Origin of the sequence: Sphingomonas hengshuiensis (genome assembly GCF_000935025.1) — a bacterium.
GTDB classification, from domain to species: domain Bacteria; phylum Pseudomonadota; class Alphaproteobacteria; order Sphingomonadales; family Sphingomonadaceae; genus Sphingomonas; species Sphingomonas hengshuiensis.
The window spans coordinates 2,161,297-2,275,241 of the sequence record NZ_CP010836.1; the positions used below are offsets into that span (position 1 = coordinate 2,161,297).

A 113,945-nucleotide genomic window follows, 5' to 3' on the forward strand; every position below is an offset into this window, starting at 1 on the left:
ACGATCCTGCCAAGCCTGACGGCGCTTTTCAGCCAGCTTGTCGAACGCGCTCGCGCGGAGAGCCCGCTGATTTAGCGCTGCACCGCAGCCTCAACCCACCCGGAAACTCGCCCCGAACAGCAGCACTTCGGAATCGGGCGGGCTCACCTGGAGCATCCCCTCGCCCTGCGTCACCAGTTCGTGCGCGAGGAACGCAGCGGCCGCGCGCGGGGTGATCGGTACGTCGTCGCGGCCGCCGGCCAGCGCGCTGCGCAATTCGGGGTCGAGGACGATCCGCGGGCCGTCGGCACGGACTACGATCTCGATATTACCATCGACGATCTCGGCGCCGATATCGAGCTGCCCGCCGCGGACCAGCGCGTCGCCGCCGATCAGCGCGAGGTTGAGCAGCACCTTGATCGCCTGTTTGGGGAGCACCGGGTCCTCGACCATCCAGCCGATCGTAACGCGGTGATTGTCGCCGAACAGCCCCTCGATCGCCGCCTGCGCCTCGCGCGTGTCGACGGTCTCGCCAAAGCCGCCCGCGGCGCCGAACGCCAGGCGAAAGAATTTCAGCTTGTTGGCGCTCGCCTTCGCGCTCTCGCTCAGCAGCTCGAGGCAGCGCGCGCGCATTTCGGGGTCCTGCTCGTCGGCGAGCAGTTCCAGCCCGTTGTTGAGCGCGCCCACGGGGCTCAGCAGGTCATGGCACAGCCTGGAACAGAGCAGGCTCGCAAAGTCGGTTGGATTGATGTTCAAAGAATGGCGCTCCAGCCTCCCCGGGCGCTCTCTTTGGCGCACCCGGGGAGAAGCTGCAACCCAACTGAATCTGTTTCAGTGGAACTGAAACAGGGCGGTACCGGCCCGCTCCCCCGCCCGGCCACCCCTAGGAATACTGCCGTTGGGTGGCCGGGCGGGGGAGCGGGCCGGTACCGATTCAGCGAAGCTGAAAACGAGTCTAGAGCCGGCGACGCCCCGAGAAGAGCTGGATCAGCCCGACGACGAGCGCCACGACGAGGAGAATGTGGATCAGCCCGGCGCCGATATGGAAGGTGAATCCGAGCAGCCACAGGATCACGAGGATGACGACGATCGTCCAAAGCATTGCATTTACTCCCGAACCAAAGGAGCAACGCCAACGTGGCGCGGGGGCGAAACGTTCCCACGGTCGTGCCGCATTGCGCCCACAAAGCTGCGACGTCCCGCAATGCAGCGAAATCGACTGGTGAGATCGCCGCCACACCCTGTCCGTCCCCCCTTTTGACGGCGAGCAGATGATGTGAACGAAACAAGCTGGACGCTCCGTTCGGCGCCACGCGCCTTTTTCAATGCCGCTGGGCCCATATTGGGCGGGCGACGCGTGCTGATCGCGGACAGCGACGCCGCGAGCGTCGAGCAGCTGGCGAGGCCGCTCGAGCTTCAGGGGATGCAGGTCTGCCGATGCACCGATGTCGAGCGGTTGCGCAATCGCCTCGCGCATACCCAATGGGACATGGTGATGCTCAACCTGCGCATCGCCGGGCCGCTCGGGCTCGACCTGCTGCGCGAAGCGAGCGCGGTCGCGCATCCCGCGGCGATGGTCGTCACCGGCCACGGGATGACCGAAACCGACCGGATCGTCGCGCTGGAGCTGGGCGCGGACCATTGTGTCGACCAGCGTTGCAGCCCCGCCGAGATGCTGGCGGTGGTGCGTGCGCTGCTCGCGCGGCGGGCCGCGTCGCCCGACGCCGACGATGTCGCGGGGCGCGACAAGGATGCCCATTTTGCAGGGATGCGCTATGATCCGTTGCTCCGGCTGCTCCACACCGCCGACGGCCGATCGCGCCGCATACGCACCGCAGAGGCCGATCTGCTGATGCGGTTCCTGCGCAACCCGCGTCACGTCTTTCGCCGCGAGGAACTTCTCGGCGAAACCGAGGCGGAGGGCCTGGCTCGCAACCCGCGCGGCGCGGATGTTCTGGTCAGCCGGCTGCGCGCCGCGCTCGGTCCGGAACATTGGGAGTTGATCCGTACCAAGCGCGGACGCGGCTATTTCCTGTCATGCGACGTGCTGTGGCACTGACGCGCTTCTGAACGCAGCGGGGGAGCGGCATCGACGCCGCTCCCCCGCCCGGCATCAGAACTTCAGCGAGACCCCGGTGAAGAAGGTCCGGCCATAGGGGTCATAGGTCGAAGGATAGGTGTTCGCCTGTTGCTGATTGTCGCCCAGGATCGGGGGCTGACGGTCGAACAGGTTGTTCACACCCATCGTCCAGGTGAACGCCTTTGCGATGTCGAACGCCGCCGACAGGTCGAAATAGTCATACGCCTTGATCCGCTCGACCGTATAAGCCGTCGTATCGTCGTCGTCGTTGACGCCCGACAAGTGGCGATACGCCACCGACAGCCGCGTCGAGCCCGCATCCCAGGTCGCACGGCCCGACAGCCGCAGCTTGGCATAGGGATTGCCGCAGGTGACCCCGAACTTGCCGGCGCAATCGGTCTTCATCGCGCTCAGCCCTGCGATCGGGGTATATTCCCATGCGAGCAGCCGCGTGCCGCTGAGCCGCAGCGCCAGCGTGCTGCTGTCCGAATCCAGGCCGAATGCGAGCGGCACCGAGTAACGTGCCTCGAAATCGATCCCGCGGCTCTTCATCCCGCCGGTGTTGGTCAGATAATCGACCGCGCCGGTGATCGCATAGCTGTTGGTGTCGCGCGGCAGCAGCCCGCAATAGCTGGTGTCATAGCCCACCCAGCCATTATTCGCGTCGCCGTAACAGGCGCGGACGATGTTCGCGGTGCCGGTGCGGCGGATATAGTTGTCGACCTTGACCCGGTAATAATCGATCGTGAGCGAGAAGCGCGGCAGCACCCGCGGCTGCAACACGACACCCAGCGTATAGGTGTTCGCGGTCTCTTCGCGCAGCGACGTGCTGCCGCCGGTCACCGATTCGATCTGCGTGCTGCCGCCGTCATAGGACGTGCCCAGCGCGCTGGTGGGAACCCCGGTCGCAACGCATTGCGCGGCCAGGCTGGAGTTCGTCACTTCGTCCTTCAGCGTGCAGGGATCGGTCGCGGTCGGATAGTCCTGCGACGCGCCGCTATACAGGTTGGACACCGTCGGCGCGCGCACCGCCCGCGAGAATTTGCCGCGGAAGCTGATATCGTCGACCGGCGTCCACACCAGCCCGCCGGAGAAGGTGTTCACCGACTTGGCTGCCGTCGAATAATAGGAATAGCGATAGGAGCCGCTGAATTCGAGCATCTTGATGAACGGCTTGTCGGCGATCAGCGGAACCAGGATTTCGCTGAAAAGCTCCTTGACGTTATACCCGCCCGAGAGCCCTTCGCTGGCGTTGAAGCCGACGACATCGCCCGACGACAGCGCCGCGTCGGGATTGTAGCTGCCATATTCGTCGCGATATTCGGCACCCACCGCGATCTTCGCCGCGCCCGCGCCCAGATCGAACAGGTTATTGTTGGTGATCGCGCCGCTCACCACCTTTTCGGTGATCGTCGAGGCATTGCGCGTCGTGATCGCGACGAAGGACGCCGCCGCGTCGCTCACATTGCCCGCGCCGAAGATGTTGATTGGAACGCAGCCATTGCTGGTGTCCGAGCAGACCAGGTTGCCCGACGAATCATAGCTGGTCTTGAGCGCCTGGAGCATCCGGCTGCGCGATACGTTGCCGATCTGGTTCTCGACCTGCTCGGTGCGCGCATAGCTGAAATAGGCGTCGTAGTTCCAGTCGCCGGTGATCTGCCCGCGAACGCCGAAGACGCCGCGATAGGCCTTGCTGTCGAGGTCGGAAATGCGCGGGCCGACTTCATTCATGCGGCGATAGATCGACGCGGTCGCATAGCCGTCGCCATCGGTGTCCGCGGCCTGTAACAGCGCCTGCGAACTGGCCGACAGGAACGACGAGTCCGTGTCGAGCTGCACCGATCCGGTGAAGGGCGTCGCCGCGAGCTGGTTCTTGACCTTGTTGTGGATGAACTGGCCCTCGGCATAGAGCTCGAGGTGATCGCTCGCCTTGAAATGCGCCTGGCCGCTCAGCAGGTAGCGCTCCTGCGGCACCTGCAGGTAATTGTCAGGGGCGTAGTTATAGAGGTCGCCGGGCGACGTGTACGCCGAATAGCTGCCGTCGGTCTCGAACTTGCGCTGCACGCCGGCGATTGCGAAACGCGTGCCCGGGATCGATCCCGATCCGCCCGCGACCAGCCCGCCTTCACCGTCATCGGTCTGCGCCGACGAGGAATAGGCGCGGTCGCCCTGCACGATGCCGTTGCGCTTGGTATAGTCGCCGTACAGCGTGATGTTGCCCCGGCCATCGGCGAAGTTGGTTCCGACGAGCAAATTGGTGTTGAACGTCGCGCCGTCACCCTCGCCGGTGATGCGGTAGTTCGCATCGGCGCGGATACCCTGGAAATCCTGCTTGGTGATGAAGTTGACGACCCCGGAGACGGCGTCCGACCCATAGACCGCCGAGCTGCCGCCCGTGAGGACCTGGACCTGCTCGAGCAGCGCGGCGGGAATCGTGTTGAGATCGACGATCTGGGTCGAGTCATACGAGACGTAGCGGCGGCCATTGACCAGCACGAGCGTCCGCTCTGCGCCCAGCCCGCGCAGGTCGGCGGTGGACACGCCGCCGCCGGGGTTGTTCGACGCCGAGGTCAGGCTCGGCACCAGCTGCGGCTGTTCCTTCAGGATGTTCTCGATATTGACCTGGCCCGAAAGCAGGATTTCGTCCGCGGTGACCACCGTAACCGGCGCAGCGCCGAGATTGGGGTTCGACAGGCGGCTGCCCGTCACCAGAATCTCGCTGGATGCGTCGTCCTGGGCGCTGCTGTCCTGCGCGTGCGCGGCGAGCGGCATGCCCATCAACAGCGTCGATGCCAACAGATAGCGCGTCGTCTTACTCTTCATACTCTAAGCTCCCTGGAAGGCATGCTCGCGGCGCGCGAAGGGCGCGGCGGCATGCGCTGGGGCTAGCTTTAGGAGGGGCGACGTTTCACAAAGTCGTCACGATGTTTCCGGGCTTGTAATAAACGAAGCTGTGGCGCCCGGGCCACGTTTGTTTCATTTATGTCAGACACTTGGTTCGTCGGCCTCGACAAAAGCGACGGGCATGAACCGCCCGTGCAGGCCCTCGCCGCCCGCGCGCCAGCACAGCACCTCCCCCGCCGCCACGATCGCCCATAGCTTGCCGTCGGGCGCCGCCATTGCCCCATCGGTGATCGAGGGTTGCGCGTCGCCGCTGGGGTGCGAATGCCAATAGCCCTGGATGCGCGGGCCGCCGCGGCGCTCCGCCCGCAGCGCCGCGAACAGCGCCGCCGGGTCGATCTCGAAATGCCGATGTGGATTCGCGGCCACATTCTGTGTCACCGAAAAGTCAGCGATCGTCGCGCCCTCGCCGAACAAGAGCCCGCACGCCTCGCGCGGCGCCGCGTCGGCGGACAGGGATTTAATACCGTTCAGTACGTATCTTGAAATGCGTATCGCCATGCCCATTTACCTTAGGCAATGAGCCGGGGGGTTTCCATCATCGAAGCACGGATCGCAGACACGGCGGATGGCTGGCGTCTCGATCGTGCGCTTGCCGATGCAGTGCCGACGATGTCGCGCGAGCGGCTGAAGGCGCTGATCTCCTCGGGCCAGGTCACCGGCCCCGAGGGGCTGGCCCGCGATCCGGCGCGCAAGGCGCCCGGCGGCGCGGTGTTCAGCGTCGCGATTCCCGAGCCCGAACCCGCGCACAACATCGCGCAGGACATCGCGCTGACCGTGGTGTTCGAGGACGAGCACCTGATCGTGATCGACAAACAGGCCGGTCTGGTGGTCCACCCGGCGGCGGGCAACCTCGACGGGACGCTGGTCAACGCGCTGCTCCACCACTGCGCGGGGCAGTTGTCCGGGATCGGCGGCGTCGCCCGGCCCGGCATCGTCCACCGGATCGACAAGGACACATCGGGGCTGATGCTCGCCGCAAAAACCGATCGCGCGCACGAAGGTTTGGCGCGGCAGTTCAAGTCCCATTCAATCGATCGCCGCTATAAGGCTATTGTGTCAGGACAGCTCAAAACGTCGGAAGGGACCGTGAACGCCAATCTCGGGCGATCGTCGACCAACCGAAAGAAAATGGCGGTGGTCCGAGAGGACCAGGGCAAGCACGCGATCACCCATTGGCGTAAACTTCATCAACTTCGGGATGCATCGCTGGTCGAGTGCCGGCTCGAAACCGGGCGGACGCATCAGGTGCGGGTGCACATGGCGTCGATTGGTCATCCCTTGGTAGGGGATCCGGTGTACGGAAGTACACGTCCTCAACACCGCCAGCTTCTGGCAACCCTGGGTTTCCAGCGGCAGGCGTTGCATGCGGCCCATCTAGGGTTCATTCATCCGGTGAAAAGCCACGCTTTGGCGTTCGATAGTGAAATCCCTGCGGATATGCAGGAACTGTTCGATACTCTTGTCGTATGATTTATGTGGCGCCGTCCTTCCGGACCGGCGCCCAGTGAAGGGAGAATGTGATCATGGCTAGCGGCAGCAATGTCCCCGCGACGATCCCCGCACTCGGCGGAGAGGCGAGCCTCGACCGCTATCTGGCGGAGATCAAGAAATTCCCGATCCTGGCGCCCGAGCAGGAATATATGCTCGCCAAGCGTTTCCAGGAGCATGGCGATACCGAAGCTGCGGCACAGCTCGTGACGTCGCATCTGCGCCTCGTGGCGAAGATCGCGATGGGCTATCGCGGCTATGGCCTGCCGGTATCGGAGCTGATTTCCGAAGGGAATATCGGGCTGATGCAGGGCGTGAAGAAGTTCGAGCCCGATCGCGGCTTCCGCCTCGCCACCTATGCGATGTGGTGGATCCGCGCCTCGATCCAGGAATTCATCCTGCGCTCGTGGAGCCTCGTGAAGATGGGCACCACGGCGGCGCAGAAGAAGCTGTTCTTCAACCTGCGCCGGATGAAGGCCAAGCTCGATGCGTTCGAGGACGGCGACCTGAGCCCCGAGCACCTCGCCAAGATCGCGACCGACCTGGGCGTGACAGAGGACGAAGTGACGTCGATGAACCGGCGCATGTCGATGGGCGGCGACACGTCGCTCAACGTGCCGATGCGCGAGGATGGCGAGAGCCAGTGGCAGGATTGGCTCCAGGACGATTCGCCGCTGCAGGACACCGTCGTCGCCGACGCGCAGGAAGCCGATGTGCGGCATGAGATGCTGACCTCGGCGATGGACGACCTGAACGAGCGCGAGAAGCACATCCTGACCGAACGCCGGCTGACCGACGACCCCAAGACGCTGGAAGAGCTCAGCCAGGTCTATGGCGTGTCGCGCGAGCGGGTGCGCCAGATCGAAGTGCGCGCGTTCGAGAAGCTGCAAAAGGCGATGATGCGGCTGGCGGGCGAAAAGCGGCTGCTGGCGGCCGTTTGATCCCAACGCCACCGCCGCCCGGTCGGCCCCCATCCCCCGGCTTTGATCCGGCGGCGGGCCCGCCGCTGGGTCCGCCCCCGATGCCCGATCTCGCCCCCTTGCGGGCGGCGGAAGCATCCGCTCGCCGCCGCAAGCCGCTGTGGCGCCGCGCGCTGGTGTTCGTGCTGCGCGCGGTGGTGGTGTTCGTGGTCGGGTCGCTGCTGTGGGTGGCACTCTACAAGTTCGTCCCCCCGCCCTTCACGCTGACGATGGCGGGCGATGTGATCGGGGGCCACGGCGTCACCAAGCGCTGGATGCCGCTGTCGCGGATCGATCCCAGCATGGCCCGCGCCGCAATCGCCGCCGAGGATTCGCGCTTCTGCCAGCATCATGGCTTTGACATCGACGCGCTGGAACAGGCCTATCGCCGCAACCAGAAGGGCGGGCGCATCCGCGGCGGGTCGACGATCAGCCAGCAAACCGCCAAGAACGTCTTTCTGTGGCAGGGCGGCGGCTATTTCCGGAAAGGGATGGAGGCGTGGTTCACCGTCCTGATCGAGAATATCTGGGGCAAGCGGCGGATCATGGAAGTGTATCTGAACGTCGCCGAGACCGGGATCGGCACGTACGGCGTCAACGCCGGAGCGATGCGCTATTTCAAGCATGACGCATCCCGCCTCACCTCGCACGAGGCCGCGCAGATCGCCGCGGTGCTCCCGCTTCCGAAGAAGCGCGCCGCGATCGATCCGCGCGGGTTCACGCGCCGTTATGGCAACACGATCAGCAAGCGGATCGGCGTCGTGGCAGGCGGCGGGCTCGACGCCTGCCTGCGCTGATCAGTCGATCTTCTTCGCCGCATCCTTCGCCGCGCCGCCGACGTCCTTCGCCGCATCGCCCACGCTTTCGGCAGCGCTGGTGACGGCGTTGGTCTTGATATTCTCGCGGTTGTTCTGGTTGATCAGATACACCGCGCCGACGATCACGGCGATCAGCAGCACCAGCCCGATCAACAGGCCACCTCCACTGCTGCGGCGCTCGACGATCACCGGGCCAGTCGCCGTTTCGGTCTCGACCACACGCTCGCCGGTCACGCCGTCGGTGCGCTCCACAACGCGTTCAACCATGTCACTCTCCTCCTGATACCTGGCGGCGCAACCGGCAAGTATAGGAGATTGTTCCGCTTTCGATGCGATCAGAACGGCAGCTTGAAGCCCGGCGGAAGCGGGATGCCGCTGGTCATCTTGCTCATCGCCTCGTTCGACGCCGCATCGGCCTTGGCGCGCGCATCGTTGAGCGCGGCGGCGACCAGATCCTCGACCATGCCCTTTTCCGACGGCGACAGCAGCGATTCGTCGATCGTCACGCCGATGATCCGGCCCTTGGCGGTCGCCTTGACCTTCACCAGCCCGCCGCCCGATGCGCCCTCGACTTCGATCGTGTCGAGGTTCGCCTGTGCCTTGGTCAGTTCGGCCTGCACATTCTGCGCCATGGCCATGATGTCTTCGAGGCTCTTCATGCCTGCATACTCCGTCGGGTGGTCCAGCCGATCAGTTCGGCTTCAGGGAAGGAAACGAGCGCCGCCGCCACCAGCGGCGATTGCAACACCGCCGCGCGCTCGGCGGCTTCGTTCGCGGCCTGCTCCTCGCGCAGCGTCGGGGCGTCGCTTTCGACGAGCTGCAGCCGCCAGTTGACCCCGGTCGTGTCGCGCAGCGCCGCGGCGAGATCGCGGAGGAAATCATGCGGCAGGCTCCGCGCCGCGCCGAAGTGCACGTCGGCGCCGTCGAAGCGCACCGGGCGCAGATAATCGCGCACCTGTTGCGCAAGCTGGAGCCGGCGATTGGCCTCCAGATGCGCGGCAAGCTCGGCCATGCTGCCCGGCATCGCGGGCGCGGCAGGCTGTGCGGCACCGGGGGCGGCAGGCGCGACGGCGCCGCTGGCGATCTGCCGCGCCAGTTCGCCTGGGTCGGGGAGCTGCGAGGCGTGGATCACGCGCAGCAGCGCCATTTCGCACGCCTCGATCGGCAGCGCGGCCTTTGCCACTTCGTCGTGCCCGCGCAGCACCAATTGCCAGAGGCGATGCAGCGCGGGGAAGGACAGCCCCGACGCCCAGCGTTCGAGCGCGCCCAGTTCCTCGGCGGACTGGCCCGCAGTGGGCACGCTGCCCAGCTTGACCAGGGTGACGCCGTGGACGGTCTCGAGCAGCGTGCGCAGCACCGCCTGCGGATCGACGCCAAGGTCATATTGCCCGCGCAGCGACGCCAGCGCGCCGAGCGCGTCGCCCGCCAGCAACAGGCCGAAAAGGTCGCGGATCGCGCCGCGATCGGACAGGCCGAGCATCGCGCGCACCGCTTCGGCGCGCACCCCCTCGCCTTCGATCCCTGCATGCGCGATCGCCTGGTCGAGGATCGACAGCCCGTCGCGTGCCGACCCCTCCGCCGCGCGCGCGATCAGCGCCAGCGCCTCGGGCTCGGCCTCCACCCCTTCCGCCTCCGACACGCGGGCGAAATGCGCGGCGAGCAGCTCGGCGGGGATGCGGCGCAGGTCGAAACGCTGGCAGCGCGACAGCACCGTCACCGGCACCTTGTTCACTTCGGTCGTCGCGAACAGGAACTTCACATGCGCGGGAGGCTCCTCCAGCGTCTTGAGAAGCCCGTTGAACGCCGCCTTGGACAGCATATGGACTTCGTCGATGATGTAGATCTTGTAGCGCGCCGAGACTGCCGAATAGCGCGACGCCTCGATAATCTCGCGGATGTCGTCGATGCCGGTATGGCTGGCGGCGTCCATTTCGATCACGTCGATATGCCGCCCCTCGGCAATCGCGCGGCACGGCTCGCACACCCCGCACGGATCGATCGTCGGGCCGCCATGGCCATCGGGCCCGACGCAATTGAGCGCCTTGGCGATCAGCCGCGCGGTCGAGGTCTTGCCCACCCCGCGCACCCCGGTCAGCAGGAAGGCATGCGCCAGCCGGTCGCGCCGAATCGCATTGCCCAGCGTGGTGACCATCGCGTCCTGCCCGATCAGTTCGCTGAAGGTCTGGGGCCGGTATTTGCGCGCCAGGACGCGATAGGCCTCGGCCTTTGGCTGGGGCGGTTCGTCGAGGCTTAGGAAGGAATCGGACATGTCAGCCCACCCTAGCCGGACACGGGCCGGGTGTCGAAGGGCGAGCGGCGCCGGGGAGGCGAAGTTTACGAAGTTTAGGCGTGTGCGGGTCTGCGCCCACCCGGTTCCCTGCGCGCGGCCATACCCATGGCGGCGGCGATGCGGGAGTGCGAAGTTTACGAAGTTTAGGCTTCCGCGCGCATGCGGGCACGCGCCCCCGCGCGCGCGCGCCGACCCGCGGGGGCGGCGATGCGGGGATGGCGGGGGTGCGCGAGGTCATCCTTTGTTCCTGCCATAAGGGCCCGGTTGTAGGACAGCGGATTCGCGATCCGGCACGACGAACCTTGTGTGGCACAGGCTGTGCCGTTCGTGACGGGCGGGTGATGGAAAGGTGGGAGCCGGAACGACCCGAAGCGAAATCGTTGTGGCTGCTTCCTTCCGGACCTGACCAGGTTGGCGACGACTGCGTCCGCCCGACTCCCGCGGCGCATATGGGGGAAGCCGCCGGGCGTGGCAAGGGGTTGAGAAGCGGCGGGGGAGCGCCCCGAAGGACGCTCCCCCGCATCGGCATCAGCGGCGGACGCGCACCTGGCGGCAGGTGCGGATGCGGCGATGGTTGCGCCAGCGATTGGTGCAGACGGTGCGCGTGGCATTGCGGCGATGCCCGCGACGCACGCCCGAGCGGCGGCGATCTTCGCGGACGACGACGCGCGTCTGCTCCGCCGTCGTCGCGGCTGCGATCGCCGACGCGGTCACGAGCGGCGTGGCCGTTGCGGGTGCGACGACGCTGGCGGACGCCGGAATCGCGAAAAATCCCGCAGCGGCAACCGCTGCGATCATGAATGCCTTCATTGTAACTTCCTCCGAAGCAGGGAGAGCCCTGCTCCTGCCGAAGCTCCGACCGGGGCAATAGGTTCCCTCGCCCCGGCTCCGCTGCCCGACCGAACCCTCGCTCAGCGACTTTTTGAAAGCTCGCGAAAGAACGAACTTCAGGGCAGCGCCGTCCTCCGCCCGCATACATCGGACGGCGTTTTATCTGCTTCCGTCACCCTGAACTCGTTTCAGGGTCCAACGCGCAACACGGGAATTCGCAGCTTGTGGCGCGTTGGATGCTGAAACAAGTTCAGCATGACGAAGTAAAACTAAGTGCGCAAACTCAGCTGCGATTGCACTGGCCGGGCGGGGGGACCGGGCCGGTGCCGCGAATGCGCCATAGCGCATTTCGCTGTCCTCAGCGCCCCTGCATGTCGCGGTGTCCGGGGGGCATCCGCACCGTCAGGCCGTCAAGATCGGGAGTCAGCAGGATCTGGCACGCCAGCCGGCTGGTCCGCGTGGCACCCACCGCCAGGTCGAGCATGTCCTCCTCCTCCTCGCTCGCGCGGGGCAGGCGTTCGAAATCCTCGTCGGCGACGATGACATGGCAGGTCGAGCACGACATCTGCCCCTCGCACGTGCCCTCGAGCGGCTGGCCGTCATTCTGCGCGAGTTCGAGCAGGCGGTCGCCCTCCCCGCCCTCGACTTCGCGGAGCCGGGCGCCGTCGGCGCTGACGAAGCGGACGCGGATCATGCCGCCGCCTGCTGCGCGCGCGCCGCTGCCTCGATGCGGTCGATCGCCTCCATCACTTCCCCTTCGGTGGTGTAGCGCCCGAACCCCAGCCGGATGCTGGAGCGCGCCTGCGCATCGCTGAGGCCCAATGCACGCAGGACATGGCTGGGCCGTCCCGACCCACTGGCACAGGCCGAGCCCGCCGAAAAGGCGATGTCGCGCAGATCGGACATCAGCCGGGCGACGTCGAGCCCGTCACGGCGGAGGTTTAGGTTGCCGGGGTAGCGGGCGGAGGGGGAGCCGTTGAGGTGCCATTCCGCCTCTCCCCTCCCTGCAAGGGAGGGCAATCGCATATGGGATAACTCTTTGTCATCCTGACGAAAGTCAGGATCCATTCGGTGCTCCGTCTGCGCTTCTTCATCCAGCGGAGCGGCTAATTGGATCCCAGCCTTCGCTGGGATGACGGCGTTTATGGGCTCTTGCTGCCCTATCCGATTGTCGCTCCCTGCAAGGGAGGGGTCGGGGGTGGGTGCCGGCGCCGAAGGCGGCGGCCTGACCGCGGCGGCAGGAGGCTCGCTTTGCTCGCCACCCACCCCCAGCCCCTCCCTTGCAGGGAGGGGAGCGAGATGGGGCCCCTCCCTTGCAGGGAGGGGAGCGAGATGGAGCCGCTCGCACGCCGTCTCGAACAGCCGCGCGACGTGCGCCGCGTCGGCTTCGCGCCGCGTTGCCGCCAGCGTAGCCGCCGCGCCGAACCCGGCGCACAGCGCGGGCGAGAGCGTGCCCGAGCGTCCGCCCGGCTCCTGCCCGCCGCCATGGAGCAGCGGCGCGAGGGGCACGCCGCCTCGGACCCACAAAGCGCCGATGCCCTTTGGCCCGTGGATCTTGTGCGCCGATACCGCGACCAGATCGCATCCCTCAGGCACCGGCACGCGGCCATAGCCCTGCACTGCGTCGCACAGGAAAAGCGCACCCGCTTCATGCGCCAGCGCGGCGAGTTCGGCGATCGGCTGGATCACCCCGATCTCGTTATTGACCAGCATCGCCGCGACCAGCCCGGTGCCGGGCGTGATCGCCGCGCGGGCGGCGGCGAGGTCGACCAGCCCGTCCTCGCCGACCGGCAGCAATGTCACGGCGCGCCCCTTGCGCGCCTCTGCCGCGACGGTGTCGAGCACGGCGGCATGTTCGGTCGCCCAGGTGACGATCGGGCCGGTGCTGCCCTGGATCGCCCAGTTGAGCGCCTCGGTCGCGCCGCTGGTGAAGCTCAGCGTGCCGCCGGGCGGGAGCAACGCGGCCACGGCGTCGCGCGCCACCTCCACCGCCGCCTTTGCCGCGCGTCCGGGGCGTGGGGGGAGTGCGGGTTGGCGTGCTGGCGCTCCAGCCAGGGGAGCATCGCGGCCAGCGCCTCGGGCGCGAGCGGCGTCGTCGCCTGGTAATCGAGATAGATCACGCCGCGCGCGCCTTTGCCTCGGCGGCGATCGTGCGCCAGTGATCGAGGAACGCGCCGACTTCGCGCTCGCTCGTCCCCCGGCCGAAGCTGACGCGGACGACTTCGCGCAGCTCGGGCTCGCTCCAGCCCATTGCCGAGAGGACATGGCTGGGGCGCATGCTGCCCGACGAACAGGCGCTGCCGGCCGAGACGGCGATGCCCGCCATGTCGAAACGGATAAGCTGTGCGGCAGCGGAGACGCCCGGCATCCGGTACGCGCCGATCAGCGGCGTGCGCGGGCTGTCGGCGCCCACGACTTCGCCCCCGCCCGCGACGATTGCCGCCTCCAGCCCGGCGCGTAGCCGGACCATGCGCGGCAGATCCTCGGGCACCGCGAGCGCGGCGGCGAAGCCCAGCGCGCCGGGGAGGTTCTCGGTCCCCGCGCGATAGCCCTTTTCCTGCCCGCCCATCGGCAGCAGCATTCCGAAATCGCGAACGAGCAGCGCCCCCACCCCCGGCGGCCCGCCGCGCTTGTGCGCCGACACCACGACCAGATCGGCGTGGCGGATCACGGCATCGTCGGCGCGCGCGGGCATTTGCGCGGCATCGACCATCAGGATGGCGTCGGCGGCGTGGACGATTTCGGCGATGGCGGCGATCGGCTGGCGCACCCCGGTCTCGCTATTCGCCCATTGGACGCAGACCAAAGCGCGGCCCGGCGTGGCGAGCGCGGCGCGCAGGGCGTCGAGATCGACGATCCCGCCCGCATCGACCGGCAGCACCGCCGCGCCCTCGCCATGGCGGAGCACCGAATCATGCTCGACCGAGGTGATGATCCGCCGCGCGGCCATCGACCGGCCCAGCGCCATCTGGATCGATTCGCTTGCCCCGCCGGTCAGCAACGTCTCGTGCGGCCAGCCATAGGCGGCGGCGATGCGGCGGCGGGCATCCTCCAGCGCCGCACGCGCCGCGCGCCCCTGGGCATGGGGCGAGGAGGGGTTGGCCCAATGCTCCATCCCCTGTGCCACCGCCGCGCGCGCTTGCGCCAGAATCGGTGTGGTCGCAGCGTGATCGAGATAGAGTCTGTCGGCCAAATCCTGTTCCAATTGCGTCATGGCGTGCCGCGCCTATATAGCGCGCAACTCCCCGCGCTCCACCGCGCGCTCCAAATTCAAGGCAGAGCTATAGTGCCAGAAGTCATTTTCCCCGGTCCCGAAGGTCGCCTCGAGGGGCGTTTCAACCCCGCGCCGCGCCCGCGCGCACCCGTTGCGATGATCCTCCACCCGCATCCCAATGCCGGCGGCACGATGAACAACCGCATCACGCAGGAGCTGTACAAGACGTTCCAGCGGCGCGGTTTCGCCACGCTGCGCTTCAATTTCCGCGGCGTCGGCAAGAGCCAGGGCGTGTTCGACAACGGCATCGGCGAATTGTCCGACGCGGCGAGCGCGCTGGATTGGGTCCAGAGCTTCCACCCCGAGGCGTCGACCACCTGGGTCGCGGGCTTCGGTTTCGGCGCGTGGATCGGGATGCAGCTGCTGATGCGCCGCCCGGAGATTCGCGGCTTCATCTCGGTCGCGCCGCCGGCGAACATGTTCGACTTCACCTTCCTGGCGCCCTGCCCTTCGTCGGGCATCATCATCCAGGGCGAACAGGATGAAGTCGTCACGCCGGGCGCGGTGCAGAAGCTGGTCGACAAGCTGCGCACGCAGAAGCACATCACCATCCACCACGACACCATCCCCGGCGCGAACCATTTCTTCGAGCATGAGATGGAGCAGCTGATGGGGAGCGTGGACAGCTATCTCGACATGCGGCTGGACCCGAACTCGCCGATACGGTGAGGGGTTATGGGCGCGGGAGGTTAGCCGCGCCCCCCGCCATCATCGCGGCGGTCGCCTCGGCGGGGCCGCGATAGGCTTCCTGGTGCTCGGCACTCCAATAGAGCAGCGAGTCGATCGAGATGCGCGCGCCGCTGACCGCGCACAGGACGAAGCGCCCCGGGCGGACGACTTCATAGTCGGAGGCGCAATAGAGGATGTGAGCGGGGACGGCAGGGTCTAGCATCCCGTCTATTTAGGACGCGCAGCAACAAAACGAAATGCCCCAGACCGATTGGCGGGAGCCCGCGACACGCGCAGGCCCCCGCCTGTGGGTCATTTCGCCGGGCAGAAGCGCGGCGTGGGCTTCAGATGCGCGGCGCCGAGGGTCAGCGTCGCGGTGGCCGCCGACTCCGCCGACGAGCCGCCCAGCGTCAGGCGATAGCTTCCCGCCGCCAGCCGCCAGCACTTCGCGGCATCGTCATAATCGGCGAGGAGGCGCGGATCGATCGTGACCGACACCTGCTTCGACTGGCCGGGGCGAGATCGACCTTCTGGAAGCCGACGAGGCGGCGGGGCGCTTCCCAGCCGCTGCCCGCGGCATAGAGCTGCGCCACCGCCTTGCCGCGCACTGCGCCGGTGTTGCGCACGGTGAAGCTGGCGGTGATCGCCTTTGCCGACGCCTTGGCCGAGAGCGCGCTATAGCCGAACGTCGTGTAGGACAGGCCGTGCCCGAAGGCGTAGGCGGGCTGGATGCCCTTCAGATCGTACCATTTATAGCCGACCGCTGCGCCCTCGGTATACTGCACATCGCCCTTGGCGGGCTCGGCGGGGTGCGGGAGTTCGGCGAGCGAGGCGGGGAAGCTCAGCGGCAGATGGCCCGAGGGATTGACCTTGCCCGTCAGGACATTGGCGATCGCCTCGCCCCCCGCGGTGCCGGGGAACCAGGCCGACAGGATCGCCGCGACCTTGGGGGCCCAGGGCGTCAGCACCGCGCCGCCGCTCTGGAGCACGACCACCGTCTTGGGGTTCGCCGATGCGACCGTATCGATCAGCGCGTCCTGCCCGTCCTTGAGCGACAGCGACACGTCGAACGCCTCGCCCGCCCATTGGGTGGCGAAGACGATCGCGACGTCGGCGGCCCTGGCCGCGCTGGCCGCCGCCGCCGCGTCCTTGCCGTCGACGAAATCGATCTGCGCGCCCGGATGCGCGCGGCGCAGCGCATCGAGCGGCGACGAGGGGTAATACATGATCGGGCCGGGCCAGAATTTGGGCTCGAGACCGGGCACGGCATTGCCGCCCTTGGGATAGACCAGCGACGAGCCGCCGCCGGCGATCACACCCTTGTCGGCATAGCCGCCGATCACCACGATCCGCTTCGCGGTGCCCGCCAGCGGGAGCACGCCGCCGCTGTTCTTGAGCAGCACGATGCTGTCCTCGGCATCGGCGCGGGTGATCGCGGCGTGGCTGGCGAGCATCGCGTCGGGCAGGTCCATCGCGGCATCGGTCACGGGGCGGTCGAACAGCCCGTGGCGGAACATCGCATAGAGGATGCGCGACGCCATCGCATCGAGCTGCGCGGGCTTGACGCTGCCCTCGGCCAGCGCCTTCTTCAGCTCCTCGCCGAGATAGGGCTTCTCGTCGAACGGATAGCCCGATTGCTGGTCGAGCCCGGCGGCGACCGAAGGGACGGTGGAATGCACCGCGCCCCAATCGGACATCACATAGCCCTTATAGCCCCAGGCGCCGCGCAGCACGTCCTTGAGCAGCCACGCGCTTTCGCACGCGAACGGTCCGTTGACGCGGTTGTACGAGCACATCACCGATCCGGGATTGCCCTTCTCGATCGCCAGTTCGAACGCGAGCAGGTCCGACAGATGCGCCGCCTTGGGATCGATCACCGAATTGCCGGCGTTGCGATCGGTTTCCTGGTCGTTGATCGCGAAATGCTTGATCGTCGAGATGATGCCATTCGACTGGATGCCCGCGATCTGCGCGCCGACCATCGTCCCCGCCAGCAACGGGTCCTCGCCGCCATATTCGAAATTGCGCCCGTTGCGCGGTTCGCGCGCAAGGTTGACGCCGCCCGCAAGCATCACGTTGAACCCCGATGCGCGCGCCTCGGCGCCGATCATCGCGCCGCCCTTATACGCCAGTTCGGGGTCCCAGGTCGCGGCGGTCGCGAGGTTCGATGGCAACGCTGTCCGCTCGCGTTTGCGCGCAGCCCCGCCCTGCGTCGCGACCCCGATACCGGCATCGGTCAGCCACTGCGCGGGGATGCCCAGCCGGGGGATGGCGGGGATATAGCCCGCCGATCCGGCGCGCGCCTCTACGGGCGCCTTGAATTTCTTCGGCGGGAAATCGGTGCCGAAATAGCCGAAGACGAGGACCAGCTTCTCGTCCTGCGTCAGCCGCGGCAGCAGCAGCGCGACGCGCGCCTCGGGCGTCAGCCGGGCGTTCGCCCAGGGCCGGTCCTGCGCCACCGCCGGTGCCGGGGGCTGTCCCGCCGTCGCCAGCGACGCCAGCCCGCCCGCGCCCGCAATCGCCGCTGCGACGAGCGCACCTGCCTTCACCCTGTTCCTGCTCTTCATCGTCGTTCCTCTCCATTCGTCCGGTCGAACCGTTTTCGGGGAATAGCGCAAGCGCCGCGCCAAGACACTGTCTTCGCGGCGCTGCTCGCGGGGCGGAGACCTGACGATCCACCCGTGATCGTGCACCCCCTACCAAAGACCGACGAAACCCCCGCGGCACATTCAAGCTGCCGCAGAATGCCGCCGGGGCCGCCCGGCGCACAAAAAAATGCTCCGCCGCCAAGGGGTGGGGCGGCGGAGCAGCAGGGAGAAGGGTGCCGGGGCGGCGGGCGCCCCGGCGAAGGTCAGAAGCGCCCGCGGATGCCGACCAGCACGGTGCGGCCCGGATTATATTCGTTGAAGGTCGCGTTCTCGTACTGGAAGTAGCTGCTCTGTGCTTCCTTGGTGATGTTGATCACGTTGACCACCAGGGTCGGCAGGTATTTGTTATTGAAAATCTTGCCCAAATCGAGATTGCCCGAGAAGTCGAGCTGGGCATAGTCGCGACCGAAGATCGCCGCCTGGGTGATGCCGTTCTGGTTGGCACCCGAGCCCTGCGACCCTTCGTTGAAGGTATAGGTCAGCCGCGTCGACAGGCCGTTGCCTTCATAATAGCCGGTCAGCGTGTAGGTGGTCGGCGCGACGCCGATCGCCACCGCCGGTGCCCCTGCCCCATCGCCCTTCTGGTCGATCAGCGTCAGATTGCCCTGGAAGCCGAAGCCCCGGACCCCGGCGAAGCTGGTCAGGAAGTCCAGCGGCTGGGTGACCTGGAACTCGAGGCCGTTGACCTTGAGCTTGCCGTCCGAATTGACCTGCTGCTGGACCACGACGGGCACGTCGTTGAGCGACTGGCCCGCCGCCGCGCGCGTTGCGAGCGCGTCGCGCTGCGCCTGGGTGAGCGAATCAACCGTGATCCCGTACTGGTTGAAGAACGAGAAAGGCACGGTGCGCAGCCCGTTGACGGTGAAGCCGGTGATCGACTTACGGAACGCCGCGAACGCGATCACGCCTTCCCCGCCGGTGTAGAATTCGAACCCGACATCGATATTCGTCGAGATATACGGATCGAGCGCGCTGTTGCCGACATTGCCGACGTCCGCCGACGGCGCGACGAAGCTGGCGCCCGGAAGCATCGCGTTCGGATCGGGCCGCGTCATCGTCTTCGAGAACGAACCGCGCGCCACGGCGATGCCGTGGAAGTCGAACGCCGCGCTCACCGAGGGCAGGAAGTTCGAATAGAGCGTGTTCGTCTTCGAGAAATTGATCGTGTTGGGATAGCGACCGCCATCGGCAATCGTCGCGTTGCGCGGATCGGGAACGGAGATGCGTCCGCCGATGATCTGCTCGGTGCGGACATAGCGGAGCCCGCCGTTGAGCCGCAGCGTGTTCTCGCCGACGTCGATCGCGCCATTGCCCTCGACAAAGGTGCCGGTGACCTTTTCCTGCACCAGCCCGCCATTGGCGCCGCTGCTGCCGGTGCCGGTCTCGCCCGAGGCGGCGAGCAGCGCGTCATAGCCGGTCGCCGAGCGCACCTTGTCCCAGTCGACGGTGATGAAGCCGTTGCTGCCGGGCTTCAGATAACTGGGCACCGCCGCCGTCGGGATGAGCGACCCGGCATAGCTGATCGGCACGCCGCCCGCAGTATAGTTGGTGCCATAGCCCAGAAAGGCCGGGAACCCGGCGGGGGTCGCCGTGCCGGGCTGGTTGAGCCCGGTGCACGGCGTCGTGCCGGTATTGGGCGCGGGCAGCGAAACATTGGGACCGTTGCCGCAGATCGCATTCTGCCAGGGCGCCGTGTTGTCGTACGGCGTGATCCGGCGCATCGTGTCGTCATAGGCCGCGCCCACGCGCACGCTGAACCGCGTCGAATCGCCGAACAACAGGCTGCCGCGCACCCCCTTGGTCTCGGTCGTGCGCTCCTCGCCGTTCAGATTGACGCGACCGCCCCCGGCCCAGCCGAAATTGGCCGGGTTGTTCAGGTCGATGTTGGTCGTGATCTGCGGAATGCCGCCATTGTTGACATAGGTCACCGTCGCGCCGCTGTTCGGCGGGGTGATCACGAGGAACGTCGGGCTTTCGCGGCGGAAAGTGCTCTTGGTGTAATTGCCCTGGATGTCGCCGGTGATCCAGTCGTTGACGACGAAATCAAGCCCGGGATTGACACCCCAATAATCCTGCCGATCCTTGTACGGGCGATATTCGAGGAAAAACTGCGCATTGGCATAGGTGCCCTTGGTGACCACGCAGCCCGCCGAGCAATCCGAGCGATCATAGGTCGTGTTGAGTGGGATCACGGCGCCGTTGCGGCCGACCCAGTTCATCGCGGCGCGGGTGAAGTCGGTGTCGCGCTTGGCGTACATGCCGTCGACATAGAAATGCAGCGCGTCGCTGGGGCGATATTCGAGCGAGACCAGGCCGTTATAGCGCGTGCGCTCGCCGATCTCGGTCCGCGGGCGGCTGAGGCGCGGGAGCAGCCCGTTGTCGATCTGGTCGATCGTCGCGCCGGGATTGCGCGCGAGCAGGAACGCCTGGTCGATCACGGTGCCTGCGACCAGTCCGTTGCCGGCATTGGCCGGGACCGTGCCGGGAATCGTGAAATTGCCGCCGCCGGTGCCGTTCAGCGTCCCGCTGGTCCGCTGCGTCGCGCTCAGATTGGGGTTGGTCCAGCCGATGGTCTCATAGCCGTCGACGCGGAAATGGTTGCGCACCGCAGCACCGCCGACGAGAATGCCGAAATCGCCGAAGGTCGCGCTGGCGAGGACATGGCCGCGATAGCCCCATTTGTCCGCGGAACTCACCTTCGAGCCCTGAAGGCCATAGCTCACATAGGGCTTGGGATTGTCGAAGGGACGCGCGGACCGCAGGTTCACGGTGCCTGCGGCGCCGCCTTCGACTTGGCTCGCCACCGGCGACTTGCTGACAGTCAGCTGCGTGAACAATTCGGTCGGGAGCAGGTCGAGATCGACTTCGCGGTTGGTGCTCTGCGCATCGAACCGCACCGAAGCGACGGCGACCGGCGCGCCGTTCAACAGCACGCGGGTAAAGTTGGTGCCGAGCCCGCGGATCGCGACGTTCGCGCCCTCGCCGGTGACTTCGCGGCTGATCGTGACGCCGGGAATGCGGTTGACCGATTCGGCGATGTTGGTGTCGGGGAACTTGCCGATATCCTCGGCGAAGATCGTGTCGGTGAAGCCGATCGAGTTCTTCTTGGCGTTGGTCTGGCTCTCCAGCGAGGCGCGGTAGCCGCTGACGACGATCTCCGCATCGGGCTCGGGAACCTGCTGGTCCGCAGCGGAGGCCGCCGGGTCGGCGGGCGCGGTCTGCGCCTGGACCAGCGACGGAAGCATCAGGCACGAGAGCGCTGCGGCACCAAGAAGCCCGCGGCGAATTCTTACCGAACGAGAAATCATTTCGTCCTCCCCAATTATGTCCCTGCTTAACAGGCGACGATTGTTGCGCAGTGGTAGCGCTAACGGGATTCCTAACTTGTATGAGTACAGCGTGTCAACACTTGTATGAGTATAGGCTCAGAGGGCGCAGACGATAAAAAGGGGGCGCCGCGGTCCGCGACGCCCCCGAGGGTCGTACCTTGAGAGGAATGGGGCTTAAGGCACGAAATTAAAACGTGGTTCGGAGCCCGAGGTAGAATTGCCGGCCGTTGAGGCGATAATTGACCCAGCGATCGGCGGTCGAGCTGGTATATTGGACATCGGCCTGGTTGGTCAGGTTGATCCCCTCCAGGCTGATCGTGAGGTTCTTGATCACCTCATAGGAGATCGAGGCATCGACATAGGTTGCGGCGCGGGTGCCGCTGACGTCCTGGTTGAACGAGGCCGGGACGCCGGTGAGGAATTTGTCGCGATAATTGGCCGACACGCGCGTCTGGAACCCGCCCTGTTCGTAATAGAGCGTGCCGTTCAGCGAGTTTTTCGAAAGGTTGAGCAGCGTCGCGGTGACCAGCGCGGTGCCCGCACGATATTTGATGCTCGAATCGACATAGGTGTAATTCGCCAGCACCCCGAAGTTCGACAGGAAGCCCGGCAGGAAGGTCAGCTGCTGCTGGACGTTGAACTCGACGCCCTTGAGCGGGCCGCCGGGGGTATTGACGACGTTGGTGATCACGAAATCGGTGTCGGGGGTGACATTGGTCCCGGCCAGCAGCTCGATCGGAAGCCCGGTCGACGAATAGGGCGCGGTGACCGTGTTCGACTGGATATAGGTGCTGATATTCTTGTAGAACGCGCCGACCGAGACGATCGCGCCGCGCGCCGGATACCATTCGACCGACAGATCGAGATTGTCCGACTTGAACGGATCGAGATAGGCGTTGCCCGTGCTGACGGTACGCGATCCGCCCGACACGCTGACCGTCGTCGCGCCGGCAAGATTTCCGAGCGGCGGACGCGCGATCACCTTTGCCGCGGCGAGGCGCACCGACAGCTTGTCGGTGGGATCGAGCACCAGATTGATCGACGGCAGGAAGTTGCGATAGGTGCGGTTGACCTCGGTCGGCACCACCCCCGAGGCGTTCACCGTCGTCGGCACCGTCGTCAGGAAGTTCGATTGCTGTTCGGTGATGACATAGCGCCCGCCGAGATTGCCGCGCAGCCGCATGTCGCCCAACTGCGTGTCGAGCATCGCCATGCCGTACAGCGCCCAATCCTTCTCGGTGATCGCACGATTGTCACCGCGCGCCGCCGAAACCGTGCTCGACAGCTCGGTGCGTCCGGTGTTGCTGAAGATCTGATACGCATCCTGGAACGCGCTGATATTGGGCGCGGTCCAGCATTTGGTGTTGCCGTCGGGCATCGTGAACGCGCCGAACCCGCAAAACTGCTCGGTCAGCGAGGCGATCGTATAGCCCGCCGGGATCGCCGGGAAATTGGCCTCGCCCTGGACATAGCGCAGCGCCTGCGACGCGAATTCATATTTCTTGAACTCGCCGCCCGCGCGCAGCTTGAGCACGTCGGTCGCCGCGAAGGTGAAGTCGAGCCGCGCGGTGGTGTTGCGGTTCTGGATATAATTGGGGCGCAGCCGGATTTCGGGGCCGGTCGCGCCGGTGCCCCCCGGCTGCGTCACGCGCGGGCCGAAATACCAGTTATTGGGGTTGGTCACGTCGACACCCCAGTTGATCTTCGGCGCATTCTGGCCGAGCGGGCGAAGATCGTACGAGAAATTGTCGACGTTGAACGAGTCGATCTGCGTCGAGATATCGACGAAATTGTCGAAATCCGACCGCGAATGCCCGACCAGCGCGCTCATCGACAGCCGGTCGCTCAGCTCCTGCTTGCCCGACAGTGTCGCCTGGAGGAACTCGGTCGTGAAATTGTCGCGGTTATGCTCCGAGCGGAGATCGACATTGTCGAACAGGCCATAGACCAGCGAATTGTTCGAATCGACGACGCCGTCGCGGATGATCGTCTCGGGCTTGCCGCCCTGTGACGCGGCGCGGCTGAAGCCGATCGGTTCGAGCGCCCAGTCGTCGCGATCGACCTTGAACTTCGAATAAAGGACGTCGAGCACGACTTCGGTGCCGTCGACGGGCTTCCACTGCGCGCTGCCGGTGACGCCCAGCCGCTCGGTCTTGCCGACGCCCTGGACATAGCGCGGGAAGCGCGGGTTGTAGACGGTGCCGTTATTGACCTGGTTGAACACCGCGACATTGGTGCCGGCGCAGGCCGCGGGCGTCGCGGTGGGGTTGCAGAACCCGCCATCGCCGGTGCCCTGGTTCCAGTCGCCCGAATTGCTCTGCTGGTAATTGCCCGATGCGCGCGAATAGGCGGCGGAGAGCAGCACGCCGAAGGTGCCGTCGCGATTCTGCGTCGCGAACACGCCGGCGATGCGCGGATCGGCCTTTTTCGCCTGATCGTTATAGCCGACCTGTGCCGACAGCGTCAGCACGGTGCCGTTGAAGCTGAGCGGGCGCGAGGTCGTCAGGTCGACGGTGGCGCCCAGCGACCCTTCGGGAAGGTCCGCCGAGGCGGTCTTGCGCACGTCGATCTGGCTGAACAGTTCGGAGGCGAAGACGTTGAAATCGAAACCGCGCGAGCGATTGGCGCCGTTATAGCCATCGGTCGTCGCCTGGCTTTCCATGCCGTTGATCCGCGTCGCGGTGAAATCGCCGCCGAGCCCGCGGACCGAGATCGAGCGGCCCTGCCCCTGATCGCGCGAGATCGCGATGCCGGGCACGCGCTGGATCGACTCGGCGAGGTTGTTGTCGGGGAATTTCGCGATGTCCTCGGCGACGATCGTGTCGACGACGCCGGTATTCTGGCGCTTGATCTCAAGCGCGCGCTCAAGGCTGCCGCGGAAGCCGGTGACGACGATTTCTTCCTGCGCGCCGGTGTCGAGCGTCTCGGCGGGTTGCGCGGGAACGTCCTGCGCGTGCGCCGCCGAGGCGATCAGTGCAGTCGATGCGAGCAACGCAAGGCGCGACGAGGCGCCGAATGTAGTGAGTGCCATGACAATTCCCTCCCCATGATGATTATGTCCGCAAATCTTCGTTTGCGTTGGCAGGGAGTTCGCACGAGGCAAAAACGAAAGCAAGCGAAAATGTTAGCGCAATCATCCAGAAGAGGTCAGCGAATCTCGACGGGTCCTATCAGGCCAGCGGGGCGCAGCGGCGAGGTTGCGTCATAGGGTGCGATCGGGGCGAAGGTCTGGGGTGCGGCGCCGGGCTGGCGGTCGCCGATCAGGCGGTTCTGCCAATAATTGCCGACGAGGATTTCGACGCGATTCCGCCCTTTTTGCAGGGATCCGGCCAGCGAGAGCCGTGCCGGGTGCCACCACACTACGCCCAGATCGCGGCCGTTGACGATCACGCGCGCCATGTCGCCCAGCACGCCGAGATCGATCTCGGCGCTGGCCGGATCGAAGCCGTCCGGAAGATCGAAGCTGCGCACATAGCGTGCACGCCCCGAATAATAGCGGATCGCCGGGTCGGCATCCTGCGCCCAGGAATGAAGCGATTCGAAAGTGGTTTGCGCAGGTGCGCCCATCCCGTCGAGGAAATGGACCTGCCACGGACCGCCGAGCGCAAGCTGCGCGCGCGCGGGCAGCGGATGGGCGACCGCCGCGCCCTGGCTTCGCACGACGACGAAACGCGAGCCATAGCCGGGGAGCGCGACGCGCAGCCGCGCGCCCTCCGCGCTCCGCACCGATGCGAGCGGCGCCCGGCTGCCATCCTCGGCATTCCAGACTTCGGCGACGGTGCCGCCCCCCTCGGCCCGCAGCGTCACTTCGCCGTCGAACGGCGTCGCTGCGGGATTGGACAGGAAATAGACATCGCCGTCCGCCAGCCGCCGATGCGTCCAGTCGAGCCGGGCGCCCGCGACATCGGGGCGCACCCCTGCCCGCGCCAGCGCGGCGCCGGGAGTCGCGTCATTCCGGATAGGCCCTGCCCGCCCCCATAATGCCGCGCGCAGCCGGGCGAATTCGCGGGCGTCATCGCCTAGCCCGACCGGCGCGACCGGCGGCGCTCCCGACAGCATTGCCCCCTGCGCCGCGAGCCGATCGAGCGCACGGAGCGTCGCTACGCTCATCCGTCGCACCCCCGGCGCAATCGCCAGCACGCGATAGCGCGCGCCGCCCGGCGTGACGATCGCGCCGCGATCGACGGTCAGCCGCGCGAGCGTCTCGGCGTCGAGGAAATCATAGTCATAGCCCTCGGGCCGGGGATAGCCGTGCGGCGGGCCGACCGGGGCCTCCTCGCCGTAGAACACCGCGAGATCGGCGGCGGGGCTGCCCTGCTGGAGCAGGAACGACGCGCGCGAGAGATAGGAGACCCAGCCATCGGCGAGATCGGCCCAAGCCTCGTTGCGGGTGAAATGCTGGCCATATTGGCGCAGCGTCATCCCCGGGCGGCGCCCGTCGGTGAAGGGCTGGTGCGCCGAGGTGTGCATCACGATGCGATTGACGCCCTCGGCAAAGAAGCGGTCGACCGGGCGGCGCCATTCGCGCGGGCCGGTGCCCCAGGGCTCGTCGCCCATCGTGGTCAGCGCCTCGGCGGCGACCAGCGGCTTGCCGTGGAGATGCGCCGCCGACGCGGCCTCGCGGATATCGGCGATATGCTCGGGCTTGGGCGCGCCGCCTTCGGGCCAGTACCAATATTCGCCCATCGGCACGTCGGCGCGCGCCTTGGCCTGGATGCCGTCGGCGACGGTGGGCAGATCGGTGCCCGGCGCCTCGGCATAATAGGTCAGCCCGCGCGCGCGGAGCACCTGGGCGAAGACGCCGTAGTGGTTGTCGGCGATCAGATCGGCGATGGTGCGGCGCCAGTCGGCGAGGAAGCGTTCGGACTGCGCACTGTCGCCGACGACGCGGCCCGCGATCGCGGGGAGCCAGGGCAGCGGGTCATAGCCGCGCAGCCGCCGGAAGGCGGCGAACAGGCCCGGGCTCCAGCTCTGCTGCCCCGCCTCCCAGCTATCGGTGATCGCGACGTCCATCCGCCCGTTCGGGCCGACCGCATCGACATACCGATCGTAGAAGCGCGTGGCATAGCCGCGGACGGCGTCGGCATCGAGCTTGTCGACTTCGAGCCCGACGCTCTCCGCCGAGGCGGGGACCGAGCGCCTGCCGGTGAGCGACCAGCCGAACCGCAGCACCGCCCAGCGCCCGGCGGGGGGGCGCCAGTCGAGCGTGCCGTCGGGGGCGAGCTTGCTGGTGAGATCCAGCACCGCGCCCGCCGGGGTGGCGCGCGCGGTGCCGGTGCGGACGGCGGTATAGTCGAGCAGCGTGCCGAACCCGGCCTGCTCCTCGACGCGGTCGAGCCGCGGGCCGACCGCGAACCGCGCCTCGCGTATGTTCAGCGGCGCGGTGAGCCCCTCGAACGCGACGCGCCATTCGCGCGAGGCGTGGCCGGGGAGCGCGAAGCTGCGCACGGGTGCGGCCTTTTGCGCGGTGCCGGGGAGCGTCGCGCGGATGCGGCCCGTAGCGTCGCGCACCGTGCCCGCGGGGATCGCGCCATCGACGGCGAGCGTGAACGCCCCCGGCGCGACGGCGCGATCGAAGCGGAACACCAGCTCGGCGCGCCCGCCGACCGGCGCGAGCGTCGTCGCCGCATCGTAGCGGCCATCGCCGAGCAGCGCGGAATCGCGCGCGCCGGAGATCGTGACGCGCGGCGCCGTCGCCTCGGCGGGGCTCAGTCGGTAGGCGAGCACCGCGACGTCGTCGCCCAGCTCGGGCTGGCGGAAGCGATCGGCGATCGCGAGGTCCTGATAGGGGCCGCTGACGCGGGGCGGCGGCGGGAGGACGATGCGCCCCTTGCCCGGCCCGACGATCGTCTCCGACCAGACGAGCTTCTTCATTGCCTGCGCGGCGGTCACGCCGGGATCGCCGCTGACGCTCCACCCGCCGCTCGACTGCGCGCCGAAGCTCAGGTCGAGCCGCTTGGCCGCCTCGGCGGCGACGCGGACGGCGTGGCGCCATTCGGGGGTGCCGAAGCCGATGCGCTTCTCGACATATTGCGGGATCGGGGGTGAGCCGAAGGCGATGTCGAACAGGAACACCCCGCCCATCCCCGAACGCCGCATCCATTCGAGGTCGAGCCGGATGCCCTCCTCGCTGACATTGCCGTTGATCCATTGCCAATACGCGAGCGGGCGGGCGTCGGGCGGCGGCGCGCGGAAGCCCTCCGCGAGCGGATCGGCCTGTTGCGCGGCGACGGGGGCGGCGCCCGCGAGCAGCAGCGCGACGAGGGCGAGCCGCTTCATGATGCGCGCACCGTGATCGCGGCGCCGCGATACTCGACCGCCTGCCCCGGCGCGGCATCGATGCCGACCCCCGTGCCGGGTGCTACGAACACTATGCGGAAGCGCCGCACGCCGGGTGCGCCCTTCCATGTGCCGACGCGCTTGCCGATCGTCAGCGTGCCGCGCGCCTCGTCCCAGCGGATCGGCACGATCGCGCGCTCGCCACGGGAATAGCCCTGCCCGTCGCCTTCATCCTCGTACAAGTCGAACGCGCCGTCCGCGCCGCGATAGACGCGCAGCTCGACCGGGCCGAACGGGTCCTGATCGGCGTGTTCGACCACCTCGCCCAGCGGCAGGATCGAACCGTCGCGGACGAACAGCGGGATGCGCTCCAGCGGGGCATCGGCGTTGATCCAGCGTCCGCCCGGCTGGCGCGCGCCGGTCCAGAAATCGGTCCAGCCTGTCTTGGGCAGGTACAGCGTGCGCGTCCGCGCGCCTTCCTTGGTGATCGGATTGACGAGGAGCGCGGGGCCGAACAGGAACTGGTCGGCGATGTTCCACACCTTCTCGTCGGTGCGCCAGTCCATCACCAGCGGGCGCATGATCGTGCCATGCGCGTCGGTCACCTGCCATGCGAGCGAATAGAGATAGGGCAGCAGCCGGTAGCGCAGCCGGTTGAACGCCAGCAGCGTCGGGGTGGCGTCGCCATAGCTGAACACGCTGTTCTCGTTGGTCGAGCGCTTGCCATGGGTGCGGAACAGCGGGTTGAACACGCCATATTGCCACCAGCGCGTGTAGAGCTCGCGAAAGGCGGGGTCGCGGGTGTCGGGTCCCTTGGGCGGGGAATCGAGCACGCCGAGATAATAGCCGCCGATATCGGTGGTCCAATAGGGCATCCCCGACAGCGCGAAGTTGAGCCCGCCCGCAATCTGTTTCTCGAAGGTCGGGAAGGCATTGGCGATATCGCCCGACCAGCTCGCCGCGCCATGCGCCTGCACCCCCGCGAACGACGAGCGCGAGAGCAGGAACACGCGCTTGTCCTGCCGCGCCTGGACCCAGCGATCATGGACATTGGCGGTGTGCGCGAAGGGGAAATAGTTCGAATAGAACGCCCCCGGCCCGATCGCGAGGCGGCGCGACTGGATCGTGCGATCGGTGCGCGCCATTGCCGACAGATGCAGTTCGGGCTCGTCACCGTCGAGCCAGAACGCGTCCCACCCCTGCGCCAGCAGCGGCCCGGCGAGCGTGTTCCAATAGCGGTCGGCGGCTTCCGTGCTCGTCGGGTCGTAGAGCTGGGTGCCGGGGACGAGCTGTCCCGCCCCCTTCGTCTGCGCATACTGGTTCGAACTGGTCGAGAGCAGCGGCCAGATCGAGATCATGGTGTGGACGTTGCGGTCGCCCAGCCGCTTGAGCATCGCGGGGACGTCGGGATATTCGGCGGTCTTGAATTCCTTGTCGCCCATGCGCTGCCACCAGCGCCAGTCCTGCACCACGACATCCATCGGCGCACCGCCCTCGCGGTTCATCGCGGCGGCCTGTTCGAGCTGCGCGCCGGTGGCATAATGGTCCATCGACTGGAACAGCCCATAGGCCCAGCGCGGGAACATCGGCGCCTGGCCGGTGAGCGCGCGATACTGGCCGACCAGATCGTCCATCTCCGGCCCATAGGCGAAATAATAGTCGATGCCGTCGGTGCTCTCCGCGGTGACCTTCAGCTCGGTCGGGAAGCGATTGTCGACGCGCGAGGCGGCGGCGGTGTTCCAGAACAGGCCATAGCCTGCGGTCGAGACCATGAAGGGAATCGCGATATCGGTGTTCGACTGGGCGAGTTCGACCACCGAACCCTGATAGTTCATCAGCCCCGACTGATGCTGGCCGAGGCCATAGAGCCCCTGGCGCAGGATCGGGTGGAACAGGATTTCGACATCATAGAGCGACGGCTCGACCGCGCCGGGCCGGTAGGCGCGCGGGCCGTTGCCGACTTCGCCGAGCAGGCGAGTGCCGTCGGGCGCCATGAACACGATAGTGCCGTTCGCCTCGGAAATGGCGAGCTTCACGCCGCCGGCATCGGCCAGCACCTGCCCCGCCGGTGCCGCGGCGGCGGCACCGCCCGGCGCCTGCGCCCCTGCCCCATCCTGTGCAGCGCTGGCGCGCTCCAGCCGCGGCTTGACCGGGGTGCAGGCGCTGCGGATCCACGGGCGCGGCAATACGGGGGGCGCCGCGCCTTCGGGGCGGGCGACGACATGGACGAGATTGGGCCCGCAAAATTCGATGCGGACGCGCTCGGTCGGGGTGCGCAGGACCAGGCCCCCCGCCTCCTCGCCGACCTGCGCCATCGCGGCCGGTGCCGCTGCACTCAGCAGCAGGGCGGCAAGTCCCTTTGCGGTTCGACGCATCTTCACTCTCCCGTCGTTTCGTTGCGCGTCGGTCGCGCGGCTATTTCGCGCGCGGGTTCACCGTCACGATTGCGCGGCGATAGGCGTAGAGCGCCGGCGTCCCGGCATCGCGCGCTTCGAGGATGATGTGGAAGCGCGTCGGCGCGCTCACCTCGGGCGCGACGAAGCGCGTGTGGAGCGGATCGCCGCGCTGGACCTCGACCGCGGGGTTGCGGTTGGTCGCCTCGGACTCGCGATACTGCCACCAGTCATAGGCGACCGTGTCGCCATCGGGGTCCTTCGATCCCTCGGCAGAGAGGCGGACGGTGTCGCCCGAGGTCGCGGTCATCTCGACTGCTTCGGTGCCGGCGATGCCGTTGAGCACGAGCTGCGGGTTATGGTTCGCGCCCTTGTAGCTGGATTGCAGCGTCCATTGGATGCGCCCGGCAAAGTCATGCTGGAACGCCTCGCGCCAGCGCCAGATCGTCGCCTTGTTGGTCTGGCGGACCTTGCCGTCGATGCCGACCACCAGGTCGCTGGTGTCGGTCCACACCCCGTCCCATTCGGAAACCTTGCCATAGCGCCCGCCCCAGCTGCCATAATCGGGATGCTCGGGGCTGCCGAGGCCGTTGGGGATCAGATAGAGGAAGCTCGGCGTGTCGCCTTCCATGATGAATTCGAAGCTGGGGTAGAGCGACCCCAGCGGCCCGCGCTGGATATTCTCGCGGATCCATTCCTTCGACACCGTGGTGAAGTCCGGCCCGTCGAAATAATACATGCGGTCGCCCGAAATCCCGCCCCAGGTCGACAGATTATAGTGGCGGTGCGCGGTGAGGCTCACGATCCAGAACAGGTCGGGGAACTGGCGCCGGACCCAGGGGCCGGCATTGTCCTGGTCGGAGATCGAATAGACGCGCAGTTTCGCGACGAACTTCGCCACCTCTGCGGGCGTGCGCGTCTGGCGGACCTTCCACATCGCCTGCGCGAGGTCGACTGCGCCGCCCCAGACGGTGATCCACACCGGGCGCGGATCGGGCTTGTCGACTGTCCGGATGATCCAGTCGGACGCCGCGCTATCCTTGCCCTCGCCCACCCCGAGCATCCCGAATTCGGGGCGGCCGGGCTTGACCACCGAACGCAGAGTGTCGGCGCTCGGCCAGCCCTTGGCATGGACCTTCAGATTGGGCAGCGCCTTTTCATAGCCGTCGATGCGCCGGGTGATCTGTTCGGGGTGGACCGAATCCATCAGGTGGCGCGACGTGGAGGGCACCAGCCCCTCGACATCCCATTCATTGGCATAGAGCAGGAAGCGGACCATCGATTCCATGTCGTCGGGGTCCGATCCGACATCGGTGAGCACGATGACGCGCGGCTTGGCCGGCGCGGGCGTCGCCTGTTGCGCCAGCGCGGGAAGCGCTGCGGCGCCGATCGCCGTCCCGACCGTCGCGGCGGCGGCGAGCAGCCGGGCCATGGCCCCGATTGTGATCCTCATATGCCTCTCCTCAGTCTTGCTTTTTTATCGTTCGTGCAGTCCCGCCGAAGCCCCAACAGCGGCGCGCCATCGCGCATGCAGCGCCGCGCGATCGGCGGGGTCGGCGCGGGGTTCGAAACGGTCCTGCTCGATCGGCGGCCAGCGCGCGGGCGCCAGCCCCGCCGCTTCCGCCGCGAGCCACGCGACGCCGCGCGCGCCCAGCTCCAGCTGACGCGGGCGCAGCACCGGGCGACCGATCGCATCGGCCAGCATCTGCATCAACAGATCATTGCCCGCCGCGCCGCCATCGACCGACAGCGACGCCAGCGGGGCGCCGAGATCGGCGTCCATCGCCATCGCGACATCGCCGATCTGGAGCGCAATCCCCTCCAGCACCGCGCGCGCGACATGCGCCGGCTCGGTGCCGAGCGACATCCCGCTCAGCAGCCCGCGCGCGTCGGACTCCCAATGCGGCGCGCCCAGCCCGGCGAGCGCGGGGACGAACACCACGCCTTCGCTCGCGGGCACCGAGGCGGCGAGCGCGGTCAGCGCCTGTTCGTCCTTGAGGTTGAGCAGCCGCGTCGCGAACGCCGCGGCATGGCCAGACACCGCGACATTGCCCTCCAGCGCATGGACCACGGCACCGCCGCGCCCCCAGGCGATCGTGCCCGACAGCCCGTGCGCCGATGCGACGCGCCCGTCGGTGACCGCCATCAGCGACGATCCGGTACCGCACGTCACCTTCGCCTCGCCCGGCCCGGCAAAGCCATGGCCGAGCAGCGCCGCGTGCGAATCGCCGAGCATCGCGTGGATCGGCAGCCCCTCCGGCGCGCCCGCGCCCGACGTGGTGCCGAACCGCGCATCGGACGAGCGCACCTGCGGGAGCAGCGATCGGGGAATGCCGAACAGCGCCAGCATCTCTTCGTCCCAATCGCCGGTATCGAGCGACAGGAGCTGGGTGCGCGAGGCGTTGCTGACATCGGTCGCGTGGACCGCGCCGCCGGTCAGGTGCCAGAGCAGCCAGCTGTCGACCGTCCCGGCGCGCAGTTCGCCCGCCTCGGCGCGGGCGCGGGCGCCGGGGACTTCGTCGAGCAGCCAGCCAAGCTTCGTGCTCGGAAACAGCGGGTCGATGCCCAGCCCGGTGCGCGCGACGATCCGCGCCGCATGCGGGCGCAGCGCGGCGCAGCGTTCGGAGGTGCGGCGGCATTGCCAGCTGATCGCGGGCGCCAGCGGTTCGCCGGTCTCGGCATCCCAAAGCAGGATCGTCTCGCGCTGGTTGGCGATGGCGATCGCCGCGACGTCGCATCCGGGCGTCGTCGCGATCAGCTCGGCGATCGCGCCCGCGACGCTGCCCCAGATCGCCTCGCCCGATTGCTCGGCCCAGCCGGGGCGCGGGTGGCGCACGCCGAGCGGGTGCGCGGCGCGCCCGAGCACCGCGCCGCTATCCGCCGCGAACAGCAGCGCCTTGGTATTCGTCGTGCCCTGATCGACCGCGAGGATCGCCGGACGCGGCATCACGCGCGCGCGGCGACGAGTTCGCGCGCCGCCTGCGCCATCCCTGCTGCGGTCAGCCCATAATGTTCGAGCAGCCATTCCGCCGATCCGGTGGTGACGAACCCCGGAAAGCCCAGGATGCGCACCGGCACCGGGCGCGACCCGACGACGCATTCGGCGACCGCGCCGCCCAGCCCGCCGCGAACGACATGCTCCTCCGCGGTGACGATCCCACCGGTTGCGGCGGCGGCGAGCACCGCTTCTTCGTCGAGCGGCGCGATCGAGCTCATGTTGAGCACCCGCGCCTCGATCCCCTCGGCGGCGAGCGTTTCGGCAGCCTCCAGCGCGCGGTGGACCAGCACGCCGCATGCGAGGATCGCGACATCGTCGCCTGCGCGGAGCAGCTCGGCCTTGCCCGGCTGGAACACCGCATCGGCGCTGCGCTCCAGCGCCGGGACGGGCATCCGGCTGATCCGGACGAACACCGGGCCGTCATGCGCCGCCGCCCATTTGATCGCCTCCGCGGTTTCCCACGGATCGGCGGGGACAATCACGGTCAGCCCCTTCATCGCGCGCAGCCAGGCCAGATCCTCGATGCTGTGATGCGTCGCGCCCAGCTCGCCATAGGCGACGCCGCTGGAGATGCCGCAGAGCTTCACATTGGCGTTGCTGTACGCGACATCGGCCTTGATCTGCTCGAGCGCGCGCCCGGTCAGGAAGCAGGAGGCGCCGCTGACAAAGGGCACCTTGCCGCCATTGGCCAGCCCTGCGCCGACGCCGACCATATTCTGTTCGGCGATGCCGACATTGATCAGCCGGGTCGGGAACTTGTCGCGGAACTTGCCGAGCTTGCTCGACCCGACCGAGTCATTGACCACCGCGACGATCCGCGAATCCGCCGCCGCGAGCGCCTCCAGCGCCTCCACATAGGCATTGCGGCAATCATGGCCGGCCGCACCCTTGTCGATCATTCCGGCTGCTCCCCGTCGAGTTCGGCCAGCGCCTGGGCGAACTGTGCGTCGGTGGGCACGCCATGGTGCCACCCCGCCTGATTTTCCATGTAGCTGACGCCGCGCCCCTTCACGGTGCGCGCGATCACGCATAGCGGCTTGCTGCGCGGGGTCGCGGGCGCAGCGAGCACGTCGAGCAGCTGCGCGGCATCATGCCCGTCGATCTCGACCACGTCCCAGCCGAAGGCGCGCCATTTGTCGGCCAGCGGCTCGAGCGAATTGGTGTCCTCGGTCGGCGCGCCCTGCTGCAAATTGTTGCGGTCGACGATCGCGGTGAGATTGCCCAGCCCGCGATGCCCGGCGAACATCGCCGCTTCCCACATGCTGCCTTCCTGCAACTCGCCGTCGCCGGTGAGCACGAAGACGCGATAGTCGGCGGCGTCGATCTGCCCCGCGACGGCAATGCCGACCGCGACCGGCAGCCCATGGCCGAGCGGCCCGGTATTGGTCTCGACCCCCGGCAGATAGGTGCGGTTGGGATGGCCGTTGAGCCGCGACTGCGGCGCGAGATAGGTCTCCAACTCGGCCTCGGAAAAATAGCCCGCCCCGGCCAGCGCGGCATAGAGCGCGCCGGTGCAATGCCCCTTGCTCATCACGAAGCGATCGCGCGACGGATCGTTCGGAACCGCAGGATCGAATCGGAGAACCCCGAAATAGATCGCAGCGAGGATATCCGCCGCGGACAGATCGCCGCCGGGATGCCCCTGGCCGGCGCGATGGATCATCGTCAGCGCCTGTCGGCGAATCCAGTTGCCGCGCACCTGGATCGTCGCAGGCAGCGCCTCGACGCCACGCAGTTTCGTTTCGTTACCCAAGCCATCCTCCTGCACTCCCGCCTACCGCCAGACTCGGCCCGCGGCAACGGGGTCATTTGCGTTTTCTTTCGTTTCTTTAGCTTTTTCCTTTCATAGCGCAACGACTCTGTTTGACATCGCTGCGTCTGCCTGACTAACCAGTGGCACGCCGCGGCCATGCAGAGCCGCGCAAATGGAGACGATGCGCGGGATGGCTCACCCCCCAAGGCCTAACAGATCGGGTTATGCGCGCACAGGCGGCGCCCTGCTCGCCTGTGCGCTGCTGGGCGGGTGCACCTTGCTGCCGATCGACGAGGCGCGGATGCTGCGCGAGCGGAGCAGCGGGTCGTTCGACGCCACGCGCTATGTCGCCGAAATCTGGGACAGCCGCGCCCGCCCGGCGCTGGCCGCGCGCACCGTCGCGATCGACGCGGTGCGGACCGCCGATCTCGACCGTTTCGGCGCCGAGCAGGGCCGCCGCGCGGGCGAGGGTTCGCCCTGGACCTTCGTCGTCGAGGGCGAGGCCGTCGTCCGCGAAGCCCGGACCGACCAGCCGCGCGGTACGCTGACGATCGACACGCCCGGCGGCGGCGCGACGATCCTGACCGGGCCGGTGATCAGCGGCAGCGCGATTCGCGACGCGCTGCCCTTTATCCGCTTCGACGGGTTCTCGGACCAGATCGCCTATGCCGAAGTCGGCGCCGAGCTGACCGAGCGCGCGCTCCGCCCGCTCCAGCCGACGCTCCGCAGCCTGCGCGTCGGCGACCGCGTGCGCTTCCGCGGCGTCGCGAGCATCGTCGCGCCGGGCGATCCGATCGCGATCACCCCCTTTGAGATCGCGCGCATCGGCGGCGGAGACGCCGCGCGATGATTCGCATCGCCGCGCGCAGCATCGTCAAGCGCTATGGCGCAGTCCACGCGCTGCGCGATGTCGACCTCGACATCCATGGCGGCGCGGTCAACGTGCTGATCGGCGAAAATGGCGCGGGCAAATCGACGCTGATGCGGATCATCGCGGGCGTCGAGACGCCGGACGACGGCAGTCTGCTGCTCGACGGGGCGCCGATCCGGCTGCGTTCGGTGCAGGACGCCGCGGCGCATGGCATCGGGATCGTCCACCAGGAACTGAGCCTCTGCCCCAATCTGAGCGTCGCGGAGAATATCTTCCTCGATCGCGGCATCGCCGGCGGACTGGCGCTGCATCCGCGCGCCGAGCGCGCGCGGGCCGCCGAACTGCTCGCGCGGCTGGGCGCGGCGATCGATCCCGCGACGCCGGTCGGCGCGCTGCGCGTCGGCGAGCAGCAGATCGTCGAGATCGCCCGCGCCCTATCGCGCGACGTATCCGTGCTGATCCTCGACGAGCCGACTTCGGCGCTGAGCGCGGCGGAGACCGAGCGGCTGTTCGCGGTGATCGGCGAGCTGCGCGCGGCGGGGGTCGCGATCGTCTATATCTCGCACCGGCTGGAAGAGATTGTGCGGATCGGCGACCATGTCACCGTGCTGCGCGACGGGCGCCGCGTCGCCTATGCCGGGCGCGGCGAATTCTCGGTCGACTGGATCGTCGGGCATATGCTGGGCGATCAGGCGATGCCCCGGCGGCGCGACGCCGTCGTGGCGGGTCCCGAAGTGCTGCGCGTCGACGACCTGTCGGTGCCGCGCGCGAGCGGCGGGCTGGCGGTCGACCGAGTCGGCTTTGCCGCGCATGCAGGCGAGATCACGGCGCTGTACGGGCTGCTTGGCGCAGGGCGTTCCGAGCTGTTCGAGGCGATTTGCGGCGCGGGCGAATCGCGCGGTTCGATCCGCGTCGAGGGGGTCGAGCTGGCATCGCTGCCGCTGCGCGCCCGGCTTGCACGCGGCGTCCAATATGTCCCCGAGGATCGCAAGACCGAGGGGCTGTTCCACAATTTCGCAGTGGGGCAGAACCTGTCGGTATCGGTGCTCGACCGGCTGCGTCGCGGGCTGTTGTCGCCCGCGCGCGAGACCGAATCGGTGATGCCGATGATGCAGCGGATGGGGGTCAAGGCGCCCTCGCCGCACGCGCCGATCGGCACGCTGTCGGGCGGCAACCAGCAAAAGGTGCTGATCGGCCGCTCGCTGCTCCCCGGCCCCCGCGTGCTGTTGCTCGACGAGCCGGGGCGCGGCGTCGATGTCGGTGCGCGCGCGGAAATCTTCGCGGCGATGCGCGACCTTGCGGCGCAGGGCATCGCGATCCTGTTTTCGACCTCCGACCTGATCGAGGCGCTGGGCGCCGCCGATCGCATCCTGGTGATGGCGGGCGGGCGGATCACCGCCGACCTGCGCGCCGCCGAGGCGACCGAGGAGGCGCTGGTCCGCGCCGCCAACCATACCCCCTCTTCCCGCATAGCCGAGGCCGCATGACGACCACCGCCGACACCCCTGCGGCGCAGAAGCGCGGCGCGCTCGATCTGCTGATCCGGCTGCGCGCGCTGATCGCGCTGTTCGTGGTGCTCGCTTTCTTCTCGGCGATGGCGCCGAATTTCCTGTCGGTCGCGAACACGCTGATCATGGCGAAGCACATCGCGGTCATCGCGATCCTGGGGATCGGGATGACCTTCGTCGTGCTGACCGGCGGAATCGACTTGTCGGTGGGGTCGATCGCCGGGCTGTCGGGGATGGTCGCGGGCGCGCTGATCCTCAACGGGGTAGAGCTGACTCCGCTCGGGCTGGTCGCCTTCCCGTCGATCCCGCTGGTGATCCTGGCCGTGGTCGCGCTGGGGGCGTGCATTGGCGTGGCCAATGGCGTGCTCGTCACGCGCTTCGGCGTGGCGCCGTTCATCGCGACTCTGGGGATGCTGTATGTCGCGCGCGGCGCCGCGCTGCTGCTGTCCGACGGCGCGACCTTCCCCAATCTGATCGGCAGCGCCGATTTCGGCAACCAGGGCTTTCCCTTTCTCGGCTCGGGGCGGCTGCTCGGCATCCCGGTGCCGGTGCTGCTGCTGGCGCTGCTGGCGGTGGCGGCGAGCTTCGCGGCGGCGCGGACGGCATTCGGGCGGCGCATCTATGCGGTCGGCGGCAATGAGCGCGCGGCGTTCCTGTCGGGCATCCGCGTCGGACGCGTCAAAATCTATGCCTATGTCATTTCGGGCGCCTGCGCCGCGCTGGTCGGGCTGATCGTCGCGTCGGACCTGGTCTCCGCGCACCCGGCATCGGGCGAGACGTTCGAGCTGAGCGCGATCGCCGCAGTCGTGCTGGGCGGCGCGTCGCTCAGCGGCGGACGCGGGACGATCGGCGGCACGCTGATCGGCGCGTGCGTGATCGGCGCGCTGGGCGACGGGATGGTGATGCTGGGGATCAGCGAGTTCTGGCAGATGGTGATCAAGGGGGCAGTGATTGTCGGTGCCGTCATGCTAGACCAGCTGCAGCTCCGCATGACGCGGGGCAGCTGGAGATGAGCATAATGGGCCGATTGGGCGGACAAGGGCTTCTCGGCGAGGCTCGCCGCATGAAGATACTCGAATGGCTTCAGGAAGAAGGCAGCGCGCGCGTGCGTTCGCTCGCCGAAGCCTTCAACGTATCCGAAGTAACGGTGCGCCAGGATCTTGAGAAGCTGGAGGCGGAGGGGCATATCGTCCGCGAACATGGCGGCGCGTTCCTGAAATCGGTGCCGCAACAGGTGCGGGCGATGGCGCTCCACCACCTCGTCAACATGGACCCGAAGCGCCGGATCGGGCGCGCAGCCGCCGCGATGATCGGCGATGGCGAGACGGTGATCCTCGATTCCGGATCGACCACCACCGAAGTCGCCGCGAACCTCACCAGCCGCGAGGGGCTGACCGTCATCACCAACGCGCTCAACATCGCGCTGATGCTGGGCGGGCTGCCCTCGTTCGAAGTCCATATGCCCGGCGGCCATTTCAAGGCGCCGACGCTGTCGCTGAGCGGCGAGCGATCGGCCGATTATTTCCAGGGACTGTTCGCGCAGAAGCTGTTCCTCGCCACCGCCGCGGTCTCGATCGAGGCGGGGCTGACCTTCCCCTCGCTGTCCGACATTTCGGTCAAGCGGGCGATGATCGACGCGGCGAGCGAAGTCATATTGGTGGCCGACAGCAGCAAGATCGGGCGCCGCTCCTTCTCTGCATTGGGCGGCATCGACCTGGTCCACACGCTCGTCACCGACGACGGCATCGGCGACGCCGACCGCAAGGGTTTCGAGGATGCAGGCGTGAAGGTGGTGATCGCGTGACCCTGCTTCGCCGTCCCGTTGCCTGGATCGCGCTTGCCCTCCTGGTGGCGGCGATCGGCGTCGCGCTGTTCGCGCTGCCCGGCAAGGCATCGAGCAAGCTGATCGTCATCATCACGCCGTCGCTCGACAATCCCTTTTTCGGGCAGGAGGCGCTGGGCGCGGAGATGCGGGCAAAGGCGCTCGGCTATCGCACGCTCAAATTCTCGCATGGCGACGATGCGTTCAAGCAGAACGAACTGATCGAGACCGCGATCGCGCAGGGCGCCGCGGCGATCATCCTCGACAATGCCGGTGCCGATGCCAGCGTCGCGGCGGTGCTCAAGGCGCGCAGCGCGGGCATCCCGACCTTCCTGATCGACCGCGAGATCACCAGCCGCGGCGCCGCCGCCGCGCAGATCGTTTCGAACAATTACCAGGGCGCGACGTTGGGCGCCGAAAGCTTCGCCGACGCGCTGGGCGGCACCGGCGCCTATGCCGAACTGGTCGGCAAGGAATCGGATACCAATGCCGGCATCCGCTCCAAGGGCTATCATTCGGTGCTCGATCGCTATCCGGGGCTGAAGATGGTGTCGCGCCAGAGCGCCAATTGGGACCAGGCACAGGCGTTCACCGTCACCCAGTCGATCCTCCAGGCGCATCCCGAAGTGAAGGGGATCATCGCCGGCAACGACACGATGGCGCTGGGCGCGATCGCCGCGCTGGACAGCGCCGGGCGCAGCGACGTGACCGTCGTCGGGTTCGACGGGTCGAACGACGCGCGCGACGCGATCCTGGCGGGCAAGATGCGCGCGACCGTGCTCCAGCCCGCCTTTCGCCAGGCGCAATATGCCGTCGAGCTGGCGGACAGCTTCCTCAAGACCGGGTCCACCGGCCAGCCCGAAAAGCAGCTGATGGAATGCTTCCTCATCACGCGCGACAATGCGCGCAAACTCAACAACTTCGCCCTTAGCGGGCGCTAATCGGAAGGAAGACGCGATGGCGAGCGAACAGAAGTTCGGCGCAGGGATCTGGCATTTCGCGACCTATGTCGATCGCTATGCGACCGATGGCTATGGCCCGCCGCGCACGCTGATCGAGATGATCGACATGGCCGGCCAGGTCGGCGACCTGTCGGTGGTCGACATCAACTATCCGTTCGCCGACCCCAAGCTCAGCCTCGACGCCGTCGATGTCGCGCTCAAGCGCAACAATCTCGAGGTCATCGGGATCACGCCGGAAATCTATACCCGCGAATTCGCCAAGGGCGCCTTCACCAATCCCGATCCGGGGGTGCGCCGCCGCGCCAACGAGCTGATCAACGACGCCGCCAATGTCGTCCGCCGCTTCGGCGCCAAATATGTGAAGCTGTGGCCGGGCCAGGATGGCTGGGACTATCCGTTCCAGGTCGATCATGGCGACCTGTGGCGCGCCAGCCTCGACGGCGTCGGCGAACTCGCGCAGCAGAACCCCGACCTGCAATTCGTGATCGAATATAAGCCGCGCGAGCCGCGCAACCATATGAGCTTCGACAGCGTCGCGCGCACCTTGCTGGGGATCGAGAAGATCGGGCTGCCCAATGTCGGCATCCTGCTCGATTTCGGCCATTCGCTGTACGGCGGCGAATCCCCCGCCGACGCGGCGCAGCTCGCGATCGACCATGGCCGGCTGTTCGGGATGGACGTGAACGACAATCTGCGCGGATGGGACGACGACATGATCGCCGGATCGGTCCACCCGATCGAGCTGTTCGAATTCTTCTACACGCTGCGCAAGAACAAGTGGGAAGGCGTGTGGCAGCTCGACCAGTTCCCGTTCCGCGAGGATTGCGTCGGCGCGGCGCAGAGCGCGATCGGTTTCCTCAAGCATATCGAAAAGGCACTCAACCGGCTCGATTTCGACGCGATGCGCGCCGCGCAGGCGAAGCAGGACGCCGTCACTGCACTGAATCTGGCGCGGTCGGCCCTGTTCGGCTGACCGGGTCGAAACGCCTTCGTCACGACTTGGGCTGGCGGCACGCTTTCTGTTAACCCTGTCGCCAAGGCGATTCGGAGCAGAGGCATGCAGGGGGCCAAGGCGGGTATCGGAACGGGCGCGCGGCGATGATCGCCGCGTTCCTGCTCCGCGCCGGGCCGGGCCCCGCCCCCGCCGCGCCGGTCGACTGGGCGAGTTGGGCGCAGGTCGGGCTGCTCGTGCTGGCGATCCTGTGCGCGGCCTGCATCGTGCGTGCGGCCACCCCGGCGCCGCCCGCGACCAGCCAAAGCAAGGCGTTTGCGCGCTTCGTCCGCACCGGAGTCGAGCGGCACAGCCAGACCATCGTGACGTTGTTCAAGGACCGGCTGCAACAGGTCCCCGCCGACTTTACCGAGGCACAGGCCTATATCCGCGGGCTGCGCAAGGAATTGCGCCTGCCGCTCGGCTTTATCGCGCAGGTCGGGAAACCGGGGTTCGACGCATGGCCCGACCTCAAGCTGTACGAGGCATTCCACGCCTGGGCCGAGCCGATCCACTATACCGACGGGCTGTTGCAGGACATGCTGGCCGACCTGATCGCGGCATCGAACAAGGCGCTGGTCGGGCCGCTGCTCGAACAGTTTCGCCGCAACGAATGGAGCATCCGCGTCGATCTGCTCGATTTCGAGACGCGGCGGGCGGCGGTGGTCAAGGCGGCGAAGGCGATCGAAGAGCCCGGGGACAAGGCGAAAGGCAGCGCGCATGCCGCACATGGCTGATCGCGCGCCGACACCGGGTTCGCGACCAATGCCCGCTGCGGCGCGACAATCCGCAATTCCCCGCCATTGCCGCGTCCCCCGCGCCCCGCTACCCCTATCGCCGGGGGAGATTTGGGGTGGGTTCGATGGCCGACGTCTTTGTATTCCTGTACGCGATGCTCGCGGGGTTCGTTCTGCTGGCGATGCAGCGCAATGCGCGCGAACACCGCCCCAATCCGCAAATGGTGACGATGGTCGGCTGGGGGCTGTTCTCGCTCTCCTCGACGCTCGCGGTGCTGCTCGGCGCTGTCGCGCTCGCGCTCGCGCTGGGGCTTCACGTCCCGCTCCCCGCAGCCTTCACGACCTCCCCCTTCTGATCGCAAGGCCCGTCCCGTCCGAGGACCGCCCCGCGACGCCACCGCACGCCGTCCACGACGCGATGCCGCAACACAGCCCTGCGATGGAGGCGACACGCAGCGGCTGACCGACCTGCGCGCGGGCGGCGTTGCGCGCGACTTTCGATTCTGGGGGGAAATTCGATGGGCTTTTTCGACTGGTTCAAACGACGCGTACAGCCGCCAGCCGAGGCCGCGCCGCCTCCCGCGCCGGAAGTCCTCGAACCCGATACGCCGTGGCGGGTGGGATGCGGCGACGACGATGTGTGGATGATCGATCCGGAGGGCGTTCGCCGATCGGTGGCGCTCGCCGACCTGTTCGCCATCGCGATCGAAGCCAGCGATACCGGGACCGCGGGGCTCGACGTCTGGTGGCTCTTCTATGGGGAGGACGAGGACCTCGCCTTTTCGGCGCCACTGGGCGCGGCGGGACAGGCAGCGATGGTCGCGCGGCTTTCGACGCTGCCGGGGTTCCGGCACGATCGGCTGGCCGAGGCGACCGAATCGTCCGACGTCGACACTTTCGTCCTGTGGCAGCGCCCGTTCGACTGAGTCGCGGGATTCCGGGTTTTGGGTACGGAGCGCAGGGGCGCGATGCCGTAGCGTCGGAAAGTCCGGTATGGACAGCCTTGCCGGTTGCGCTATCACTCCGGCATGGCTCTTCCCGCTCTCTTCGATCGCCTCCGGCTCCCCGTGATCGGGTCGCCGCTGTTCATCATCTCGGTGCCCGATCTGGTGATCGCGCAGTGCAAGGCGGGGATCGTCGGCTCGTTCCCGGCGCTCAACGCGCGGCCGCAGGGGGTGCTCGACGAATGGCTGCACCGGATTACCGAGGAGCTGGCGGCATGGGATCGCGATCACCCGGATACGCCCGCGGCGCCGTTCGCGGTCAACCAGATCGTGCATCGCTCGAACACACGGCTGGAGCAGGACGTCGCGACCTGCGCCAAGTGGAAGGTGCCGATCGTCATCACGTCGCTCGGCGCGCGGCCCGAACTCAACGACGCCGTGCATGGCTGGGGCGGGATCACGCTGCATGACGTGATCGACGACCGGTTCGCGCACAAGGCAGTTGAGAAGGGCGCCGACGGACTGATCCTGGTCGCGACGGGCGCGGGCGGCCATGCGGGCAAGCTCAACCCGTTCCCGCTCGTCCAGGAAGTGCGCGACTGGTTCGACGGCCCGGTGATCCTGTCGGGCGCGATCGCCACCGGGCGCGCGATCCTGGCGGCGCAGGTGCTGGGCGCCGACCTCGCCTATATCGGCTCACCCTTCATCGCCGCCGAGGAAGCCAATGCGACCCCCGATTACAAGCAGGGCATCGTCGAGGGCAGCGCCGAGGACATCGTCTATTCGAACCTGTTCACCGGGGTTCACGGCAATTACCTGCGCGCGTCGATCGTCCGCGCCGGGCTCGACCCCGACAATCTGCCGGTCAGCGACCCCAGCGCGATGGATTTCGGCGGGGCGAAGGCGTGGAAGGATATCTGGGGGTCGGGCCAGGGCATCGGCGCGGTCCGCCAGGTCGAGCCCGCCGCGACGATGATCGCGCGGCTGCGCGATGACTATGCGGCTGCGAAGGCGGCGATCTGCGGCTAGACTCTGTTTCAGTGAAGCGGCGCCGGGCGGCGGCTCAAAACGCCGCGGCGAGACGCTGCATCATGGTCCGCGCGGGGCTGTCGACGATCAGGTGCATGTCCGCGGTCGCGTCGATGCGGGCGACGCGGCGATACAGGTCGGTGCTGGTCGCGATGATCGTCGCGGCCTGGGGCGGCATTGTCGCCAGCGTCGCGCCGTCGGTCTCTGCGGCGAAGCCCAGCCGGCGCGAGGGCGTGCGGGCATCGCCGGGCGAAAGCTCGCCCGAATCGACGGCGCGCTGCGTCAGCAGCCATGCGATGATGTGCATCAGCCGCGTCGTCACCTTCAGCGACTCACACGAGAACGAAACGCGGTCCAGCGGAGCGAGCACGTCGCGCTCGAACCGCCCCGCCTCGTCGAAATAGGTGCGCGCCTCGTCCGCAAGCAGCATCGCCTCGACATAGAGCGAGTCGACCAGCCGGCGATGCATGCGCGAAGTGTCCGGTTGCCCCACCATGGGCAATTGGGTGCCACAGCGCCCGAAGCAACGAAATGCTTAATATAGGAGAGACTGCGTCCCGTTCCGGGAGCGTATCGAGCGCCGCCCGGTCAGGCAATGATGTCGGGAATCAGTTCGTCCTCGAGCATCGCGATCTCGTCGCGCAGCTTTAGCTTGCGCTTCTTCAGCCGCGCAGCCTGGAGCTGGTCCGCCGTCGACAGCGCGAGCAGCGCGGCGATTGCCGCGTCCAGATCCCGATGTTCGGTACGCAGCGCATCCAGCCGCCGTTCGATCTCGCCTGCGTCCATGCCTGTCCCCGTCCGCGGCGTCCTTCCTGCACGATGCAGGCGGGTTGGGCAACGGACCATCGCGGCTTTTCGGCAGGCCATCGCTACGTAATGATTCGGAGCACGACAAACGCAGCGAAAGATGTTCTATTTCGTTCCCCCGGTAGCCCTTGAAGGAGGAACGCTTCCATGCATAGCGCGCATTTGTCGGCACTTACGGCCAAGCATTCGAACTTGGACCAGCGAATCGCCACCGAGTCGCAGCGACCGTTACCGGATCAGATCCTGCTGGCCGAATTGAAGAAGCGGAAGCTTCGCGTCAAGGAGGAGCTGAGCCGCTAGGCGGCGCTTCCGACGGCTTTGTTCCGGGGTGTGGCCGTCGGGCCGCACTCCGGGCGAGGCCGTGAAGGGCGGGCGACGCCCAGGTGGGATGGTTCAGCGCCGCGTGACGATCGGCTTTGCATAGACCGGCGTATGCGCGCCCTTGCCCACCGGCTTGCGCGCGAGCAACGGGTCGATCGCGATATCGAACGCCACGCCCACCCTGCCCTCGGCAGCCCAGGCGATCTTGCCCTTCACCCAGCCCACGCCGCGAACCTCGATCTCGACGGGCGTATCGCGCGCGACGGGTGCTGCATATTCGGCCATCAACCCGCCGGGCGACAGGTTGCGGACGCGGACCTGCTCCACCGCGTCGCTGCCGTCGACGCGGAACTGCGCGCCCAGCAACAGGCTGTCGCGGGAACCGCTGCGCTGGCCGTTGAAATCATCGGCGGAAATCGCGCTCAGGGGGTCGTTCGGAAATTGATCCATCGACTGTGCTCGTACGCCCATTGCAACTCACGCACCAATAGACCCGCAATCCCTGTCAAAACCGTTAACCGCACGCAAAGGTACGCGGCTTCGAAGTCGTTTCGGACTATTCTTCGCGCGACACTTTCTCGTTACGCTCGTGGCGCTCCTGCGCCTCGACGGTCATCGTCGCGATCGGACGCGCTTCGAGCCGCGCGAGCGAAATCGGTTCGCCGGTGACTTCGCAATAGCCATATTCGCCCTCTTCGATTCGACGCAGCGCGGCGTCGATCTTCGAGATCAGCTTGCGCTGGCGATCGCGGGTGCGCAGTTCGATCGACCAGTCGGTCTCGCTCGATGCGCGGTCGGTCAGGTCGGCCTCGCGCAGCGAGTCGGTCTGTAGCTGGTTGAGCGTGCCCGCCGCCTCGCGGTAAATCGCGTCCTTCCATGCCAGCAGCTTGTCGCGGAAATACTCCGCCTGCCGCGGGTTCATGAAAGGTTCGTCGCTGCTCGGACGATATCCGTCGCCATCATTGGCAGCCGACGGAAGGGGTTTACCAGGTTCGTCGAAGCGATCCAAAACCGTTGCCATCCCACTCTCCACCCAGTCGAACCGACAGCCGAGCCGCCGGTAGGACCTTTGCCCGCCCGCGCTATACTGACGCAAGAGGCTATAAACAAGCGCGGTAATCGGCGGCCCGTCGCTTCTAAAATCCCATAAAGAGGGGGAAATTAGCCGATGCTGAACCGAAACGGCTGGAACTGCGGCGATTTACGGTTTCGAAAGGCAGCCCGCGCGCCCGCGCGAGGCAAAGCTGTGCCAGCATCGGACATTAACCATCACTCCACCGCCGGACCGTGCCGAAATGGCGAAAGATCACGGTTAATGGCGGTTAACGCGCTTGCACTTAATGCTTTGTTTTGCACTTTCGCTGCAGCAGTAGCGCAACCGCGCGGACGGTCCGACGGGGGGCGCGTGCCGGCAAAAGGAAGAATGGGGATAGCATGTCGGTTCGCATGGCCTTGGCTAAACTCTGCGCCTGCGCCTGCGGGGGCGCGGTAGTCGGCGGCAGCGGAGTCTATGTCTCCGAGCGCGTCCAGCAGCCCCGCGTCGCCAAGCATTATGTCGTCGCGAAGAAGCGGGTCGTCCGCAAGACGGTACGCCGGACCACACCCCGCGTCGTGCGCCGCACCGTCACGACGACCACCAGCCAGGGCCAGCCGCAGGTGGTCGTGCTCACGGCACAGGGCGCGCCGATCCCGCTTCCCCCCTCCAGCGGCGTGGCGGTCTCGGGCGCGAGCGGATCGGGCAGCGCGGGCGTGATCGGCGGATCGGGCGGCGGCGGCTTCATGGGCGGGTTCTTCGCCGGCGGGTTCTTCGGAAGCTCCGGCGGTTCGGGGGGCAGCAGTTCGGGGACCAGCAGCGGGATCAACATCGAAATCTCATCGACCTCCAGCTCCAGCGGCGGATCGACCAGCACGGGCGGGTCGTCGACTTCGACCGGCGGCTCCTCGACGTCCAGCGGTGCGGTCAGTTCGACCTCGTCGACGGGCGGATCGTCCTCGTCCACGTCCAGCGGCGCGGTCAGCTCGACCTCCTCTACCGGCGGGTCGTCCACCGGCGGATCGAGTTCGTCCACCTCGAGCGGCGGATCGAGTTCGTCCACGTCGAGCGGCGGCAGCAGCGGCGATGTGTCTTCCTCGACATCGAGCGGCGGATCGAGCGGCGATGTGTCGTCGTCCACGTCGAGCGGGGTTTCGTCCTCGACCTCGTCGTCCACCTCCTCCTCGACATCGAGCGGCGTTTCCTCGTCCACCTCGACCTCCAGCGGTGTCGCGTCGTCGACATCCTCCTCGTCGAGCGGGTCGAGCGGCTGGAGCAACTCGAGCGGGTGGAGCAACTCCAGCGGCTGGAATTCGAGCAGCCACGGGTCCAGCGGGCATCATGGCGGGTCGAGCGGCACCTCGTCCGGCGGTCCGGCGCCGGTCCCTGCCCCGCCGATGATCCTGTTGTTCGGGGGCGCCGCCGCCGCGCTGGTCGCGCGCAAGCGGCTGATGCGCAGGAAGGACCAGGCGGCGACCGCCTGATCCTCCGGGGCCGATTCAGTCGGCGCTGGCCACTGCTTCCTCGATCTGCGGGATGGTGTGTCCGGTCAGGTCCTTGTTGATCTCGCCGGTCAGCCGGTCGCTCACCGTCACATGATAATGTTTGCGCAGCTCGCCCAGCGTGCGCGGCGGAGCGACGACGATCAGTGACTCGAAATCATTCCCCAGCGCGCGCTTCTTGAGCATCTCGGCGGCTTCGGCGGCGAAACGGTCTTCGTCGAGCTGGTGGAAATCGGTCTGCTCATAGGCGCTGCGGCCCGGGCCGACGCTGGAGAAGGAGCGGCCCGGCGCATCGGTGCCCTGATCGCGCGTCGCATCGCTGTCCTGCTCGCGGTTTTCCTCGACCTGAAGGTTCGGGTGAGTCGCGTCGCCGGCGTTGCGCAGGAACAGCATCTTGCGGCCATCGGCCACCAGGACCACGGCGTCATGAGCAATTTGCATATCAGTCTCCTTGTTTGACAATATCTTACCAACGCCGGGCCTAGCCCCAGGGTTGCGCCGCCCTCACGCCCCCGCCATAGCCTCGCGCCATGCATGACATCCGCTCCATCCGGGATGATCCCGAGGCTTTCGACCGCGCTTTGGCGCGCCGTGGGCTCGCACCGCTCTCTGCCGACCTGCTGGCGCTCGACGAGCGCCGCCGCGCGCTGATCACCGAGGCGCAGACGGTGCAGGCGCGCCGCAACGAAGCGTCGAAGGCGATCGGCGCGGCGAAGGCGCGGCGCGACGACCCCACCGACCTGATGGCCGAAGTCGCCGCGCTCAAGGAGCGGATGCCGCAGATCGACGCCGAGGAAAAGGCAGTGGGCGAGCAGCTGAACGGCGTGCTCGCGACGATCCCCAATTTGCCGTTGTCCGACGTGCCCTTTGGTCGCGACGAGGACGACAATGCGCTGGTCGACAGCCACGGCACGCCGCGCGCCTTCGACTTCCCACCGAAGGAGCATGATGCGATCGGCCCCGCACTGGGGCTCGATTTCGAGACCGGCGCCGCGATGTCCGGTGCGCGCTTTACGGTGGTTCGCGGGGCGGCGGCACGGCTGCACCGCGCGCTGGGGCAGTTCATGCTCGACACGCTCACCGGCGAGCATGGCTATGAGGAAGTCGTGCCGCCGCTGCTGGTGCGCGACGAGGCGCTGTTCGGCACCGGGCAGCTGCCCAAATTCGCCGAAGACCTGTTCCGGACCACCGATGGCCGCTGGCTGATCCCCACCGCCGAAGTCAGCCTGACCAACATCGTCGCGGGCAAGATCCTCAGCCAGCAGGAACTGCCGCTGCGCTTCGCCGCGCTCACCGCCTGTTTCCGCTCGGAGGCGGGCGCGGCGGGGCGCGACACGCGCGGCTATATCCGCCAGCATCAGTTCGAGAAGGTCGAGATGGTGTCGATCGTCACCCCCGACGCCTCCGAGGCCGAGCATGAGCGGATGACGTTGTGCGCCGAGGGTATCCTCGACACGCTCGGCCTGCCCTTCCGCCGGATGAAGCTGTGCACCGGCGACATGGGGTTCACGGCGGCGCGCACCTATGACCTTGAAGTGTGGCTGCCCGGACAGGACCGCTATCGCGAGATTTCGAGCTGTTCGACCTGCACCGATTTCCAGGCGCGGCGGATGAACACGCGCTACCGGCCCGAGGGCGAGAAGGGCACGCGCTTCGTCCACACGCTCAACGGATCGGGGCTCGCCGTGGGTCGCACGCTCGTCGCGGTGCTGGAGAATTACCAGCAGGCCGGTGGTTCGGTCGCGGTGCCCGAGGTGCTGCGGCCCTATCTGGGCGGGCTCGAACTGCTGGAGGCACGCGGCTGATGCGCATCCTGCTCACCAATGACGATGGCTATCACGCCCGCGGGCTGGCGGTGCTGGAGCGGATCGCGCGGACGATCTCCGACGACATCACCGTGGTTGCGCCCGCCGAGGAACAATCGGGCAAGGGCCGCTCGCTGACGCTGACCGAGCCGTTCCGCGTGCGCCGCCATGCCGAGAACCGCTATGCGGTTCGCGGCACCCCGACAGACTGTGTGATGTTCGCTTTGGCCGAGGTTATGGCCGATGCGAAGCCCGATCTGATCCTGTCGGGGGTCAATCGCGGCGGAAATCTTGCAGAGGATGTGAGCTATTCCGGGACAGTTTCGGCGGCGATGGAAGGCGCGCTCGCCGGAATCCGGTCGGTCGCGCTGAGCCAGCGTTACGAGTCGACCGGCATGGGCGACCAGGTCCCGTTCGACACCGCCGAGGCCTGGGGGGCGCGCGCGCTGCTCCCGCTGCTCGACATGGAATGGGCGCCCCGAACCCTCGTAAATATCAACTTTCCCCCTGTGGCGGCGGACGCGGTGCAGGGAATCAAGCCGGTCGCGCAGGGGCTTCGCGACTATGGCCGGGTCGCGATGGACAAGCGCGTCGACCCGCGCGGATTCACCTATTACTGGCTCGCAATGGGACGTTTGCCGATGGTGCCGCTGCCCGACACCGACCTCGAGGCAATAGAAAACGGCTTCGTCACAGTCACTCCGTTGCATTTAGACCTCACGCATAGAGACTCGCTCGAGAGACTGGTTGGCGTTTATAGTTAATGGATGAGTGAGATTGGGGAGGGTCGCCGCCGGTTAGGAGCGGCGCTGGTGCTGGGGGCGATGCTGTCCGGCTGTATTCCGAGTACGGGGTATCGGGGCGAAGTCTATGACCGCCCAGCACCCGATCCGCGTGCACAGCCGCGCGCTTCGCAGCAGGAGCAGCCGGCGTTCGAGCGGCGATCGATCGACCAGGACATCCGCGCGTTGCCCGCGCCCCCGCCCGCCTGGGAAGCCCGCACCGTCGTCCCCGACGCGCGGCGGGTGGCGGCGAGCAGCTATGTCGTCCAGCGCGACGATTCGCTGCGCGGCATCGCGGTCAAGACCGGCGCGGGATCGGAGGCGATCGCACGCGCCAATGGCATCCGTCCGCCCTATATGCTCCGTCCCGGCCAGCGGCTGCTGATCCCCGGCGGGCTCTATCATCAGGTCCGCGCCGGCGACACGGGGATCGCGATCGCGCGCGCCTATGGCGTGTCCTGGTCGCGGGTGATCACCGCGAACGCACTGGAGGAGCCCTATGTCCTGCGCATGGGGCAGCGGCTGCTGATCCCCGACACGGGGCCAGAAACGCGCGAGCAGCGCGCCGCGCGCTTCCATATCGACATCGACGATATCCTGACCGGCGGCGAACCCGCCCTCGCGCGCAACACGCAGCCCACGGCGCCGACCGCCTCTTCGGCGCGCGTGCTGCCGCCGACCGCGGCGGTGAAGGCGCCGGTGCGGCTGACCGGGCAATTCGCGTGGCCCGCGCGCGGCAACCTGATCAAGCGCTTCGGTCCGGGCGCCAGCGGCGAGCGGAGCGACGGGATCAAGATCGCGGTCCCGCTCGACACGCCGGTCCTCGCCGCAGCGGACGGCGTCGTCGCCTATGTCGGCAGCGACGTCCCGGCGCTGGGCGGGCTGGTGATCCTGAAGCACGGGGCCGGCTGGACCAGCGTGTACGGCCATGCCAGCCAGCTGCTTGTCCAGCGCGGACAAGCGGTTAAGAAGGGTCAGATGATCGCGCTTTCAGGCAATTCGGGATTTGCGGACCGTCCGGAGCTCCATTTCGAGCTTCGCGAGGGCCGTACCCCCGTCGATCCGGTCCCCCGCCTGCCGCCGCGCTGATGCCGGTGCTGCCCCCGGCAACGCTCAAGCGCAAATCGGGCATGCCGGTGTGGCTGGCGATCGGCTGGCGAGTCGGGGCGGTGCTGGCGCTGCTCGCGCTGGCGATCGGCGTGCACTGGCTGGAGCGTGACGGGTTGAAGGACATGGCCGACGGGCATGTCAGCTTCCTCGACATCATCTATTTCACGTCGATTTCGATCACCACCACCGGCTATGGCGACATCGTGCCGGTGACGACCAGCGCGCGGATGTTCGACGCGCTGGTCGTCACGCCGATCCGCATCTTCGTGGTGCTGCTGTTCATCGGCACGGCGTATAATTTCGTGCTCAAGCGAACCTGGGAAAAATGGCGGATGGCAGCGATTCAGCGCAACCTGACCGGCCACATCATCGTGGCGGGATTCGGCAAGACCGGGTCGGAGGCGGTCGACGAGCTGGTCGCGCGCGGCACCGATCCGGCGAAGTTCGTGGTGATCGACGCCGACGCGGATTCGATCGCGCGGGCGCATGCCTGTGGCTGCACGGTGCTGCTGGGCGATGCGACGCGCGACGCGGTGCTCGCCGATGTGCGGATCGAGCGGGCGGAGGCGATGATCGTGGCGGCGGGGCGCGACGACACCTCGATCCTGATCACGCTGACCGCGCGCCACCTCGCCCCGAATCTGCCGATCAGCGTGATCGTGCGCGCGGAGGATAACGAACTGCCCGCGCGCGCGGCGGGGGCGACCACGGTGATCAACCCGGTAAGCTTTGCCGGGCTGCTGCTCGCGAGTTCGTGTACCGGGCCGCACATCGCCGATTATCTGCTGGACCTCGCCTCGATCCATGGCCGAGTCGCGCTGGCCGAGCGCACCGTCGCGCCGCACGAAGTGGGCAAGCCGCTGTCGGCGCTCGACACCGGGCTGGGGCTGCGCGTCTATCGAGACGGAAAGCCGTACAGCTTCGCCGAGCCCGAGGCGCAGGCGCTGCAAGCGGGGGACGGAATCGTGGAGATCGTCACGCGTTCGTGAGTCTGTTTCAGCTTCACTGAAACAGGGCGGCACCGGCCCGCTCCCCCACCCGGCCACCCATAGAATACACTGCCGTTGGGTGGCCGGGTGGGGGAGCGGGCCGGTGCCGCTCAGCGACGCTGAAAACGAATCTTGACGCGGCGCCGACGTAGGCGTTGAGGCGCGACATGAGCAGCGCCCTCCTTGCCCGCCTCCTCCCCGTGCTGATGCTGATCGCGTCGAACGTCTTCATGACCTTCGCCTGGTACGGGCACCTCAAGTTCAAGCACACGCCGCTGCTGATCGTGATCCTGGTGAGCTGGGGAATCGCGTTCTTCGAATATTGCCTGGCCGTGCCCGCCAACCGGATCGGCAGCGGGGTGTATTCCGCAGCCCAGCTCAAGGGGATGCAGGAAGTCATCACGCTGACCGTATTTGCGGGCTTTTCGGTGCTGTATCTGGGGCAGAAGATCACCGTGAACCACCTGATCGGCTTCGCGCTGATCGCAGCGGGGGCATGGTTCCTGTTCCGCACCCCTGCGGTCTGACTGGCAATTTCCTCAGAAATCCCTATGTGCGGCGCCAATCATGGCAACCAAACTCCCCGAGGCGCCCCGCGTGGGCATGGTGTCGCTCGGCTGTCCCAAGAACCTGGTCGACAGCGAGCGTATCCTGACAAAGCTGCGTAGCGACGGCTATGCGATGTCGCCCGACTATGCCGGGGCCGATGTCGTGCTCGTCAACACCTGCGGATTCCTCGACAGCGCGAAGGAAGAATCGCTCGAGGCGATCGGCGAGGCGATCGCCGAGAATGGCCGCGTCATCGTCACCGGATGCATGGGCAAGGAGGCGGAGGTGATCCGCGCGCGCTTCCCCAACGTCCTCGCCGTGACCGGTGCGCATCAATATGAGGAAGTCGTCGGCGCGGTCCACGAAGCGGCACCGATGCCGCCCAGCGCGTTCCTCAACCTCGTGCCCGACAGCGGGCTGAAGCTCACGCCGCGCCATTACAGCTATCTGAAGATCTCGGAGGGCTGCAACCATCGCTGCGCCTTTTGCATCATCCCGTCGATTCGCGGCGACCTTGTCTCGCGCCGCCCCGACGCGATCCTGCGCGAGGCCGAGAAGCTGGTCGAGGCGGGGACCAAGGAGCTGCTGGTCATCAGCCAGGACACCTCCGCCTATGGCATCGACATCCGCAAGCAGCCGCGGATGTGGAAGGGGCAGGAAGTCATTCCCCACATGACCGACCTTGCCCGCGAACTCGGCAAGATCGCGCCCTGGGTCCGGCTCCATTATGTCTACCCCTACCCCCATGTCGACCAGGTCATCCCGCTGATGGCCGAGGGGCTGGTGCTCCCCTATCTCGACATTCCGTTCCAGCACGCCTCCCCGCGTGTGCTCCGCGCGATGAAGCGCCCCGCCAACGAAGCCAAGGTGCTCGAACGGCTGGCGGCGTGGCGTGAGATTTGCCCGGACATCACGATCCGCAGCTCGTTCGTCGTCGGCTTTCCCGGCGAGACCGAGGAGGATTTCCAGTATCTGCTAGACTGGCTCGACGAGGCCCAGCTCGACCGCGTCGGCGCCTTCCGCTTCGAGCCCGTCGAGGGCGCGCAGGCGAATGACTTTGAGGGCCAGGTACCCGAGGCGGTCAAGGAAGAGCGCTATGCCCGCGTGATGGAGCGCACCGCCGCGATCTCCGCCGCCAAGCTCCAGGCAAAGATCGGCCGCACGCTCGAAGTGCTCATCGACGAAGTCGGTGACGAAGGCGCGACGGGCCGCAGCCAGGCCGATGCACCCGAAATCGATGGCGAGGTGTTCCTGCGCGACGCCAGCCACCTCCGCCAGGGCGATATCGTCCGGGTGGAAATCGAAGACGCCGACGAGCATGATCTGTTCGGCGTTCCCCTTCCCGCGCAAATGTGAGATTCCATGAGTTATAAAATCCCGACATTCCAGGATCGCGTCGCCAGCGCCTCGGCGGCAAAGAAGGCCGCGCTCGAAAAGCTGCGCGCCAAGCCCAAGCTCGACGAAGCCGAGCTGGCCGAGCGCAAGGCCGCGCGCCTCCAGCGCGAAGCCGAGGAAGAGGCCAAGCGCGAAGCCAAGCGCGCCGCGATCGAAGCCGAGAAGGCCGCGATCGAGCAGGCCAAGCTCGACAAGATCGCCGAGGAAGAGGCCGAGAAGGAACGCCTGGCCGCCGAGCGCAAGGCAAAGGCGCCGCCGACCTCCGCCGAGCTGAAGGCACTGCGCGACGCCCGCTACGCCGCGCGCAAGGCGCGTAAGTAAGCGGTTCGCGCCCTTAGTGCGGCAGCGACCGCACAATGGACCGTCATCCTGACGAAAGTCAGGATCCATTCGCCTCTCCGTTGGTGCTTATGCCTCATGGGTGGCGAGAATGGATCCCCCGGACTCACGGAACAAGTGCACCACCTGCTAAGGTGATTGCGCGATGGGACGACATTACAGGCAACTCAGCCTCGACGAGCGGATCGAGATATACCGCCTTCATGAAGGCGGTATATCTTGCCGACAGATTGCCACCGCGATCGGGCGTGATCACACGACGGTCGGTCGGGAACTCAGGCGCAATAGCAAGCCGACCAAGGTCTGGCCCGGCGGCTATGCGCCCGGGCGTGCCCATAGGCTCGCGATCAGACGACGACGATGGGACTGCCGTTTCAAGCTGGCGCGCCAGCCGGACCTGCGAGATATCGTGAAGAACGGCCTTGCGATGGGATGCTCTCCCGAACAGATCGCCGGCCGACTGGCGCTTGAGCACGGTCGCACCATGGTCAGCCACGAGTCAATCTATCGATACGTCTATCATCGCTCGGCCCAGAAGGACTATTGGCACCGCCTTCTGCCCCGCTGCAAGGCAAGGCGCGGCCGCTATGGCCGCCAGGGCGGAAGCCCGGCCAGCTTCATCAAACAGCGCAGGCCGATCGGCGAACGCCCCCTCGAAGCCCGGGATCGCGCACAGCCGGGCCATTGGGAAGCCGACTATATGCTGTTCGCCCGATATGGGCACAATGTCCTCGTCCTGCACGAGCGCCACACACGCTACACCATCCTCGACAAGCCACCCCACCGCAGAGCCGAGCTGACCGCACGCCGGATCACACGCAGACTGCGCCATATCCCCCAGGATCTGCGCAGGACCATCAGCTTCGACAACGGCACCGAGTTCGCCGAACATCACCGCCTTCACGACAGCCTCGGCATCCAGACCTTCTTCTGCGATGTCCGAGCCCCATGGCAAAAGGGCGGTGTCGAAAACACCATCGGCCGACTGCGCCGAAGCCTGCCTCGCAAAACCGACCTCGACACCGTCAGCCACAGACAACTCCGTGCCTGTGCCGACCGGCTCAACAACATCCCCAGAAAATGCCTTGGCTTCCTCACACCCGCCGAGGCATTCTCCAAAATCTCAACCGGTGCACTTCAACCGTGAGTCCACATCCCAGCCTGCGCTGGGATGACGAGCTTGGGGGCGACGATCGCGGCTCACTTTGCTTTTGCGCAGGGTATAACCAACGCCTAACCTCCGGGTGACGCCGCGCGCTGCGGTGCCTATGGTCGCGCCTCGACTCTCCCGGAGGCTCCATGTTCCGCACCGCGCTCGCCGCATTCCTGCTCGCCGCCACCCCGGCGGCGGCGCAACAGCTGACCCCGCAGGAAACCGCGCAGGTCGACGCAATCGTCGCCAGGGCGCTGCAATCGACGCAGGTCCCCAGCGCCTCGATCGCGATCGTCCGCGACGGCAGGATCGTCTATGCCAAGGCCTATGGCGATCAGGGGCCGGGCATCGCCAAGGGGCCCAGCACCGACGCCAAATACCCGATCGCGTCGATCTCCAAGCAGTTCACCGCCGCCGCGCTGCTGCTGCTCGAGGATGAGGGCAAGCTGCGCCTCGACGACAAGGTCGCCAAATTCTTCCCCGACATATCGGGTGCCGACAAGGTGAGCATCCGCCAACTGCTCAGCCACACGGCGGGCCTCCAGGATTACTGGCCGCAGGATTACAGTTTCGCCGCGATGGAAAAGCCGGTGACGCCGCAGGAGATCGTCGATCGCTGGGGCAAGAAGCCGCTCGATTTCGAGCCCGGCACGGCGTGGCAATATAGCAATACCGGCTATGTCGTTGCGGGGATGATCGCGGAAAAGGCGTCGGGGATGCCGCTGCTCGATTACCTCAACGCCCGCGTCTTCAAGCCATTGGGGATGAAGCCGGTCGATCAGGATTTGGCAATCGGCAAGGGCTATCCGCTGCCCACGCACCGCTTCGCGCTCGGCCCGGTGCGCCCCGCCAAGCCCGCCGCGCATGGCTGGCTATGGGCGGCGGGCGAGCTGGCGATGACCGCGAGCGACCTCGCGAAATGGGACATTGCGCGGATCGAGCGCAGCGTGCTGACGCCCGAGGATTGGAAAGAACAGGAGACCGTGGTGTCGCTGACCGGCGGCGGATCGACGCGCTACGGGCTGGGGGTATCGCTTGGCGAGCATGGCGGCACCCCCGAAGTGTCGCATGGCGGCGAGGCAGTCGGGTTCCTCTCGTCGAACGTCGTCCTGCCCGAGAAGCGCTTCGCGGTCGTCGCGCTGGTCAACGCCGATTTCGGCGGGGCGCAGGACGCGATTACCGACGGCGTGACCAACCTGTTCTTCCCGGTCGCAGCAGCAGCCCCTGCCCAGAACCTCAACCAGGTCCGCGACGCGCTGGCCCGCACGCTCTACGACCAGCTCCGCAGCGGGACGCTGGATCGCGCGATGCTGACCGCGAACGCCAATTATTATTTCGATGCGACCACGACCGGCGACTATCGCGACAGCCTGACCGCGCTCGGCGCGCCGGTGTCGATCGTGCCGCTCGGCGGCCCGCGTCTGCGCGGCGGGTTCGTCAACCGCAACTATGCGATCAATTTCGCCGACCGGCGGCTGATCGCGATCACCTATGCCGAGCCCGGCGCTGCTGGAAAGTTCGAGCAGTTCATCGTGATGCCCGGCGAATGATGCGCCCGTTGCTGGCTGCATCGGCGCTGTGGCTCGCGCTGGCGGGGGCGAGCGCGCCCGATACGCCGCGGATCGAGCGCGTCGACCCGCTGACCGTGCAGGACGATGATTTCGCCCGCCACCGCGACCCCGCCGAGTGGAAGGGGCTGCGCGTCGACCGCATCAGCTTCACCGAGGAGCGCGGCCATTGGCGGATGTGGCGGATCGCCAACCGCGCGCGCTCCGGCCCGCTATGGTTCGTGCCACACGACAATGAGAATGCAGGGTTCGAGGCGGCGCTGGTCGCGGTGCGGCGCTATGGCGGCGTGATCGTCGCCGTCGATTCGGGAGTGTCGCCCGGCGACGACGGCATCCGCTTCAATCGCGCCGTCGAGTACGGCCCGCCGATCGACCCCAACCGCAATTTCGACAGCGCCCTGCCCGGCTATGCCCGCGCGGTGCTGGCGAATTATCGGGGGCCGGGTCCGGTGATCGCGCTCCACACCAATTCGCCCGGCTTCGACCCGACCGATTCGAAGTGCAACCGCGACGATCCCAAGACCAATGGTGTGATCTCGATCCGCTTCTGCGACGACACGCTGATCCCCAGCGCGTCGCAATCGCGCGCCTATCCGTTCGACGACGACGACACCGTCGCCTTCGCCACCTTCCTCGCAAAGGGCACCCCGAGCGACGCCTATTGCCGCGACCAGATGGTCGGCGCCGATTTCAACGTGGTGCAGGAACGCGTGCTGACCAGCGACGGCTCGGCGTCCAACTACGCCGTGCTCCACGGGCTGCGCTATCTCAATTTCGAGACGCAGGAGCGTGGGCTGGAACCGGCGGCACTGGCGGGCGCGCGCGACCGGCTGCTGTGGATGATCGACCGCGCGATCGCGCTGTGTGCTCCGGAAGTGAAGGCGGCTCGGTGACGGACGCGGTCGGCCTTGTCGACCCTGCGGAATGCGCTAAATTGCACCAATAATATGATGCGATGGGGTTCGGCATGGCGACGGTACGCAAGACGATCACGCTGACCGAGCAGCAGGATGCGTGGATCGCCGCGCAGATCGACGCCGGCCACTATACCAACGACAGCGAGGCGATCCGCGACCTTATCCGGCGCGAGCAGGAGCGGAGTTTCGAGATTGAGAGCCTGCGCCATGCGTTGATCGCGGGCGAGCAGAGCGGCGAGCCCGAGCGCTTCGACTTCGCGGCGTTCAAGCGGCGAAAATCCGCGCAAAATGGCTGAATATCGGCTCAGTCCGAAGGCACAGCGCGATCTCGAATCGGTATTCGATTATACCAGGGCGCAATGGGGATTGCCCCAGGCCATGCGCTACATCGATCTGATTGAAGCCGCCTGCGCCGATCTTGCCGAAGCGCCGCATCGCGCGCAGGACTGCACGCACATCCGCCCTGGCTATCGCCGGCGGACTGTAGAGCAGCACGTCCTCTATTTTCGGCTGGCGAGCCATGGCATCGCCATCATTCGAATCCTCCATCAGCGCATGGATACGGCCCGTCACCTGTGAGCAGGCGTACCCTCTCCTCTACTCCGGCAATGCATAGGCGATGAGTTCGTCGCTCACCGGCGTCTCCATGAAATGGTGCCCGCCGGCCATGATGACCAGATATTGCTTGCCGTTGATCTCATAGGTCATCGGCGTCGCCTGCCCGCCACCGGGCAGCACGTCCTTCCACAGCGTCTTGCCGGTGCGCAGGTCGATCGCGCGGATCAGGTTGTCGGTCGCGGCGGCAATGAAGATCAGCCCGCCCGCGGTGACCACCGACCCGCCATTATTGGGCGTCCCGATCGTGATCGGCAGCATCGAGGGGATGCCGAACGGCCCGTTGGTGCGCGCCTCGCCCAGCGGGCGGTCCCAGATCGTCTTGCCCGTCGCCATGTCGATCGCGCGGATCCCGCCATAGGGCGGCTGCTTGCACAGCATCCCCGTAAAGGGCAGCCGCCAGCCGGCGTTGACGTTGACTGCATAGGGGGTGTTGGCCTGCGGATCGCCCGCGCCTTCCGCGCCGCCGATTTCGCCGCGCGCCTGGTCGCGCGGCGCCCAGCCGCGCCGATTGGCCTCGGCGCGCGGGACCAGCCGGACGTAATTGGGCATGTCGTTGTAATTGGCGACGATCACCCCGCGCTGCGGATCGACGGCGACGCCGCCCCAGTCGGTCCCGCCATTATAGCCGGGATATTGCACCGAATGCCGGTCGGCCTCGGGCGGGGTGTAGAACCCCTTGTAGCTCGCACGGCGGAACTGGATGCGGCACACCATCTGGTCGATTGGCGACATGCCCCACATGTCACGCTCGGTCAGCTCGGGCTTGCGCAGCGTATGCCATAGCGACACCGGCTGGGTCGCCGCGCGCTGCTGCGGCTCGACGCCGATCTGCGGGGCGCGAACCTCGCCCACCGGAGTCAGCGGCTGGCCGGTGCGGCGATCGAGGATGTAGATGTCGCCCTGTTTCGACGGCAGCACGATCGCCGGCACGCCCTGATAGTCGACCAGCGTCGCCTCCGCGCCGAAATCATAGTCCCACACGTCGTGGCGCACCGCCTGGAACCGCCAGCGCGGCTTGCCCGTGGTCACGTCGAGCGCAACGAGCGAGGTTGCGAACTGGTGCTCCTCCGGGCGGCGCAGGCTTGAATAATAATCGGCGGAGGCATTGCCCATCGGCAGATAGACCAGCCCGAGCTGCTCGTCGCCCGACGCCATCGTCCACATGTTCGGCGTGCCGCGCGACCATTGCTGCCCCGCCGGCGGATAGCCGTTCCATTCGGGGTGCATCATGTCCCAGCCCCAGCGGAGCTGGCCGGTCACCACGTCGAACCCCTGGATGACACCCGACGGCGCCCAGCGATCCTGTCCGTCGAGGATCTGGTGCCCGACAACGAGCACGCCGCGCACCAGCGTCGGCGGCGAGGTGATCGAGACATAGCCGTCGGGGGTGCTGCCCATCCCGATCTTGGTATCCATCTGCCCATTGGTGCCGAAATCGGCGCAGGGCTTGCCGGTGCGCGCGTCGACTGCGATCAGCCGGGCGTCGAGCGTCCCCTCGATGATCCGAGTCGCACAGGGCTGGTCGGGCATGATCCCCGGCTTGGCGTAATAGACGACGCCGCGACAGGCGGCGGTATAGGGGATCGCGGTATCCGGCACCTTGGGATCGAAGCGCCAGCGTTGCGCGCCGGTGGCGGGATCGAGCGCGATCAGGATGTTCTTGGGGGTGCAGAGATAGAGGCTGTCCCCGATCTTGAGCGGGGTAGTCTCCGCGCCATAGGTGCCCTTGGCGGCGGTCGAGGGCATGTCGCCGGTGTGGATGCCCCATGCCCGTTGCAGCTTGCCGACATTGTCCGGGTTGATCTGCGCCAGCGCCGAATAGCGCCGCGCGGCGCCGGTGCCGCCATAGGAGGGCCAGTCCGCGCCGACCTGCTGCCCCGAGGGGTCGGCCATCCCGCCCGTCCCCGCCGCGGGCAGCGCGCCCAGGATCGGATTGGGTCCGCTCGCCGCCGCCGCCCAGAAATTGGCGATGGTCAGCACTAGCGCCAGCGCCACGCCCGAAAACGCCATCCGCCAGCGATTATGCCGCGCGCTGAGCGTCGGCAATGCCAGCAGCACGGCGAACAGCAGCACGACCGGCGCGATCACGCGCGGCACCTGCGCCCAGGCATTGGCGCCGACTTCCCACCATGCCCAGGCAACGCTCGCGACGACGATTGCAACGTATAGCCACCCGCCTACGGTCTGCCCGCGGATCAACAGCACCCCCGCAGCGATCATCGCCGCGCCGGTTACCAGGTAATAGATCGACCCGCCGAGCACCGCCAGCCACGCGCCGCCGAGCAGCAGCACCAGCCCGATCGCCCCCACCAGCGCGCCGACCGCGATCGATGCCCAGCTTCCCCACCGCCGTCGCGGGCTCATGGGCTCGGCGGCAGGAGGGGCGATGGGCGCCCCGTCAAAGCTGGAATCGGCGCGATAATCGGTCACGGGCTGGCCTTCCGATGCTGGGTAATCGGGCAACAAGCCGGCAACAGTCGGGGTTCCCACATGAACGAAAATTCATGTTCGCCGCCCCCACCCCGGCAGGGGGCAGGGCAGTCGAATATGACATCGGGCAGCCATAGATGCGGTCATCCCAGCGAAGGCTGGGACCCATTCAGCCACTCCGCTCGACCTAAGAGCCGCTACCTAGCACCGAATGGATCCTGACTTTCGTCAGGATGGCTCGGTTTCTGCCAAATGCGATTTCCCTGCGGCAGGGGGGACTAGCCGTTGGCCGCCCGCCGCCCTAGGTTGTGGCCATGTCCGATCTCTCCTCGCTGATTCAGCCCGACCGCGGCCAGCCCGCGCGCACCATCCACATCATCGATGCCAAGGGCTATGACGAATGGCTGGGGGCCCAGCCGCCCCGCCATCGCGCCGCCGCCGTGGCGCAGAAGCTGTCGCCCACCGGCTATTCCAACGCGATCCTCCCCGGTGACGGGCCGGAGGATTGGTCGGTCGTCACCGTCGTCGCCAAGGCCGACAAGCTGGGAATCTGGTGCCTCGCCAAGCTCGCCGAGACGCTGCCCGAGGGCACCTATCGCGTCGAGGGCACCGAGCCCGGCAAGGCGCTGTATGGCTGGCTGACCGCGCAGTATAAGTTCGATCGCTACAAGAAGAAGGACGGCAAGGCGCAGGGCCCGCGCATCCTCCTGACCGGCGATCCGGCGAAGATGGACGAGGCGCTGCGCATGGCCGGCGTCGCGTTCAAGCTGCGCGACCGGATCAATATCGGCGCCAACGACATGGGCCCCGCCGACCTGGAAGAGGCGGCGACCGACCTGGCCAAGGCCTATGGCGCGACGCTCAGCGTCGTGAAGGGGCCGGAGGTCGAGAAGGGCTATGGCCTGCTCTGGGCAGTCGGCAAGGCTGCGGGCAAGGGTCGCGAGCCACGGCTGATCGAAATCGAATGGGGCAACCCCGATCACCCGCGCGTCGCGATCATCGGCAAGGGCGTGTGCTTCGATACCGGCGGGCTCGACATCAAGCCGGCATCGGGGATGCGGCTGATGAAGAAGGACATGGGCGGCGCCGCGCACGCGCTGGCACTCGCCGAGCTGGTGATGCAGAACCGCCTGCCGGTGCGGCTGCACATGCTGGTCCCCGCCGTGGAAAACTCGATCAATGGCGAGGCGACGCGCCCCGGCGACGTGATGATTTCGCGCAAGGGGCTCAGCGTCGAGAACAGCAATACCGATGCCGAAGGGCGGCTGATCCTGGCGGACGCGCTGACCAAGGCGGCGGAGGCCAATCCCGAGCTGGTGTTCGACTTCGCGACGCTGACCGGCGCCGCCCGCGTCGCGCTGGGCGCCGATCTCCAGGCGGTGTTCGCCAATGACGATACGCTCGCGTCGGAGCTGATGAACGCTGCCGAGACCGAGAACGACCCGATGTGGCGGATGCCGCTCTACGATCCGTACAAGGATCTGCTAAAGTCCGACGTGGCGGACATGGTCAACGCCGCCGAGGGCCCGTTCGGCGGGGCGATCACCGCCGCTTTGTTCCTCAAGGAATTCGTGCCGGACAAGGCGCAATGGGCGCATTTCGACATTTTCTGCTGGAACGGCAGCGCGAAGCCGGGCCGTCCCAAGGGTGCCGAGGCAGTCAGCCTGCGCGCGACGTGGAAAGTGCTCAAGGACCGCTACGGCGGATAAGCCTCAGCCGGGCCGCAGCGTCGTGCGCGCTGCGGCCACGGCGTCGACTGCGGCCCGCGTGAACGGCATCGGCTGCATCGCGCCCGCCGCCCAGGGGCGATATTGGTCGCGATAATGCGGCGAGCGCGGGTCGTTCGACTGGCCGGGCAGGTTGAGCATCCGCGCATTGTCCCACGCGCCGACGTCGATCACCTGCAAATAGCTCGCGCCCCCTGCCACGCGCCAGTCGAGCCCCGAACCCAGCCAGCGCGCCATCACCGTATAGCCATCGCCCCCAGACCCCTCGCCCTCGATCGGCGGGAACGCCGCGGCGATCGCCGGGATCGCCGATAGCGGGTGGCGGATACGGATTTTGTGGAGCGTGCCATAGCGCCAGCCCGCCGGGTCTGCCCCCAACAGCGTGCCCGCGGTGCTCCACGCCGCGGCGAGGGCCGCATCCAGCATCGCGTCGCGCGCCGCCGCCGGATCGCTCCCCAACCGCGCATCGGGCCGCGCGAGCAGCTCCAGCAGCACCGATGCGCCGATCGTCGTCACCAGCGCCCTGGCGCGCTCGGGCACGATCGCCGCGAGCATCCGCTTGCCTAGGTCGCGCCACACGATCTCGAACAACGCCGCCGCGCCGCTGTCCGCCGCGATCCGCGCATCCCATCCGCGCAGCATCTCGACCGCAGGCCGCGCCGCCGCCGAGGGACGCGCGGGCAACAGCGCGAGCAGCTGCTGCGCCGGAGTCGAGAACGTGTCGTATTGCAGGGCGATGCTGTCCGCGACGCTGTGCTTGTCCTGCCGCGCCAGCACGTCGGCGATCCGGTTGTAGCGATAGGGATCGCGGAACGAGAAGGCGGGAATGCGGTCGCGCGGCCAGTCGCCAGGCAGATTGTCCTGGTTGGCCGAGGCGAACCAGCCCTTGGCGGGGTTATACTCGCCCGGCATCGTGCGATAGTCGCGCCGCCCGGTCCAGTCGTAGCGCCCGTCGCCCGGCATGGGCAACAGCCCGTCACCGCGCTTGCGCACCGGCGCGAAGCCGATCACCTGCCACCCGGTATTGCCGTCGACATCGGCATAATGGAGGTTGGTCGGCGACGGATGCAGGCGGCACGCCTTGCGAAGGCTCGCCCAGTCCTTGGCCAGGTTGATCGCGATCATCGCAAAGGCGCCATGCCCGCCCGGCTGCTGCCCGATCGTCGCGAGCACGGTCGCGCGCCGCCGCGCGGGGTCGTGCGCGATCACTGCACCCTGCACCGCATAGCGCTGCGTCACGCGCTCGGGCGCAGCGTCCTTGACCGCGATCACCTCCTCGACGCGATCGAACCGCTTCCACCCCCCGTCATGGCGATAGCGCTCGGGATCGTCGGGATCGAGTTCGAGGACGAACAGGTCGGACTGGTCGATATGCGAATTGGTCCGCCCGAACGCGAAGCGATCGGTATGCCCCTGCATGATCCCCGGCAACCCCGGCGCACCGCCGCCGATCACGTCGAGCCCCGGCGCGCTCAGATGCGCGACATGGCGCGGGCCGAAGCCGCCAATGCCCAGATGCGGATCGTTCGCCAGGATCGCGCGCCCCGTCGCGGTCCGCGAGGGCGCGACCGTCCACGCATTGCTGCCGGCATTGGCGCGCTCGGTAGGCCCGGCGGGATCGGCGGCGGGACGCTCGGGCGCGAACGGCAGCCCGCCGAGCCGCAGCACGCCCAGATCGGCCTCGCTCACCGCCGCGACGTCGAGCCCCTCGGGCACGCGCAACGTCCAGGCCGGGCGCAGCGGCGCGATAATCTCGTCGAGCGCGAGCAGCCCCAGCGCCGCCAGCTGCGCGCGCCGGACTTCGTCATCGGCATTGCCGACCGCGCCGTCACGGGCGCGCACCAGGTCGACTATATCCCAATGCAGCGGCGCGACCTTGAGGATCTGATATTCGAGCGGGAGCAGCGACGGGTCAGCGAGCACCTCGTCGACTCGGGCGTTGATCCCCGCGACATAGGCGCGCGCGCAGGCCAGCACGTCGCGGGGCACGCCGCGCAACTCGGCCTCCAGATCGCCGCGATAGTGGAACAGCCGCGCGGCGGCGTCGTGCGCCGCGAACCGCGCGCCGAACACCTCGGCCAGCCGCCCCAGCTCGCGGCGATGCCCCAGGTCGATCTGGAACAGCCGGTCGCGCGCGACGACATAGCCCTGGCCGAAAAACGCGTCGGGGATCGACGCCGCGCGGATATGCGGGGTGCCGAAGCGGTCATCGACGATGTCGATCGGCGCCCTGGCACCGCGCACGCGGGTCTGGCGCGCGGGCAGCGCCTGCAGCCACGCCGGGGCCGCCGTCGCGGCGGCAGCGCCGGTCACCAGCGCCGCACTGGTGGCCAGCAGGAAGGATCGACGGTTCAGCATCGGCATTTCCCCGCATTGGTGCCATGAGGGGAAAGCTTGGGGGCGCCCCCGCCGCTTGTCCATGCGACAGGGGTTCGCCCGCAATAACCGCCAGTTATGGGGCGCCGCCGCCCCGATCGCGGCGGCTCAGCCCGCCAGCGTCGCCGCCGCCGCGATGATCGGCACGAACTTCGCCGCGGTCAGGCTCGCCCCACCGACCAGCGCGCCGTCGACATTGTCGACTGCCAGTATCTCGGCGGCGTTGGCCCCGGTCACCGATCCGCCATACAGGATGCGGATCGTCTCCGCCGCTTCGCCGACCATGTGCCGCAGCTTGGCCCGCGCGATCGCGTGGATCGCGGCGATGTCCTCCAGCGTCGGGGTGCGCCCCGTGCCGATCGCCCAGCGCGGCTCATAGGCAATCGTCAGCCAATCGCCCGATGCGCCGTCGGGCAGCGACTTTTCGATCTGCGACTGGACGATCCGCTCGGCGCGGCCCGCGTCGCGCTCGGCCTCGGTCTCGCCGCAGCACAGGATGACGCCGAGCCCGGCACGGCGCGCGGCCATCGCCTTTGCCCAGGCGTCGTGGCTGGTTTCATGCTGATCCGCACGACGCTCGGAATGGCCGACGATCGCCAGCGTCGCCCCTGCCTCGCGCAGCATCGCCCCCGATACACACCCGGTATGCGCACCGGACTCAGCCTCGTGAACGTCCTGCGCGCCGATCGGCATCGCTCCCGCGGCCGCTGCGGCGCGCGTGATCAGCGTGAAGGGCACGCACAATGCCACGTCGACCTGCGGCGTCGCGGCGGCGGCCGCGGCAATCGCCTCGACTTCGCCGAGTTGTGCGTTCAGCCCGTGCATCTTCCAGTTTCCGGCCACCAGTTTGCGCCGCATATCCCCGTCCTCCCTATTGTGTCGTGGGCGATAGCAAGCCTGACGGACTGCACAAGCTTGAAGGGCGCGTCCTACCGCCCTAAAGCACGCCCGAACCTCCTCGAACGAACGGCCCTTCATGCTCAAATTCTTCCGGAACTTCACCAAGTCGCGCTACGGCCTGATCGCGGTGTTCGTGTTCCTAGGGCTCATCGCGCTTGCCTTCGCGGCCAGCGACATCACCGGCGTCCGCACCACGAGCGGCGGCAGCACCGGCGGCGTCGTGGCCAAAGTGGGGGGGACCGACATCACCGATACCGAAGTGAAGGAGCGGATCGACCGCTTCATCCGCGGGCTTCAGCAGCAGGGCCAGAACGTCACCGTCGAGCAGTTCCTCGCCGAGGGCGGGCTCGAGCTTGCCGTGGACGAAATGATCAACAGTGCCGCGCTGGTCGAATTCGCCAAGCAATCGGGGATGCAGGTCAGCAAGAAGCTGGTCGATGGCGAAATCGCCAGCAACCCGTCCTTCGCGGGCTTTGACGGCAAGTTCAGCCAAAAGACCTATGAGGATCTGCTCGCGCAGAACCGCATCTCGCCGGTCGCCTTCCGCAACAGCCTGACCGACGAGCGCTACAGCAACTGGCTGATCAACCGCGCCACGGTCAGCGCGCAGATCCCCGACGGCGTCGTCCTCCCCTATGCGTCGCTGCTGCTCGAACGCCGCACCGGCATTGTCGGGCTGGTCTCGACGATCGCGATGGACCCCGGCGCCGACCCGGACGAAAAGACGCTGACCGCCTATTACACCAGCAATCGCGCCCGCTATTCGGTGCCGCAGCGCCGGATCGTCCGCTATGCGCTGGTCAAGCCCGACGCGCTGCGCGCCACGCTCGCCGCAACCGATGCGGAGATCGCGGCGGCGTACAAGGCCAATGCCGCGCGCTATGCCGCCAGCGAGAAGCGCAGCGTGCGCCAGCTGATCGTGCTCGACCAGGCGACCGCCAACAATGTCGCGGCGCAGGTGAAGGCGGGCAAGGCGATCACCGCCGTCGCCACCGCCGCCGGGCTGGAGCCGACCAATTTCGACGCGGTGGAAAAGGCCGCCTTGGCGCGCCAGACGACGACTGCGATCGCCGACGCCGCCTTCGCCGCACCGCAGGGCGGCGTCGTAGGCCCGGTGCGCTCGCAGCTCGGCTGGCATGTGCTCCAGGTCGAGAAGGTCGAAAAGATCGCCGCACGCACGCTGGAGCAGGTTCGCAGCGAGCTTGCCGACGAAGTCACCCAGCGCAAGACCGCAGAGGCTCTCGCCACGACTCGGCAGAGCATCGAGGACGGCATTGGCGACGACAAGAATTTCGACGAGACGATCGCCGCCGCCAAGCTCACGGCCGCGGTCACCCCGGCGCTGACCGCCGCGGGCACCAACCCCGACGATGCCGCCTATCAGCCCGATCCGGCGCTCGCCGCGATCATGCGTGCCGGCTTCGCCGCGACCGACCCGAATGACGACCCGCAGGTCGTGCCGGTCGGGCCCGATGGAAGCTTCGCCGTGGTCAAGCTCGACCGCGTCGTCGCCGCCGCCCCTCGCCCGCTCGCGCAGATCCGCGATCAGGTGAACAAGGACTATCTGGTCGAACAGGCGCTGCAAAAGGCACGTACGGCGGCCAATGCCGTCGTCGCGAAGCTCCAGAAGGGCGTGCCGATGCAACAGGCGCTGAGCGAAGCGGGCGTGACCAAGGGTCCGGCGCCGAAGCCGTTCGACTTCAAGCGCGCCGAAGTGCTTTCGCAGCAGATGGCGCCGTCGATCCAGATGGCGTTCCGCATGGCACCCAAGACCGCCAAGCTGGTCCAGGCGGAGAACCGCGCGGGCTATTATGTCGTCTATCTCGACGCCGTCGAACAGCACAGCGCCGCGGGCGACCGTGCCGCGATCGATCGCGTCCGCGCCGACATCGCGCCGCAGCTGGGCGGCGAATATGCCCGCGAATTCATCCAGTCGGTGCGCAGCCACATCAAGGTGACGCGCAACGACAAGGCGATCGCGGCGTTGCGCGCCGATCTGAGCCGCCAGGGCACGGCGGCCCGCTGAGCGTGGTACAGGGCGCCGAAGCCGCGCGCACCGCGCTCGCCGCGGGGCGCCCGGCGCTCCTCTGGCGGCGCCAGGTCGCCGATACCGAGACTCCGGTCGCCGCAGCGCTCAAGCTGATCGAGCCCGGGCGCGGCGATTTCCTGCTCGAATCGGTCGAGGGCGGCGCCACGCGCGGGCGCCACAGCCTGATCGGCCTTGCCCCCGACCTGGTGTTCCGCGCCACCGCCGGGGATGCGGCGATCAATCGCCGCTGGCTGACCGATCGCGCCGCCTTTGCCGATTGCGACGCGCCCGCGCTGGAGGCGCTACGCGCGCTGGTCGGCGCCTGCCGGATGGAGGTGCCGCCCGAACTGCCCCGCGCGCTTGCCTGCCTCGTCGGCTATTTCAGCTATGAGACGATCGGGCTGGTCGAGACGCTGCCGCGTCCGCCTGCCAATCCTCTGGGCGTGCCCGACATGATGTTCGTGCGCCCGACGGTGATCCTGATCTTCGACCGGCTGGCCGATTCGCTGTTCCTGGTCGCGCCGGTATGGCCCGACGCCGATACCGCGCCCGACGCGCTGGTCGAGGCCGCTGCCGAACGCATCGAGGCGACCGCCGCGCGGCTCGCCGGCCCCGCCCTCCCCGCGCCCGTCCGCGCCGAACCCGCCGAGATCGCGCTCAGCCCGGTGCTGGCGCCCGGTCGCTATGGCGAGATGGTGGCGCAGGCGAAGGACTATATCGCCGCGGGCGACATTTTTCAGGTGGTGCTGGCGCAGCGCTTCACCGCGCCGTTCACGCTGCCCCCGTTCGAACTCTACCGCGCGCTCCGCCGCGTGAACCCCTCGCCCTTTCTCTATCATCTCGACTTGCCCGGCTTCGCGCTGACCGGGTCGAGCCCGGAGATTCTGGTGCGCGCGCGCGACGGCGAAATCACGATCCGCCCGATCGCCGGCACCCGCCCGCGCGGCAAGACCGCCGCCGAGGACGAGGCAAACCGCACCAGCCTGCTCGCCGATCCCAAGGAGCGCGCCGAGCATCTGATGCTGCTCGATCTGGGCCGCAACGATGTCGGCCGCGCGGCGGACGCGGGCAGCGTGCGCGTGACCGACAGCTACACCGTCGAATTCTACAGCCATGTCATGCACATCGTCTCGAACGTCGTCGGCCGGCTGAAGCCGGGCAGCGACGCGCTCGACGCGCTGTTCGCGGGCTTTCCGGCGGGCACCGTCAGCGGCGCGCCAAAGGTGCGCGCGTGCCAGATCATCGCCGAGCTGGAGCCCGAAACGCGCGGGCCCTATGCGGGCGGGGTCGGCTATTTCTCGCCCGACGGCTCGATGGATTCATGCATCGTGCTGCGCACCGCGCTGGTCAAGGACGGGGTGATGCACGTCCAGTCGGGCGCGGGCATCGTCGCCGATTCGGACCCCGCCTATGAACAGCGCGAATGCGAGGCAAAGGCCGGCGCGCTGATCGCCGCCGCGCGCGAGGCCATCGCGCGGGCGGCGGAAAGCGGCTTCGGCCAGTAAAGGGTGATGACGACCCCATAAACCCGTTCGTGCTGAGCCTGTCGAAGCACGGTGAGTCTCACTGCCCCTTCGACAAGCTCAGGGCGAACGGTGGGGGGATGACTCAAGCTGATGTCATCCAACTCTAGCGGCGGGCAGCGCGCCGTCGCGCGCCGCCCCACCCCCCTCAATTATCGTCGGTCGGCTCGGCCGCAGCGCGCGCCTTGGCTTCGCGGTCGAGCTTCTCCTGCGCCCATTGCTGGATGAACTTGCGCGTGCAGCCGGTCTGGCCGCCGCTGCCGACCGGCGAGCAGCTGTTTGGCAGCCCCGCGCGATTGACTTCCTCGACCACTTCCATCCGACGCGACCAGGCCTGGCCGGTCGGGCCGTCCTTGGGCTGGTCGCGGAAACGCTTGGGAATGCGATAGGGCGAATCGCCCGCGACTGCGCACACCACGATCTCGTCGGGGTCCTGCGTCTTGGGGCATGCCTCGTCGGCGAACAGCAGCACCGAACGGACGCGCTTGGGCGGGCCGTCGGGGGTGGTCTTGTCCTGCTGCGCGGCGGACGGCTTTTCCGGCGCGTCCTGTGCGGCGGCGGGGACGGCGGCCAGCGCCGCTAGGGCGATCAGCATCTTGGCAATCATGGAAACTCCTGGAACTCGAAACCTGCACGCCCTCTGCCGCGCCACCCTTGCGCCGCACTATGGCCGTGCCAAGGCAAATATGCGCCGCACCGATTGTGGGAATCCGCGAAACCCCCTAGTTCGGCGCGCATGATCCTCGTGCTCGACAATTATGACAGCTTCACCTGGAACCTCGTCCACTACCTGATGGAGCTGGGCGCGGAGGTTCAGGTCGTCCGCAACGACGCGCTGACCGCGCGCGACGCGATCGCCAGCAATGCGCAGGCGTTCCTGATCTCGCCCGGCCCCTGCACCCCGAACGAGGCGGGGATCAGCCTCGATCTGGTCGCCGCCTGCGCCGATCTGGGCAAGCCGCTGCTCGGCGTGTGCCTGGGGCATCAGGCGATCGGCCAGCATTTCGGCGGCAGCGTGGTGCGCGGCGGGCTGATGCACGGCAAGACCTGCCCTGTCGAGCATGACGGCACCGGACTGTTCACCGACCTCCCCTCGCCCTTCACCGCGACGCGCTATCACTCGCTGATCGTCACCGACATTCCCGATACGCTGGTGGTCAACGCGACGGCGAGCGACGGATCGGTCATGGGCTTCCGCCACCGCGAGCTGCCGATCCACGGCGTCCAGTTCCACCCCGAAAGCATCGCGACCGAGCATGGCCATGCGATGCTCGCCAATTTCCTGCGCGCCGCGGGCATCGATGCGAAGGCGCTGGCGTGACGCGCATCGCGCTCCTCCCCGATCCGTCGTCGCCGCTTTCCCATGAAAGCGCCGCGCAGGCGTTCGGCGACATCCTCGACGGCGCGGTGCCGCCCGAGGCGATCGAAGCCTTCCTCATCGCGCTCGCGATCCGCGGCGAGACCAGCGTCGAGATCGCCGAGGCCGCGCGCGCATTGCGGGCGCGGATGCTCGCGGTGACGGCGCCCCCCGGCGCGATCGACGTGTGCGGCACCGGCGGCGACGGCCATCACACGCTCAACGTCTCGACCGCGGTCAGCCTCGTCGTCGCCGCCTGCGGCGTCCCCGTCGCCAAGCATGGCAACCGCGCCGCATCGTCCAAGGCAGGCGCCGCCGATACGCTCGAGGCACTCGGCCTCAACCTCGACCGCGCGACCGCCCGCGCCGAGGAATCGCTCCACGAACTCGGCATCGCCTTCCTCTTCGCACAGCACCACCATCCCGCGCTCGCCCCGATCGCGCCGATCCGCCGCCGCATCGGGCGCCGCACGATCTTCAACCTGATGGGGCCGCTCGCAAACCCCGCGCATGTCACGCGCCAGCTCATCGGCATTGCCCGCCCCGACTATGCCGGCATCTATGCCGAGGCGCTCGTCCAGCTCGGCAGCGAGTCCGCAGCGGTGATTTCGGGCGAGGACGGGCTCGACGAACTGTCGACCGAAAGCGCGAGCGTGGTCGTCAATGTCGGCAGCGCCCGCCTCCCCACACGGATCGCGCCCGAGGATGCCGGGCTGCCCCGCCACCCGCTCGCCGCGATTCGCGGCGGGGACGCCGCCCATAACGCCCTCGCGCTGCGCCGCCTGCTCCGGGGCGAGCCCGGCGCGTATCGCGACGCGGTGCTGCTCAACGCCGCCGCCGCGCTGATGGTCGCGGGGCACGCCGACACGCTGGCCGAGGGCGCGGAGGACGCCGCCGAGGCGATCGACGCCGGGCTCGCCAACACGCTGCTCGATTGCTGGATCGCCTTTTGATGCCGACTATTCTCGACCGCATCCTCGAAACCAAGCGCGCCGAAGTCGCCGAGCGCAAGGCGCAGCCCCAGCCGCGCCCCGCGCCCACTGCCCCGCGCGGGTTCAAGGCCGCGCTCGACGCAAAGGTCGCGGCGGGCGGCTATGGCCTGATCGCCGAGATCAAGAAGGCCAGCCCGTCCAAGGGGCTGATCCGCCCCGATTTCGATCCCCCCGCCCACGCCCGCGCCTATCAGGCCGGCGGCGCCGCCTGCCTGTCGGTCCTCACCGACCGCGACTATTTCCAGGGGCATGAGGACTATCTGATCGCCGCGCGCGCCGCCTGCGCGCTGCCGGTGATCCGCAAGGATTTCATGGTCGACCCGTGGCAGGTCGAGGAGTCCCGCGCGATCGGCGCCGACGCGATCCTGATCATCGTCGCCGCGCTCGACAACGGCCAGATGGCGGAGATCGAGGCTGCTGCGATCGAACAGGGCATGGACGCCCTTGTCGAAGTCCATGACGCGCACGAGCTGGAGCGCGCATTGGCGCTGCGCTCGCGGCTGATCGGCGTGAACAACCGCAATCTCAAGACCTTCGAAGTCGATCTGCAAAAAACCTACGACCTTGTCCGCCACGCCCCCGCCGGCTGTACCTTCGTCGCCGAATCGGGGCTCACGACGCGCGCCGATCTCGACGCGATGGCCGAGCATGGCATCGCCTGCTTCCTGATCGGCGAGGCGCTGATGCGGCAGGACGATGTCGCGGCGGCGACGCGGGCGTTGGTCGGGTGACCGGGCTCACGCACCTCGACGAAAGCGGCGCCGCGCGCATGGTCGATGTCGGGGCCAAGCCCGTCACCCAGCGCGTCGCGGTAGCCACGGGCCGCATCACCATGTCCGCCGAAGCCGCCGCCGCGATCGCCGCGGGCGCGGTGCAAAAGGGCGATGTCCTCGCCACCGCGCGGATTGCGGGGATCATGGCGGCGAAGAAGACCGCCGAGCTGATCCCGCTCTGCCACCCGCTGCCGCTGTCGAGCGTCACGATCGACCTCGCGACCGATGCATCCGGCGTCACCGTCACCGCGACCGCAGCCACCGCGGCGCAGACCGGGGTCGAGATGGAGGCGCTCACTGCCGCCGGCGTCGCGCTGCTCACCGTCTATGACATGGCGAAGGCGCTCGACAAGGCGATGGTGATCGGCGGCGTCCGCCTGCTGTCGAAACGCGGCGGCAAGTCAGGCGACTGGACCGCGCCCGACTGATCCTCAGCCTGCGCTGCGGACCTTCATCGTGTTCGCCGCCAGCCGCCGAACCAGCCCGCTCAGCGTCGGATAGTTCGCCTTGTGATAGGCCGAGCTTTCCTCCAGCGCACCCGCCAGCCGGCGATGCGCCTCGCTCAGCGAATGATAGGGCACGCCGGGCAGCAGATGGTGGAGCGCATGGTAGCGCAGCCCGACCGGCGCCCACAGATAGGGCAGGAAGCCCGGCGTCGGCACGTTGACGCTGTCGAGATATTGCGCGGTGACCGTCAGCGGCTCGCCCTCATTCTCCCACAGATGCGCGACCAGCGTCCGCACCTGGTTGATCACCGCGACACCCGCGACGACGCCCAGATAGATGGCGAAAGCGCGCAGCGGGACCACCCCGGTGAACACCGCGGCAAGCAGCCCGATCGCGAACAGGCTGCACGCCAGTTCCTGCCAGAACCACTGGGTCTTGAGTTCGCCCTCGGGCGCGCGGCGTTCGAACTTGGGGTTGATCTGGAGCCCCGAATAGCGCGCCACGACGATGGTGCGCAGCTTGGGCGAAAGCAGCGACAACGGGCTGAGCACCGCGAAACGGACCAGCAGCGCGATCGGCGCAAGCACGGACACGATCAGGAACACCGGCAGCGTCCATGGCTTCATCAGCGCGAGCGGCAGATATTCGGGATCCTGATCGGTGCCATAGCGCGTGCGGGCATGGTGCAGGCTATGGACGCCCTCGTACATGAACGACGGCAGCAGCAGCGGCACGCCGACCAGCGCGTTCCACCCGAAGCGGAAAAACGGCAGTTGCGCGTGCTTCACATGCGTCAGTTCGTGGATGAACAGCCCGGCGCGATACAGCGCCAGGATCGCGACGATCGCGCCCAGCACCGCGACCAGCGGCGCCGGTGCGAGGATAGCAACCGCCAGCCCGGCATAGCCGACCAGCGCGGACGCAATGAAATCGCTCCAGTAGATCAACGGCTTCGGCGTATGCAGGTCGCGGGTCAGTTCGGCCGCCGCGCGCAGCATCGCCCGGTCGTCCGGCATCCCGGAAAGACGGACGCGCGCTGCCGGGGCCGGCGCCGGAGTCACGCCCTCTGCGGCGGACAAGTCGAGAGCAACGGATTTGGTCATGATCACAGCCATTGCCTTTAGATAGTGGCTTTCTGGTGGCATTACAGGGCCGTCGGGCGCGAACGCCGCCGCTCCCGGACAGCGCTTGACAGAGACCGGCCCACGCAGGACTGCATTGCGCGTCATCAAGGACGCCCCGTTCCGGCGTCAAAAAAGGGCCGACACACCGTGACCAGCGCCGATATCCAGATCCGCCCCGTTTCGGGCAAGGCCGACACCAAGGCATTTATCGAGCTGGCCTATCGCCTCAACGGCGACGACCCGAATTGGGTCGCCCCGCTGCGCGCCGAAGTGGCGGCGACGATCAGCCCGGCGAAGAATGGCTGGTTCAGCCACGCCGAGGCGCAATTGTTCCTGGCCGAGCGCGGCGGCATCGTGGTGGGGCGGATTTCGGCGCATATCGATCGGCTGGCGCTCGAAATGCCCGCCGATCAGGGCTTTGGCCCCGGCACCGGCTTTTGGGGCATGTTCGATGCCGAGGATGCCGAGGTCGCGACGGCGCTGATCACGCGCGCCGAACAATGGCTGGCGGATAAGGGCATGACGCGCGCGCTCGGGCCGGTCAGCCTGTCGATCTGGGAAGAACCCGGCCTGCTGACCAAGGGACATGATCACTCGCCGACGGTGCTGATGGGCCACCACCCCGCCAAATACAAGGGCTGGATCGAAGCGCTGGGCTATGCGCCCGCAAAGACGCTGGTGACCTTCGAAGTGCGGATCGATGCCCCCTTCCCGCCGCTGATCCAGCGCATCGTCGCAGCGGGCGAGAAGAATGCGCGGATCAAGATCCGCAAGGTGAACAAGGCGAAATTCGCCGAGGAGGCCGCGATCATCCTCGCGATCCTCAACGACGCATGGTCGGACAATTGGGGGTTCGTGCCGCTCACGCAGCCCGAGATCGACGATGTCGGCAAGAAGCTGAAGCCGCTGGTGTTCGAGGACCTGATCATGATCGCCGAACTCGACGGCGAACCCGTCGCCTTCATGGTCACGCTTCCGGATCTCAACGAGCCGCTGAAGGGACTGAAGGGCTCGCTGCTGCCGTTCGGCTGGGCCAAGCTGCTGCTATGGCTGCGCAAGCCCAAGGCGAACACGATGCGCGTACCCTTGATGGGCGTCGTCAAGCGATTGCAGGCGTCGCGTATGGCGAGCCAGCTCGCCTTCATGATGATCGAATATATTCGCCTGGCGGCGGTCGCCGATTATGGCGCGACGCGCGGCGAGATTGGCTGGATCCTCGAGGACAACCAGGGAATGGTTGCCATTGCCCAGGCGATCGAGAGCCGCGTGAACCGCGAATATGTGATCTACCAGAAGCCGATTGCCGGCTGAGGGGCTTTTTTGAGAATTCGCGAAATAGCGAATTCAGGCGGCACCGGCCCGCTCCCCCGCCCGGCCACCCATAGAATACTGCCGTTGGGTGGCCGGGCGGGGGAGCGGGCCGGTGCCGCGAAATGCGCCACGGCGCATTTTCAAAACAGTCTCTGACACAACTGCTGTCCCGCGGCGGTCGCGTTCGATCCGCCGCGGGCTGCAGAGGTTTACTTGCGGATCGCGCGGACCGGATCGACGCCGGTGTCGGCAATCCACTGGGCGCGGGTCTTGCAGACCTTGGGCGAGCGCAGGATCGTGCCGGTCGAGACTTCCGAGGGGACGCAATAGCGCTGAACCTTGGGCGCGGGGGTTTCGGTGGGGGCAGGCTTGCCTTCTTCCCGTGCGGCGAATGCCGGGGCCGATGCGCCCGCGACGAGCGCGGCAGCGGCGAAGATCGAAGCGATGCGAGCGGTGGTGCGAATGGTGTTCATGTCCTGACTCCTCTGGATTTGGCAGACGTGGCAGGCGCTCCTTCGTGCCGTCTCCGCCTGTACCAAAGCTATTGCATCCCCCGTGCCAGTTTCATGAGTGTAATGATTTCAATAGCTTAGCCTGAACATGACAAGCGTGTTACCGCCATAATACAGCAATAGGCGCCAAGAGTTGGGAATTTTCCCGAATGGACTGTTCGGATCAGGACAGTTGGGCGTTCGGAACCGGGCAGTCGGGCCCGCAAGCGCTCTCAGGCGCGCAGGCTGACCCAGGTCGGGGCGTGATCGCTGGCCTTTTCGCGGCCGCGATACGCCTTGTCGACGCCCGCGCCGGTCAGCCGGTCGGCGGCCTGCGGGCTGAGCAGCAGATGGTCGATGCGAAACCCGGCATCGCGCTGCCACGCGCCCGCCTGATAGTCCCAGAAGGTCCACAGCCCGCCGCCGGGAAACCGGGTGCGCAGCGAATCGGTCCAGCCCTGGGCGAGCAGCGCGCGATAGCGCTGGCGCGATTCGGGCTGCATCAGCGCATCCTCGGCCATCGCACGGACCGAGAAGGTATCGTCGTCGTTCGGGATGACATTGAAATCGCCGGCGAGCACCACCGGGCGCTCCTCGGCCAGCAACGCCCGCGCGCGCTCCGCCAGCCGGTCCATCCATTTGAGCTTATAGTCGAACTTCGGCCCCGGCTGCGGATTGCCGTTGGGCAGATAGATCGATGCGACGATCAGGTCGCCGATCTCGGTCTCGATATAGCGGCTATGCGCATCCTCGGGATCGCCCGCCAGCCCGCGTTGCCGCTCGACCGGCTGCGCGCCGCGCGCGAGCACGGCGACGCCGTTGAACCCCTTCTGCCCATGCCATACCGCGCCATAGCCGGCATCCTCGATGGGGCCGGTGGGCAGCGTCTCGTCGGCGCCCTTCAGTTCCTGGAGGCAGACGATGTCGGGCTTCTGCTCGTCGAGATACTCCAGCAGGCGCTCCATGCGCGCCTTGATCCCGTTCACATTGTAGCTGACGATCTTCAAGGCGGCGTCAGACCGAGAAGCTGGTGCCGCAGCCGCAGCCCGACGCGGCATTGGGATTGCCGACTGCGAAATGCGCGCCGCCCAGCGTATCGACGAAATCGACCTGCGCGCCGCGGACCAGGTCGAGGCTGACCGAATCGACCACCAGCCGGACGCCCTCGACTTCGGCGACGCTGTCATCGCTCTCGACGCCGTCGGACAGCGCGAACTTATACTGGAACCCCGAACAGCCGCCGCCTTCGACCGAAAGCCGCAGGATCGCGGGGCGCCCCTGCTTGGCCGCGATCGCGGCGACGCGCGCCGCGGCGGCGGGAGTGAGCGCTATGTCGGGCTGGGCGAGTGTCGTCATCCGGTGAAGATAGGCGCGCGGGGATCGCGAAGCAATGCGCGGAGCGGTACCGACAGGCCCCCAAAACGATAGGGGCGGCCTCATGGACCGCCCCCTTATCCTCCCCTGCAAACCGGAAAGCTTATTTGGCGGGACCGCCCACCCCGCCCTGTGCGTGCGCCGCGGCCAGATATTCGCCGGTCTGCAGGAACGGGACCGGGTTGACCGCACGACCATCGACCCGGACTTCATAATGGAGGTGGCTGCCGGTCGAACGCCCGGTCGAGCCCATCAGCCCGATCAACTGGCCGCGATGGACGCGGGTATTGTCGGCGACGAGGATCTTCGAAAGATGGCCATAGCGCGTCTCGATGCCGCGGCCATGGTTGAGCTGGACCAGATTGCCATAGCCGCCCTGCCGACCGGCATGGCTGACGACGCCATCGGCGGTCGCGTAAATCGGCGTGCCGATCGCGCCCGGAATATCGACGCCTGCGTGCATCGCGGCGGTGCCGCGGAACGGGTCGGAGCGGACGCCGAAGCTCGACGTGAAGACGACCTTGTCGACCGGCTGCATCGACGGGACCGAGATCACCGTCTGCTCGAGCATGTCGAGCTTCTTCCAGGTCTGGAACAGCGCGCGGAACTGGGCGTCGGCGCTTTCGGCGCTGGCGGAGTCGGTGGCGTCGTCGCTGTCGACCGGCTCATAGGGGCCGCCCATGCCGCCCTGGACCATCGCGAACCGCTCGGGCGCGAGGCCCAGGCGGCGGAGATGCACGGCGGTCTGGGCATAGCGGGCCTCACCCGCGGCGCGTGCCTTGCCGGCGAGCGCGACCTGGCGCGCCTCGACCTGGCGGAGCGGTGCGAGCACTTCGTCGGCGACGGCGCTGGTGCGCGGTGCCGCGGCGGGAACTTCGCTGGTGATCGCGTTGCGGTCGCCCTTGCCCGAAAGCACGGCGGAAATCAGCGCCTGCCGCTGCTCAACCCGCGCCGCCTGAAGCTTCGCCGCCTCCTTGGCGGCGGCAATATCAGCACGCATCGCTTCAAACTGCGCCCGCATCCGAGAAACCTGCGCCTCGGGCGAAGTCGGCATGTCGGTCACGCCGCTGATCTGGATCGCGCCGACCATCGCCTGCGCGACGCCATAGCCCGAGAATGCGACGGTAATCGTGGCGACTCCGGCGAGAAACGCCTGGGTCCGGCCCGCAATGCTGAACCGGCGCAGATCGCGCCCGTCGTGAAAAATGAAATCTCGGGTGGTAAAAAAAGATCGGAACCGCTCGGTGAGGTTCGCATTATCATTGGTGTTCGACGCGTTAGCCATGTGTCCCCGGCAAGTCACGGAAGCAGCACCGAATTGCGACCCGGTGTGGTGCCTCAAGTCCCCAATGTCGCAGCAGCAGCCCCTCCGCCTCTGGACACCATGGTTTTGGTCAGACCCGCGCGTCGCCCGCAAGGGGCTGATAATATTCTCGCGTCAGACCGGCTGCGAACCGCGCCGAGTCGTTGAACGGAGGCTTAATCAATCCGCGAAAATACGTGGTCACCAGCTGTCGCCAGGTTATTTCGGGTTCGAAACTGTCGCGCTTGCAGGCCGATTCGAACCAAAATGTCCCCGCGCGGACATGCCGCACCTCATCCTTTAAAATCCGCGCGAGGATTCGCGCCGTCACCGAATCACCCGCCGCTTCGAAGCGCTCGATCGTGCCCGGCGTCACGTCGAGCCCGCGCGCCTCGAGCACCATCGGCACGATTGCCAGCCGCGCGAGCGGATCGTGCGCCGTCACCGCCGCGGCGTCCCACAGCCCGTCATGCGCGGGCATCGCGCCATAGCGACTGCCAAGCTGGCGCAGCCGCCGGTCAAGCAGCGCGAAATGCATCGCCTCATCGGCGCCGACCTTCATCCAGTCATCGGTGAAGCCGCGCCCGAACTGGCCACCGAACCGCCCGATCATGTCGAATGCGAGGTCGATCGCGACGAACTCGATATGCGCGAGCGCGTGGATCAGCGCGATCCGTCCGCGTTCGGAGCCGCCCTTGCCCCGCCGCGGCATCCGGTTGGGCGGCAGCAGTTCGGGCGCCGCGGGTCGCGCAGGCCGATCGGGCATCGCCACATCGAACCGATGCGCCAGCCGCCCCAGTCGCCATTCGCGCGCGGCGAAGCGCGCCGCCATCGTCTTCGCGCGCGGATCGTCCGCATCGAGCACCGCCCGCACGGCTTCGGCGACACTGCGTTGCGGCATCAAGGTGCTCAGGCGGGAATCGCCTTGACCGACTCCAGCACGTCCACCGCATGCCCGGGCACCTTCACCCGCCGCCATGCGCGGAACAGCCGGCCATCAGGCGCAAACAGGAAGGTCGAGCGATCGATCCCCATATAGCGCTTGCCGTATAGCTGCTTCTCCACCCACACCCCGAACGCCTCCATCGCGTCGCCATTGGTGTCGGTGGCGAGGGACACAGTCAGGTCGTATTTGGCGATGAATTTCTGGTGCTTGATCGCCGGGTCCTTCGACACGCCGACGACCTGCGCGCCCAGCGCCTCGAACTCGGGCAGCAGCGCCGAGAAATCCTGCGCCTCGCGGGTGCAGCCCGACGTGTCGTCCTTGGGATAGAAATAGAGCACGAACGGGCGCCCGGCGCAGTCGGCGAGGTTCAGCTTGCCGCCATTGGGGGTGTCGAGCTCGACCGCGGGGAGTTTGTCGCCTTCCTCGATTGCCATGTCGATGTCCTTTTCAGCCGCCGCGGATCGCGGCCCAGCATGCCTGGACGTCCTGCCGGGTCCGTTCCAGCGACGCAACCACCGCGTCCCACGACTCGAGCCCCAGGGCGCGCGCGATCAGCGCCTGGGTCTCCGCATCGGGGGGCTGCGCATCGGGCGCGACGAGGCGCAGCGTCACCAGCAGCCGCGACAACAGGTCATGCGCCGCGCGCATCGACGCGGGCATCAGCCCTGCCGCGACCAGCGCATCGATCGCATCGGTCAGCCGCGGCGCGAAGCCGGTCCGGTGGACGAGCTGGAGCGTATGCACCGCGAATTCCAGGTCGACGAGCCCGCCCGGCAGCAGCTTGGCGTCCAGCGGCCCCTTGGGCGGCTTGTGCGCGGCCATGTCGTCGCGCATCTTCGCCGCATCGGCGACGATATCGCGCTCGGGCCGCGCACCGTTCAGCACTTCGTCGATGATCGCGGTCACCGCCGCGCGCGCCTCGGGCGATCCAAACACCGGGCGGGCGCGGGTCAGCGCCATATGCTCCCACGTCCACGCCTCCTCGCGCTGGTATCGCCGGAAACCGTCGAGCGACACCGCCAGCGGCCCCTGCGTCCCCGACGGGCGAAGCCGCGTATCGACGTCGTAGAGCGGCCCCGCGGCCGTCGCGACCGACAGCGCGCCGGTCACGCGCTGGCTCAGCCGGTTATAATAGGTCACCGCCCCGATCGGCTTCGGCCCGACCGATTCCGCCGCATAATCGCCGGTGAAGACATAGACGAGGTCGAGATCGGAGGCGTGGGTAAGCGCCTGCCCGCCCATCCGGCCCAGCGCCAATATCACCAGTTCGCTGTCGGGCACCCGGCCATGGACGCGCGCGAACTCCGCCACCGTCGCGCCGGCCAGCGTCTCGATCGCAGCTTCGGCCACCCGCGCATAGCCCGCCGACACCTCCAGCGGATCGCCGGCCCCCGCGACGATCTGCGCCCCCAGCGCAAACCGCTTTTCCCCGACCAGCCGGCGGACATGCTCAAGCTGCCACTGATAGTCCGCGCCGCGCTCGCATATCGACATCTCGGCAGCCAGCGCGGCGATGCCGGGCATCGGGTCCAGCGCGGTCGCGTCGATCAGCCCGTCGAGCAGCTCCGCGCGGCGCCCCAATTGCTCGGCCAGCGTCGGCGCATGGCACAGGATCGCGCTCAGCAATTGGGTGAGCCCCGGCTGCGCCTCCAGCAGCCGGAAGAAATTGATCGCGCTCGGCAATCGCGACAGCATCGCGTCGAAGCGCGTGATCGCGTGCGTGCTGTCCGGGGCATGCGCGAACGCGTCGATCAGTCCGGGGAGCAGCGCCTCCAGCGCCTCGCGCGCCGCCGGGCTGCGCAGCGCGGGATAACTGCCCCCGCGCCAGCCCGCAACGATCCGCGCCGCCCCCGCCGCATTGTCGAAACCGGCATCGGCCAGCCGCGCCTGAAGCCCATCGCCGCCGGAGGGCAGCCGCGGCGCGCCGTCATCGGCAAGCGCATCATAGGTCGCGCCCACCTTCTCGATATGCGGGCGCAGCCCGGCGAGCAGCGCCTCCCCGTCCGCCAGCCCATCCAGCCGCGCGACATTGTCGAGCGCCGCGCGATCGGCGGGAAGCCGGTGCGTCTGGAGGTCGTCGACCATCTGGAGCCGGTGCTCGGCGGTCCGCAACGCGACATAGGCGGCGCACAGCGCCTCCGCCTCCCCGCGCCCGATCCATCCCGCCTCCGCCAGCGCCGCCAGCGCATCGCGCGTGGCGGGCGCACGCAGCGCCGGATCGCGCCCGCCGTGAATCAACTGGTGGATCTGCGCGAAGAACTCGATCTCGCGGATTCCCCCGCGCCCGCGCTTCAGGTCATAGCCCGGCCCGAACGCCTGCGACTGCGCATAATGATCGCGAATCCGCCGCGATATGTCGCGAATCTCGCGGATCGCCCCGAAATCGAGCGCGCGGCGCCACACGAATGGCCGGATCGCCGCGAGGAACTGTTCGCCCAGCGCGCGATCGCCAGCACAGGCCCGCGCGCGGATGAACGCCGCCCGTTCCCAGGGCAGCGCCTGCGATTCATAATAAGCAATCGCGGCCTCGACCGGCAGCGCGATCGGCGTTGCCTCAGGCGACGGGCGCAGCCGCAGGTCGACGCGCAGCACATAGCCGTCGCCGTCGGGCGTCTGGAGCAGCTCGACCATCCGCCGCGCGATCCGCACCGCCGCATCCTCGACCTCCTCACGCGGACGGCAGGGCAGCGTGACCGGATCGTAGAGCAGGATCGGGTCGACATCGGACGAATAGTTCAGCTCGCGGCTGCCCTGCTTGCCCAGCGCGATCGCAGTGAAGCCGCGCGGTTCGGCATCGGGGGTTCGCTCGCGGATCGCGGTGCGGATCGCGCGATCGATCGCGTCATCGGCAAAATCGCTGAGCAGGCCCGTCACCCGGGTGAGGTCGAACTGCCCCGACAGGTCGCCGAGCGCGACCAGCAAGGCGAGCCGGCGCCGCTCGATCCGCAACCGCCGCGCCTCGGGCATATCCCCGGACAGCGCCCGCGCCGCCGCGAGCGGGTCGGCGAGCGCCGCCTCCAGATTCTCCGCCAGCGCCGGCTCACGCGCCAGCAGCAGCGCCAGGAACGGGGCATGCGCCTGGGCTCGGGATCGCGCGCCTTCGAGGCTAGCGGCAGAAAATACTGCTTTCATTCCAGTCATTTCCGCTAGATTGCTAAATGCGACGGTTGGAGCAACAAAAGTTAGGTTTGGACGTTGTAAACTTCGTGATCAGACCTTTAACCCCTGTCGCCTCCAGCGCCCATGCACCCTATCGGGTAGAGCAGCCGTGCGCCAGCGACGCGGTTAAGCTCGCATTGCGCGATGCCTATACGGGCGAATTAGATCTGCCGGACGATTTCGCAATCTTGCTGCGCCGCCTCGACGAATACGAGCAGCGCTGACAGAAGCTGCCGCCGCGGCGTGATTGCGCCGGGCGGGTCTTATTTCTGAAAATCGGGGCATGCCATTGCGGCGCTGCGGGCGTCCAGTGACGGAGCGCGTCGCTTGATGTACGCCACCCCCCACCGCGCCGGATCACCGGTCGCGGCTGAGGTCGTCGACTTCGCGCATGATCGTGTCGAGCGCGGTCTTGCCGTCCTGGTTGACGGGCGCATCACGGCGCGACGGCAATTGGCCGTCGGTCATCAGCGCTTCCAGCGCCACGCGGCCACGCGCGACGCGGCTCTTGATCGTGCCGACCGCGACGTTGCAGATTTCCGCCGCTTCCTCATAGGCAAAGCCGCCCGCGCCGACGAGGATCAGCGCCTCGCGCTGCGGCTGCGGCAGGTGCATCAGCGCGCGCTGCATATCGGCCAGTTCGACATGGCGATCCTGGCTGGCGGGTGCCGCGAGCAGCCGGTCGGCGACCAGATCGTCCCACTCGCCCTTGAAGCGCGCGCGGCGCATCTGTGACAAATACAGGTTGCGCAGGATGATGAAGGTCCAGGCGCGCATATTGGTGCCCGCCTGGAACCGCTGGCGCGCCGCCCATGCCTTGAGCAGCGTTTCCTGGACGAGATCGTCGGCCAGGTCGCGGCTGCCCGACAGCGACCGCCCGAAGGCGCGCAGATGCGGGATCACCGTTGCGAGCTGCTTCTTGAACTCCGGATCGGAAAGCGAGACATGCTCGTATGCCGCCGGCTCCGCTTCGCTCGCGCGATCGTCGGGTTGATCGGACTGAGTCATTCGCTCCCGTTCAGTAGCGCTTGCCGCAAATCGGCTTGAAGGTGAAATAGGTGCGATTGCAGCGATTTACCACCACGCTCCGGCTCGATTGCTCAAGACCAGAGTATGATGGCAAATGCTATGATCACCAGCACCAGCGAGATTCCAAGGACGTAACGCGTCATGCCGACTGTGGTGCCAGCGCGTGCGCGATCGGTGCCGAGTTCGGTGGTGTCGTCTTTGTCAGCCATAATCGTTGAACCCCCGAAAACCGTTTTGGGTCCGTATCATGTGGAACCCGCCGCGATTTTTCGGGGTGTTCGTCAGGCCGGAACGGTCGCTTCGTCGAAAAACAGCGCCTGGCTGATCGTCGTCTTCACGGTTTCGCGCTGGAACGGCTTGGTAATCAGGAAGGTCGGCTCGGGCCGCTCGCCGGTCAGCAGTCGCTCGGGGAACGCAGTGATGAAGATCACCGGCACGCTGAACTCGGCAAGGATGTCCTTGACTGCGTCGATCCCCGAGCTGTCGTCGGCGAGCTGGATGTCGGCGAGCACGAGGCCCGGGCGATCCTCCATCGCGAGCGCCACGGCTTCGTCGCGGGTAACGGCGACCCCGGTGACTTCATGACCCAGGTCGCGGACAATCTGCTCCAGGTCCATCGCGATCAGCGGCTCGTCCTCGATGATGAGCACGCGGGTGCGCGTCTGGCTCTCGATTTCGGACACCGCTTCGCTCACCAGCTTCGCGACATCGTGCGGGCTTTCCTCGATCAGATAGCCTGCATCCTCGACGCTGAACCCCTCGACCGTGGTCAGCAGCAGTGCCTGGCGCGACAGCGGCGTGAGCCGCGCGAGCCGCTTGCGGGCGATCGCCTCGCCGTCGCTGGGATAATCTTCGGCGATTTCATCTTCCTCGAGATGCGTCGACTGCCAGATCGCCTGGAAGGTGCGATACAGGCCCAGACGCGGATCGACTTCGCGGGGGAACTGGTCCGGCGCGGCGACGATCGCCTCCAGCGCGGCACGAACATAGCGGTCCCCCTCGGCCTGGTTGCCGGTCAGCGCCCGCGCATAGCGCCGCAGCAGGGGGAGGTGAGGCGCGAGTTGCTGTCCAAGCGACATAAGCGAACAATTCTCCTTCGAGTGCGCAGGCCGCTTTTTCGGCCCCGCGCGGGTGTATTGCAATCGATTCTACAGTCCGAAGGAGCCCCTCCCCGGATTTCGCATCGCCTGTGGAACAATCGACGCGCTATTTGGTTTCATCGCTCGAGCCGTATGGTGCCATCGTGCACCGCCGGGCGTCCGCGCCCGGCGGCTTTGTCAGCATTCCAGTGCTTGCGCTGGGATAATATCGTCCATAGTCCGGGTCCCGGACAGCCTGGGTCCTCAGGGGGGAATTGGTGCACTCCGATAATGACGAATCGAAGAAGCCGGCAAAGGCCAAGGGCGGTGCCGATGGGCAGCGACCGGGTCGCAGCGTCGGCGACGCACTGCGTCAGGCCTATGACGAGGCCGTTGGTGAATCCATTCCTGATGATTTGCTCGACCTGCTGAAAAAGCTCGATTAACCACCCCCCCATGGAAACAGTGGATCAGGAACCGCGCGCCACCGGAGCTGCGGCGGCGTTGGCGCGCATGCCGACCGGCGCAAAAGTGTTCCTGATCCTGGTCGGCGCGCTGCTCCCGCTCGCGCTGATCGCGTTGTTCACCACGCTCCAGACCACGCGCAGCGCCGACAGCGAGGCGCGCCAGCGCGTCCGCGCGCTTGCCGAGGAAAGCTCGGGCATCGTCCAGAATGTCCTGGCCAACCATGTCGGCCAGCTCCGCGAGACGATGACTGCGCTCGAGCAGGACCCCGACGACGCGCCCAGCTGCACGCGGCTTGCCGGCACGTTCGCGACGCAGGGCGGGGTCCGCTTCGTAATCAACGACGCGAGCGGGCGCCCGCTATGCGGCGAGCGCGTCGCGCTCACCGGCGCGGCGATCCTGCGGCCGGGCCAGGTCACCACCTCGATCGTCAAGGGCGGCATGATGCTGCGGATCGGCGGGGCCGCCGGCGCCAGCGCCGTCGCCTATTATCCGATCGAAGTATTGCGCGAACTCGCCCGCCCGAGCGGCTTCGTGCCCGAATATGGCGCCGCGCTGCTCGATGGCGAGGACCGGCTGACGCTGCGGACGCTGCCCCGCGGCGGCTTGCTCGACCGGCCCGAGGCTGTGCCGAGCGACCTTGGCATCGACGACCTCCAGCTCGAAATCTCGATGCCGGGCGCACCGGTCACCTCGCCTTTGGTCATCACCACGGTGTTGCTGGTCGTGATGCTGATCGCCGCCGCCGCGATCGGCTGGTTCGTCGTCGACATCCTGCTGATCCGCCCGCTGCGCCGGCTGCGCGCGAGCGTCGGGCGGTATCAGCCGGGCGAAGTCATCGACGTCAAACGCTTCGGCCCGATGCCCGCGCAGGAAATCCGCGACCTCGGCGCCACCTTCCGCCAGATCAGCCAGACCGTCCAGGCGCATGAGGCCGACCTCGCCGAAGGGCTGGTGCGCCAGACCAAGCTGACGCGCGAAGTCCATCATCGCGTGAAAAACAACCTCCAGGTCATCTCCAGCCTGATCAATTTCCATGCCCGCGGGGCCAAGAGCGCCGAGGCGAGCGAGGCCTATGCCTCGATCCAGCGCCGCGTCGACGCGCTGGCGGTCGTCCATCGCAACCATTATGCCGAACTCGAGGAAAATCGCGGGCTCGAACTGCGCTCGGTGCTGGGCGAGCTTGCCGCCAATATTCGCGCCACCGCGCCCGAACAGGCGTCGGGGCTCGGCATCACGCTCGACATCGAGCCGGTGCTGGTGACGCAGGACGTCGCGATCGCCATCGCGTTCCTCATCACCGAAATCGTCGAGCTGGCGATCAACTGCAATCCGTCCGCCAATATCCGGATCACGGTGAAGGGCAGCGAGAGCGAGCCCGATCGCGCTACGCTCCGCGTGATCTCCCCGGCTCTGGTCGAAGATGCCGGGATGGAGGCGCTGCTGGAGAGCCGGTACGCACGGGTGATGAGCGGGCTGGCGCGGCAGCTTCGCACCAAGCTCCACCACGATCCGCTGGTTGGCGCCTATGAGGCGAGCATCGCGATCACCGGCCGTTCCTGACGGTAGCCGGGGCACCCCGAAAAAAAAGTAAAAAAACTTCGCATCGCCACGGAACCCCATTCGCGGGAGCACGTTTTACTCTTCGGATAGCGAATTTTTGCCCCCCCGCTCTCGCTATCCAAGACATAGGCCCGGAAGCGTCAACCCTCCCCCCCGGTGGCGCTTCCGGGCCTAACCCTTTCCCCCCACATCGCTAATTTGCTTCGGCCCGACCGGTTTCGTGTCCGTCACGGAACGATCCTGCGCGTCCGGGCATTTGTCCCCACAGCCAGACCTGGCGAAAATGGAGACATTCTAATGCGCAAGATCATCGCATGTGCCGCGCTCGCGGGCGCGATCCTCGTTTCGGCCTGCAACACCGTCGAAGGCGTCGGCCGCGACGTTTCGTCGGCGGGCAGCACGGTCGCAAACGCAGCCGACGAATCGAAGTAAGCCAAATACGGCGCGCCCCTCCCCCGACCGGGAGGGGCCGTCAGGCGGCTTCGGCTTCCGATTCCGCCGCCCGGTCGCGCCGCTTGCGCGTGAACCGGATCGCGACGAGCGCGAGGAAATACAGGCCCACCAGCGGGATCGCCAGCAGCAGCTGCGACCCGATATCGGGGGGAGTCAGCACCGCGGAGAGCGCGAACGCCCCGACGGTCGCATAGCGCCACGCGCCCTTGAGCTGCTCATAGGTCACGATGCCCGCATGCTCGAGCAGCATCAGCAGCACCGGCAGCAGGAACGATATTCCGAAGCCGAAGATGAACTGCATCACGAATTTCAGATATTCGTTCACCTCGGGCATCGCCGTCTGCTGCACGCCCCCGGCAAGCTCGCCCTGGAATCCCAGCAGGAATTTGAGCGCCACGGGAATCGCGACGAAATAGGCCATGCACGCGCCCGCGGTGAACAGCACCGGGGTCGCGAGCAGGAACGGCAGCAGCGCCTGCTTTTCCTTGCGGTACAGCCCCGGCGAGACGAACTGCCATAGCTGGTTGGCAATGACCGGAAACGCGATCATCAGCGCGGCGAAGAACGCCACCTTGATCTCGACGATGAACCCGCCGGTGACGGCGGTATTGATGATCGTCACCTGCCCCGCGGCCTTGAGCGGTGCGACCAGCATGCTCAGGATGGCACGGGCAAAATACATGCAAACCGCGAAAGCGCCAGCCAATGCGGCGACCGACCATAGGAGCCGACGGCGCAATTCGATCAGATGATCGAGCAGCGGCGCCTGGGTGTCGTCGATTTCATCGCTCACGGCTGGGTATCTTCTGCTGCGGCGGCAGCAACCTTGGGCTTGCGCGCGCGCTTGGGCTTTTCGTCGGTCGCCGGCTCAGATGCGGCGGGTGCCTCGGGCGCGGGCAGGATCGCGGGTTGTTCGACCATCACCGGCGCGGGATCGTCAATCGGCGTGTGTGCGTCGGCGGCATCGGGCGCGGGCAGCGTGGCGACCGGATGCTCGCGCATGATCCGCTCATTCTCCGCCGCCCATTGCTTTTCCATGTCGGCCAGTTCGGATTCGCGGATCATCGTGTCGATCCCCGAGCGGAACTGACGCGCGACGCCGCGCGCCTTCCCCACCCATTTGCCGACAAAACGCATCGCGCGCGGCAAATCCTTGGGACCGATCACCAGAAGCGCCACCACGGCGACAAGCAGCAACTCCTGCGGCGCGACGTCAAACATTCACCATTGCCCCACACGGGTCCGACGCGGGGCCCGCAACGCATCGAAGGAAGAAGGAAGGCGGATCAGCGCTCTTCGCGCGTGCGCTCGGCTTCGGTCTGGAAGCCCGGCTCCGGGGCCGGCTTGCCCTCAATGCGGGCGGCGGGCTTTGGTGCCTCGTCGTCCTCGGCCATGCCCTTCTTGAACTGCTTGATGCCCTTGGCGACGTCGCCCATCATGTTCGAGAAGCGGCTGCCGCCGAACAACAGAATCACCAGGATGCCGACAATCAGCCAGTGCATCAGGCTCATGCTACCCATCGAAAATCTCCTCGTACGCGGAGCCCTATCTAGGCCCGCCAAGCGCTTACGGCAACGGCTGTGATCGCCCCGGCATGTTGTCCGGGGCGGCGAATCGGTGGCGCGAGCCCTATTCGCCTTCGATGACAGTTTCGCTTTCGGCCAGATCGAGCGTCAGGTCCACCGGATCGAGCAGCCCGGCGGCGCGCAGATCGTCGATTCCGGGCAAGTCGCGGCGGCTGGCCAGCCCGAAATGGGTCAGGAATCCCGCCGTGGTGGCATAGGTCAGCGGGCGCCCCGGCACTTCACGGCGCCCGGCGGGGCGCACCCATCCCGCCTCCATCAGCACGTCGATCGTGCCCTTCGAAATCTGCACGCCGCGGATCGCCTCGATCTCGGCGCGCGTCACGGGCTCGTGATAGGCGATGATCGCCAGCGTCTCGATCCCCGCGCGGCTCAGCTTGCGGCTGTCCTCGCGGTCGCGGCGGAGCAGATGCGCCAGGTCGGCAGCGGTCTGGAAATGCCAGCGGTCGCCGCGCCGGACCAGTTCGATCCCCCGCCCCGCATAGCGCGCCTCCAGCGCCGCCAGCGCGCCGCGCACATCGGCCTCCTGCCCGACATGCGCGCGCAGGTCGTCGACCGACAGCGCCTGCTCCGCCGCGAACAGCACCGCCTCGACCGCGCGCTCGAGCGACTCCGCCGCGTTCATGCGCCCGCCCGCAGATAGAGCGGCGCGAAGGGCGATTTCTGCTGAAGCTCCACCCGCCCCTGCCGCGCCAGCTCCAGCGCCGCGACGAACGACGAGGCGAGCGCCGATTTGCGATACATGCCGGTCGCGCCGTCGGGCAGGAAGCTTTCGATCGCGCTCCATTCGACGCGCGCGCCGATCAGCGCCGACACGCGCTCGATCGCTTCCTCCAGCGTCATCACGTCGCGCACCGCGACGACATGCATCACCGGGCGGGTGCGCGCGCTGATCCGGCCATAGGCGGCGATCAGGTCGTAGATCTCGGCCTCATACCGCCCCTTGCGCACCACGCGCAGCCCCTCGGGCGCCGCGCGCAGGAACACGTCGCGGCCCAGCCGGTCGCGCGCCACCAGCCGCGCCCCCGCCTCACGCATCGCGTTCAGCCGCTCCAGCCGCAATTGCAGCCGCAGCGCGAGTTCCTCGGGGCTCGGCGTTTCCTCGGGATCGCGGGGCAGCAGCAGCGCCGATTTGAGATAGGCGAGCCATGCCGCCATCACCAGATAATCGGCGGCCAGCTCCAGCTTCAGCTCGCGCGCCTGGGCGACGAAATCGAGATATTGCTCGACGAGCTGGAGGATCGAAATCTGCCGCAGGTCGACCTTCTGGTTGCGCGCCAGCGTCAGCAACAGGTCGAGCGGGCCTTCCCACCCCTCAATGTCGATCTTCAGCGTTTCATCGGGCGCGGCATCGCTCATCGCGCGACTTAAGCAGGGCCGGCGCCGGAAGTCACCCTCCCCGAAACTGCGCACCGGCGCAACCATTTCGGCTGTAGACTCGATTGACGCTCTTCTCGGTGAGGCGTATTTATTATTTAGACTCGGCAAACATTCGTAAATGCCGTGCCAGAACAATGCCCCGCCATGCCCAGGTCGTGCGTGAAGCGGACGGTATAAGCTTTGTGTAACATGTAGCTTTCCTGTGCATTTAGTTCTGGAGATTCAGGATGTCGCGAGCATTAACCTTTCGCGCCATGGCGGCGCTTGCCCTTTCGACTGCGCTTTGCCTGCCAAACACCATCGCCTCGGCGCAGGCACCCGCGCCCCTCGTCTATCTCGAACAGGGTTCGGCGTGGCAGACGGCGCAGCGCGCAAGCTTCTATACCCAGGACCAGGGATCGCAGATGATCCCCTTTGCCTGGATGAAGGCGCTGACCGGCCCGGACGGCAAGCCGTTCCTGTCCGACCAGCTCCAGCGCTATGGCTATCTCGCCAACCCCTATAATAATGGCACCGGCCTGCCCATCGGCTTCACGCTGGCCGGGATCAGCGGCAGCGAAGTCGTGGGCATGAACTGCGCGGCGTGCCACACGCGCGACATCGCCGTTGCGGGAACCCGCTACCGCGTCGATGGCGGCCCCGCGCTGAGCGATTTCCAGAATTTCCTGACCGATATGGTCGATGCCGTGGGACGGGTGGCAAAGGGGACCGGCGATCCCGCCTTCCTGGCCTTTGCGACGGCGGTTCTCGGCCCCAATCCCGATCCGGTGGCGGTTGCCGAACTCAACTTGTCGGTCGCGCAATGGTATTCGCGCGAGAACGCGATTCGAACCGGCGCCTATCCAAACCCCGATATGTGGGGTCTGGGGCGGCTCGATGCCGTCAGCATGATCTTCGACCGGCTGACCGGCGTCGATATCGGCCCGTCGTCCAATAATTACATCATCCAGTCCAACATCATGCTGGCCGATGCGCCCGTGCGCTATCCGTTCCTGTGGAACGCATCGCGGCAGGACCGGACGCAATGGCCGGGCTTCGCCGCCAACGGCAATTCGCTGCTCGGCCTCGCGCGCAACCTGGGCGAAGTCTATGGCGTGTTCGGCACCTTCCACCCGGTGAGCAAGGGTCGCGGCTATTATGATTTCCTCGCCGACAACTCGGCCGATTTCGGGGGCCTCGGCAAATTGGAAACCCTCATCACCCAGATCGGCGCACCGGCCTGGCCGTGGCAGATCGATCCGGCGCTTGCCCAACAGGGCGCGGCGGTGTGGAAGAAACCGTCGCTCGGCAACCAGAGCTGCGCCACGTGCCACGACCAGAAGCCCGGCGCGTTTCGCGGGCTGACTCCCACCTGGGCGACGCCGATCCAGAATGTCGGCACCGATACGCGCGAATGGGACATTCTGGGCCGGGTGGTGAATTCGGGCTCGCTCACCGGGGGCAAGCTGTTCTTCTTCAGCAAGCCGCTTCCCGCCAATGCCACGGCGTTCGAACTGCTCGGCTTCTCCGTGGTGGGCTCGATCGTGCAACAGGCCAATCCGTTCAAGTCCAAGGCAGCGCCCAGCGCGAAGAACAACGCGACGCTACAGGCGTCGCTCAGCGACCTCACCGGCGCCTTCCCCGATCTGAAAGCGGCGGCGCCGACGACGGGCTCGTATGAATCGCGCGTGCTCTACGGGATCTGGGCGGCGGCGCCGTATCTCCATAACGGATCGGTCCCGACGCTGGCCGACCTGCTCAAGCCGGCGTCGCAGCGCCCGGAGCGCTTCAAGATGGGCCGCAACTACGACCTCACGAAAATCGGCATCGCCGCCGAGCAGGACGGCAATTACGTGACCGCCACCACCGGATGCGACAAACCCAATTCGGGCAAAAGCCGCTGCGGCCACGAATTTGGCACCGAATTCAGCGACACGGAAAAGACCGCGCTGCTCGAATTCCTCAAGATGCTGTAGCGGGGACCAGCGCCAATAGTGCGTCGCGCTGGGCGACCAGCGCGGCGAACTCGGCGGGCTCGGGGCCGCCCGCGATGGTCGCCATCGCGCGGTCCAGCCGGGCGCGGCATTCGGGCGTCGCCTCGCCGATCAGCCCGGCGATCTCGACCATCTCGTCCATCCGCGCCCAGCAATCGAGCACCACGTCGCACCCCGCCGCCAGCGCACCCGCCGCCTTCTCGCCCGCCGTGCCGCTCAGCGCCTTCATGTCGATATCGTCGGTCATCAACAGCCCGTCAAACCCGATCCGCCCCCGGATCACGTCACGAATGACCGTCGGGGAAAGCGTCGCGGGGCGCTCGGCGTCCCATGCGTCGAACACGACATGGCACGTCATCGCCATCGGCGCATCGCGGAGCGTCGCAAAGGGTTCGATGTCGCTCGCCAGCGCCGCGTCGTCCGCGGTCACGCGCGGCAGCTCCAAATGGCTGTCGACCAGCGCGCGGCCATGCCCCGGCATATGCTTGACCACCCCGACCACGCCCGCACGGCGCATCCCCTCCAGCATCGCCTGCCCCAGCGCCGCGACGCGCATCGGCTCGCCACCAAAGGCGCGGTCGCCGATCGCTGGCGTCACCTCGGGCTGGCGCACGTCGAGCAACGGCGCGCAATTCACCGTCACGCCCACTTCGGCGAGCATCATCCCCAGCGCCTGCGCACTCGCCCGACACGCCTCGATCGCCGAGATCGGCGCGACATCGTACAGCGCATCGAACACCGCCCCCGCCGGGAACGCCGGCCATTCGGGCGGCTGCATCCGCGCCACGCGCCCGCCCTCCTGGTCGATCAGGATCGGCAAATCCGCCCGCCCGGTCAGCTCGCGCAGGCTATCGGTCAGCGCCCGCATCTGCGCCCGGTCGCCGCAATTGCGCTTGAACAGGATATAGCCGAGCGGATCGGCATCCTTGAAAAAGGCACGCTCATCGGCGGTGAGGGTGCGGCCGGAAATGCCGAAGATAACGGGTTTCATCGCCGCTCCTTAGCGGATGCGCGGAGGCACGGGAAAGGGCGCGATTGCCCTAGCGCATGGCGGGGGGGCGATTTTGACTAGGTGACGTGTCGTTTAAGAGGTCAGCTAGCCCCCAATGGCAGTCTTTCCAATCCTTCCCCGCCAGGGAGCGACAGGTTGGATTGCCCCCGGCAATCCAAGATCATGCCGGGGGCATGATCGACCTGCCGCTGTGGCAGGCGCAGCCTGACGGAGGGGGCGGAAGCACGTCGCTCGGCTGTGCTTCCTCCCCCTCCGCCGCCTTCGGCGCCACCTCCCCCTGGCGGGCAAGGATTTCGTAACGACAACTTCCGCCGATCAGGAGACGTTGGTCTTAACCCAATCAGGTGGCAGTTGATGCCAAGGCGCATCCGGGAACCGGCGAGCATATTCCTCTTTAACGCGACGCTGTCGCCGCACCGGCCCCCCAATATGCCAAGGGGCCTCCTCTTTCCCGAAATCAGCGGTGAGTCGACCGGGTATGTGCTGCTCGGCGTCCCAGCTCGCCATAATTTCCATGTCTTGGATGGCCGGATCTTCCACCCTAGTATCGTATTCCGCGTCACCGTCCGATACGCCTACGACCAGCGTTCCTACGGGCCACTGAACCATCGGCCAGGGCTCTTTGAGGGCGCTAACCAGTTCAAATCGTCCAAGTTTAGCCCAAGCTCCCGACCGCAGTGCTCGTGTGATCGATGGATAAGCAACGCCTATGACGGCCATAAGTGGTGCCGAAAGAATATCAGCGGGTGAGGCAACATTGCGGTCACGCCGATGAAAGAAGCCGACGCGCTTGTCCGGGGTTACTTGCCCGTAATAAATCCACTGCGCTTCACCCGAGACAGCATAAAGCGTTCCAGATTTCAAATCGGCGCGGGACGACGGTTTGGCCTCAAACATGCTCTTTTAGTGATGCGAACACGACGTTCATGTCAACGGCAGCCCCCACCAAATCCGGGCACTCGCGTCGAGCTTCGCCCGTACCGTCCGACGCAGCAGCCGCCCCCTTGCAATCGCGGCGATGTTCCCCATATGTTCCAAACTTGCCGCCTTCCGGCGACCGCTCTTTGATTCCGTAAGATACCCCCCTCACGTGCACGAAGCGGCGCGCTTCGCGGGCTCGACCCATGTTCGGCTGGCGGTTCCCGCCAACGCTCCACGAGCCTAAACTTCCTAAACTTCGCATCCCCTCGCCGGCCCGTGGCGGGGCCTGCCGAAAAACGCGCATACGCCTAAACTTCCTAAACTTCGCTCGGTGGCCACCACCCCGGCGCGGTGGTTCTCCACCAAAGCCGGTCATCGAACGTTACGCGCTCACAGCCGGACCGCCCGATCTACCGCGACAACGACCCCCACGCACCTCAACTCGTAACGTAGCAACTCTCGCCCGCGACCTTCAGCTTCCCGCGCAGCTCCTTCGCCTGCCCATTGCTCCCGGCATTCACCCGCAGGCGGAAGATCGGCTTGCCGTCCTTCTCGCCGCGCTCGACCGATTTGCCCCTAGGGGGCACCGAGTGGATCCTGACTTTCGTCAGGATGACAATGGGTTATTCGATATGCGACTGCCCTGCCTCAGAAGGGGGCGCGTACAGAGTCACCCCTCAACTCGTGACACGACACCTCTCGCCGTGACCGTCAGCCATCACCCCCGCAACTGGGCGCGCGCGATCCTGCCAACGATCAAACCACACAGAGCACCGAGACTGAACCAGAAAGGATCCGACAGAAAGTCGAGTCCGCTAAAGGCAGTAAGCCTATCGGGATACATGCGTTGCTCAACCGCCGTACTTAAGACGGCAAGAACCGGCACGAACAGCAACACGATGCAGCCGGCCTTGTCACTCCTGACGACAACGCCGATCAGCAGTCCAGCCAACGAACCGAGCAAGAGCAACTCTGCCATCGTCATCGGCTCAACCTACACTACCTCTTCGCGCCCGCAAGCGAGGCGAAGCCCTGCAACCCAGCCCCCTCAACTCGTAACGTAACAACTCTCACCCGCAACCTTCAGCTTCCCGCACAGTTCCTTCGCCTGGCCATTGCTCCCGGCATTCACCCGCAGGCGGAAGATTGGCTTGCCGTCCTTCTCCCCGCGCTCGACCGATTTGCCCAGCGGTGCGAGATAGGCGAAGCGCTTGGACAGGCGCGCCCATGCGGCATTGGCGCCGCGCTCGTCGGGATAGGCGCCCAGCTGGATCAGCGAGCCCGATGCCGCGGTCGGCGGCGGCGCCGCGACCACGGGGCGCTGCGCCGGGGTCGCGCCGCCGGTCGGCACGGCGATCGTCGCGGTCTTGCCGCCTGCTACGGGTGCGCGTTGCTGCACGACCGTGCCCTCGACCGGCGCCTCGGGAAGCGCGCCCGCGTTGATGCTGGCATTGGCGGCGGCGCCCTGGCTGGTGGCGAACACGGTGTCGCCTTCGCCTTCGACCTTCATGCCGCCGGGCTGGTCGGGCTTGACCTTGTAATCACCTGCCTCGGCGTTGATCAATTCGCCGTTGCCGGTCAGCCCCTGCTGCTTCTGATACCAATAATATCCAAAGCCCGCCGCTCCCACGACCAGCAATATCAGCACGATCAGCAATAGGATCCGGCCAATCGAGGGACCGTCGCGATACTCGTCCTCGACGGTTTCCAGCCATGGAAGCCGGTCGTCATCGCCGTATCCAGCCTCCCCGCGCGCACTCATCTCAATGCATCTCCTCGACGGCCTCGACCCCCATCAGCCCCAGGCCGTTGCGGACAATTTGCCCGATCCCGCGCGCCAAATATAGTCGCGCGCACGTTAACCCTGTCTGATCGGCGATCACGAAGCGCCGATCGGGGCGATCGTTGCCGGCATTCCACAGCGCGTGAAAGCCTGCCGCCAAGTCATAGAGATAGAAGGCGATCCGATGCGGCTCGCGCGCCAGCGCCGCGCCCTCGACCACGCGCGGGAACTGCGCGGCCAGCTTCACCAGCGCCAGCTCTTCCGTATCAAGCAGGGACAGTGCCGCATCGGGACAGTCGATCCCCGCCTCCGCCGCCTTGCGATGCACCGATGCGATGCGGGCATGGGCGTATTGGACATAGAAGACCGGGTTGTCCTTCGAAGCCTCGACGACCTTGGCGAAGTCGAAATCCATCTGGGCATCGGCCTTGCGCGTCAGCATCGTGAAACGGACCACGTCCTTGCCCACTTCGCCGACGACATCGGCCAGCGTCACGAAATTGCCCGAGCGCTTGGACATCTTCACCGGCTCGCCCGCGCGGAGCAGGCGCACCATCTGGACCAGCTTGACGTCGAACTTGGTCTGCCCGCCGGTCAGCGCCGCGACCGCCGCGACGATCCGCTTGACCGTCCCGGCATGGTCGGCGCCCCAGATATCGATCAGCTGGTCGGCTTGCTGCGCCTTCTGGAAATGATAGGCGAGGTCGGCGCCGAAATAGGTCCATTGCCCGTTCGATTTCTTGATCGGGCGGTCCTGGTCGTCGCCGAACTGGCTGGAGCGGAACAGCGGCAGCTCGACCGGCTCCCAATCCTCGGGCGTCTCGCCCTTGGGCGCTTCCAGCACGCCGTCATATACCAGCCCGCGCTCGCGCAGCCACGCCTCCGCCGCCTCGGGCTTGCCCGCCGCCTGAAGCTCGGCCTCCGACGAGAACACCTCGTGGACGATGCCCAGCAGCTTCAGGTCGGCGCGGATCATCACCATCATCGCGGCGACCGCCGACTTGCGGAACAGCACCAGCCACTCGCCCTCGGGCGCTTCGACATAGCGGTCGCCATATTCGGCGGCCAGCGCCTCGCCCACGGGCTTCAGATACTCGCCCGGATACAGCCCCTCGGGAATCTCGATCGTCGCGCCCAGCGCCTCGCGGTAGCGCAGATGCGCCGAACGGGCGAGGACGTCGACCTGCCCGCCCGCGTCATTGACATAATATTCGCGGATCACCCGGTGCCCGACAAACTCCAGCAGCGTCGCCAGCGCGTCGCCGACCACGGCACCCCGGCAATGCCCCATATGCATCGGCCCGGTAGGGTTGGCGGAGACATATTCGACATTGACGCTGACGCCCGCGCCCAGCGTCGAGCGGCCATAATCGGCGCCCTCCGCGACGATCGTGGTCAGCTCGTCGCGCCAGGTGTCGTCGGTGAGCGACAGGTTGATGAACCCCGGCCCGGCGACGCTCACGGCCGAAACCTCGGGCAGCTTCTCCAGCTCGGCAGCGATCTTCTCGGCCAGCGCGCGCGGATTGGTGCCCGCCGGCTTGGCGAGCACCATCGCGGCGTTGGTCGCCAGGTCGCCGTGCGTGACGTCGCGCGGCGGCTCCACCGTCACGGCGCGTCGTTCCAGCCCGCCGGGCAGGTCGCCGGCGGCGACAAGCGCGTCCAGGGCGGCGTTCAGATGCGCGGCGAAACGGTGATACAGCGTCATGCAAAGGTCCAGATTGCGCGAGGGAGCGCGCCCTGTACCCCAAGCCACACCGCGCGCAAAGGCCCGCACCCGGGCTTTGCGCGCAGCGGGACTACACGCGCACCAGATCGCGCATCAGCCGCCCGCCCTTCATGTCGGGGAACAGCGTGGCCGCGGTCTGCACCGGCGACAGGTTGAAATGCGAGGCCAGCGCGCCGTGGATCAGATTGTCGAGCCCCAGCGTCGGTCGCAAATCGCGCCCCTCATAGAGCTGCGCGTCGGCCAGCCCGGGCCAATCGGCCTCGACCCGCCCACCATTCACCGCGCCGCCGAGCAGCATCGCGACCGATCCGGTGCCGTGATCGGTGCCCTGCGTCCCGTTGATCTTCACCGTCCGCCCGAATTCGGTCGCGACCAGCACCAGCGTATCGGACCAGAGCGGGCCAAGCCCATCGCGGAGCGCCGCGACCATCGCGTCGAGCCCCCTGAGCTGGCCCGTCAGCCGCCCGCGCTGCTGGGCATGCGTATCCCAGCCGCCGGTCTCGATCATCGCGATTCGCGCGCCGCCCGGCGCCGCCATCAGCTTGGCGGCAAGCGCGCCGGTGGCGGCGGCGTTGCGGCCATTGTCGGCGGCCAGTTCGCTGGTCAGCATCCGCGTCGCGGTCGCCTGTTCCCACGCGGCATGAAGCTGCGCGTCGTTCTGGTACATGCTCGATACGCGCGCGATCAGGTCGTCCGAGGCGTCGGGGAGCGCGGAGGGGGCATAGCTCGCCACTTCCACCGGGCCGCGCAACGCCATCGGAATGGACGCCGCCAGCGCGATGGCGCTGTCGTCGTCCTTTGGCAACAGGCTCAGCAGCCGGTTGAGCCACCCGTCCTTCAGCGAATAGGCAGAGGTCCCGCCGGTCTCGAGCACATTCTGCCCGTCGAAATGCGAGCGGTCGCGATAGGGCGAGGCGACGGCATGGACGAACAGCGCCTGCCTGGCACGATACAGCCCGTCGATATTGGCCAGCACCGGGTGCAGCGCGAACATCGAATCGAGCTTGGGCGCGGCCACGAAATCCTGCGCGAGCGCGTCGCGCTGGGTCACGAAGGCCGGATCGCCGACCGGCGCCACCGTCATCAGCCCGTCGGCGGCGCCGCGCTGGATGATGAACACGAAGCGGCGCTCGGTCGCGGCGCGCGCGAGCACCATCTTCGGGCCGAATGCCGAAGTCGCGATCGCCGACGCGCCGAGCGCGATGAATTTGCGTCGATTGAACATGGCTTATCTCCGCATCATTTCGGGGGCGACGAGCAGCAGCGCGAGGCCCTGGCTCGGGCTCTCGGCGCGCGAGATCGCCTGCGCCGTCGCGTCGCTGAGCGATCCGGGGAACAGCTCCGCCGCTCGTGCGCGGGGATCGAGCGTGTCGCGGGTACGCTGCGCGATCCGCTCCGCCGCCTCGACGCGGCGCATGATCGCATCGGGGCCCGCCCAGCTCCCGGCGACATCGTCCCAGCCGGCGGGCGATCCCGGGCGCCACACCGGCTGGCCAAGCTGCGATATCAGCCCGACCGTGCCCTTGCGCTGCTGCTGCGCGCCCAGCGCGCGCTCGACCGAGATCGTCCATTCCCACGGCGTCTTGAACTTCACCGGCTGCGGCACCCAGCATTCCGGCGATGCGACCAGCGCGCGATATACCGTCGGCAGGTCGCCGTCCGATTTAAGGAACGCTGCCTCCAGCCGCGCGACCAGCGCCGGGGGCGGATCGTCTCCCGCAAAGTGGCGGGCAAGCTTGGTGGCGATATGCCGCGCCGTGGCCGGATGGACCGCCAGCATGTCGAGGACCGCGGCGGCCTGCGCCTCGCCCTGTTGCGGCCAGGTCTTGCCGAGGATCATGCGGGTCCCCGGCTCGTGCATTTTGGCGGCGAACGCGAAACTGCCCGGTTCGCCGGTCAGCCCGAGCGCCAGGAACGGCGGGCGGCGATCTACTCCGGCGATCGTCCACCCGGTCATCGCCCGCGCGAACTCGGTCACGTCCGCCTGACTATAGCCGGTGCGGACGCCCAGCGTGTGCAGCTCCAGAATTTCGCGCGCGAGATTTTCGTTGAGCCCACGCTTCCGCCCGGACCGCCCCGATGCGCGCACGACCGGGCTGTTCGGGCCAACCGACTGCGCCTGATCGAGGAAGAACAGCATCGAGGGATGCCGCTCCACTGCGTTGAGCATGTCGCCGAAGCGGCCCAGCACATGCGGGCGCACCGCCTCGAACTCCAGCGTTCCGGTCAGCCCGATCGTTTCCAGCTTGTCCGCCGAGACCGCGAAGTGATTGGACCAGAAATGGACGAGCCGCTCGACAAACGGCGCCGAAGTGGTCACCGCCGCCTGCGCGCGCGCCGTGGTCTGTTCGGTATAATGCGCGCGTGCCTCTTCGCGGGCACGGCGCAACTCTTCGCTGATCGGGTTAACATTTGTTTGCGGGGCTGTTTGCGGGGCGGTCATCGCCTCGCCCATGGCCATATCGGGCGCTGGCGACGGTGCCGCGGCAGCGCGTGCCGCCGCCCTGCGCTGGGCGCGCTTCGTAGCATTCACCTGGCGTCGGATCTGAGAGTCGCGCGCCGAATGCTGACCGAGCTCATCGCACAGCTGCGCGCTTCCCGGCAGTGCAGCAATCGCAGCCGGTCGCGGCTCGAAACGATCGAACTGGGCAATCAGCCATTTCTTCGGGTCGGCGCCCGGCCGGTCCCCCGGCGTGGCGCCCAGGCCGAACCGGTTCAACGCAATACTGGCATCAGTCACGACTGGATTCCTTTGCGACCGTACACTCCCTGCTATCTGCTCTTTGTCGCACAAGTTTGTCACGATGATGGTTTTCCAGATGCAATTTCTGCAACCGCGCCGAACGTCGTTTGCGATTGCTCGAAATGGTGCAGCGCAACAAAAGGGGCGCAAGAACAAAAACCAGGGATGAGGATCTAACTCTTGAACCACCTCAAGGAGTAAAGATCATGGCTCGTATTCTTTTCGCCGCAGCGGCAGCAACCCTCGCTTTCGCAACCCCCGCCCTGGCCGGTGACCGCACCTTCACGCACGAAGGCGTCACCTATGTCTACACCGTGACCCCGAAGGGCGATGCCCGCGTCCTCGAGGGCAAGGCTTCGACCGGCGGCAAGTTCCGCCTCGTCGTCCGCAACGGCTGGGTCGATGGCTATGCCAGCAACAACCGCGTGTCGTTCCGCGCTCCCAAGAGCGAGAACGCAGTCGTCGCGCAGCGCTGATAGCGGCTTCACGCTACTCGAAACGGCCCCCGCAGCGATGCTGCGGGGGCCGTTTTGCTGTCAGAACCCCTCGGGCAAGGCGATCGGGCCGACGGCCTCGCGATAGCGCGTGACCGCGTAGCGATCGGTCATCCCCGCAATAAAATCGGCGATATGCCGGCTGCGCCACGGCTCCTCGGCGGGCAGCGCGTCGCGCCACTCGGCGGGCATCAGCGTCGCATCGGCGGCATAGGCCGCGAACAGCCCCGCGACCACGCCATGCGCCGCCTCCGCCGCCGCCAACTGACTGGGGTGGTGATAGAGATTGGCGTACATGAAGCGCTTGAGCGCGCGCTCGTCGTCGCGCATCGCGTCGGAGAAGGCCGCGAGGCACCGCCCCGCCGCGCGCACATCGGCGACCGACTCGATCCCGCTTCCATCCAGCCGCGCGCGCGTCGCGGCGATCAGGTCGTTGGCCATCGCGCCGATCTGCGACCGGATCAGCTCGCCGACCAGCCGCTTCGCCGGCACGCCCGGAAACTGCTTCTCGACGCGCCGCCAGCCATCGGCGACCATCGGCAATGCCATCATCTGGTCGAGCGTCAAAAGGCCAGCGCGCAACCCGTCGTCGATGTCGTGATTGTCATAGGCGATGTCGTCGGCGATCGCCGCGACCTGCGCCTCCAGCGAGGGCCAGGTCTCCAGTTCGAGCGGGAACTCGGCATCCGCCGCCGCCAGCGCCCATTCGGGCCGCGCGATCGGGCCATTATGCTTGGCCAGCCCCTCCAGCGTATCCCAGGTGAGGTTGAGCCCCCGCCACGCCGGATAGGGATGCTCGAGCATCGTCAGCGTGCGCAGCGTATGGCCATTATGGTCGAACCCGCCCACGCCCGCCAGCGCATGTTCGAGCGCGTCTTCGCCGGCATGGCCGAACGGCGGGTGGCCAATGTCGTGCGCCAGGCACAAGGCCTCGGTCAGGTCCTCGTTCAGCCCCAGCGCCCGCGCGATCGTCCGCCCGATCTGCGCGACTTCGAGGCTGTGCGTGAGCCGCACGCGGAAATGGTCGCCATCGGGCGCGAGGAACACCTGCGTCTTGTGCCGCAGCCGGCGGAAGCTGATCGAGTGGATCACGCGGTCGCGGTCGCGCTGGAACGCGTCGCGGGGCCCGCGCACTTCGCCGCCGGGCTCGGGATACAGCCGCCCGCGGCTCTGGCCGGGCATGCACGCCCAGGGTGCGTGACCGCTCATCGCCCCGCCCCGCCCCATTGCAATCGACTCACTTAACCTCCAGCCGCGTGATCTTCTGCCCGGCCTCGCTGGTGAACACGAACCCCGACAGGCCCGATTTGGCGATCGAGTTGACGAAAGCCTGCGCCTCGCCAGCGGTCTTGAACGGGCCCGCGAGCACGCGGTTGGTCGCGCGCAGCGGGGTCCACCATGCCGACTTGCCCTTGAACAGCACCGGCGCCTTGGCGACCACGGCCTTCCACGCCTTGGGCAGCGTATCGACATTCGCACCCCCGGCCACCTGGACCCAGGCGCGCGCGGGCTCGAGCTTCACCGGGTCCTTCTTGGGATCGGGCTTCTTGGCCTTGGGGTCCGGCTTGCCCGCCTTCGCCTTCGAGTCGACCTTGGCGGGATCGGCCTTGGCGACCTCCGGCTTCGGCTTGGGCTCAGGCTTTGGCGGCGCGGGCTTCACGAGTGCCGGCTTCGGCTCAGGCTTCGGTTCAGGCGCCGGGGCGGGCTCGGGCGCCGGCTCGACGCGGACGGGCTCGATGGGGACCCGCGTCACGACTTCCAGTTCCTCGCCGGGGATGGTGAGCTTGCCCATGATCGCCGCGAGCACGCTATCCTCCTGCCCCACCCGCGCGGGCCCCGGCGGCGTCGGCGCGGCGGCGCGCTGCTGCGGCGGGGCCAGTACCGGCTGCGGCTGGGGCTCAGGCAAGGGCTGGACCTGGGCCTGGCGTTCCGGCTGGGGCTGGGCGACTGGCGGCGCGGCCTCGACAGCGCGCGGCTCCGGCGTCGCCGGGCGCGGCTCAGGGGCAGCAGCAGTTGCGCTTGGCGCAGCGGGCTGCGGCACGGACGAAGCTGGAGCCGCCGCGCGCGTCTCCGGCGGTTGCGCAGGCGCGGTTTCGAACCGCAGCGGCCAGGCGGGCTGTTCCCCCGCCCCGCCCTGCCGGAGCGTGGTACGCCGCTCGGGTGCCTGCATTGCACTGCCCGCCAGCCGAACCGGCGCGCGCGTGGTCGAAGGCGCAGGCGTCGGTGCTGGTGTCGGCAGCGGCTGGACCATCGGCTGGGGCGGCGGCGGAACGAATTGCGGCGGCGCGGGAAGCGGCGCAGCGGCCGCTACTTCGACCGGCCTGCGGGCAGCCGCCGTCGCAGCGACCTGCGCCGCGCGCTCGTCGCGCTCGCGTTCGCGCCGGGACCGTCGATCGCGGCCCTTGGCGCTGGAGGCCGGCTGCACCGGCGCCGCGGCGACCTGGACCGGGCGTGCCTCGGGCACATAGCGCGGCAAGGCGGGCGCCAGCCGCGCATCGGCCATCCGCGCCTGGGTCGGCGACAATTCGCCGAAATGCACCGCAAAGGCGCGATCGGCGGGCGACAGCGTCCCCAGCCGACGAAAAAAGGGCGCGAGCGCCTGGCCCATCGTGCCCGGCATCATGCTCGCGGCGATCCGCTCGGCGCCTGCGACATCGCCGTTCATCGCCATGATGAAAGCCCGCGCACGCCACGCCGCCCGATCGCTCTTGCGCAGCAGCGGATCGAGTTGCGCCATCGCCGCATCGACTCGCCCCGTGCTGCCCAGCGACAGCGCATAGCGCCGCTGCGTCTCCTCGCTACGGTCGCCGCTCGCCATCGCCAGCGCATAGTCGCGCTGCGCAAGGTCGGGCGAGCCGAGCAGGTCATAGGCAAAGCCGCGATCGGCGGCATAGTCGCGCACCGGGACGCCGCGCGCCTCCGCGCCCTGGAACAGCCGCAGCGCCTCGCCCGGGCGCTCCAGCCGGACGAGCGCCGATCCCCTGCCCGCCAGGATGCGCGGATTGCTCGGGTCGACCGTTTCGGCGCGCTGGAAAAAGGCGAGTGCGGCGGAGGTATCCCCCAGCCGGGCGCTCAACACCCCCGCGGTCAGCAGCGCGTTGACGTCGCGCGGATCGGCGGCAAGCGCGCGCACCTGCTCGGCGAGCCGGTCGGCATCGGGATTGGGCGCGGCGACGATCTCGGTCTGCGCGCGAACGGGACACACCCCGGTAGCGGCCAGCATCAGGCCGAGCGCCAACGCGCGCGAAGTGCGAATCCGGTTCATGTCGGCCCAGCCTAAACGCCTCAAACGATGAACCGCCAATAACCCATCGCCGGCGGCTCGCCAAAGCGAGGCACGCCGGCGATGAATGCCGTTACTGGTTGTTCTGGCTGCGCAGGAACCGCGGAATATCGAGCGGATCCTTGTCGTCGTCATCGGACTTGGCCGCACCACGCGACGCGGATGCCATCCGCTCGAACAACGTGCCCCCCGAACGCCGGGCCGGCTTGGCCTCGGGCGCGGCCGGCTCGTCCTCGCCGCCGGTCAGCCAGCGACGGCGGCTGCCATATTCGGGCGCGGGCGGGGCTGCGGGCTCGGGTGCCGCCGGTGCCGGCGGCACCATCGCCGCTTCCTCGCCGAGCAGCAGTTCGTCGGCCTCGGGCACATCGTCGAAGCGCGCCACGGGCTCGGGCTGCGGCTCGGGCACATAGGGCTCGGGGATGCGCGGCGCTTCGGCGATCGGCTCGGGCGCGGGGGCCGGGGCAGGCTCGGCATAGCCCGATGCCGGTGCGGCGGGCGGCGCGGAGTCGGCGGCGGCGGTGCGGCGCGGCGTCGCGAAGGAGAAGACGCGCGGCTGCTCGGCGGCCACCGGCGCGGGCTTGGCCTGCGCGTCGGCATCGATCCCCGTGGCGACCACCGACACGCGGATGCGGCCTTCCAGATCGGGGTTGAACGCCGATCCCCAGATGATGTTCGCGTCGGGATCGACCAGCTCGCGGATATGGTTCGCGGCTTCGTCGACTTCGAGCAGGCGCATGTCCTCGCCGCCGGTGATCGACACGATCACGCCCTTGGCGCCGTTCATGCTCACACCGTCGAGCAGCGGGTTGGCAATCGCCTTCTGCGCCGCGATCAGCGCGCGGTCGTCGCCTTCCGCCTCGCCGGTGCCCATCATCGCCTTGCCCATTTCCTGCATCACCGAACGGACGTCGGCGAAATCCAGGTTGATCAGGCCTGGCATGACCATCAGGTCGGTGATCCCGCGGACGCCCTGCTGCAGCACCTCGTCCGCCATCTCGAACGCTTCCTTGAAGGTCGTGTTGGCATTGGCGATCAGGAACAAATTCTGGTTCGGAATGACGATCAGCGTATCGACGTACTTCTGCAGCTCTTCGATGCCCGCTTCCGCCGATTGCGCGCGGCGGCGACCTTCGAACGAGAAGGGCTTGGTCACGACGCCCACGGTCAGGATGCCCATGTCGCGCGCAGCCTTGGCGATCACCGGCGCGGCGCCGGTGCCGGTGCCCCCGCCCATGCCCGCGGCGATGAACACCATGTGCGCGCCCTCGAGCGCTTTCTGCACCTGCTCGATCGTCTCCTCGGCGGCGGCGCGGCCGATCTCCGGACGCGAGCCCGCGCCCAGCCCTTGCGTGATCTTCGCGCCCAGCTGGATGCGATGCCCCGCCGACGACTGTTTCAGCGCCTGGCTGTCGGTATTGGCGACGAGGAACTCGACGCCCTGGACCTCGGCCCGGATCATGTTGGCGATCGCGTTCCCACCGGCGCCACCCACGCCGATCACCGTGATCTTCGGGGTCAGTTCGTCGACCTCAGCCGGAAGGAATTCGATACTCATCACAATGTCTCCCTGGCGCCGCGGACGCAATGGAGCGGCACGTTGACTAGTCGTTCTGCACCATGCCCCCCGGCGACTCTAGTGGAAAGAGGGGGGCCTGTCGCATTTCTTCAATAATTGGCCCTGAATGCGGCCATCAAGCGCTGCATCAGCGCGCCGGTACTCGTTTTGGTGACAAGCTGGTGGCTCGGCTCCAGCGCGCGCAGGTCGATCGGGTCCGCCGCCGCGAACCGCGCGAGCCCGGCGAGCGTGGCAAAGGCCGGCCCCGAATGCGCCTCGGGCAGCGCGATCAGCCCCTTGGGACGCCCCACCCGCACTGCGCTGCCCAGCGATTGCTGCGCATAATCGGCCACCCCCTTCAGCTCGGCACCGCCCCCGGTCAGCACGATCTGGCGCCCGACCGGATCGGCGAAGCCCAGCTTCTTCAGTTCCTTCTGGATCTCGGACATCAGCCGTTCCAGCCGCTGGCGGATGATCCCGTTGAGCTGCGCCTTGGTGATGCGCGGCCCTTCGACATTGTCGTCGGGGATCGCCGGCATCACGTCGATCATCTCGTGGTTGTCGCGCGGGCTCAGATTGGCCGAGCCGTGGAAGCATTTGGTCCGCTCGGCCCATTGCCGCGCCGTGCCGAAGGCGGAGGCGATATCGTCGGTGATGTCGGACGATCCCATCGCGATCGACGCCAGCCCGGCGAGCACCCCGCCCGCGAACACCGACACGTTGGTCACCCCCGCGCCGATCTCGACCAGCGCCACGCCCAGCTCGCGCTCTTCCTCGGTCAGGCAGGCAAGGCCCGTGGCGACCGGTGCCGCGATGATCGAGCGCACCTCGAGATGCGCGGAGCGGACGCACAGATCGAGATTGCGCACCGGCGATCCCTCTGTCGCGACGACATGGATGTCGACGCCCAGCCGATCGGCATGCAGCCCCAGCGGGCGCTTGACCCCGGCAAGCCCATCGACGGTATAGCGCGTCGGCTGGGCATGGAGCACCATCTTGCCCTGCGGATCGATCGCGTCGCGTCCGGCGCGCAGCAATTCGTCGATATCGCCCTGCTCGACGCGGTGGCCGCCCAGATCGGCTTCGAGCTTGACGATATCGGACACCAGCCCGCCCGCCGAGAAGCTGACCCAGACATCCTCGATATTGGTGCCCGCGATGCGCTCGGCCTGCTCGACGGCTTCGCGGATCGCGATTTCGGTGGCGTGCATGTCGGCGACATAGCCGCGCTTGACGCCCCGGCTCTCGCGCTGGCCGGTGCCGAGCACGACGAGCTGGCCGTCGTCGGACTTCTGCGCGATCAGCGCCGAAACCTTGGACGAGCCCACGTCGAGAGCGGTTATCAAACCCTCCGGTGCCGTTTTCGCCATTGCCGCTACTCCCCTGTCACGATGCTTGTCGGCGCCGTCGCCACGGTGGGCGCGCTCGGCCGCTGCACCACCATATTGCCCGGAACGCGCATGTCGAACCGGATCGATCCCTTGCCCAACAGCCGCTGCTCGCCGTCCAGCGTCGCGAACTTGCGCAGCGCCTCCGCCGCTTCAGCCTCGCCTTCGGGCAGTTGCAGCCGCTCGCCGGTGTCGAACGTCAGGTCCCAGCGGCGATTGCCGATCCAGGTCGCGGCCTTGACCAAGGGCTTGAGCGCGGGCGCCGCCTCCATCAGCGCGCGGCGCGCGGGCTCCTGCGCATTGGCGCCGTCGCCGATCACCAGCGGCAGATCGGGCATCGCGTCGCGCGATACGGGCTCCAGCGGCACGCCATTGGGATCAACCAGCATCAACTGCCCGCGATTTTGCCAGATCGCGCCCGGCACCCGCTCGACGATGAAGATGCGCAGCGTATTGGGCAGCCGCCGCGACACGCGCGCATCCTCGACCCAGGGGAATTTGAGCAGCCGTTCGCGCACCAGCGCCAGGTCGACCAGCGGCATCGCGCGCGAATCCTGGTCGAGCGCGGCGCCATAGACCGTCATCCGGTCCATCCGCTTCAGCCCATCGATCTGGACCTCGTCGACCTTGAGCCCCGCCTCGCCCACGACATTGGCCAGCGCAACGCCCGCCATCGCGGGAACGCCCATCCACACGCCGATGCCGAGCGCGATCGCGCCGACGGTGCCGACAATGCCCCAGGTCGCGATCCGCTGGAGCGTCGCCTCGCTGAACGGCAGCGCCGCGACTGCCTGGTCGAGCAATCCGGGCCGCTTGGGGCGACGCGAATTCGGCTTGCGCTTCTTGGGCGCGGCCCCGCGCCGCGTCGCGGTGCGCTGGGCGGGGCGGCGGCTCACAGCGCTTCGTCCACGATGCGCTGCACGAGTTCGGCATAGCCGATGCCGAGATATTTGGCCTGTTCGGGGACGAGGCTGAGCGGCGTCATGCCCGGCTGGGTGTTGACCTCCAGCAGGAACAGCCCCTCGACGCCCTGGCTGTCGTCCCAGCGGAAATCCGAACGCGACGCGCCCTTGCACCCCAGCAGCCGGTGCGCATCCAGCGCGATCCGCTTGCACGCATCGGCGACATCGTCGGGGATGTCGGCGGGGCAGATATGGTCGGTCAGCCCGTCGGTATATTTGGCGGCATAGTCGTAAAAGCCGCTCTTGGGCTTCAGCTCGGTGACGCCCAGCGCCTCCCCGCCCAGCACCGCCGTCGTCAGCTCGCGCCCCCGGATAAAGGGCTCGGCGAGCAGCTCGTCGAATTCCTGCCACGGCCCCGCAGCGTCGCGCGCGATCGGGTTGCCGTAATTGCCCTGGTCGGTGACGATCGCGACGCCGACCGACGAGCCTTCGTTGACGGGCTTGAGCACATAGGGGCGCGGCAGCGGATCGCGTTCGTACAATTCCTCGGTCCGCACCATCCGCCCGCCGGGCATCGGGATGCCATGCGGCACCAGCGCCTGCTTGGTAAGCTGCTTGTCGATCGCGATCACCGACGTGACCATGCCGGAATGCGTGTAGCGCAGCCCCATCAGGTCGAGCATCCCCTGCACGCTGCCATCCTCGCCCGGCGTGCCGTGCAGCGCGTTGAACACCAGATCGGGCTTCGCCTCGGTGAGCTTCACCGCCACGTCGCGACCCATGTCGATCGCCGTCACGCGATGCCCCAGGCTCTCGAGCGCGGCGACGATATCGTGCCCCGACATCAGCGAAACCTCGCGCTCCGCGGACCAGCCGCCCAGCAGCACGGCGATGTGGAGCGTCACAGCAATCCTCCCCGGAACGGGGAGGCGATCACCGCATCAGGCTGCGCGCCTCCCCCATTTCCACCGTCATGCTGAACTTGTTTCAGCATCCACCGCGCAACAAGCCACGGATATGCGCGCTGAGGGTTGGATGCTGAAACAAGTTCAGCATGACGGGAAATGAAGGACTCGACGTCCGATTCACGGTGCGCGCCCCTCCCCGTGCCGGGGAGGATCGAAGAAATCACCATCACTTGCTAACCCCCACCCGCTGGATTTCCCATTCCAGCGTCACGCCGGACTGCGCCTGCACCCGCGCGCGGACGTCCTCGCCCAGCGCCTCGATGTCGGCGCTGGTCGCATTGCCCAGGTTGAGCAGGAAATTGCAGTGTTTTTCGCTAACCTGCGCATCGCCCCGCCGCAAACCCCGGCATCCGGCGGCGTCGACCAATGCCCAGGCCTTGTGGCCCTCTGGGTTCTTGAAGGTCGATCCGCCGGTCTTTGATCGCAGCGGCTGCGATTCCTCGCGCGCGGCGGCGATGCGGTCCATCTCGGCCTGGATTTCGTCCGAAGGCTTGGGAAAGCCCCGGAACGTCGCCGACACCACGATCGCCCCCTCGGGCAGGCTGCTGTGCCGATAGCTATAGCCCAGATCGGCGTTCGCCAGCACCCGGCGTTCGCCCGATCGCAGCACCACCTCGCACTCGACCAATATATCGCACGTCTCGCGGCCATAGGCGCCGCCATTCATCCGCACGAACCCGCCGACCGTGCCGGGGATCGATCGCAGGAACTCGACGCCGCCGATCCCCGCATCGCGCGCCTTGGACGACACCAATATGCCCGAAGCCCCGCCGCCGCACCGTAGCGTCACCGCGTCGAGCACCTCGACCGCCGCAAACGCCTTGCCCAGCCGCACCACCACGCCCGCCACCCCGCCGTCGCGCACGATCATGTTCGATCCGAGCCCCAGCCCCATCACCGGCACCGCGGGATCGAGGTCGCGCAGGAACGCGACCAGATCCTCGGCATCGGCGGGCTCGAACAGCCACTCCGCCGTGCCGCCGCTCTTGAACCAAACGAGCGGCGCCAGCGGCGCGTCGGCGGTCAGCTTGCCGCGGACCTGGGGGAGCGTCGCCGCCGCGATCACTTCCATCCCCAAAGCCGCGCCCATTGCTGCCATGCCGCCATGTTCGCCTCGGCGGCCTTTTGCCCCGCCTCCTGGAGCGCGGTCATCTGCTTGCCTGCGTCCAGCATCTTTTGCGCCGCGTCGATCTGCGCCTCCTGCGCGCGGATGATCTCGCGCTGCATCTCGATCGCCGTGGAGAACCAGTCGCTCATGCCACCCGCTCCTGTTGCCGTGCCGCCTCGATCCCCGCGGCCAGCCCCGCCGCCCATTTGGTAATGTCGCCCGCGCCCAGGCACACGACCATGTCGCCGGGCACCGTCACCTCGGCCAGCGCCGCCGCCAGCGCCTCGGCATCGGCGACCGCCGCCACCGCACGATGCCCGCGCCGCTTGATCCCCTCGACCAGCGCATCGGCATCCACGCCCTCGCGCTGCGCCTCGCCCGCGGCATAGACCGGGGCGATATAGACCATGTCGGCGTCGTTGAACGCCTGGGCGAAGTCATCCATCAGATTGCCCAGCCGCGAGTAACGATGCGGCTGCATCACCGCGATCACCCGCCCCTCGGCGCTTTCGCGCGCGGCGGACAGGACGGCGCGGATCTCCACCGGATGATGGCCGTAATCGTCGATCACGGTCACGCCCTGCGTCTCGCCCACCTTGGTAAAGCGCCTTTTGACCCCGCCGAACCGGGCAAAGCCCTTCTGGATCGTGACGTCGGGAATGCCCAGCTCCAGCGCCACGCCGATCGCGGCCAGCGCGTTCTGGACATTGTGGCGCCCCGGCATCGGCAGCTCGATCCCCTCGATCGACCGCGTCGTGCCGTCGCGGTGGCGGATGATCGCCTCGAAGCGGTTGCCCCCCGAATGCGGTGTCACGTTCACCCCGCGCACATCGGCGCTGGCAGCAAAGCCATAGGTGACGATCCGCCGGTCGCGCACGCGCGGGATGATCGCCTGCACTTCGGGGTGATCGAGGCACAGCAACGCCGCGCCGTAAAAGGGCACATTCTCGACGAACTCGACGAACGCATCCTTCACCGAATCGAAATCGCCATAATGGTCGAGATGCTCGGGATCGATATTGGTGACGACCGCGATCGTGCCGTCCAGCCGCAGGAAGCTGCCGTCGCTCTCATCGGCCTCCACCACCATCCACTCGCTGTCGCCCAGCCGGGCGTTCGAGCCATATTGGTTGATGATTCCGCCGTTGATCACGGTCGGATCGACCCCGCCCGCATCGAGCAAAGCCGCGACCATCGACGTCGTGGTCGTCTTGCCATGCGTCCCCGCCACCGCGACGGTGGATTTCAGCCGCATCAGCTCGGCGAGCATCTCGGCGCGGCGCACCACGGGGACGCGGCGCTCATAGGCGGCTTCCACCTCGGGGTTGGTGCGCACGATCGCAGTCGAGACCACGACCACCGCCGCATCGCCCAGATTGTCGGCGCTATGCCCGATCGTCACCACGATCCCGCGCCCGCGCAGCGCCTCGATCACGGTGCTTTCGGCAACGTCAGAACCCTGAACCTTATAGCCCAGATTGTGCATCACCTCGGCGATGCCCGACATGCCGATGCCGCCGATGCCGACGAAATGGATGGTACCGATGTCGGTTGCGACACCCTTCATGCGTCAAAGTCCTTATGCATAAGCGGGCCTTCCGCCCTGCATGGCTGCCCGGCGCACATGGATCGGTGCGGTCGGGGCGTGAATCGATTCGACCAAGTCGGCGAGGTCGCGCACCGCATGTGGCCGGCCACAGCTTCGCGCCCGCGCCGCTGCATTCTCCAGCCCCTGGGTGTCGAGCCCCAGCTTCTGGATCTGCTTGGCGAGTTCGGGCGCGGTGAAGGCGCGCTGCGGAATCGTCCGCGCGCCGCCCGCCGCGGTGATCTCGCGCGCATTCGCGGTCTGGTGGTCGTCGGTCGCGCTGGGCAGCGGCACCAGGATCGCGGGGCGCCCCGCTGCGGTCAGCTCCGAAATCGTCGAGGCGCCCGCGCGCGCGATCACGACATGCGCCCATGCCAGCGCCTCGGGCATGTCGGCGATATAGGTCGAGAGGTCGGCGGGAATGCCATGCGCCTGATATTTGGCGCGCACCGCGTCAATGTCCTCGATCCGCGCCTGATGCGTCACCTGCAACCGGCGGCGGAAATGGACGGGGAGCAGCGCGAGCCCGTCGGGCACGACCTGGCTCAGCACCGTCGCACCCTGGCTCCCGCCGGTCACGAGCACGCGGAAGATGCCGTCCTCCTCGAGGATCGGATAGGGCCGGTCGCGCAGCGCCAGCACCGCCTCGCGCACCGGATTGCCCACCAGATGCGTCTTCGCCGCCCAGCCCGGCTTGAGCCGCTCGACGTCTTCATAGGAGGTGGCGATCGCGTCCACCTTGCCCGCAACGAAGCGGTTGACCCGGCCCAGCACGGCGTTCTGCTCGTGCACGATCGTCGGAATGCCCGCGCGGAACGCCGCGAGCAGCGCGGGCATCGCCGGGTATCCGCCGAACCCGATCACCGCCGCGGGCCGCAATTCCTTGTACAGCCGCCGCGCCATCGATCGCCCGGCCATCATCTTGGCCATCGCCTTCAGATAGCCGATCGGCCCGCCCGCCAGCCGCCCCGCGGGCAGGACGTGCGTCTCGATATTGTCGAACAGCCCCGGAAAGCGCACCCCGCGATCGTCGCTGACCAGCGCGACGTGATGCCCGCGCGCAATCAGCTCCGCCGCCAGCGCCGCCGCCGGGACCATATGTCCGCCCGTGCCGCCTGCCGCGAGCACATAGCATCGTGAATTCGTCATCCCTTGCTCCACCGCCCCGTATAGGGAGACCGCTTCAGATACGGGTTTCGCCGCGTGAAAGCGAGCAATAGGCCCATCCCGATCGACAAAGCTATCATCGAAGACCCGCCATAGCTGATGAACGGCAGCGTCATCCCCTTGGACGGGGCAATGCCGGTGTTCACCGCCATGTTGATCAGCGCCTGCACCCCGAACTGCGCCGCCAGCCCCGATGCCGCGAGCAGGACAAAGGCATCCTCCTCGTCGATCATCCGCATGAACACCCGGATCACGATCGCGGCATAGAGCAGCACGATCACCGCGCAGGATATCAGCCCAAACTCCTCGCCGATCACCGAGAAGATATAATCGGTATGCGCCTCGGGCAGCCTGAACTTCATCTGTCCGCCGCCCGGCCCGGTGCCGGTCAGCCCACCCTCGGTCAGCGTCGCATGCGCCATTTCGATCTGGTAGCGATCGTGGAGCGCTGCCTCCTTGGTCGGGAACAGGAAATTGTCGATCCGCGTCCGCGCGGTGCCGTAAAACAGATAGGCCGCAACGACGCCCGCCACCGCAGTCCCCATCAGCCCGCCGATCGCCAGCGGCGATATGCCCGAGATCATCAGCAGGATCAGCCACACCAGCGCGAACACGATCGTCTGCCCGAAATCGGGCTGGAGCATCAGCAGCACGCCGATCAGCGCAGTCATCGCGCCCGTCACGAACAGCACCGGCAATTCGGGGTCGCGCGCGCGGAACGACAGCATCCACGCGGTCGACACGATGAACAGCGGCTTGAGGAATTCGGAGGGCTGGAATTGCGAAATGCCGACGCCGATCCAGCGCTTGGCCCCGTTCACCTCTGCCCCGACCAGCGGCAGCACGAACAGCATCGCCGTGAACAATATCGCGCCGATCAGCGACAGCCGCCGCGCGAGTTTGATCGGGAGCATCGAAACTGCGACCAGCACCGGCACCGACACGCACACCCACATTAGCTGGCGCCAGAAATAATGCATCGGCGCCATGATGTGCGTCGCGTCCGAATAGCGCCGCGCCGTCGCGGGCGATGCCGCCGCCACCGCGACCAGCCCGATCGCCATCAGGAACAGCGTGAG

Annotated in this window: 108 protein-coding genes, 1 other RNA gene and 1 pseudogene (2 of these 110 only partly in view); 43 read left to right on the top strand and 67 right to left on the bottom strand. The window is 67.5% G+C overall.

Translation table 11 applies throughout. The features are described 5' to 3' along the window. On the top strand, positions 1-75 hold the final stretch of the coding sequence (locus TS85_RS09545) for a cobaltochelatase CobT-related protein (RefSeq protein WP_052507826.1). 840 nt of this gene lie to the left of the window's left edge; the window shows 75 of its 915 coding nt (coding positions 841-915); its start codon lies beyond the left edge, outside the window; it ends in the stop codon at positions 73-75. A gap of 15 nt (positions 76-90) precedes the next feature. On the opposite strand, the gene TS85_RS09550 is transcribed toward TS85_RS09545, so the two are convergent. Together TS85_RS09550 and TS85_RS25340 are read right to left on the bottom strand one after the other, a co-directional pair. After that, positions 91-735 carry a histidine phosphotransferase family protein gene (locus TS85_RS09550; RefSeq protein WP_044331842.1) on the bottom strand — a complete coding sequence of 215 codons (645 nt, stop codon included), beginning with the start codon at positions 733-735 and terminating at the stop codon, positions 91-93. A 199-nt stretch (positions 736-934) separates the two neighbouring features. Continuing rightward, positions 935-1,081 carry a lmo0937 family membrane protein gene (locus TS85_RS25340; RefSeq protein ID WP_155006356.1) on the bottom strand — a complete coding sequence of 49 codons (147 nt, stop codon included), beginning with the start codon at positions 1,079-1,081 and terminating at the stop codon, positions 935-937. Positions 1,082-1,255: 174 nt separating this feature from the next. Here TS85_RS25340 and TS85_RS09555 point away from each other — a divergent pair, with 174 nt between their 5' ends. Further along, a complete protein-coding gene (locus TS85_RS09555) occupies positions 1,256-2,038 on the top strand; it encodes a response regulator transcription factor (RefSeq protein WP_077228540.1) in 783 nt (260 codons plus the stop codon). 54 nt (positions 2,039-2,092) lie between these two features. Here the strand turns inward: TS85_RS09555 and TS85_RS09560 are convergent, their stop codons facing one another. Together TS85_RS09560 and TS85_RS09565 are read right to left on the bottom strand one after the other, a co-directional pair. Further along, positions 2,093-4,882, bottom strand: coding sequence for a TonB-dependent receptor (locus TS85_RS09560; protein ID WP_044331844.1), 2,790 nt, complete (start codon positions 4,880-4,882; stop codon positions 2,093-2,095). Between the two features lie 162 nt (positions 4,883-5,044). Then, positions 5,045-5,461: a M67 family metallopeptidase gene (locus TS85_RS09565; protein ID WP_044336115.1), complete on the bottom strand. Its 417-nt coding sequence runs from the start codon at positions 5,459-5,461 to the stop codon at positions 5,045-5,047. A gap of 18 nt (positions 5,462-5,479) precedes the next feature. Between TS85_RS09565 and TS85_RS09570 the strand changes: the two genes are divergently transcribed. The 3 genes from TS85_RS09570 (at position 5,480) to mtgA (ending at position 8,207) form a co-directional block, all read left to right on the top strand. Then, positions 5,480-6,433 (top strand): RluA family pseudouridine synthase, encoded by a 954-nt coding sequence (locus TS85_RS09570; protein WP_044331845.1) that lies wholly within the window; start codon positions 5,480-5,482, stop codon positions 6,431-6,433. A gap of 53 nt (positions 6,434-6,486) precedes the next feature. Beyond that, entirely contained in the window at positions 6,487-7,392 is a 906-nt protein-coding gene (rpoH, locus tag TS85_RS09575; protein WP_044331846.1) for an RNA polymerase sigma factor RpoH, read from the top strand. An 80-nt stretch (positions 7,393-7,472) separates the two neighbouring features. Continuing rightward, positions 7,473-8,207 (top strand): monofunctional biosynthetic peptidoglycan transglycosylase, encoded by a 735-nt coding sequence (mtgA, locus tag TS85_RS09580; protein ID WP_077228541.1) that lies wholly within the window; start codon positions 7,473-7,475, stop codon positions 8,205-8,207. Here mtgA and TS85_RS09585 read toward each other — a convergent pair whose 3' ends face one another. From TS85_RS09585 to TS85_RS09615, 8 genes are all read right to left on the bottom strand, one after another. Next, positions 8,208-8,495 carry a hypothetical protein gene (locus TS85_RS09585; protein ID WP_227698741.1) on the bottom strand — a complete coding sequence of 96 codons (288 nt, stop codon included), beginning with the start codon at positions 8,493-8,495 and terminating at the stop codon, positions 8,208-8,210. 68 nt (positions 8,496-8,563) lie between these two features. Next, positions 8,564-8,887 carry a YbaB/EbfC family nucleoid-associated protein gene (locus TS85_RS09590; protein ID WP_044331847.1) on the bottom strand — a complete coding sequence of 108 codons (324 nt, stop codon included), beginning with the start codon at positions 8,885-8,887 and terminating at the stop codon, positions 8,564-8,566. Next, complete coding sequence (locus tag TS85_RS09595; RefSeq protein ID WP_044331848.1) at positions 8,884-10,497, bottom strand: DNA polymerase III subunit gamma/tau; 1,614 nt, start codon at positions 10,495-10,497, stop codon at positions 8,884-8,886. The genes TS85_RS09590 and TS85_RS09595 overlap by 4 nt, the downstream gene beginning before the upstream one ends. Positions 10,498-10,863: 366 nt before the next feature. Then, positions 10,864-10,961, bottom strand: an RNA gene (gene ffs, locus TS85_RS24595) — signal recognition particle sRNA small type. Between the two features lie 85 nt (positions 10,962-11,046). Then, positions 11,047-11,328 carry a hypothetical protein gene (locus tag TS85_RS09600; RefSeq protein ID WP_044331849.1) on the bottom strand — a complete coding sequence of 94 codons (282 nt, stop codon included), beginning with the start codon at positions 11,326-11,328 and terminating at the stop codon, positions 11,047-11,049. Positions 11,329-11,707: 379 nt separating this feature from the next. Beyond that, positions 11,708-12,043, bottom strand: a complete 336-nt coding sequence (locus TS85_RS09605; RefSeq protein WP_044331850.1) for a 2Fe-2S iron-sulfur cluster-binding protein — start codon at positions 12,041-12,043, stop codon at positions 11,708-11,710. Then, positions 12,040-13,332, bottom strand: a complete 1,293-nt coding sequence (locus TS85_RS26090) for a cysteine desulfurase family protein (RefSeq protein ID WP_265102109.1) — start codon at positions 13,330-13,332, stop codon at positions 12,040-12,042. Before TS85_RS26090 ends, TS85_RS09605 begins: the two co-directional genes overlap by 4 nt. A gap of 133 nt (positions 13,333-13,465) precedes the next feature. Then, complete coding sequence (locus TS85_RS09615) at positions 13,466-14,563, bottom strand: cysteine desulfurase family protein (RefSeq protein WP_044331851.1); 1,098 nt, start codon at positions 14,561-14,563, stop codon at positions 13,466-13,468. A gap of 72 nt (positions 14,564-14,635) precedes the next feature. On the opposite strand from TS85_RS09615, the gene TS85_RS09620 reads away from it, so the two are divergent. Next, a complete protein-coding gene (locus TS85_RS09620; RefSeq protein WP_044331853.1) occupies positions 14,636-15,292 on the top strand; it encodes an alpha/beta hydrolase in 657 nt (218 codons plus the stop codon). Positions 15,293-15,296: 4 nt separating this feature from the next. On the opposite strand, the gene TS85_RS09625 is transcribed toward TS85_RS09620, so the two are convergent. The 10 genes and pseudogenes from TS85_RS09625 to TS85_RS09670 all read right to left on the bottom strand — a co-directional run bounded on the left by TS85_RS09625 (position 15,297) and on the right by TS85_RS09670 (position 34,692). After that, positions 15,297-15,515, bottom strand: coding sequence for a DUF2093 domain-containing protein (locus tag TS85_RS09625; RefSeq protein WP_044331855.1), 219 nt, complete (start codon positions 15,513-15,515; stop codon positions 15,297-15,299). A gap of 89 nt (positions 15,516-15,604) precedes the next feature. Beyond that, a pseudogene (locus tag TS85_RS09630) lies at positions 15,605-17,859 on the bottom strand (beta-glucosidase). A 284-nt stretch (positions 17,860-18,143) separates the two neighbouring features. Then, positions 18,144-21,185, bottom strand: coding sequence for a TonB-dependent receptor (locus TS85_RS09635; RefSeq protein WP_227698742.1), 3,042 nt, complete (start codon positions 21,183-21,185; stop codon positions 18,144-18,146). 271 nt (positions 21,186-21,456) lie between these two features. After that, on the bottom strand, positions 21,457-24,300 hold the full coding sequence (locus TS85_RS09640) for a TonB-dependent receptor (RefSeq protein ID WP_044331858.1): 2,844 nt from the start codon (positions 24,298-24,300) through the stop codon (positions 21,457-21,459). Positions 24,301-24,416: 116 nt separating this feature from the next. Continuing rightward, on the bottom strand, positions 24,417-27,548 hold the full coding sequence (locus tag TS85_RS09645) for a glycosyl hydrolase (RefSeq protein WP_044331860.1): 3,132 nt from the start codon (positions 27,546-27,548) through the stop codon (positions 24,417-24,419). Continuing rightward, the gene (locus TS85_RS09650) at positions 27,545-29,923 is read right to left on the bottom strand and encodes a glycoside hydrolase family 31 protein (protein WP_155006357.1); all 2,379 of its coding nucleotides are present in this window, start codon (positions 29,921-29,923) and stop codon (positions 27,545-27,547) included. Before TS85_RS09650 ends, TS85_RS09645 begins: the two co-directional genes overlap by 4 nt. A gap of 40 nt (positions 29,924-29,963) precedes the next feature. Then, complete coding sequence (locus TS85_RS09655) at positions 29,964-31,394, bottom strand: DUF1593 domain-containing protein (RefSeq protein ID WP_044331864.1); 1,431 nt, start codon at positions 31,392-31,394, stop codon at positions 29,964-29,966. 24 nt (positions 31,395-31,418) lie between these two features. Further along, complete coding sequence (locus tag TS85_RS09660) at positions 31,419-32,888, bottom strand: FGGY family carbohydrate kinase (RefSeq protein WP_044331866.1); 1,470 nt, start codon at positions 32,886-32,888, stop codon at positions 31,419-31,421. Next, positions 32,888-33,838: a transketolase family protein gene (locus TS85_RS09665; protein ID WP_044331868.1), complete on the bottom strand. Its 951-nt coding sequence runs from the start codon at positions 33,836-33,838 to the stop codon at positions 32,888-32,890. Before TS85_RS09665 ends, TS85_RS09660 begins: the two co-directional genes overlap by 1 nt. Next, positions 33,835-34,692, bottom strand: coding sequence for a transketolase (locus TS85_RS09670; protein ID WP_227698743.1), 858 nt, complete (start codon positions 34,690-34,692; stop codon positions 33,835-33,837). Before TS85_RS09670 ends, TS85_RS09665 begins: the two co-directional genes overlap by 4 nt. Positions 34,693-34,882: 190 nt before the next feature. On the opposite strand from TS85_RS09670, the gene TS85_RS24065 reads away from it, so the two are divergent. From TS85_RS24065 to TS85_RS09720, 10 genes are all read left to right on the top strand, one after another. After that, positions 34,883-35,542: a DUF2291 family protein gene (locus TS85_RS24065; protein ID WP_162184709.1), complete on the top strand. Its 660-nt coding sequence runs from the start codon at positions 34,883-34,885 to the stop codon at positions 35,540-35,542. Further along, entirely contained in the window at positions 35,539-37,050 is a 1,512-nt protein-coding gene (locus TS85_RS09680; protein WP_044331870.1) for a sugar ABC transporter ATP-binding protein, read from the top strand. Before TS85_RS24065 ends, TS85_RS09680 begins: the two co-directional genes overlap by 4 nt. Next, a complete protein-coding gene (locus tag TS85_RS09685) occupies positions 37,047-38,084 on the top strand; it encodes an ABC transporter permease (RefSeq protein ID WP_044331872.1) in 1,038 nt (345 codons plus the stop codon). Before TS85_RS09680 ends, TS85_RS09685 begins: the two co-directional genes overlap by 4 nt. 50 nt (positions 38,085-38,134) lie before the next feature. Next, positions 38,135-38,875, top strand: a complete 741-nt coding sequence (locus TS85_RS09690) for a DeoR/GlpR family DNA-binding transcription regulator (RefSeq protein WP_227698744.1) — start codon at positions 38,135-38,137, stop codon at positions 38,873-38,875. Beyond that, positions 38,872-39,834, top strand: coding sequence for a D-ribose ABC transporter substrate-binding protein (locus tag TS85_RS09695; protein ID WP_077228544.1), 963 nt, complete (start codon positions 38,872-38,874; stop codon positions 39,832-39,834). Before TS85_RS09690 ends, TS85_RS09695 begins: the two co-directional genes overlap by 4 nt. Before the next feature lie 16 nt (positions 39,835-39,850). Next, entirely contained in the window at positions 39,851-40,828 is a 978-nt protein-coding gene (locus tag TS85_RS09700) for a sugar phosphate isomerase/epimerase family protein (protein ID WP_044331876.1), read from the top strand. Between the two features lie 125 nt (positions 40,829-40,953). Further along, the gene (locus TS85_RS09705) at positions 40,954-41,583 is read left to right on the top strand and encodes a hypothetical protein (protein ID WP_044331878.1); all 630 of its coding nucleotides are present in this window, start codon (positions 40,954-40,956) and stop codon (positions 41,581-41,583) included. 125 nt (positions 41,584-41,708) lie between these two features. Beyond that, the gene (locus TS85_RS09710; RefSeq protein ID WP_044331879.1) at positions 41,709-41,939 is read left to right on the top strand and encodes a hypothetical protein; all 231 of its coding nucleotides are present in this window, start codon (positions 41,709-41,711) and stop codon (positions 41,937-41,939) included. Positions 41,940-42,101: 162 nt separating this feature from the next. Beyond that, positions 42,102-42,509 carry a hypothetical protein gene (locus TS85_RS09715; protein ID WP_044331881.1) on the top strand — a complete coding sequence of 136 codons (408 nt, stop codon included), beginning with the start codon at positions 42,102-42,104 and terminating at the stop codon, positions 42,507-42,509. A 102-nt stretch (positions 42,510-42,611) separates the two neighbouring features. Beyond that, entirely contained in the window at positions 42,612-43,556 is a 945-nt protein-coding gene (locus TS85_RS09720; protein WP_044331883.1) for an NAD(P)H-dependent flavin oxidoreductase, read from the top strand. Between the two features lie 34 nt (positions 43,557-43,590). Here the strand turns inward: TS85_RS09720 and TS85_RS09725 are convergent, their stop codons facing one another. Both TS85_RS09725 and TS85_RS09730 read right to left on the bottom strand, forming a co-directional pair. Continuing rightward, the gene (locus TS85_RS09725) at positions 43,591-44,025 is read right to left on the bottom strand and encodes a DUF1465 family protein (protein ID WP_265102110.1); all 435 of its coding nucleotides are present in this window, start codon (positions 44,023-44,025) and stop codon (positions 43,591-43,593) included. Between the two features lie 119 nt (positions 44,026-44,144). Next, entirely contained in the window at positions 44,145-44,342 is a 198-nt protein-coding gene (locus TS85_RS09730; protein ID WP_044331887.1) for a DUF465 domain-containing protein, read from the bottom strand. A gap of 168 nt (positions 44,343-44,510) precedes the next feature. Between TS85_RS09730 and TS85_RS24605 the strand changes: the two genes are divergently transcribed. Continuing rightward, positions 44,511-44,663: a YdcH family protein gene (locus tag TS85_RS24605; RefSeq protein ID WP_077228545.1), complete on the top strand. Its 153-nt coding sequence runs from the start codon at positions 44,511-44,513 to the stop codon at positions 44,661-44,663. Positions 44,664-44,756: 93 nt separating this feature from the next. On the opposite strand, the gene TS85_RS09735 is transcribed toward TS85_RS24605, so the two are convergent. From TS85_RS09735 to TS85_RS09750, 4 genes are all read right to left on the bottom strand, one after another. Beyond that, positions 44,757-45,134, bottom strand: a complete 378-nt coding sequence (locus tag TS85_RS09735) for a PilZ domain-containing protein (RefSeq protein WP_044331889.1) — start codon at positions 45,132-45,134, stop codon at positions 44,757-44,759. Positions 45,135-45,240: 106 nt separating this feature from the next. Then, on the bottom strand, positions 45,241-45,705 hold the full coding sequence (gene dksA / locus TS85_RS09740; protein WP_044331890.1) for an RNA polymerase-binding protein DksA: 465 nt from the start codon (positions 45,703-45,705) through the stop codon (positions 45,241-45,243). A 529-nt stretch (positions 45,706-46,234) separates the two neighbouring features. Then, entirely contained in the window at positions 46,235-47,014 is a 780-nt protein-coding gene (locus tag TS85_RS09745; protein WP_227698745.1) for a hypothetical protein, read from the bottom strand. A gap of 202 nt (positions 47,015-47,216) precedes the next feature. Then, positions 47,217-47,660 carry a host attachment family protein gene (locus tag TS85_RS09750; protein WP_044331891.1) on the bottom strand — a complete coding sequence of 148 codons (444 nt, stop codon included), beginning with the start codon at positions 47,658-47,660 and terminating at the stop codon, positions 47,217-47,219. 89 nt (positions 47,661-47,749) lie between these two features. Here TS85_RS09750 and serS point away from each other — a divergent pair, with 89 nt between their 5' ends. The 12 genes from serS to TS85_RS09810 all read left to right on the top strand — a co-directional run bounded on the left by serS (position 47,750) and on the right by TS85_RS09810 (position 58,405). Then, positions 47,750-49,024, top strand: coding sequence for a serine--tRNA ligase (gene serS / locus TS85_RS09755; protein WP_044331892.1), 1,275 nt, complete (start codon positions 47,750-47,752; stop codon positions 49,022-49,024). Then, positions 49,024-49,788, top strand: a complete 765-nt coding sequence (gene surE / locus TS85_RS09760; protein ID WP_044331893.1) for a 5'/3'-nucleotidase SurE — start codon at positions 49,024-49,026, stop codon at positions 49,786-49,788. Before serS ends, surE begins: the two co-directional genes overlap by 1 nt. A 3-nt stretch (positions 49,789-49,791) precedes the next feature. Next, complete coding sequence (locus tag TS85_RS09765; RefSeq protein ID WP_044331894.1) at positions 49,792-50,895, top strand: peptidoglycan DD-metalloendopeptidase family protein; 1,104 nt, start codon at positions 49,792-49,794, stop codon at positions 50,893-50,895. After that, entirely contained in the window at positions 50,895-51,905 is a 1,011-nt protein-coding gene (locus TS85_RS09770; protein WP_044331896.1) for a potassium channel family protein, read from the top strand. Before TS85_RS09765 ends, TS85_RS09770 begins: the two co-directional genes overlap by 1 nt. Before the next feature lie 167 nt (positions 51,906-52,072). Beyond that, on the top strand, positions 52,073-52,432 hold the full coding sequence (locus TS85_RS09775; RefSeq protein WP_044331897.1) for a DMT family protein: 360 nt from the start codon (positions 52,073-52,075) through the stop codon (positions 52,430-52,432). Positions 52,433-52,472: 40 nt separating this feature from the next. After that, the gene (gene rimO / locus TS85_RS09780; protein WP_044331898.1) at positions 52,473-53,810 is read left to right on the top strand and encodes a 30S ribosomal protein S12 methylthiotransferase RimO; all 1,338 of its coding nucleotides are present in this window, start codon (positions 52,473-52,475) and stop codon (positions 53,808-53,810) included. Between the two features lie 6 nt (positions 53,811-53,816). Further along, a complete protein-coding gene (locus TS85_RS09785; RefSeq protein WP_044331899.1) occupies positions 53,817-54,170 on the top strand; it encodes a DUF6481 family protein in 354 nt (117 codons plus the stop codon). A 163-nt stretch (positions 54,171-54,333) separates the two neighbouring features. Next, on the top strand, positions 54,334-55,335 hold the full coding sequence (locus tag TS85_RS24610) for an IS30 family transposase (RefSeq protein ID WP_077228505.1): 1,002 nt from the start codon (positions 54,334-54,336) through the stop codon (positions 55,333-55,335). 152 nt (positions 55,336-55,487) lie between these two features. Continuing rightward, positions 55,488-56,891 (top strand): serine hydrolase domain-containing protein, encoded by a 1,404-nt coding sequence (locus tag TS85_RS09795; RefSeq protein ID WP_044331901.1) that lies wholly within the window; start codon positions 55,488-55,490, stop codon positions 56,889-56,891. Beyond that, complete coding sequence (locus tag TS85_RS09800; protein WP_044331902.1) at positions 56,888-57,802, top strand: hypothetical protein; 915 nt, start codon at positions 56,888-56,890, stop codon at positions 57,800-57,802. Before TS85_RS09795 ends, TS85_RS09800 begins: the two co-directional genes overlap by 4 nt. Positions 57,803-57,876: 74 nt before the next feature. Continuing rightward, the gene (locus TS85_RS09805) at positions 57,877-58,122 is read left to right on the top strand and encodes a type II toxin-antitoxin system ParD family antitoxin (RefSeq protein WP_044336122.1); all 246 of its coding nucleotides are present in this window, start codon (positions 57,877-57,879) and stop codon (positions 58,120-58,122) included. Then, entirely contained in the window at positions 58,115-58,405 is a 291-nt protein-coding gene (locus TS85_RS09810) for a type II toxin-antitoxin system RelE/ParE family toxin (protein WP_044331903.1), read from the top strand. Before TS85_RS09805 ends, TS85_RS09810 begins: the two co-directional genes overlap by 8 nt. A gap of 18 nt (positions 58,406-58,423) precedes the next feature. On the opposite strand, the gene TS85_RS09815 is transcribed toward TS85_RS09810, so the two are convergent. Then, positions 58,424-60,808, bottom strand: coding sequence for a membrane-bound PQQ-dependent dehydrogenase, glucose/quinate/shikimate family (locus TS85_RS09815; protein WP_044336123.1), 2,385 nt, complete (start codon positions 60,806-60,808; stop codon positions 58,424-58,426). A 380-nt stretch (positions 60,809-61,188) separates the two neighbouring features. On the opposite strand from TS85_RS09815, the gene TS85_RS09820 reads away from it, so the two are divergent. After that, entirely contained in the window at positions 61,189-62,583 is a 1,395-nt protein-coding gene (locus TS85_RS09820) for a leucyl aminopeptidase family protein (RefSeq protein ID WP_044331904.1), read from the top strand. Positions 62,584-62,586: 3 nt separating this feature from the next. On the opposite strand, the gene TS85_RS09825 is transcribed toward TS85_RS09820, so the two are convergent. Together TS85_RS09825 and tpiA are read right to left on the bottom strand one after the other, a co-directional pair. Beyond that, positions 62,587-64,959 (bottom strand): penicillin acylase family protein, encoded by a 2,373-nt coding sequence (locus TS85_RS09825; protein WP_044336124.1) that lies wholly within the window; start codon positions 64,957-64,959, stop codon positions 62,587-62,589. 126 nt (positions 64,960-65,085) lie between these two features. Further along, positions 65,086-65,835, bottom strand: a complete 750-nt coding sequence (gene tpiA, locus TS85_RS09830) for a triose-phosphate isomerase (RefSeq protein WP_077228546.1) — start codon at positions 65,833-65,835, stop codon at positions 65,086-65,088. Positions 65,836-65,953: 118 nt separating this feature from the next. Here tpiA and TS85_RS09835 point away from each other — a divergent pair, with 118 nt between their 5' ends. Both TS85_RS09835 and trpE read left to right on the top strand, forming a co-directional pair. Next, positions 65,954-67,903, top strand: coding sequence for a peptidylprolyl isomerase (locus TS85_RS09835; protein WP_044331905.1), 1,950 nt, complete (start codon positions 65,954-65,956; stop codon positions 67,901-67,903). A gap of 2 nt (positions 67,904-67,905) precedes the next feature. Continuing rightward, positions 67,906-69,411 (top strand): anthranilate synthase component I, encoded by a 1,506-nt coding sequence (gene trpE, locus TS85_RS09840; RefSeq protein WP_044331906.1) that lies wholly within the window; start codon positions 67,906-67,908, stop codon positions 69,409-69,411. A 166-nt stretch (positions 69,412-69,577) separates the two neighbouring features. On the opposite strand, the gene TS85_RS09845 is transcribed toward trpE, so the two are convergent. Continuing rightward, complete coding sequence (locus tag TS85_RS09845; RefSeq protein ID WP_044331907.1) at positions 69,578-70,036, bottom strand: hypothetical protein; 459 nt, start codon at positions 70,034-70,036, stop codon at positions 69,578-69,580. Between the two features lie 129 nt (positions 70,037-70,165). Here TS85_RS09845 and TS85_RS09850 point away from each other — a divergent pair, with 129 nt between their 5' ends. Genes TS85_RS09850 through moaC form a run of 4 tightly spaced genes read left to right on the top strand, consistent with a single transcriptional unit; the run spans position 70,166 to position 72,979 of the window. Next, the gene (locus TS85_RS09850) at positions 70,166-70,750 is read left to right on the top strand and encodes an anthranilate synthase component II (RefSeq protein ID WP_044331908.1); all 585 of its coding nucleotides are present in this window, start codon (positions 70,166-70,168) and stop codon (positions 70,748-70,750) included. Continuing rightward, positions 70,747-71,739 (top strand): anthranilate phosphoribosyltransferase, encoded by a 993-nt coding sequence (gene trpD / locus TS85_RS09855; RefSeq protein WP_044331909.1) that lies wholly within the window; start codon positions 70,747-70,749, stop codon positions 71,737-71,739. The genes TS85_RS09850 and trpD overlap by 4 nt, the downstream gene beginning before the upstream one ends. Further along, on the top strand, positions 71,739-72,509 hold the full coding sequence (trpC, locus tag TS85_RS09860; RefSeq protein WP_044331910.1) for an indole-3-glycerol phosphate synthase TrpC: 771 nt from the start codon (positions 71,739-71,741) through the stop codon (positions 72,507-72,509). The genes trpD and trpC overlap by 1 nt, the downstream gene beginning before the upstream one ends. Then, entirely contained in the window at positions 72,506-72,979 is a 474-nt protein-coding gene (gene moaC, locus TS85_RS09865; RefSeq protein WP_044331911.1) for a cyclic pyranopterin monophosphate synthase MoaC, read from the top strand. The genes trpC and moaC overlap by 4 nt, the downstream gene beginning before the upstream one ends. Before the next feature lie 3 nt (positions 72,980-72,982). Here moaC and TS85_RS09870 read toward each other — a convergent pair whose 3' ends face one another. After that, positions 72,983-74,101, bottom strand: a complete 1,119-nt coding sequence (locus TS85_RS09870; RefSeq protein WP_155006581.1) for a fatty acid desaturase family protein — start codon at positions 74,099-74,101, stop codon at positions 72,983-72,985. Between the two features lie 168 nt (positions 74,102-74,269). On the opposite strand from TS85_RS09870, the gene TS85_RS09875 reads away from it, so the two are divergent. Further along, positions 74,270-75,433 carry a hypothetical protein gene (locus TS85_RS09875; protein ID WP_044331913.1) on the top strand — a complete coding sequence of 388 codons (1,164 nt, stop codon included), beginning with the start codon at positions 74,270-74,272 and terminating at the stop codon, positions 75,431-75,433. A gap of 209 nt (positions 75,434-75,642) precedes the next feature. Here TS85_RS09875 and TS85_RS09880 read toward each other — a convergent pair whose 3' ends face one another. The 7 genes from TS85_RS09880 to TS85_RS09910 all read right to left on the bottom strand — a co-directional run bounded on the left by TS85_RS09880 (position 75,643) and on the right by TS85_RS09910 (position 82,679). Continuing rightward, a complete protein-coding gene (locus TS85_RS09880; protein ID WP_044331915.1) occupies positions 75,643-75,906 on the bottom strand; it encodes a hypothetical protein in 264 nt (87 codons plus the stop codon). Between the two features lie 251 nt (positions 75,907-76,157). After that, positions 76,158-76,931, bottom strand: coding sequence for an exodeoxyribonuclease III (gene xth, locus TS85_RS09885; RefSeq protein ID WP_044331917.1), 774 nt, complete (start codon positions 76,929-76,931; stop codon positions 76,158-76,160). A 7-nt stretch (positions 76,932-76,938) separates the two neighbouring features. Next, positions 76,939-77,280 (bottom strand): iron-sulfur cluster insertion protein ErpA, encoded by a 342-nt coding sequence (gene erpA, locus TS85_RS09890; protein ID WP_044331919.1) that lies wholly within the window; start codon positions 77,278-77,280, stop codon positions 76,939-76,941. A 121-nt stretch (positions 77,281-77,401) separates the two neighbouring features. Further along, the gene (locus tag TS85_RS09895) at positions 77,402-78,583 is read right to left on the bottom strand and encodes a M23 family metallopeptidase (RefSeq protein WP_044331921.1); all 1,182 of its coding nucleotides are present in this window, start codon (positions 78,581-78,583) and stop codon (positions 77,402-77,404) included. 109 nt (positions 78,584-78,692) lie between these two features. Then, complete coding sequence (locus tag TS85_RS09900) at positions 78,693-79,502, bottom strand: ferritin-like domain-containing protein (RefSeq protein WP_044331923.1); 810 nt, start codon at positions 79,500-79,502, stop codon at positions 78,693-78,695. Positions 79,503-79,510: 8 nt separating this feature from the next. Further along, positions 79,511-79,981: a peroxiredoxin gene (locus TS85_RS09905; protein ID WP_044331924.1), complete on the bottom strand. Its 471-nt coding sequence runs from the start codon at positions 79,979-79,981 to the stop codon at positions 79,511-79,513. Between the two features lie 13 nt (positions 79,982-79,994). After that, on the bottom strand, positions 79,995-82,679 hold the full coding sequence (locus TS85_RS09910) for a bifunctional [glutamine synthetase] adenylyltransferase/[glutamine synthetase]-adenylyl-L-tyrosine phosphorylase (protein WP_044331926.1): 2,685 nt from the start codon (positions 82,677-82,679) through the stop codon (positions 79,995-79,997). 35 nt (positions 82,680-82,714) lie between these two features. Between TS85_RS09910 and TS85_RS25345 the strand changes: the two genes are divergently transcribed. Next, positions 82,715-82,930, top strand: a complete 216-nt coding sequence (locus tag TS85_RS25345) for a hypothetical protein (RefSeq protein WP_162184670.1) — start codon at positions 82,715-82,717, stop codon at positions 82,928-82,930. A gap of 133 nt (positions 82,931-83,063) precedes the next feature. Here the strand turns inward: TS85_RS25345 and TS85_RS09915 are convergent, their stop codons facing one another. From TS85_RS09915 to TS85_RS09920, 3 genes are all read right to left on the bottom strand, one after another. Beyond that, positions 83,064-83,714, bottom strand: a complete 651-nt coding sequence (locus tag TS85_RS09915; protein ID WP_044331927.1) for a sigma-70 family RNA polymerase sigma factor — start codon at positions 83,712-83,714, stop codon at positions 83,064-83,066. A 92-nt stretch (positions 83,715-83,806) separates the two neighbouring features. Then, positions 83,807-83,944, bottom strand: a complete 138-nt coding sequence (locus TS85_RS25845; RefSeq protein WP_173426223.1) for a hypothetical protein — start codon at positions 83,942-83,944, stop codon at positions 83,807-83,809. A gap of 72 nt (positions 83,945-84,016) precedes the next feature. Continuing rightward, the gene (locus TS85_RS09920; protein WP_044331929.1) at positions 84,017-84,814 is read right to left on the bottom strand and encodes a response regulator; all 798 of its coding nucleotides are present in this window, start codon (positions 84,812-84,814) and stop codon (positions 84,017-84,019) included. Positions 84,815-85,092: 278 nt separating this feature from the next. Here TS85_RS09920 and TS85_RS25350 point away from each other — a divergent pair, with 278 nt between their 5' ends. The 3 genes from TS85_RS25350 (at position 85,093) to TS85_RS09930 (ending at position 87,274) form a co-directional block, all read left to right on the top strand. Then, positions 85,093-85,260 (top strand): NepR family anti-sigma factor, encoded by a 168-nt coding sequence (locus TS85_RS25350; protein WP_162184763.1) that lies wholly within the window; start codon positions 85,093-85,095, stop codon positions 85,258-85,260. A 10-nt stretch (positions 85,261-85,270) separates the two neighbouring features. Continuing rightward, entirely contained in the window at positions 85,271-86,842 is a 1,572-nt protein-coding gene (locus tag TS85_RS09925; RefSeq protein ID WP_044331931.1) for a sensor histidine kinase, read from the top strand. A 297-nt stretch (positions 86,843-87,139) separates the two neighbouring features. After that, positions 87,140-87,274 carry an entericidin A/B family lipoprotein gene (locus TS85_RS09930; protein WP_044331933.1) on the top strand — a complete coding sequence of 45 codons (135 nt, stop codon included), beginning with the start codon at positions 87,140-87,142 and terminating at the stop codon, positions 87,272-87,274. A 40-nt stretch (positions 87,275-87,314) separates the two neighbouring features. Here the strand turns inward: TS85_RS09930 and tatC are convergent, their stop codons facing one another. The 5 genes from tatC to TS85_RS09955 form a co-directional block, all read right to left on the bottom strand. After that, positions 87,315-88,088 carry a twin-arginine translocase subunit TatC gene (gene tatC, locus TS85_RS09935; protein WP_044331935.1) on the bottom strand — a complete coding sequence of 258 codons (774 nt, stop codon included), beginning with the start codon at positions 88,086-88,088 and terminating at the stop codon, positions 87,315-87,317. Beyond that, positions 88,085-88,516, bottom strand: coding sequence for a Sec-independent protein translocase protein TatB (gene tatB, locus TS85_RS09940; protein ID WP_044331936.1), 432 nt, complete (start codon positions 88,514-88,516; stop codon positions 88,085-88,087). The genes tatC and tatB overlap by 4 nt, the downstream gene beginning before the upstream one ends. A 65-nt stretch (positions 88,517-88,581) precedes the next feature. Continuing rightward, positions 88,582-88,815, bottom strand: a complete 234-nt coding sequence (locus TS85_RS09945) for a twin-arginine translocase TatA/TatE family subunit (protein ID WP_044331938.1) — start codon at positions 88,813-88,815, stop codon at positions 88,582-88,584. Positions 88,816-88,924: 109 nt separating this feature from the next. Then, on the bottom strand, positions 88,925-89,503 hold the full coding sequence (gene scpB, locus TS85_RS09950) for an SMC-Scp complex subunit ScpB (RefSeq protein ID WP_044331940.1): 579 nt from the start codon (positions 89,501-89,503) through the stop codon (positions 88,925-88,927). Beyond that, complete coding sequence (locus TS85_RS09955) at positions 89,500-90,237, bottom strand: segregation and condensation protein A (protein ID WP_044331942.1); 738 nt, start codon at positions 90,235-90,237, stop codon at positions 89,500-89,502. The genes scpB and TS85_RS09955 overlap by 4 nt, the downstream gene beginning before the upstream one ends. Positions 90,238-90,485: 248 nt before the next feature. On the opposite strand from TS85_RS09955, the gene TS85_RS09960 reads away from it, so the two are divergent. Continuing rightward, positions 90,486-92,213, top strand: coding sequence for a di-heme-cytochrome C peroxidase (locus TS85_RS09960; RefSeq protein ID WP_227698746.1), 1,728 nt, complete (start codon positions 90,486-90,488; stop codon positions 92,211-92,213). On the opposite strand, the gene nagZ is transcribed toward TS85_RS09960, so the two are convergent. The 8 genes from nagZ to TS85_RS09990 all read right to left on the bottom strand — a co-directional run bounded on the left by nagZ (position 92,200) and on the right by TS85_RS09990 (position 100,413). Continuing rightward, complete coding sequence (gene nagZ, locus TS85_RS09965; protein WP_044331944.1) at positions 92,200-93,222, bottom strand: beta-N-acetylhexosaminidase; 1,023 nt, start codon at positions 93,220-93,222, stop codon at positions 92,200-92,202. The genes TS85_RS09960 and nagZ overlap by 14 nt on opposite strands. A 336-nt stretch (positions 93,223-93,558) precedes the next feature. Then, positions 93,559-94,140, bottom strand: coding sequence for a hypothetical protein (locus TS85_RS24615; protein WP_077228547.1), 582 nt, complete (start codon positions 94,138-94,140; stop codon positions 93,559-93,561). A gap of 461 nt (positions 94,141-94,601) precedes the next feature. Further along, a complete protein-coding gene (locus TS85_RS25355; RefSeq protein ID WP_193790685.1) occupies positions 94,602-94,751 on the bottom strand; it encodes a hypothetical protein in 150 nt (49 codons plus the stop codon). Between the two features lie 131 nt (positions 94,752-94,882). Further along, positions 94,883-95,143: a hypothetical protein gene (locus TS85_RS09970; protein ID WP_155006360.1), complete on the bottom strand. Its 261-nt coding sequence runs from the start codon at positions 95,141-95,143 to the stop codon at positions 94,883-94,885. A 69-nt stretch (positions 95,144-95,212) separates the two neighbouring features. Further along, positions 95,213-95,926: an SPOR domain-containing protein gene (locus TS85_RS09975; RefSeq protein WP_044331946.1), complete on the bottom strand. Its 714-nt coding sequence runs from the start codon at positions 95,924-95,926 to the stop codon at positions 95,213-95,215. Between the two features lies 1 nt (position 95,927). Beyond that, complete coding sequence (argS, locus tag TS85_RS09980) at positions 95,928-97,652, bottom strand: arginine--tRNA ligase (protein WP_044331947.1); 1,725 nt, start codon at positions 97,650-97,652, stop codon at positions 95,928-95,930. A gap of 91 nt (positions 97,653-97,743) precedes the next feature. Beyond that, positions 97,744-98,898, bottom strand: a complete 1,155-nt coding sequence (locus TS85_RS09985) for a DUF1501 domain-containing protein (RefSeq protein WP_044331948.1) — start codon at positions 98,896-98,898, stop codon at positions 97,744-97,746. 3 nt (positions 98,899-98,901) lie between these two features. After that, entirely contained in the window at positions 98,902-100,413 is a 1,512-nt protein-coding gene (locus TS85_RS09990; protein WP_173426224.1) for a DUF1800 domain-containing protein, read from the bottom strand. A 209-nt stretch (positions 100,414-100,622) separates the two neighbouring features. On the opposite strand from TS85_RS09990, the gene TS85_RS09995 reads away from it, so the two are divergent. Then, complete coding sequence (locus TS85_RS09995) at positions 100,623-100,892, top strand: hypothetical protein (protein ID WP_044331950.1); 270 nt, start codon at positions 100,623-100,625, stop codon at positions 100,890-100,892. Between the two features lie 60 nt (positions 100,893-100,952). On the opposite strand, the gene TS85_RS10000 is transcribed toward TS85_RS09995, so the two are convergent. From TS85_RS10000 to TS85_RS10050, 11 genes are all read right to left on the bottom strand, one after another. Further along, positions 100,953-102,119, bottom strand: a complete 1,167-nt coding sequence (locus TS85_RS10000; protein ID WP_044336126.1) for a deoxyguanosinetriphosphate triphosphohydrolase — start codon at positions 102,117-102,119, stop codon at positions 100,953-100,955. Between the two features lie 28 nt (positions 102,120-102,147). Beyond that, the gene (locus TS85_RS10005; RefSeq protein ID WP_052507829.1) at positions 102,148-104,175 is read right to left on the bottom strand and encodes a tetratricopeptide repeat protein; all 2,028 of its coding nucleotides are present in this window, start codon (positions 104,173-104,175) and stop codon (positions 102,148-102,150) included. A 91-nt stretch (positions 104,176-104,266) separates the two neighbouring features. Continuing rightward, on the bottom strand, positions 104,267-105,748 hold the full coding sequence (ftsZ, locus tag TS85_RS10010) for a cell division protein FtsZ (protein ID WP_044331951.1): 1,482 nt from the start codon (positions 105,746-105,748) through the stop codon (positions 104,267-104,269). A 110-nt stretch (positions 105,749-105,858) separates the two neighbouring features. Beyond that, the gene (gene ftsA, locus TS85_RS10015; RefSeq protein WP_044331953.1) at positions 105,859-107,118 is read right to left on the bottom strand and encodes a cell division protein FtsA; all 1,260 of its coding nucleotides are present in this window, start codon (positions 107,116-107,118) and stop codon (positions 105,859-105,861) included. Between the two features lie 5 nt (positions 107,119-107,123). Then, the gene (locus tag TS85_RS10020; protein ID WP_044331954.1) at positions 107,124-108,032 is read right to left on the bottom strand and encodes a cell division protein FtsQ/DivIB; all 909 of its coding nucleotides are present in this window, start codon (positions 108,030-108,032) and stop codon (positions 107,124-107,126) included. Beyond that, complete coding sequence (locus TS85_RS10025; protein WP_155006361.1) at positions 108,029-108,949, bottom strand: D-alanine--D-alanine ligase; 921 nt, start codon at positions 108,947-108,949, stop codon at positions 108,029-108,031. Before TS85_RS10025 ends, TS85_RS10020 begins: the two co-directional genes overlap by 4 nt. A gap of 223 nt (positions 108,950-109,172) precedes the next feature. Then, positions 109,173-110,105, bottom strand: coding sequence for a UDP-N-acetylmuramate dehydrogenase (gene murB / locus TS85_RS10030; protein WP_227698747.1), 933 nt, complete (start codon positions 110,103-110,105; stop codon positions 109,173-109,175). Continuing rightward, the gene (locus TS85_RS10035) at positions 110,069-110,263 is read right to left on the bottom strand and encodes a hypothetical protein (protein WP_044331960.1); all 195 of its coding nucleotides are present in this window, start codon (positions 110,261-110,263) and stop codon (positions 110,069-110,071) included. Before TS85_RS10035 ends, murB begins: the two co-directional genes overlap by 37 nt. Next, positions 110,260-111,681, bottom strand: coding sequence for a UDP-N-acetylmuramate--L-alanine ligase (murC, locus tag TS85_RS10040; protein WP_044331962.1), 1,422 nt, complete (start codon positions 111,679-111,681; stop codon positions 110,260-110,262). The genes TS85_RS10035 and murC overlap by 4 nt, the downstream gene beginning before the upstream one ends. A gap of 12 nt (positions 111,682-111,693) precedes the next feature. Then, on the bottom strand, positions 111,694-112,848 hold the full coding sequence (gene murG, locus TS85_RS10045) for an undecaprenyldiphospho-muramoylpentapeptide beta-N-acetylglucosaminyltransferase (RefSeq protein ID WP_044331963.1): 1,155 nt from the start codon (positions 112,846-112,848) through the stop codon (positions 111,694-111,696). Further along, positions 112,845-113,945, bottom strand: the 3' portion of a protein-coding gene (locus TS85_RS10050) for an FtsW/RodA/SpoVE family cell cycle protein (protein ID WP_044331965.1). Its footprint extends 129 nt past the window's final position; the window shows 1,101 of its 1,230 coding nt (coding positions 130-1,230); its start codon lies beyond the right edge, outside the window; it ends in the stop codon at positions 112,845-112,847. Before TS85_RS10050 ends, murG begins: the two co-directional genes overlap by 4 nt.

Coding starts and splice junctions, on each gene's coding strand:
- TS85_RS25340 (WP_155006356.1), bottom strand. CDS start 1,081: ATGCTTTGGACGATCGTCGTCATCCTCGTGATCCTGTGGCTGCTCGGA.
- TS85_RS09560 (WP_044331844.1), bottom strand. CDS start 4,882: ATGAAGAGTAAGACGACGCGCTATCTGTTGGCATCGACGCTGTTGATG.
- TS85_RS09565 (WP_044336115.1), bottom strand. CDS start 5,461: ATGGCGATACGCATTTCAAGATACGTACTGAACGGTATTAAATCCCTG.
- TS85_RS09570 (WP_044331845.1), top strand. CDS start 5,480: ATGAGCCGGGGGGTTTCCATCATCGAAGCACGGATCGCAGACACGGCG.
- rpoH (WP_044331846.1), top strand. CDS start 6,487: ATGGCTAGCGGCAGCAATGTCCCCGCGACGATCCCCGCACTCGGCGGA.
- mtgA (WP_077228541.1), top strand. CDS start 7,473: ATGCCCGATCTCGCCCCCTTGCGGGCGGCGGAAGCATCCGCTCGCCGC.
- TS85_RS09585 (WP_227698741.1), bottom strand. CDS start 8,495: ATGGTTGAACGCGTTGTGGAGCGCACCGACGGCGTGACCGGCGAGCGT.
- TS85_RS09590 (WP_044331847.1), bottom strand. CDS start 8,887: ATGAAGAGCCTCGAAGACATCATGGCCATGGCGCAGAATGTGCAGGCC.
- TS85_RS09595 (WP_044331848.1), bottom strand. CDS start 10,497: ATGTCCGATTCCTTCCTAAGCCTCGACGAACCGCCCCAGCCAAAGGCC.
- TS85_RS09600 (WP_044331849.1), bottom strand. CDS start 11,328: ATGAAGGCATTCATGATCGCAGCGGTTGCCGCTGCGGGATTTTTCGCG.
- TS85_RS09605 (WP_044331850.1), bottom strand. CDS start 12,043: ATGATCCGCGTCCGCTTCGTCAGCGCCGACGGCGCCCGGCTCCGCGAA.
- TS85_RS09615 (WP_044331851.1), bottom strand. CDS start 14,563: ATGACGCAATTGGAACAGGATTTGGCCGACAGACTCTATCTCGATCAC.
- TS85_RS09625 (WP_044331855.1), bottom strand. CDS start 15,515: ATGCTAGACCCTGCCGTCCCCGCTCACATCCTCTATTGCGCCTCCGAC.
- TS85_RS09635 (WP_227698742.1), bottom strand. CDS start 21,185: ATGCTTCCGTCGCTGGTCCAGGCGCAGACCGCGCCCGCCGACCCGGCG.
- TS85_RS09640 (WP_044331858.1), bottom strand. CDS start 24,300: ATGGCACTCACTACATTCGGCGCCTCGTCGCGCCTTGCGTTGCTCGCA.
- TS85_RS09645 (WP_044331860.1), bottom strand. CDS start 27,548: ATGAAGCGGCTCGCCCTCGTCGCGCTGCTGCTCGCGGGCGCCGCCCCC.
- TS85_RS09650 (WP_155006357.1), bottom strand. CDS start 29,923: ATGCGTCGAACCGCAAAGGGACTTGCCGCCCTGCTGCTGAGTGCAGCG.
- TS85_RS09655 (WP_044331864.1), bottom strand. CDS start 31,394: ATGAGGATCACAATCGGGGCCATGGCCCGGCTGCTCGCCGCCGCCGCG.
- TS85_RS09660 (WP_044331866.1), bottom strand. CDS start 32,888: ATGCCGCGTCCGGCGATCCTCGCGGTCGATCAGGGCACGACGAATACC.
- TS85_RS09665 (WP_044331868.1), bottom strand. CDS start 33,838: ATGATCGACAAGGGTGCGGCCGGCCATGATTGCCGCAATGCCTATGTG.
- TS85_RS24065 (WP_162184709.1), top strand. CDS start 34,883: ATGGCTCACCCCCCAAGGCCTAACAGATCGGGTTATGCGCGCACAGGC.
- TS85_RS09680 (WP_044331870.1), top strand. CDS start 35,539: ATGATTCGCATCGCCGCGCGCAGCATCGTCAAGCGCTATGGCGCAGTC.
- TS85_RS09685 (WP_044331872.1), top strand. CDS start 37,047: ATGACGACCACCGCCGACACCCCTGCGGCGCAGAAGCGCGGCGCGCTC.
- TS85_RS09690 (WP_227698744.1), top strand. CDS start 38,135: ATGAAGATACTCGAATGGCTTCAGGAAGAAGGCAGCGCGCGCGTGCGT.
- TS85_RS09700 (WP_044331876.1), top strand. CDS start 39,851: ATGGCGAGCGAACAGAAGTTCGGCGCAGGGATCTGGCATTTCGCGACC.
- TS85_RS09705 (WP_044331878.1), top strand. CDS start 40,954: ATGATCGCCGCGTTCCTGCTCCGCGCCGGGCCGGGCCCCGCCCCCGCC.
- TS85_RS09710 (WP_044331879.1), top strand. CDS start 41,709: ATGGCCGACGTCTTTGTATTCCTGTACGCGATGCTCGCGGGGTTCGTT.
- TS85_RS09715 (WP_044331881.1), top strand. CDS start 42,102: ATGGGCTTTTTCGACTGGTTCAAACGACGCGTACAGCCGCCAGCCGAG.
- TS85_RS09720 (WP_044331883.1), top strand. CDS start 42,612: ATGGCTCTTCCCGCTCTCTTCGATCGCCTCCGGCTCCCCGTGATCGGG.
- TS85_RS09725 (WP_265102110.1), bottom strand. CDS start 44,025: ATGCATCGCCGGCTGGTCGACTCGCTCTATGTCGAGGCGATGCTGCTT.
- TS85_RS09730 (WP_044331887.1), bottom strand. CDS start 44,342: ATGGACGCAGGCGAGATCGAACGGCGGCTGGATGCGCTGCGTACCGAA.
- TS85_RS24605 (WP_077228545.1), top strand. CDS start 44,511: ATGCATAGCGCGCATTTGTCGGCACTTACGGCCAAGCATTCGAACTTG.
- TS85_RS09735 (WP_044331889.1), bottom strand. CDS start 45,134: ATGGATCAATTTCCGAACGACCCCCTGAGCGCGATTTCCGCCGATGAT.
- dksA (WP_044331890.1), bottom strand. CDS start 45,705: ATGGCAACGGTTTTGGATCGCTTCGACGAACCTGGTAAACCCCTTCCG.
- TS85_RS09750 (WP_044331891.1), bottom strand. CDS start 47,660: ATGCAAATTGCTCATGACGCCGTGGTCCTGGTGGCCGATGGCCGCAAG.
- serS (WP_044331892.1), top strand. CDS start 47,750: ATGCATGACATCCGCTCCATCCGGGATGATCCCGAGGCTTTCGACCGC.
- surE (WP_044331893.1), top strand. CDS start 49,024: ATGCGCATCCTGCTCACCAATGACGATGGCTATCACGCCCGCGGGCTG.
- TS85_RS09765 (WP_044331894.1), top strand. CDS start 49,792: ATGAGTGAGATTGGGGAGGGTCGCCGCCGGTTAGGAGCGGCGCTGGTG.
- TS85_RS09770 (WP_044331896.1), top strand. CDS start 50,895: ATGCCGGTGCTGCCCCCGGCAACGCTCAAGCGCAAATCGGGCATGCCG.
- TS85_RS09775 (WP_044331897.1), top strand. CDS start 52,073: ATGAGCAGCGCCCTCCTTGCCCGCCTCCTCCCCGTGCTGATGCTGATC.
- rimO (WP_044331898.1), top strand. CDS start 52,473: ATGGCAACCAAACTCCCCGAGGCGCCCCGCGTGGGCATGGTGTCGCTC.
- TS85_RS09785 (WP_044331899.1), top strand. CDS start 53,817: ATGAGTTATAAAATCCCGACATTCCAGGATCGCGTCGCCAGCGCCTCG.
- TS85_RS24610 (WP_077228505.1), top strand. CDS start 54,334: ATGGGACGACATTACAGGCAACTCAGCCTCGACGAGCGGATCGAGATA.
- TS85_RS09795 (WP_044331901.1), top strand. CDS start 55,488: ATGTTCCGCACCGCGCTCGCCGCATTCCTGCTCGCCGCCACCCCGGCG.
- TS85_RS09800 (WP_044331902.1), top strand. CDS start 56,888: ATGATGCGCCCGTTGCTGGCTGCATCGGCGCTGTGGCTCGCGCTGGCG.
- TS85_RS09805 (WP_044336122.1), top strand. CDS start 57,877: ATGGCGACGGTACGCAAGACGATCACGCTGACCGAGCAGCAGGATGCG.
- TS85_RS09810 (WP_044331903.1), top strand. CDS start 58,115: ATGGCTGAATATCGGCTCAGTCCGAAGGCACAGCGCGATCTCGAATCG.
- TS85_RS09815 (WP_044336123.1), bottom strand. CDS start 60,808: ATGAGCCCGCGACGGCGGTGGGGAAGCTGGGCATCGATCGCGGTCGGC.
- TS85_RS09820 (WP_044331904.1), top strand. CDS start 61,189: ATGTCCGATCTCTCCTCGCTGATTCAGCCCGACCGCGGCCAGCCCGCG.
- TS85_RS09825 (WP_044336124.1), bottom strand. CDS start 64,959: ATGCTGAACCGTCGATCCTTCCTGCTGGCCACCAGTGCGGCGCTGGTG.
- tpiA (WP_077228546.1), bottom strand. CDS start 65,835: ATGCGGCGCAAACTGGTGGCCGGAAACTGGAAGATGCACGGGCTGAAC.
- TS85_RS09835 (WP_044331905.1), top strand. CDS start 65,954: ATGCTCAAATTCTTCCGGAACTTCACCAAGTCGCGCTACGGCCTGATC.
- TS85_RS09845 (WP_044331907.1), bottom strand. CDS start 70,036: ATGATTGCCAAGATGCTGATCGCCCTAGCGGCGCTGGCCGCCGTCCCC.
- TS85_RS09850 (WP_044331908.1), top strand. CDS start 70,166: ATGATCCTCGTGCTCGACAATTATGACAGCTTCACCTGGAACCTCGTC.
- trpC (WP_044331910.1), top strand. CDS start 71,739: ATGCCGACTATTCTCGACCGCATCCTCGAAACCAAGCGCGCCGAAGTC.
- TS85_RS09870 (WP_155006581.1), bottom strand. CDS start 74,101: ATGACCAAATCCGTTGCTCTCGACTTGTCCGCCGCAGAGGGCGTGACT.
- TS85_RS09880 (WP_044331915.1), bottom strand. CDS start 75,906: ATGAACACCATTCGCACCACCGCTCGCATCGCTTCGATCTTCGCCGCT.
- erpA (WP_044331919.1), bottom strand. CDS start 77,280: ATGACGACACTCGCCCAGCCCGACATAGCGCTCACTCCCGCCGCCGCG.
- TS85_RS09895 (WP_044331921.1), bottom strand. CDS start 78,583: ATGGCTAACGCGTCGAACACCAATGATAATGCGAACCTCACCGAGCGG.
- TS85_RS09900 (WP_044331923.1), bottom strand. CDS start 79,502: ATGCCGCAACGCAGTGTCGCCGAAGCCGTGCGGGCGGTGCTCGATGCG.
- TS85_RS09905 (WP_044331924.1), bottom strand. CDS start 79,981: ATGGCAATCGAGGAAGGCGACAAACTCCCCGCGGTCGAGCTCGACACC.
- TS85_RS09910 (WP_044331926.1), bottom strand. CDS start 82,679: ATGAAAGCAGTATTTTCTGCCGCTAGCCTCGAAGGCGCGCGATCCCGA.
- TS85_RS09915 (WP_044331927.1), bottom strand. CDS start 83,714: ATGACTCAGTCCGATCAACCCGACGATCGCGCGAGCGAAGCGGAGCCG.
- TS85_RS25845 (WP_173426223.1), bottom strand. CDS start 83,944: ATGGCTGACAAAGACGACACCACCGAACTCGGCACCGATCGCGCACGC.
- TS85_RS09920 (WP_044331929.1), bottom strand. CDS start 84,814: ATGTCGCTTGGACAGCAACTCGCGCCTCACCTCCCCCTGCTGCGGCGC.
- TS85_RS09925 (WP_044331931.1), top strand. CDS start 85,271: ATGGAAACAGTGGATCAGGAACCGCGCGCCACCGGAGCTGCGGCGGCG.
- TS85_RS09930 (WP_044331933.1), top strand. CDS start 87,140: ATGCGCAAGATCATCGCATGTGCCGCGCTCGCGGGCGCGATCCTCGTT.
- tatB (WP_044331936.1), bottom strand. CDS start 88,516: ATGTTTGACGTCGCGCCGCAGGAGTTGCTGCTTGTCGCCGTGGTGGCG.
- TS85_RS09945 (WP_044331938.1), bottom strand. CDS start 88,815: ATGGGTAGCATGAGCCTGATGCACTGGCTGATTGTCGGCATCCTGGTG.
- scpB (WP_044331940.1), bottom strand. CDS start 89,503: ATGAACGCGGCGGAGTCGCTCGAGCGCGCGGTCGAGGCGGTGCTGTTC.
- TS85_RS09955 (WP_044331942.1), bottom strand. CDS start 90,237: ATGAGCGATGCCGCGCCCGATGAAACGCTGAAGATCGACATTGAGGGG.
- TS85_RS09960 (WP_227698746.1), top strand. CDS start 90,486: ATGTCGCGAGCATTAACCTTTCGCGCCATGGCGGCGCTTGCCCTTTCG.
- nagZ (WP_044331944.1), bottom strand. CDS start 93,222: ATGAAACCCGTTATCTTCGGCATTTCCGGCCGCACCCTCACCGCCGAT.
- TS85_RS24615 (WP_077228547.1), bottom strand. CDS start 94,140: ATGTTTGAGGCCAAACCGTCGTCCCGCGCCGATTTGAAATCTGGAACG.
- TS85_RS09970 (WP_155006360.1), bottom strand. CDS start 95,143: ATGGCAGAGTTGCTCTTGCTCGGTTCGTTGGCTGGACTGCTGATCGGC.
- TS85_RS09975 (WP_044331946.1), bottom strand. CDS start 95,926: ATGAGTGCGCGCGGGGAGGCTGGATACGGCGATGACGACCGGCTTCCA.
- argS (WP_044331947.1), bottom strand. CDS start 97,652: ATGACGCTGTATCACCGTTTCGCCGCGCATCTGAACGCCGCCCTGGAC.
- TS85_RS09985 (WP_044331948.1), bottom strand. CDS start 98,898: ATGTTCAATCGACGCAAATTCATCGCGCTCGGCGCGTCGGCGATCGCG.
- TS85_RS09995 (WP_044331950.1), top strand. CDS start 100,623: ATGGCTCGTATTCTTTTCGCCGCAGCGGCAGCAACCCTCGCTTTCGCA.
- TS85_RS10000 (WP_044336126.1), bottom strand. CDS start 102,119: ATGAGCGGTCACGCACCCTGGGCGTGCATGCCCGGCCAGAGCCGCGGG.
- TS85_RS10005 (WP_052507829.1), bottom strand. CDS start 104,175: ATGAACCGGATTCGCACTTCGCGCGCGTTGGCGCTCGGCCTGATGCTG.
- ftsZ (WP_044331951.1), bottom strand. CDS start 105,748: ATGAGTATCGAATTCCTTCCGGCTGAGGTCGACGAACTGACCCCGAAG.
- ftsA (WP_044331953.1), bottom strand. CDS start 107,118: ATGGCGAAAACGGCACCGGAGGGTTTGATAACCGCTCTCGACGTGGGC.
- murB (WP_227698747.1), bottom strand. CDS start 110,105: ATGGCAGCAATGGGCGCGGCTTTGGGGATGGAAGTGATCGCGGCGGCG.
- TS85_RS10035 (WP_044331960.1), bottom strand. CDS start 110,263: ATGAGCGACTGGTTCTCCACGGCGATCGAGATGCAGCGCGAGATCATC.
- murC (WP_044331962.1), bottom strand. CDS start 111,681: ATGAAGGGTGTCGCAACCGACATCGGTACCATCCATTTCGTCGGCATC.
- murG (WP_044331963.1), bottom strand. CDS start 112,848: ATGACGAATTCACGATGCTATGTGCTCGCGGCAGGCGGCACGGGCGGA.